The sequence below is a fragment of the Microtetraspora fusca genome (assembly GCF_001570365.1).
GTDB classification, from domain to species: Bacteria; Actinomycetota; Actinomycetes; order Streptosporangiales; family Streptosporangiaceae; genus Microtetraspora; species Microtetraspora fusca.
Genome location: NZ_BBYK01000057.1, coordinates 69882 through 154166, shown reverse-complemented (window position 1 = coordinate 154166; position 84285 = coordinate 69882). Strand labels below are relative to the sequence as shown.

The window sequence follows — 84285 nt, the reverse complement described above, 5'->3', positions numbered from 1 at the left end:
GATCTGCGATCGGACAGTCGCAGACCGTAACCGAGCCGGCGCAGGGTGACCGTGAGCCGAAAGGCGTTCAGGTTGGAGTTCCTTCTACCAGGGGAGATAACCTTCGTCCCCGACGAAGGCTCCCATAGCCCCGTCCGCGCCGAGCAGCGCCAAACGTACCGCTGTCGCGGTGCCCTGCTCCGGAGTACGCAGGCCGGAGTGGTTGTTCAGATCGGTGGCGCGGTACCCCGGATTACACGCGTTGACCTTGATCGGATGGCTATCGCCACCGAGCCGGTACCTTAACAAACACCGCAACAAACACCGCGCGACACCGTGCGGCGTTTCCTCTCGCGCCTGGAGACGGAAGTCTCCAGGCTTAAGGTGATTTGATAACGAACATGAACCTCATCGGGCGCCTTCCGGCCGACAGCGAACCCGACTCGCTCTACGAGGCGTTCACCGCCTGGAACACCGAGCGGGGGCTGACGCTGTACCCGGCGCAAGAGGAGGCGCTGATCGAGGTCGTCTCCGGCAACAACGTGATCCTGGCCACCCCCACGGGGTCCGGCAAGAGCCTGGTCGCCGCGGGCGCCCACTTCGCGGCCCTCGGCCGGGACGAGGTCAGCTTCTACACGGCGCCCATCAAGGCGCTGGTGTCGGAGAAGTTCTTCGACCTGTGCGCGATCTTCGGCACCGAGAACGTCGGCATGATGACCGGCGACGCCTCGGTCAACTCCGACGCCCCGATCATCTGCTGCACCGCGGAGATCCTCGCCCAGATCGCCCTCAGGGACGGCGCGCGCGCCGATGTGGGCACAGTGATCATGGACGAGTTCCACTTCTACGCCGAGCCCGACCGCGGCTGGGCCTGGCAGGTGCCGCTGCTGGAGCTGCCGCAGGCGCAGTTCGTGCTGATGTCGGCCACGCTGGGAGACGTCGAGCGGTTCGAGAAGGACCTCACCCGCCGCACGGGACGCCCCACCGCCGTGGTGAAGAGCGCCGAACGGCCGGTGCCGCTGATCTACTCCTACCGGGTGACGCCGCTGCACGAGACCCTGGAGGAGCTGCTGTCCACGCAGCAGGCCCCGGTCTACGTCGTCCACTTCACGCAGGCGGCCGCCATGGAGCGGGCGCAGTCGCTGATGAGCATCAACATGTGCTCGAAGGCCGAAAAAGAGGCCATCGCCTCCCTCATCGGCGGTTTCCGGTTTACCACGCGCTTCGGCCGGGCCCTGTCCCGACTCGTACGGCACGGCATCGGCGTCCACCACGCCGGGATGCTCCCGAAGTACCGCCGCCTGGTGGAGCGCCTGGCCCAGGCGGGCCTGCTCAAGGTCATCTGCGGCACCGACACGCTGGGCGTGGGGGTCAACGTCCCGATCCGCACGGTGCTGTTCACCGCGCTGTCGAAGTTCGACGGCAACCGGGTGCGGCGGCTGCGGGCCCGCGAGTTCCACCAGATCGCCGGGCGGGCCGGCCGCGCCGGTTTCGACACCGTCGGATACGTGGTGTGCCAGGCGCCCGACCACGTCATCGAGAACGAGCGGGCGCTCGCCAAGATCGGCGACGATCCGAAGCGGCGGCGCGGCTACGCCCGCAAGAAGCCGCCGGAGGGCTTCGTCGGCTGGAGCGAGGAGACCTTCGAGAAGCTGCAGACGGCCGAGCCCGAGCCGCTGACCTCGCGGTTCAAGGTCAGCAACGCGATGCTGCTCTCGGTGATCAACCGGCCGGGCGACTGCTTCCAGGCGATGAAGCAGCTGCTCACCGACAACCACGAGGACCGCAAGGCGCAGCGACGGCACATCAGCCACGCGATCGCGATCTACCGGTCGCTGCTCGCCGGCGGCATCGTGGAGTCGCTCAAGGAGCCCGACGAGCACGGCCGCAGGGCCCGCCTCACCGTGGACCTGCAGGAGGACTTCGCGCTCAACCAGGCGCTGTCCACGTTCGCGCTCGCGTCGTTCGAGCTGCTCTCCCACGAGTCGCCGACGTACGCGCTGGACATCGTCTCGATCGTCGAGTCGACGCTGGACGATCCGCGCCAGATCCTGCACGCGCAGCTCAACAAGGCGCGCGGCGAGGCGGTCGCCGAGATGAAGGCCGACGGCGTCGAGTACGAGGAGCGCATGGAGCGCCTCGCCGAGATCACCTACCCGATGCCGCTCGCCGACCTGCTCTTCGGCGCGTACGAGACGTACCGGCGCGGCCACCCCTGGGTCGGCGACCACACGGTGAGCCCCAAGTCGATCATCCGCGACATGTACGAGCGGGCGATGACCTTCACCGAGTACATCCAGTTCTACGAGCTGGCCCGCTCGGAGGGCACGGTCCTGAGGTACCTCGCCGACGCGTACCGCACGCTGTCGAAGACCGTGCCCGAGCACCTCAAGACCGACGACCTCATCGACCTGATCGAGTGGCTCGGCGAGCTGGTCCGGCAGGTGGACTCCAGCCTGATCGATGAGTGGGAGAAGCTGGCCAACCCCTCTGAGGCGCTGGAGTCCGAGGCCGAGCTGGAGAGCAGGATCAGGCCGGTCACGGCCAACGCCCGCGCGTTCCGGGTGCTGGTCCGCAACGCGATGTTCCGCATGGTCGAGCTGGCTGCCCTGGACCGCGAGGAGGAGCTGGTCGAGCTGGCGCCCGAGGTGGAATGGGCCGCGGCGCTCGACGCGTACTACGAGGAGCACGACGAGATCGGCACCGGCCCGTCCGCGCGCGGCCCCGCGCTGCTCCAGATCGAGGAGGAGAAGGAGCTGTGGCGGGTCCGCCAGGTCATCGAGGACCCGGCCGGGCACCTCGACTGGGGAATCACCGCGCAGGTCGATCTCGCCGCCTCCGACGAGGAGGGCCACGCCGTGCTCCACGTCACCGGCATGACCCGCATGTGACCTTTCCCCCGGCAGGCCGAGCGCGCGGGCCGGTCGGGCCCGTGCGCTGACACGGGGATCGACGTCCGAGGTGCCGCCTTCCGACGGATCAGCCGCCGGAGGTGGCGTCCTCGGCGTCCGCGCCCGGGACGGTCGTGTCGTCGGGGTCGTCCAGCCAGCCGTGCGGCAGCAGCACCTTGGTCCGCTCGCCGCTCTTGCCGCGGGGGCCGTCGGCATCGGCCGGCCAGGGCTGCTGGCCGTCCAGCTCCTCGGCGCGCTCGCGCAGCTCGGCCAGGCTCGACACGGTGGTCAGCCCGCGGCGCGTCTCGGCGCCGATCACGAAGCCCTTGAGGTACCACCCCACGTGCTTGCGGAAGTCGGCCAGCCCGTGCGGCTCGCTGCCGATGACCTCGCACAGCAGCTCGGCGTGGCGCACCATCGTGGCCGCGACCTCGCCGAGCGACGGGCGGGTGCGCTCCGCCGACCCCTGGAAGGCGAGGTCGAGGTCGCGGAACAGCCAGGGCCTGCCCAGGCAGCCGCGGCCGACCACGACGCCGTCGCAGCCGGTCTCGGCCACCATGCGCAGCGCGTCGTCGGCCGTCCAGATGTCGCCGTTGCCCAGCACGGGGATCTCCGGCACGGCGTCCTTGAGTCGCTTGATGGCGTCCCAGTCGGCGGTGCCGCCGTAGTGCTGCTTGGCGGTGCGCGCGTGGAGGGCCACCGCCGCCACGCCCTCCTCGGCGGCGATCCGGCCCGCGTCCAGGTAGGTCAGATGGTCGTCGTCGATGCCCTTGCGCATCTTGATCGTCACCGGCAGCGGGCCGGCGTTCGCCACCGCCTCCCTGAGGATCGCCCGCAGCAGGTTCCGCTTGTACGGCAGCGCCGACCCGCCGCCCCGCCGGGTCACCTTGGGGACGGGACAGCCGAAGTTCAGGTCGATGTGGTCGGCCAGGTCCTCCTCGGCGATCATCCGGGCGGCCTTGCCGACGATGGCCGGGTCGACGCCGTAGAGCTGGATGCTGCGCGGGTGCTCCTCCGGGCCGAAGCGGATCATCTGGAACGTCAGCGGCACCCGTTCGACCAGCGCCCGCGAGGTGATCATCTCGGAGACGAACAGGCCACCGCCCTGCTCCCGGCAGAGCGAGCGGAAGCCGATGTTGGTGATCCCCGCCATCGGCGCGAGCACAACTGGGGGCCACACCTCGAACGTCCCGATTTTCATGTGTTCATTCTCGCCGCCGGCCGGGTGTGAGACGTACAAGATCATGGACGCCGGAAATCGGCCCTGGATACCCTGGTCGGGTCGAGGCGAGGAGGTCGTCATGCTCATGCGGCTGAGAATCTCGCTCCCCGACCGTCCGGGCGCTCTCGGGGAGGTCACCCGCGCTCTCGGCGCGGCGGGAGCCGACATCACCCAGGTCACCGTTCTCGACCGGGGCGAGGGCCGGGCGGTGGACGACTTCACGGTCTACTGGCCGGACGCGACGCCCCGCGAGCGCGTCACGGAGAGCCTGGAGGCCCTGCCCGGGGTGCGGGTGGAGGGCGTCTGGGCGACCAGGGAGGCCCCGGGGACGTTCCCCGAGCTGGAGATGCTCCGGTTCCTCACCACGGCGGGAGAGCGCGCGCTCGCCACGCTGATCGACTCCATGCCGGTGCTGTTCAGCGCGGACTGGGCCGCCGCGGGGACCGAGACCGTGCCCCGCGAGGTCGTCCACTCCAGTTGGCGCGCCCCTCGGGACGTCCCGTTCCCCGAGGTGACGCCGGACCGCCCGATGGCGGAGACGCTTCCGTCCGGATTGCACCTGATCACCGCTCCCCTGCCGCCTCTGGCGCTCTCGCTCGTCCTGGCCCGGGAGGAAGGACCGGACTTCCACCGCATCGAGGTGCACCGGCTGACTCGGATCCTGGAGATCTTCCTGATGCTGCCCTCGGTCGAGCGGAGCGCCGCGCGCGCGTTCCGCGACCACTCGGCGCGGCAGGTCTGACCGCGCGGCTTCGTGACGGAGGGTGAACGCGGGCCGGCGCGCCCGTGAACGCCGCGAGTCGCATAAGTACGCATCGGAGCCGGAAACCCGGTACAGTTACGGCAACGCCGTCAGGCGATCGCGGAAGTGGCTCAGTGGTAGAGCATCACCTTGCCAAGGTGAGGGTCGCGGGTTCGAATCCCGTCTTCCGCTCTGTGAGGTCTCCGACATGGGCCTCCCTCGGTGGAGTGGCCGAGAGGCGAGGCAGCGGCCTGCAAAGCCGTCCACACGGGTTCAAATCCCGTCTCCACCTCTGCATTCGGATCTGTTCGGGATTTCACCGTTCTTCGGACGTGCCGCGCCCGATCCCGTCGTGACTCTTCGATCAACCGTCCCACGAGACCCGTTCCGCACGCCCCCGATCCGCCGCCGCCGCGTACGGCGCTGGATCAAGAACGTGCGGGTGGCGGTAGGGTGAGCCTCAACCGCGCCGGTCCCGAAACCGTGCGCCTGCACGCCTCAGGAGGTCCGCATGGCCACCGCCGAACCGGAGCGCGACGACGCCCCCGAAGACGAGATGAAGCGGAAGTTCCGCGAGGCACTGGAGCGCAAGAAGCGCGCGCAGGCCGAGCGGAACGCCGCGGGCGCCGGCAAGGACCCGTCGAAGGTGCACGCCGCGCACGGCCCCGCGGGCGGCAAGCGTACGTTCCGCCGCAAGAGCGGCGGCTGATCGCGCCGAACCACGGCCGAAGCGCCATCGCCTCGCGGGTTTCCCCCGCGAGGCGACGGCGCGGTCGGCCCGGGAGCGCCGGGCCGTTCTCAGCGAGCGGCCGACCTAGCGGCCGTCACCGATCCGGCTAGCGGTGGCTGCGCTGCTCGTGGCTCCAGCCACGCTCGTGGCGCCACTGCTCGCTGCCGCGGTGCTCGTAGCGCCCCGGGTGCTCGTAGTAGCGCTCCGGGTAGCGCCCGTGCTCGTAGCGCTCCCGGGGCTCGCGGACCCGGGGCTCGCGGGCCCGGGGCTCGCGGCCTCGGCGGTGCTCGCAGGTGACGCGGCGCGTCTCTCCGTGGCTCCTGCAGTACTTGCAGCCGTTGCTCCACCAGCAGTCGGCGGCCTTCGTCGTGGTCGCGCCGCTGCCCTCCCCCTGGGACGCGGCGGTCGCGTTCGCGGGAAGTGCAGAGAAGGTGACGGGGAGGACGAGGGCGGATGCCACCAGCGCGCCGGTGGCGAATGCGTTTTTGAGCATGAGAATCACTCCGTGGGTGTCCTTGTGCTGGTGATCGCGCCCCCTCGCGGCGAGGGCCGGATCTCCGTGCCCGCTGGGCTCGCCGGCGATGCGGCCTGCCAGGGGCGCGTGGTGACTGACGGAGCGTCGAATCGGTCTCCCGGGATGACGCCGAAACGGCGTGTCGACCTACACCAACCGTAGGGACGCCTGCGGCAGGTGGTAACCCGTAAGTGGCAAAGGGCTCGGACGGGGAAGATTACCGTTTGTTCGGATAGACCGCGGGTTTGTTCAGCGTGTGAGCAGAATAACCGCGTGCCGGGCCCAGGGGCATGGCCCTAGGCTTCCGCGCATGCGGGAAATCGCTCGGCTGCCCAAGGCCCATCTGCACGTCCACCTGGAGAGCACCGTACGGTGGCGGACCGCCCAGGAGATCGCCGACGCGAACGGCCTGACGATCCCGGACCCTCCGGGGTCGTTCGACGGCTTCCGCAGCTTCGCCGACTACAACTCGCGCGTACGGGAGAGCCTGTGCCGGCCCGAGGACTTCCGCCGGATCGCGCTGGAGTTCTGCGAGGACGAGGCCGCCCAGGGCACGCGGTACGCCGAGGTCACCTTCACCGCGGCCTCGCACGGGGACCGGCTCGGCAGTCCCGAGATGCCGCTTGAGGCCGTGCTCGACGGGCTGGCCGAGGGTCGCGCCGCGTACGGCGTGGAGTGCCGGGTGATCCTGGACCACTCCCGCCGCCGCTCGGTCGACCGGGCCTGGCGCACGCTCAAGCTCGCCACGCGGTACGCCTCGGAGGGCGTCGTCGCGATCGGCCTGGCGGGCGAGGAGTCCTATCCTCTCGCTCCGTTCGCCCAGGTGTTCGACGCGGCGCGGGACGCGGGCGTCCGCCTCGTGCATCACGCGGGCGAGGAGGGTGGCCCCGACAGCGTCCGCGAGGCCCTCGTGCTCGGCCACGCGGAGCGCATCGGGCACGGCATCCGCGTCCTCGACGACGACGAGCTGGTGGCAGAGCTGCGCGAGCGGGAGATCCCGCTGGAGGTGTGCCCGACGTCGAACGTCGCCCTCGGGCTCGCGCCGTCGCTCGACGACCACCCGCTGCACCGGCTGCGCGCGGCCGGGCTGACGGTCACGCTGAACACCGACATCCCGTCCATCGTCGGGACGTCGCTGGTCGAGGAGTACGCCCGGGTGCGCGACGCCTTCGGGTACGACGACGCGGCTCTGGCCGAGCTGGCCCGCGCGGGGATCGACGCGTCGTTCGCGCCCGACGCCACGAAGGAGCGGCTGCGTCGCGACGTCGATGCGTGGCTGGCGTCGTGACCTCCGCATCACTCCGGTGAACCGGATCGGCTGAGTGCTCAGACCGTCGCGTTTCGAGCGGCGCATGCCCCCGTGACGGGCTCTGTGAGCAGGAAATAGACCGGAAATAAGAGACGTCGCCCCGTGAGCGCTCACGGGGCGACGCCGGGTCAGCGGGCGGAGCCCGCTATGTGCGGCAGCGCTTTACCGCTGCCGTTGTTGCTGCTGTTGCTGTTGCTGCTGTTGTTGCTGCTGTTGTTGCTGCTGCTGTTGCTGCTGCTGTTGCTGCTGCTGTTGCTGCTGCTGCTGTTGCCGCTGCCTGTGATGTCTGTGATGCCGGTGCCTACAGTGGCCGTGCGGGCAGGGCTTGAGCTGCCCGGTTTCGCCGATCGAGGTGACGACCGTGGCCGACGTTGCGGCGGCCGCGGGCTGCGCGGGCATCGCTGCGGGGACGACGAACGCCGAGGCGATCATCGCGCCTGCCGCGATTGCTTGCTTGAGCATCTGAATCACTCCGTGTGGTGAAGCTCCACGTCCGGCTCGCCGGCGGGACGCGGTCGCAGACGTTGCCAGGCCTGCCAAGCGGGTCGGCCTGGCCTGGTGGCACTTGCGGATCGACGGAGCGTCGAATCGGTCTCCCGGGAAGACGCCGAAACGGCGTCTCAGGTCGTCCCCGACAAATCACGCCTGTCGCGACATGGCCGGGCGGTGCTCGCCGCCCCCTCCGACGAAGCTCCTCGCACGCGACGGGCTCTCCGAGGGCCGGGGTCGTCGGCCGGAGGCTCGCTCCGGCCACCTCCCCCCTCTCGGCGGCGGGTCCACCCGGATCCGCGCTCAACAACCGGCGGCATTTATCGGGCAACTCCCTCGTATCACGCTAGAGGTGGAACATCCCGCTGGTTACCCATTGGCGGCAAAAGGCATCATTGGCGCGGATTACCCGTGTCCTGGCCGTGCCACCTGACGGAACGCCCGGCCGCACGGGGTCCGGGCGCGGGTGGCCGCGCACGGGCTGGAGGAGAAGGCTCTGGACGTGCTCCTCACCGCCCTGGCCGGCAAGGGCATGGTCAAGACCGGCGGCAAGCAGCGGACCGATTCCACACATGTGATCGCCGCTGTTCGGGACTTGAATCGGCTGGAGATGGCCGGGGAATGCGTTCGTGCCTGTCTTGAGGCGTTGTCGGCTGCCGCGCCCGGGTGGGTGGAGCAGGTCTTGGAGGTGGGGGGCTGGGCCGGCCGGTATCGGGCCCGGGTCGACTCCTGGCGGCTGCCGACCTCGGAAACGAAACGGGCTGAGCTGGCCCGCGCCTACGGAGCCGACGGCTACGCCCTGGTCAGCGCCGTCTACGCGCCGTTCTCCCCGGCCTGGCTGCGCCAGTTGCCCGCCGTTCAAGCGTTGCGGGTGATGCTGATCCAGAACTATGTGCGCGTGGTCGACAGCCGTGAGCGGGAGGTGGTCAAGCGGCGGGAGTCCCTCGAATCTGGTGGCGAGGGACTCCCGCCGGGCAGATACCGGCTGACCTCCCCCTACGACACCGACGCCCGATGGGCCGCCAAGGGTGATGATCTTTTCTGGAATGGCTACAAGATGCACGTCAGCGAGACCTGCGACAACACTCCCGACGCCGTCGCCGCTGCGGCCGGCACCGGCGAACCGCAACCACCGAATCTGATCACCACCGACGCCACCGTGCCCGACAGCCAGGCCACCGACCCGATCCACCAGGCACTCGCCCGGCGCGGCCTGCTTCCCGCCGAGCACTACCTCGATTCGGGCTACCCCTCAGCCGAACTGCTCGTCGGCGCGCGGGAGAAATTCGGGATCGCGCTGGTTACGGCCATGTTGCTCGATCAGTCCTCGCAAGCACGCGCCCGGACCGGGTTCGACCGCACCGCGATCACCATCGACTGGAACAACCGGCAGGTCACCTGCCCGCAGGGCAGGCGCAACACCTCGTGGACACCGTGCACCCAGCGCGGCACCGACGCGATCGTCATCCGCTTCTCCGGCCAGGACTGTCAGCCTTGCCGGGCCGGCAGGCGCGCACCACCGCCATCGTCCGGGGACGTCAGCTCACCATCCGCACGGAGAAGATCCAAAAGGCCCTGGACGCTGCCCGCGCCGAACAATCCACCACCGAGTGGCAAGACAAGTACAAGCTCCGCGCGGGCGTCGAGGGCACCATCCGGCAAGCCGTCGCGGTCACCGACATCCGCCGGACTCGCTATCGCGGCCTGGCCAAGGTCCATCTCGACCACGTTTTCTCCGTGGTCGCACTCAACCTGATCCGGCTGGATGCCTGGTGGAACGGGCATCCACTCGACCGCACCCGAACCGGCCACCTCGCCCGGCTGGAACTCGCCCTCGCTGCCTGATCACGAATAAGCCACCAGGGTCACCGTTCCCGGCAAGCCCTCACCGACGATCACCGGTTGGGGTTCGCTGCCGCCTGCCCAGCTGAGGTCGATTCACGTATCAGACGGTTCGAAGCCATCGCGATGGTGGCCGCCGAAGGGCTTCCCATCCAGGTGTGCTGCCGCGTCCTGGACGTGTCGGAGTCGGGCTACTACGCCTGCCGCAGCCGACCACCATCGGCGAGGTCGCTGCGGCACGCGTGGCTGACTGAGAAGATCCAGCAGCTCCACGCCGCCTCGCGCGGCGTCTACGGCGCTCGGCGGGTGCACGCCGAGCTGACGCTCGGCAACGGACTGATCGTCGCGCACGGCACGGTGGAAATGCTGATGCGGCGCGAGGGCATCCAGGGGCTGCCCGGCAGCCGCCGCGAACGGCCCGTGGCGCAGGTCCCCACTGCTGCCGACCCACGATCATCTACTCTCACTCCAACAAGCGTGTTGCGACGACTCCTTGAACCCGGGCAGTTCACCTCCTGGGCCTGCACCCGCAGGCCCAGGGGTCCGGGCTGGTCCTTTCGATGGGCTCCATGAGAGCTTCTGGGGCCGCATGCAGACCGAATTACTCCACCGCAAACGTGGAAGACACGCATCGAACTCGCCAATGCGATCTTCGAATACTGAGGTGCCCCGGCTTTTGTGGAGACCTGGCTATCCTGCGACGCAGGGTTCTCGTGTGATTAAAGAAGCGTAGTATGCGGCTTCGTACTCCGCAGGGGATTTGTCCTCGATCGCGCTGTGAACCCGCTCGTTGTTGTACCAGCCGACCCAGCCGGCGATCTCGACCTCCAACTCGGCCCGGCTCTCCCACCTGCGAGGATGGATGAGCTCGGCCTTGAACGTGCCGTTCAGCGCCTCGGCCATCGCGTTGTCGAACGAGTCCCCAACGGTGCCGATGGACCGGACCACACCGAGGTCCTCCAGGCGAGTGGAGTAACGGATCGAGGTGTACTGGCAGCCGGCATCGGAATGATGCACCAAGCTGCCGCGCGTGACCTCACGCTGCCACAACGCCATCTCCACAGCGTCCAGCGGCAGGTCGGTGCGCAGGTGATCGGCCATCTTCCAGCCGACGATCACCCGGGAGTACACGTCCAGGACGAACGCGACGCATGCCCAGCCCTCCTCGGTGGGCACGTAGGTCATGTCGGCCACCCACAGCCGGTTCGGCGCGGGCGCGCTGAAATCACGTTTGACCAGGTCAGCGGGACGGCGAGCCTGGCCATCGGGGATCGTGGTGCGCCGACCGCGCCCCCGCATCACCCCGCGCAGGCTGTGCTCGCGCATGACACGCTCGACGGTGCACCGGGCGACCGTGGCACCTTCGCGCTTGAGCTGCACGTGGACGCGGCGAGCCCCATAGACCTGCGCGTACTTGCGTGCGCGCACGCCCTCGATCAGGCCGAGGACCTCGCGGTCACGCAGCGCACGGGCCGAGGGCGGGCGCGTCTTGGCCGCGTAGTAGGTAGACGGGGCGAGATCCAACACCCGGCATACGGGCTCGACCCCGAAGCGGTCGTGGAGATCGTCGATCACTGCGGCTGCCTCGTGCGGGGACGGTCGAGCTCCGCGGCGAAAAACGCCGAGGCGGCCTTCAGGATGTCGTTGGCCCTGCGCAGCTCGGCGTTCTCCCTTCGCAGCGCCTTGATCTCCTCTCGTTCGGCCGTGGACGGCAGCTCGGGACGGCTGCCGTCATCGGCCTGGGCCTGGCGGACCCAGCCGCGCAACGCCTCGCGGTGCACGCCCAGATCACGGGCGATCTGCGCGATCGGGCGGCCGCTTTCCCGGACAAGCCGGACAGCGCGTTCACGGAGTTCATCGGGGTACTCGCGGTGTGCAGCCATCGTGGTGGCTTCTCCCTTCCCCAGCCGATCGTGCTACAAGATCGTGCTGCTTTCAGGGCCTCCACGAAACTCGGGTTGGCTCATACCTGGAGATCTTCCACAATCGGCAACGCCGCCGCAGCGCTCTCGGGATCCGCACCCTGTCGAATACGAGATGCTCTATCCAACCCGCCAACCGGCATGAAGCCAACTAAGACGGCTCCATGTAACTCAGGGCGATTCACTTCGCCGCGCCCAGCTCGACCTGGACGAAGGAGTGGGCCTGCAGACCACCGTCCCTACGGCTATGGCAAGGGAATATCTACGCCGGCCATGTTGCACGGCGCCGGACTTTTCCCGCAAAGTCGAAACTATGAATAGCCGACTGGCGGCGGAGTACCCAAGAAGTATTTCGCGCCGGTGCACGACAGGAAGGAGTGGGCCGAAGGCGGGTCTACTTGGCCAAGGGGAGGCGTAATGTTCCAGAATATCGCGCGACGGGCCCTGGTGGTCGCTACCCTCAGCGCGCTCACCGCGGGAGGTGTCACGATGTCGAGCGGCTCCGCTCTGGCGGACAGCACCGCGAGAGGTGCCGCAACATCAAACGGCTCTCCCTCCACGAACGCCTACATCAACGTCGCCATCTCACCGCATACGAACAACCTGGCCGCTGCCCCGCCGCAAGGACGGCCGAACCCGATGCCGGCGGTCGACTGTCACGCTCTCTGTCATAAGAAGGCAGAGAAGGCCTGTCGAAAAATATGTATGGGCGAGGGGGAAGGCTGCGTGTCCAGCTGTATCTCGGAACACGAACCCAAATGTGTGGCCTCGTGTAAGGAACAGCAGAAGCACCGGCGACACAAACACCGACACCCCAAACACCACCCACACCACCACGCGCCCGAGGGCGGCGGGTAAAAACTAAAGGCTTTCAGGTCGCCCGGCGTCACCTTCAGAAGCGTGATTGGCTGAGCGCCCACAGGGGAGCCGAGTCGGGAGCCGCACGTGGTGAACCGGGCTGATCGACCCGGGGCGGGTCTGGTTCGAGTCTTATCACGGGAGCCACCGGCTCCGAGGCCGGGCGACTGAGAGGTCGCCCGGCCTCGCGGCGTTTCCGGCCCTTTCTTCCGCTTCGGGGGTCGATCAAGCCACCCGCCCTGGCGTAGAACATAGTTCTGTACAGGGAGGCCGAATGCTGGTGCTGTCCGAGAAGCACGACGCCGTGCGGGTCCTGAAGTTCAACCGGCCGGATCGCCTGAACGCTGGACCCCCGAGATGGGGCGGCGCTACTTCGATCTGCTCGAAGAGGCCGAGCGCGATCCCACGGTCCGGGTCATCGTGGTCGCCGGGGTGAGGCGGGGTGGGAGAGTCTCGCCGCCCCCACCCCCGCCCGCGCCTGATCAGCCCAGCCAGAACGCGGCGAGCGACCACTCCTCCGCATCGCTGGTGGAGCCGTCGTGCGGCAGGATCTCGGTGGGCGCGATGTACCCCTGGCCGGGCTCTAGGCGGATGTGCAGGCACCGCAGCGGGTGCCCATGTGGTGTGCAGGCGACGGTCGCCGTGGGCGCGACGAGGAGCCGGCGCGCCCACGGCGGTCACGTGCTACTTTGCCGGGTCGATAGTGCCGGCCGGCTCGGGCGACAGAAGTACCACGTCCCCTTCCCACGACACGGTGGGGATCGGGTCGAGGCGCCGCTTGTCCCATTCGTCGTGTCGGCCGCTGCGGGCCAGGTGGAGGTACTCGGCCACCCGCGCCATCTCGCGCACGACGGGGACGCCGCCCCGATGACTCGACCAGTCGAAGACCCGTGCCCAGAACCGTTCGGCCTGCCGTGCTGGTCTTGCGGTGGTTCCTGGACTGCCACCGATAACGCCATCAGCCGCAGCACCGCCTACGACTACCTGCACGAAGACATCGACACCCTCGCCGCTGACGCCCCCGACCTGGCCACGGCCCTGGCGGAGGCCAAGGCGCGGGGAGCCGGTCACCTCAACCTGGACGGCACGGTCATCCGCACCGACCGGATCAGCGCACCCGGCCCCAACAGCGCCGACCTGTGGTGGAGTGGCAAGCACAAACACCACGGCGGCAATGTCCAGGTTCTGTCCGATCCCGACGGTTTCCCGCTGTGGACCTCGCAGGTCCGGCCCGGCCGCGAGCACGACACCACCTGCGCGAAATCCGCCGAGGGGCTCTTGGTAGCTCTGGAGCAGGCCGCCACCGAGACCGGCCTGCTCACGCTGACCGACCTGGGCTATGAGAACCTCAGCCCGGCCATCCGCACCCCGGTCAAGAAGCCCAAGAACGCCGAACTCACCGGAGAGCAGCAGGCCTACAACCAGGTCATCCGCGGCGTGCACGCCGTCGCCGAACGCGCGAACTCGCTGCTGAAAACGACCTTCAAGACGCTGCGGCGGGTCAGCCTCGACCCGTGGCGGATCGGCATGATTGCCAAGGCCGCGCACGTCATCCTCCGCCTCGAACACGGTAGACACCTGACCGAAGATCACAATCCGTCATGATCCGTTACCCGGAATGGCTCAGTGAGTTCCGGGCGCGGGCACTGCCGCGCACGGACGCGCCGAAACGCGGTTTTGCCCAATATGAAAGCGGCGCCTCCGGAAATTCCGGGTAATCGCATGGTTCCCGGCTGTCCGCCGCCGTCCACGGCGTTGCCGAGCCGCGTCCCGCCACATCCCGCTTTCCGCGTCCGCGCGGGGGCTGCGGGGGCGGTTCTTCTCATTGCCGCCACCTGAGCGCACACTGGAAAGCGACATGTTGGGCGATTCGGGTGGGAGTTTCTCGTGCACGATCAGATGCCCACGGCAATGCCGCTGCTGTCGCGCGGCAAGCATCGCAACCCGAGCAAGGGCGCGTGCTTCATGGAGCTGGCGTCCTTCCTGGCCGGGGAGCGCTGGAGCGATCATCCGGCCTGCACACATCCGCTGCTCGCCGGTCTCGCGCGCCTGGTCAATGACCACACGTCGGACGCGGCCCGGCCGCTGCTGGCCCCGTTGATCCCGTCCGTGATCGGGCTCGCCGGCGCCGACCCGCGCATCGACGCCCGCATCGCGCTCCGGTGCGCGACCTCGGCGCTGCCGGTGGTCTCGCACGAGCGCCAGCTCGCGCTGGCGGTGTCCGTGCTCTCCGCCGAGCACGTGCTGGCCACCCTCGACGGGCGGCCGCAGGGCAGCGTCAGCGAGGAGAGCGCGCGCACGCTGGCGAAGGTGCCGGACGCGGCCCGCTGGGCGTACCGGTTCCGGCGCGGCGTCCGGGTCTCCGCCAAGGGGTTCCGCAGGTACGCGGCGCCGAACACGGTGCAGCTCGCGGTCCGGGGGCTCTCGGAGGCGTGCGTCGCCGATCCGGACGCGCTGCTCAGGACACTGCTGACGGACGCGATCGCCGACTGCGCCGAGCTGATCCGCCACCAGCCGCCGGTCGATCCGGAGCTGTGGGAGGACGCCTGCCGGATCACCCGGCGCTGAGCGACGGCGGCGCGGGCCGCCGTAATGAGCACGCTCCGGGGCAGTTCGGCCGGCTCCCTATTCGCTGAGCCAGGCGTATCCGGCGAACCGGCCGGTGCGCCGGTCGCGGCGATAGGAGTAGAGGTCGGGCGTCTCGATCGTGCAGCGGTCGTCGTGCCTGACGTCGGTCACTCCCGCGCGGGCGAGCTGAGCCGCGATGCCGGCCCGGATGTCGAGGGCGGGGGTGCCCCACCGCGTGGTGGACCAGGTCTCCGGCACGCGTCCGGCGACCCTTTCCCGTAGGTCGGCGGGCACCTCGTAGCAGAGGCCGCAGGCGGCGGGGCCGATCGCCGCGACCATCCTCTCCGGCGCGGCGCCGCGCGCCGCCATGGCCTCGACGAGCGCGCCGACCACACCCGCCTCGGTCCCGGGACGGCCCGAGTGCGCGCCCCCGACGACGCCCGCCGCCGGGTCGGCGACCAGGACGGGTGCGCAGTCGGCGACCAGGACCGCGATCCCGAGGCCCGGCCGGTCGGTGAACACCGCGTCCAGGGCGGGCGGGTCCTCGCCGAAGGGCGTGGTGACGTAGGCGACGTCCGCGCTGTGGACCTGCCGCATGAAGACGACCTCGGCCAGGCCGAGGCGCGCCGCGGTCACGGCCCGGTTCTCGGCGACGGCGGCGGGATCGTCACCCACCGCGCCGCCGAGGTTGCACGTGCCGTACGGCTCGGCGCTGACGCCGCCGTGCCGGTCGGTGAAGGTCATCCGGACCCGGTCGATCGCGATCATGGTGCTTCCTTGGGAGTGGAGGGCGGCTGTCACTGGGGGCGGGCGGGGCAGGGGCCGCTTACGTGCGGGCCTGCACGAGCGCCGTGTAGAGGCGGTGGGTCCGCGCGGCGATGCTGCGCCAGGAGAAACGCTCCACCGCCCTGCTCCGGCCCGCCGCGCCCATGGCGGCGGCGCGGTCCGGGTCGGCGAGCAGGAGGCCGACCCGCTCGGCGATCGCGGCCGCGAACGCGTCGGGATCGTACGGCTCGCCGTCCGGGCCCTGCTCGACGGGGACGAGCAGTCCGGTGACGCCGTCGTCCACGACCTCGGGGATCCCGCCGGTCGCGGTGGCGACGACGGCCGTCTCGCAGGCCATCGCCTCAAGATTGACGATGCCCATGGGCTCGTAGACCGAGGGACAGACGAAGACGGCGGCGTGCGTGAGGATCTGGATCACCTCGGGGCGCGGCAGCATCTCCGAGATCCATACGACACCCTTCCTGGTCCTGCCCAGCTCCGCGACCAGGGACGCGACCTCGTCGGCGATCTCGGCGGTGTCCGGCGCCCCGGCGCAGAGCACGATCTGCGCGCCGGGGTCGAACGAGCGGGCCGCGCGCAGGAGGTGGACCAGCCCCTTCTGCCGGGTGATCCGCCCGACGAAGACCACGTACGGCCGGGCGGGGTCGATGCCGTGCCGGGCCAGCGCCTCGGCGCTCCGGGACGGCGCGTACTCGGCGGTGTCGATGCCGTTGTGGATGACCTGCACCCGGTCGGGCGATATTTCGGGATACGCGGTGAGGACGTCGCGGCGCATGCCCTCGGACACCGCGATGACGGCGTCCGCCGAGGCCAGGGCGCTCCGCTCGGCCCAGGACGACAGCGCGTACCCGCCGCCGAGCTGCTCGGCCTTCCACGGCCGGAGCGGCTCCAGGCTGTGCGTGGTCACGACGTGCGGCATGCCGTAGAGCGTCTTGGCGACCTGCCCGGCAAAGTTGGCGTACCAGGTGTGGCTGTGCACCACATCCGCGCCCGCGCACGCGGCGGCCATCTCCAGATCGACGCCGAGCACCTGAAGCGCCGGATTGGCGGTCTCCAGCCCGCCCGGCACCCGGTACGCCGCCACGCCCTCCTCGTCGCGGTGGGCGCCGAAGCACCGGACCCGGACGTCGGCGAGCCGGCGCAGCTCGCGCGCCAGGTATTCGACGTGGACTCCCGCGCCGCCGTACACCTCGGGCGGGTACTCGCGGCTGAGCAGATCGACGCGCATGGCAGGAGCTTAGGTCGTGTCCGCCACATCAAGCCCTGCCGCCCGCGGCCCAGATGGTTCCTCCGGCGCGCCGCGCGAGCCACCCCGAGCCCCGCGACACGGCCGGCTGCATCGGATTCCGCGGTGGTTTGAAGTTTCTCGTCGGGAATCGCGGTGTTTTGTACGAGCCTTGACGGGTTAGGGTCCTGGCTATGAAGGTCCTCGCGATCGTGCTCGCCGGCGGTGAGGGCAAGCGGCTGATGCCGCTGACGGCGGACCGTGCCAAGCCCGCCGTACCGTTCGGCGGGATATACCGGCTGGTCGACTTCGTCCTGTCGAACCTCGCCAACGCCCATTACCTGCAGATCGTGGTGCTGACGCAGTACAAGAACCACAGCCTCGACCGGCACATCTCGCGGACCTGGCGGCTGTCGGCGATGCTCGGCAACTACGTCACACCAGTGCCGGCCCAGCAGCGGCTCGGGCCCCGCTGGTTCGCCGGGTCCGCCGACGCGCTGTTCCAGAACCTCAACCTGATCTACGACGAGCTGCCGGACCACTGCATCGTCTTCGGCGCCGACCACATCTACCGGATGGACCCCCGGCAGATGGTGGAGCAGCACATCGACTCGGGAGCGGACGTGACGGTCGCCGCGATCCGCCAGCCGCTGGCGCTCGCCGACCAGTTCGGCGTCATCGAGACCGACCCGGCGGGGCGACGCATGACGGCCTTCCGCGAGAAGCCGAAGAACGCCGTGGGCCTGCCCGACGCGCCGGACCAGATCTACGCGTCCATGGGCAACTACGTGTTCAAGACGCAGGCGCTCATCGAGGCGCTGCGCGAGGACGCGCTCGACCCCGCCAGTCACCACGACCTGGGCGGCGACATCATCCCGATGTTCGTGAAGTCGGGCGGCGCGGAGGTGTACGACTTCGCCGACAACGTCGTCCCCGGCTCGACCGAGCGGGACCGGGGCTACTGGCGGGACGTGGGGACCCTGGACGCCTACTACGAGGCGCACATGGACCTCATCTCGGCGCATCCGGTGTTCAACCTGTACAACAGCCGGTGGCCCATCTACACGGGGCACGACCCGCTGCCGCCCGCGAAGTTCCTGCACAACCAGGGCGACCGGATCGGCCACGCCCTCGACTCGCTGGTGTCCCCCGGCGTCATCGTGTCCGGCGGCACGGCGGTCCGTTCGATCCTCTCCCCCGGCGTCGTGCTCCACTCGCACTCGCTGGTCGAGGACTCGGTGCTGATGGGCTCGGTCAAGATCGGCCGGGGCGCCGTCGTGCGGCGGGCGATCATCGACAAGAACGTGGTCGTCCCGGACGGCGCCCGGATCGGCTTCGACCTCGACTACGACCGGCAGCGGTTCGCGGTGACCCGCGGTGGGATCGTGGTGATCGGCAAGAACGAGATCATCGACCGTTGATCCGCCACATCGGCTCGACGACGCTCCACTGCGCCTCCCAGGCGCGGGTGGCCCGCCGCTGGTTCACCGTACGGGTGCCCAGGACGAGCAGGGTCAGCAGGGCGGCGGCGCCGGTGGGCAGGCCGAGCCCCACCGTCATGGCGGCGACCACGGTGGTCTCCCGGTCCTGGGGCCGCCGGGTGGGCATGCCACCGTCGTCGGTCCAGATCTGCACGACCTCACCGGCACGCTTGCCCGGCGGCGCCTCGATGACGCCCGTGCGGTGAGTGCCGGCCGCGTCGGTCCACTCCGCCCGGGCGCGGCCGACCGCGATCCCGGAGGGAGAGAGCCCGCGCGCCGGGACGTCCTGGAGCAGCGTCGCCCGGATCAGGTGGCGCGCCTGCGCTTGGGCGGCCTCGGTGCGCAGTCCGTCGCCGTACGTCCGGACGCCGAAGAGAACGCCGAGCACGACGGCGACCGCCACGCCCATGATGGCGATCAGTCTCACGATCGCCTCGATCCGGTCACACCGGCGGCGCAGCGGATTCCGGTCGAATCCCAGCCATCGAGCGAGCCGGGCGAATGGATTCTGCGACATCTCACACCTCACAGGGTCATTACCGCTGCGAGTCCCGCTTATGCCTATTTTGCTCGCCAAAATAATCAGAGGGAATGCCTTTTCCGGAAAGGCTTGACACCATTGGTCAATTCGCGGCATCCCATGTCCTCCCCGGACGGGTGTGGCCGAACCCGACGGATGTGCCAAGCGATGCGATAATCACCGCCAAGCGGCCGTGGCCTTCCCGGTGCCCCGATGACGACAGGGCGAGGAGGCGGACCCGCCGCCCGGCTGTCGGGCCGGCTGGCCTGGCTGCGGCGCGACCCCGTCGGGTACCGGCCGCAGCCGTACGAGCAGCTCGCCGCGTACTACCGGCGGATCGGGCACGAGTCGGACGCGCGCCGGGTGCTCCTGGCCAAGCAGCGCGGCCGGCGGCGGACGCTCCGGCTGCCCGGCGTCCTGTGGGGCTGGCAGCTCGACGTCATAGTGAGGTACGGCTACCGCCCGTGGCTGGCCGGGGTGTGGGCGGGCCTGCTGCTGGCGCTGGGCACGGCGGTGTTCTCGACCCACCACCCCTCGCAGATCGGCCTGGACGAGAAGCGCAGCTTCAACCCCCTGCTCTACACGCTCGACCTGCTGGTGCCCGTCAGCCTGTTCGACCAGCGTGGCGCGTGGGAGCCGGTGGGCTGGACGCAGTGGCTGGCCGGGGGGCTCATCACGGCGGGCTGGGTCCTCGCCACGGCGTTGATCGCCGGGGCCACCCGCGTGCTGCGGCCGTCCGGGCCGTCGTGAGACGGCCCGGACGCGTCGGCGGGACGGCTCAGAACGCCTCGTCCAGGCTGACGTCGCCCTCGACCGCCACCTGGTAGGCCGAGACCCTCCGCTCGAAGAAGTTGGCCAGCTCCTGGACGTCCTGGAGCTCCATGAAGGCGAACGGGTTGGCGGTGCCGTACCGGAGGGGCAGGCCGAGCCGGGCGAGCCGCCGGTCGGCGACGTACTCCAGGTACTGGCGCATGCTGTCGGCGCTCATGCCGCGCAGGCCGTCCCCGCACAGGTCGCGGGCGAAGGCCAGCTCGGCGGCGACCGCCTCCTCCATCATCCGGGTGACCTGGGCGCCGAGCTCGTCGTCGAACAGGTCGGGCTCCTCGGCCCGGACCGTGTCCACGACGCTGAAGGCGAACTCCATGTGCATGGACTCGTCGCGGAACACCCAGTTCGTCCCGGAAGCCAGGCCGCCGAGCAGGCCACGGGAGCGCAGCCAGTAGACGTACGCGAAGGCGCCGTAGAAGAACAGGCCCTCGATGCAGGCGGCGAAGCAGATCAGGTTCAGCAGGAAGCCGCGCCGGTCGTCCCGGGTCTCCAGGCGGGTCAGGTGGTTGATGGAGTCGATCCAGCGGAAGCAGAACTCGGCCTTGTCGCGGATCGACGGGATGTGCTCGACCGCGGCGAACGCCTTGGCCCGCTCGTCCGGGTCGGGCAGGTAGGTGTCGAGCAGCGTCAGGTAGAACTGCACGTGCACGGCCTCCTCGAACAGCTGCCTGCTGAGGTAGAGCCGCGCCTCCGGCGCGTTGATGTGCTGGTAGAGGTTGAGCACCAGGTTGTTGGCCACGATCGAGTCGCCGGTCGCGAAGAACGCGACGAGCCGGTTGATCAGGTGCCGCTCCTGCGCGTCGAGCCGGGCCAGGTCGGCCAGGTCCGAGTGGAGGTCCACCTCCTCGACCGTCCACGTGTTCCTGATCGCCGCGCGGTAGCGCTCGTAGAAGTCGGGATACCGCATCGGCCGGAGGGTCAGGTCCATCCCGGGGTCGAGCAACATCGTCATCACGCTTTCTTCAGTGGGGGCGGTCACTGGCAGGCTTCGCAGATCTCGGGGTTCTCCAGCGAGCAGGCCACCGCCGCCTCGACCGGGATGGGCTCGGCGCTCGCGGGCACCACGACGGACGCGGCGGGCACGGACGCGGGCACGGTGGTCTGGCTGATCCGGGTCGCCGGGCGGGAGCGCAGGTAGTAGGTGGTCTTCAGGCCGGCCCGCCAGGCGTAGGCGTACATCGACGAGAGCTTGCCGATGGTGGGCGTCGCCATGAAGAGGTTGAGCGACTGCGCCTGGTCGATGTACGGCTGGCGGGCCGCGGCGAGGTCGATGAGCGCCTTCTGCGGCAGCTCCCAGGCCGTCCGGTAGAGGACGCGCAGCTCGTCGGGGATGCCGGGGATGGTCTGGACCGACCCGTCGGCCTGCTTGATGGCGTCGCGCATCTCCTGGGTCCACAGCCCGAGCGCCTGGAGATCGGCCACGAGGTAGCGGTTGACCTGGAGGAACTCCCCCGACAGGGTCTCCCGCTTGAACACGTTGGACACCTGGGGCTCGATGCACTCGTAGCACCCGGCGATCGACGCGATCGTGGCCGTCGGAGCGATGGCGATCATCAGCGAGTTGCGCAGCCCGGTCTCGGCGATCTTCGCGCGCAGGGCGGCCCATTCGGCGCCGTTCTCCGCGCGGGCCGGATAGTGGTCCGGGTGCAGCACGCCCCGGGCGGCGCGGGTCTCGTCGTAGGAGGGGTGCCGCCCGCGCTCCACCGCGAGGTCGGCGGACGTCCCGTACGCGGCGAGCGCGATCTCCTCGGCGATCCGGCTGGAGAGGGCGAGGGCCTCCGGCGAGTCGAACGGCAGCCGCAGCGCGAAGAACACGTCCGCGAGGCCCATCACCCCGAGCCCGACCGGCCGCCACCTGCGGTTGGCCGCCTCGGCCTCCGGCGTCGGGTAGAAGCCCAGGTCGATGGTCAGGTCCAGGAACCGTACGGCGGTGCGGACCGTGGCGCGCAGCCGGGGCCAGTCCACGCCGCGGGTGCCCGCCGGGCCGGTGAGGTGCGCGGCGAGGTTGACCGACCCGAGGTTGCACACGGCGGTCTCGGCGTCGTTGGTCACCTCCAGGATCTCCGTGCAGAGGTTGGACAGATGGATGACGTTGTGCGGCAGCGCCGTCTGGTTGGAGGTCCGGTTGGCCGCGTCCTTGAAGGTCATCCAGCCATTGCCGGTCTGGGCGAGAGTGCGCATCATGCGGCCGTACAGCGTGCGCGCCGGGATCTGCCGGGCGTACCGCCCCGCGCTCTCGGCGGCCCGGTAGGCGGCGTCGAACTCCTCGCCCCACAGGTCGGTCAGCTCGGGGACCTCCTTGGGGTCGAACAGCGACCACACGCCGTCCGCCTCGACCCGGCGCATGAACTCGTCCGGCACCCAGTTGGCCAGGTTGAGGTTGTGGGTGCGGCGGGCGTCCTCGCCGGTGTTGTCCCGCAGCTCCAGGAACTCCTCGATGTCGGCGTGCCAGGTCTCCAGGTAGACGCAGGCCGCGCCCTTGCGCCGCCCGCCCTGGTTGACCGCGGCCACGGAGGCGTCGAGCGTGCGGAGCCACGGCACGATGCCGTTGGAATGACCGTTGGTGCCCCTGATCAGCGAGCCCCGGGCCCGGATCCGGGTCCACGCGACGCCGATGCCGCCGGCGTACTTGGACAGCCGGGCCACCTGGCCGTACCGCTCGTAGATGCTCTCCAGCTCGTCGCGGGGCGAGTCGAGCAGGAAGCACGACGAGAGCTGCGGGCGGCGGGCGCCCGAGTTGAACAGCGTGGGCGAGCTGGGGAGGTAGGCCAGCGTGGACATCAGCCGGTACAGCTCGGCCGCCTCCGCCACGCCGGACCCGTAGGCCAGACCGCAGGCGACGCGCAGGAGGAAGTGCTGCGGGCGCTCCAGGACCCGCCGGGTGACCGGGTGCCGCAGCAGGTAGCGGTCGTACACCGTGCGCAGGCCGAAGTACTCGAACCGCTCGTCCGCCGCGTGGTCCACGAGCGCGTCCAGCTCCTCGGCGTGCCGGGCGACGAACGCGGCCAGCTCGTCGTGGACCAGGCCCGCCTCGTGGGTCGCGGCCACGGAGCGGGAGAAGCCGGAGTCACCGGTCACGCCGTGCTCGGCCGCCTCGTCGGCGATCAGCGCCGCCAGCAGGCGGGCCGCGGCCTTCGAGTTCGCCGGGTCGGTGACGACGCGCGCCGCGGCCTCCTCGATGGCCGCCCATCGCTCCTCGATCCCCGCGTCCGCGATCGTGGCCAATGTCACGTGATCTCCCCTCCCGAGTCGGAACCCCGTCAGGGGCCTCGGCGGGCGGGCGTACGCGTCGGAGCGGCGGGCTCGCGCCAGGGCCGCGCCGGACGTGATCAGGTCTGGCGCGTCGCTCGTCGGCGGACCCTCCCTCGAGGCCCGGCACAACACGCGCGGACGTCGGGTCCGCGCGCACGTCGCCGGCAGGTCTTCGGACTCGCGGGCGGGGCGCGGCCGGGCCGATGGGTACGGCTCTCGCGCGCCGGTCCTACTGGCCGTCGCTTCCCGGGCCGGCGGGCGGCCCAGTGCTTCTGTGACGGCGGTCGTTCCCGCTCACCGCTGCGGGGCAGTCCCGGACTCGCACCGGGTTCCCTCTTGCCTCACCCCGGGGCACGGGGTGAACCAGCGACGTGGAGGATCCTACATCTAGTGCCGGTTCTCGCAACCACCACAAGAAATTGTGCCGATACGGGGGTCCGGTCCCGGATGGCTCGCGTTCCGCCCGGTCACGCGGACCGAGGCGCTCAGAGGAACCCGAGCTCGCGGAGGATCGACTTGGCGCGGCGCGTCTCGGTGCCCAGCCACTGGCGGAAGTCGTCGCCGTCGAGGTACATCGGCGTCCAGCCGTTCGCGCGGCAGGCCTCCTCCCAGCCGGGCATGTCCGCGACGGCGCGGCACAGGTCGAGCAGCCGCTCCCGCTCCCGCTCGGGGAGGCGGCCGGCCCCGAGCAGCCCGCTCCAGTTGGCGTAGTGCGTCCGCACACCCGACTCCTTCAGGGTCGGCGCGTCCAGGCCGTCCAGGCGGTCCGTCGACGAGACGGCGAGCGGCCGTACCTGCCCGGTCCTGATGGGGGCGGCCAGCTCCGTGCTGCCGCCGACCCCGGCGACGGCGCTGCCCTCGGCCAGCGCGGCGAGCATGTGGGAGAGATCCGGGAACGCCGCGTAGTTGAGCCTGCGGGCGTCGACGCCCAGCCCCTGGGCGGTCAGCCCGTAGAGCACGTGGTCGAGGCCGCCGGTGTCCCGGCCGGCCAGCCGCAGCCGTCCGGGGTCGCGGATCAGGGCCGCGGCCAGGTCGTCGAAGGTGCGGAAGCGGGAGTGCGGCGCGGTGACCAGCACCATCCACTCCCCGGCGAACCTGGCCAGCGGCGACGTGCGCTCGGCCAGGGCGCCGGTCCCGTTCACGGCGGCGAAGTCGACGAGGGCGGAGCCGGCGACCATGAGCTCGCCAGAGGCGGGCCTGGCCACGTATCCGGCCAGCGCCCGCGCCCCGGTCTCGCCGGCGCGGGTGCGGATCTCGACCGGCCCGGCGAGCCGCTGCCGCTCGATGAGGCCCTTCAGTTCCCGGGCGAACGGTCCTCCCTGCCTCCCGACCTGGGCGGGGACGAACAACGAGATGGGGCCGCCGGTCCGCGGCCGGTCGCTCCCGCACCCGGCCGCCAGAGGGAACAGGCCCACCCCCAAAGCAAGAAACGCGCGGCGCCTCACGTCGGTACCCCTCCCCCGAGAGTCCCTGGCACGGCCAGCGTACGACTTGTCACGGTTAGTGATGCAATGCCGGAATCCCGAGGAGGATCGACGCGAAAAGGCCGGAGTGGTCGATGGCCGGAGAACCACAACAAGGAAATCGGAAAAACTCCCACAGGAAACCCCGGAACGCGGCAACGCGCGACATTCTCCGAGCAATCCAAACTTCCGCACAGTCCAACGATTATTGACCAAATAGTCGGCGACCCGGCACCGCATTACACGATCAACATACTTATCTTGACAGATAACTCTTTGTCTGGCTTGTCTGGGTATGTATGGCCATACTGGGGGCCGTTCGTCCGGTTTAGAGGGTGCGCATGGCAATTTATGAATATCTGTGCCCGGAATGCGGGCCGTTCGACGTGTTCCTGCCGATGGGGACAGCGCCGCAGGCCCGGAACTGCGCCGCCTGCGGAGGAAAGGCCCGCCGCCGCTACTCGGGACCGAACCTGCGCCGGGTGCATCCGGCGCTGGCCGCCGGGCTGGCCATGGAGGAGCGCAGCAGGGAGGCGCCCGAGGTCGTCCACCGGCCGGACGCGGAGTCCGGCGACTCTGGAGACGCGCGCGAGGGCACTCTCCGCGCGGCCTCCGGGCGACCGGCCCGGCCGCCGCACCCGGCTCTGTCCCGGCTGCCCCGGCCCTGACCGGCCGCGGTCCCGTGCGGTTCCCCGGACGGCACGGCCGGCCCCCGGGACCCGATCCCGCCCCGAGCGAGTCGAACGGAGGCGGCGCCCGCCGCGCCACCGCCGTCCCTCACCGGTGCCAGGAGGTGCCTCCCGATGGGAGATGTCGGACTTCTCTACGTCGGCGCGGTGCTGTTCATGAACGGCCTGATGCTGCTGGGCCTGGTCGAGGCCCGGGCGGCCGCCATTTTCAACCTCTTCGTCGGAGGGCTCCAGGTGGTCACTCCCACCTATCTGATCATCGCCGCGGGCGGAGGGGCGAAGGAGATTTTGTCCGCATCGGGATTGTACCTTTTCGCCTTCACCTACCTCTATGTGGGGATCGGGCTTCTCGGGGGATTCGACACCACCGGCGTCGGGTATTTCTCGCTTTTCGTGGCCATCATGGCGCTGGGCTATTCGTACGCGAACTTCCAGATCCTTGGCGACCCGCCGTTCGGCGTGATCTGGCTCTACTGGTCGTTCCTGTGGTTCCTCTTCTTCCTGCTGCTCGGCCTGAAGCGCGACCGCCTCACCATCTACGTGGGCGGGGTGACCGCGATCGAGGGCTGGGTCACCGGCGCGATCCCCGCCTATCTCACGCTCACCGGCTTCTGGAAGAGCTGGAACCAGGACCTCGTCGCGATCGTCCTCGCCGTGTTCGGCGTGGTCGTGTTCGCCGCGTTGTGGCCGCTCACCCGGCGGCGCGCCGCACCGGCCCAGTGACGCGTACCCGCGGCGGCCTCCCCGGAGGCCGCCGCACTCCATCCGCGTGACCGGGACCGTCCCGGCGCGATCCACAGAGAGGACCCGGCAATGCCGAAAGTCGTGTTCAGCATCGACCAGTCGAAGCCCATGAGCGAGCAGGACGTGCCGGGGCACAACCGCTGGCACCCGGACGTCCCGCCGGTCGCCACGGTGCGCCCCGGGGACGAGTTCCGCGTCGAGTGCCGGGACTGGACCGACTGCCAGGTGGGCAACAACGACTCGGCCAACGACGTGCGCGACATCGACCTGACCAAGGTCCACATGCTGAGCGGGCCCTTCGCGGTCGAGGGGGCCGAGCCCGGCGACCTCCTGATCGTCGACATCCTGGACATCGGCGCGATCCCGTATCCGGAGCAGCTCGGCGCCGTCCCCGGTCAAGGCTGGGGATACACCGGCGTCTTCGCCCGGGCGAACGGCGGCGGCTTCCTGACCGACTACTTCCCCGACGCGTACAAGGCGATCTGGGACTTCCACGGCATCCACGCGACGTCCCGCCACATCCCCGGCGTACGGCACACCGGGATCACCCACCCCGGACTGTTCGCCACGGCGCCCTCCGCCGAGCTGCTCACGAGCTGGAACCGCAGGGAGCAGGCGCTCATCGACACGGACCCCCAGCGGGTGCCGCCGCTGGCCAACCCGCCGGAGCCGAACAACGCGGTCACCGGCACAGCGACCGGCGAGGTCGCCCAGCGGATCGCCCGCGAGGGGGCCCGGACGGTCCCGCCGCGCGAGCACGGGGGCAACCAGGACATCAAGAACCTCACCCGGGGATCGCGGATCTTCTTCCCCGTCTTCGTCAAGGGGGCCAACTTCTCCCTCGGCGACCTGCACTACAGCCAGGGGGACGGCGAGATCACCTTCTGCGGCGCGATCGAGATGGGCGGCTTCATCGACCTCCACGTCGATCTGATCAAGGGCGGCATGGCCAAGTACGGGGTCAGCACCAACCCGATCTTCATGCCGGGCAACGTCGAGCCGCGCTACTGCCAGTTCCTGTCGTTCGTCGGCATCTCCGTGGACCACGACACCGACACGAACCACTACCTCGACGCGACGGTCGCCTACCGGAGGGCGTGCCTGAACGCGGTCGAATACCTGAAGACCTGGGGATACACGGGCGAGCAGGCGTACCTGCTGCTCGGGTCGGCCCCGATCGAGGGGCGGATCAGCGGGATCGTGGACATCCCCAACGCGTGCTGCACGCTCTACCTGCCGACCGAGATCTTCGACTTCGACGTGCGGCCGACCGCCGAGGGCCCGGTCAAGAAGGACCGGGGGCAGTGCGCCGTGACCTCCTGACCCCGCCCGGCCACACCGGCCGCACTGTACGGCTCCCGCCCCGGATCGGGGCGGGAGCCGTGTTCACGCGAGCGCCTACTCGACGGTGACGCTCTTGGCCAGGTTGCGCGGCCGGTCCACGTCGCGGCCGAGCGCCACGGCGGCGTGGTAGGCGAAGAGCTGGAGCGGGATCGTCAGCAGGATGGGGTCCAGCTCCGTCTCGTTCTTGGGCACCACGACGCAGTCGTCGGCCGCGTCCGCCACCCGGTGGCCGATCATCAGGATGCGCCCGCTGCGCGCCCGGATCTCGCCCAGGGTGGTCAGGTTCTTGTCCAGCAGCTCGTCATCGGGGACGATCGCCACCGTCGGCATGTCCGGGTTGATCAGCGCGAGCGGCCCGTGCTTCAGCTCGCTCGCCGGGTACGCCTCCGCGTGGACGTAGGAGATCTCCTTGAGCTTCTGCGCGCCCTCGCGGGCCACCGGGTATCCCCGGACCCGGCCGACGAACATCATGCTCGGCGACTGGGCGTACTTCTCGGCGAGGGTCTTGATCTGCTCGTCCAGCTTGAGGATCTGCTCGATCTGCTCGGGCAGGCGGCGCAGTCCCTCGCAGATCCGCCGGCCGTCCGCCGGGGACAGGTCGCGCACCCGGGCCAGGTGCAGCGCGAGCAGCGCGAAGGACACCGCGGTCGAGGTGAACGCCTTCGTCGAGGCCACCGACACCTCGGGCCCCGCGTGCAGGTAGAGCCCGCCGTCACACTCGCGGGCGATCGCGCTGCCGACCGTGTTGACGATGCCCAGTACCCGGCCGCCCTTGCGCTTGAGCTCCTGGACGGCGGCGAGCGTGTCGTACGTCTCGCCCGACTGGCTGATCGCGACGTAGAGCGTGTCCGGCTCGACCACCGGGTTGCGGTACCGGAACTCCGAGGCGGGCTCGGCGTCGGCGGGGATGCGGGCGAGCTCCTCGATGAGCTGGGCGCCGATCTGCCCCGAGTAGTACGCCGACCCGCAGCCGATGATCTTCACCCGCCGGAACGACCGGGTCTCCCTGGCGTCCATGTTGAGCCCGCCGAGGTGGGCGATGTGGAAGCGGTCGTCGATCCGGCCGCGCAGCGTGCGGGCGACCGTGTCGGGCTGCTCGGAGATCTCCTTCAGGAGGTAGTGCTCGTAGCCGCCGTTGTCGTAGTGGCCGGTGTCCCAGTCGACGGTGAAGGGCTCCTTGGCGGTCTCCCTGGCGTCGCTGGTGAAGGTGTGGAAGCCGTCGGCCCGCAGCACGGCCAGCTCGCCGTCCTCCAGGTGGACGACCTGCCGGGTGTAGCGCACCAGCGCGGCGACGTCGGAGGCGGCGAACATCTCCTTCTCGCCGAGGCCGAGGACGATCGGGCTGCCGTTGCGGGCCACCACGATCTCGCCGGGCCGCTGCGCGTCGATCACGGCGATGCCGTACGTGCCGACGATGCTCTTCAGCGCGCGGCGCACGGCGTCGTCGAGGGAATCGGTCTCCTTGACGGTCCGCGCGATGAGGTGGCACAGGACCTCGGTGTCGGTCTCGCTCTCGAAGGTGACACCCTCGGCCTCGAGTCGCTGGCGGAGCGCGTCGGCGTTCTCGATGATGCCGTTGTGCACGACCGCGATGCGCTGCTCACGGTCGAGGTGCGGGTGCGCGTTGACGTCGCTCGGCACGCCGTGCGTGGCCCACCGTGTGTGCCCGATGCCGCACGCGCCCTTGAAGCGGGCCGGCACGGCCTCCGCCAGGTCGGACACTCGGCCCTTGACCTTGCGCATCTTCAGCGACTTGCCGTTGACCACGGCGAGGCCCGCGGAGTCGTACCCGCGGTACTCCAGCCGCTGGAGACCTTCGAGCAGGATGGGGGCCGCGTCCTTCGGCCCTACATAAGCGACGATTCCGCACATATCCGCTCCTATCCGTAGACGATCCGGCGTAGCTGGCGTAGAGACAGCTCCGGTGCCGCGACGCGCCTTCCCGAAAGCTCGGCCGAGATCCTCGGGAAGATCTTGTCGTTGGAGAACCCCTTCGACTTGAGCTCACCGTGGCGGCGTCGCACGTACTCGTCGACAGGCTCACCGAAGTAGGTGAGCACGTCGGCCACGACGCGCGCCGCCTCCCCGGGCCCGAGCGCGGTCGTCCGGGTCAGGTGAGTGATGAGGTCCTCATGGGGATGCCGCTGCGTCGACACAGAGCAGGACCTTACGGACGGGAGATGGACAACACCAAGTTTCGTGCCCGAAATCGGGCAGAAATCAGTATCTCAGAGCGCTCCTCGATCGCCACGGCCGGGTTCTCGCTCGCTTCTCCCTCCTTTCCCCGACACGCGGAGCCGTACCCGACCCGGCCCGGCCGGCCGCCGACCTTGCACGGGCAGTGGCCGGAAGGCGATAGAGTCTTCCGCGTGGCCGGGACTTCTCCCGGAAGCACGCGGAAGTGGCTCAGTGGTAGAGCATCACCTTGCCAAGGTGAGGGTCGCGGGTTCGAATCCCGTCTTCCGCTCGGTTTCGCCGGCGGCACCTCGGTGCGGCCTGTGATCCTGGTGGAGTGGCCGAGAGGCGAGGCAGCGGCCTGCAAAGCCGCGTACACGGGTTCAAATCCCGTCTCCACCTCTAGCGGACGGCACGGGCACTCCGTCTGATCCGCTAAAGTAAAGAAGGCGTCGGCGAGGGAAACCTCGACCGATAGCGCGGAAGTGGCTCAGTGGTAGAGCATCACCTTGCCAAGGTGAGGGTCGCGGGTTCGAATCCCGTCTTCCGCTCGCAGTTCCTGCACGGACGATTAGCTCAGCGGGAGAGCGCTTCCCTGACACGGAAGAGGTCACTGGTTCAATCCCAGTATCGTCCACCATCGTCGAAGACCCCGTGCCGAAAGGCACGGGGTCTTCGCGTTTTCCTCCCCTCCCGTTCGTCCCGAACGGACGCGACCGGGGCGTCCCGGCCGAGCCCTCGGCATGCGCACGCCGAGGGCGGGACGTCAGTAGGACTGGAGCTCGACGAGGTTGCCGTCGGGGTCGCGCAGGTGGGCGGTGCGGCAGCCGGGGCCCCATTCGGGCCGGGAGGTCGGGGGCACGATCACGGCGCCGCCGTGTTGGGTGGCGACCAGCGCGGCCTCCTCGACGTCCTCGACGGTGAGGACCAGCGCCATCGCGTCGGGACGCGCGGCGTCGGCGGGGAGGTGCGGCGCGCCGGTCACGGCGTCCATGAGCGAGCGCTCGAACAGCGAAAGCACGCCCTGGTCTCCGAGATCCCAGTGGGCGTAGGGCCCGTCCGGCGTCCCCTTGGTCAGGTGCGCGCCGAGGACGCCGGTGAGCAGGCCGTCGTAGAAGCGGAGGCATTCGGCGAACCGGGTGACCAGCAGGCGGGGATAGAGAGCGTCCACGAGAATTCCTTGGTGAGTACCAATAGTTGGCAGTGCCCTATAGTGGGCCCGTGAGCGACGTTCCGCAACTCCCCCCGTCCCTGCTGGACATCACCGCCTTCCTGTTGTCGAAGGTCGGCGTCGCGGGCCGCCGCCGCATGGGCGACCGCCTCAAGGCGTACGGCATCGGACTGTGGGACCTGGCGGTGCTCGCCGCGCTGCGCGACTTCGGGCCCGCCTCGCAGGGCGATCTCGGGGTCCGGCTGGGGATCGACCCGAGCGACCTGGTGGCGGTGATGGACACGCTGGCTCCGCGCGGCCTGGTCGAGCGCAGCCGCGACCCCCGGGACCGGCGGCGCTACTTGGTCACCATCACCCCGGAGGGCGTCGCCCTGCTCGACGAGGCGTTGGACGTGGCGGCCGGGGTGCGCGACGACGTGCTGGCGGCGCTGGACGAGCGGGAGCGGGCGCTGCTGCACGACCTGCTCCGCAAGGCGTTCGCCGGCATCGAGCCGCGCGCCCGCGCGACCCGACCAGGGCTATGATGCGCGAGATCATTAGTTGCGAGGTGACATGGTGGCCGGACGTTCGCAGGCGAAGGGACAGCCGCGGCTGTACGTGTGGATGATCGTGCTGGCCGCCGTGGTTCTTCTCGCGGACCAGATCTCGAAGCTCTGGGCGGTTTCCACCCTCTCCGGGGGAGAACGCATCACGGTGCTCCCGCGGCTGCTCGAGTTCCGCCTGCTGTACAACCCCGGTGCGGCGTTCTCCTTCGCGACGGACGCGACGCCGGTGTTCGCCGTGGCCGCCGCCGTCGCGGTAGCCGCCATCCTGTACGCGGCGCGACGGCTGCGCTCGGCCGCCTGGGCCTGCGTGCTGGGCGCGCTACTGGGCGGCGCCACGACCCACCTGCTCGATCGCCTCCTGCGCTCTCCCGGATTCGGCCGAGGGCATGTCGTCGACTTCATCGACTACGGCGGCCTCTTCGTCGGCAACGTCGCCGATATCGCGCTCACCGCGGGCTGTGTTCTGCTCGCACTGCTCACCCTGCGTGGGATCCCCCTCGGGGCAGAACCGGTCGACGAGCGTCCCTGAGCCGCGCGCCCGGTCCTCTGCCGATCAAAGCCACGCTGTCTCACTTTCGGCGGGGGAAATGAACTCCTTGACGTACGTCGAATCATCCGAGCCCCATCCCGAGATCCCGCTCCTCGGCGGTGACGTCACCGAAGGTGTCGTGCGCGTGGGCGACACGGTGCGCCGTCAGGTCGGCCCCAATGCCCCGCTCGTCCACGCGCTGCTGCGCTATTTGGAGGAGATCGGGTTCGCGGGCGCTCCGCAGCTCCTCGGCATCGACGCGGCCGGGCGTGAGGTGCTGACCTTCGTTCCCGGCGAGGTCGCCGGACGGCCGAGGCCCGCGTGGATCGCCGATGAAGAGCGGCTGGCCTCCGTCGGGCGCCTCGTGCGCGACTACGACGACGCCGTCGCGGGCTTCGTCATACCGGAAGGCGTTCGGCCCGACGAGGTCACGGAGCAGCCCGGCATGCCGCCCGCGCCGCCCTATCCGGCCGAAGTGGTCGGGCACATGGACTACACGCCGGACAACATCGTCTTCCGGGACGGCAGGGCGGCCGCGCTGATCGATTTCGACGTCGCCAAGCCGGTGGCCCGGGTGGACGAGGTGTACAACGCGATGCTGTACTGGGCGCCGCTGTGCGACCCGGCCGACGCCGACCCGCTGCTGCGGGAGGTGGACGTGCCTCGTCGCTGCCGGATCCTCGCCGACGCTTACGGGATGTCGGATGTCGACCGTTCGCGCCTCGTCGAGGTGGCCGTGCTGCGAACGCGACGGTCGTGGTTCTCGATGAAGCAGATCGCCGAGGAGCGGGGCGGCGGCTGGGCCAGGATGTGGGACAAGGGCGTCGGCGACCGGATCAAGCGGCGTGAGGCATGGCTGGAACGCAATGCCGCGGCCATCGACGGGGCGCTGAACGCGCCGTAGCCCGGACGGGACCTTTCGGTGCTGGACGCGACAACCTCGCCGACGCCGTCGGCGCTTCTCAGCGCACCACCAGGGCAGCGCAGACCGAGGAAAAGAGAGCACAGTCATGACCAACCTGACCGGACGCAGGGTGACCGCGAACATCTGCCTCACCCTCGACGGGCGCTACAACGGCCCCGGCGGGCCCGGCGATCTGGGCGCGATCGTGCCGTACGCGACCACCGAAGTCGCGCGAGATCACCTCACCCGCATCTGGGAGAGCGCGACGACGGCGCTGCTCGGCCGGATCAACGCCGAGGGGTTCCTGCAGTTCTGGCCGGCGGTCGCCGAAGACGAGAACGCCGATCCGCGTGATCGCGGATACGCGAAGTGGCTGGTCGACACGGAAAAGGTGGTCCTCTCGACCACCTTGACCGAGGCGCCGTGGGAACGCACCCGCCTGGTGAACGGCCCCGCCGCGGAGGTCGTCACCCACCTCAAGAGCACCGGCGAGGGCGACATCCTCGTCAACAGCAGCGCCGGCGTCATCAAGGCGCTCCTTTCGGCGGACCTGCTCGACCGGCTGTATCTCATGATCTGCCCCGAGATCGCCGGGGGTGGGCAGCGACTGTTCGACGACGGCCTACCGGCGTCGAAGTGGACGCTCGCCCGCCAGGAGACCGGCGAACTGGGCGAGATCGCCATGGTCTACGACCGCGCACGCTAATGGTGTCCCATGTGTGCGCCGCGATCACGGGTCGCGGCTGCCGATGGGACACGCGGCTACCATGCCGATCATGAACAAGCTGGATCCCCACCGCACCGCGCTGCTCCTTGTCGATCTGATGACGCGCATCGTCGAGCAGCCCACGGCGCCACATTCCGGACCTGCCGTGGTCGCCCGCTCCCTCGCCTTGGCCGACGCGGTGCGAAAGGCGGGCGGTCTCGTCGTTTCCGTGCGGGCCGAGCGGCCGGGCGTCGCGGAGCAGCCACCGGGCAGCGAGCTGGTGGAAGGGGTGTCCGGCGACCTGGAGATCGTGAAGCACACCTGGGGCGCGTTCCACAACACCGGGCTGGAGGAGGCGCTGCGTAAGCGCGGCATCGACACCCTGATCATCACCGGGATCGCCACCAACTTCGGCGTCGAGCAGACCGCGCGTTTCGCCGACGGGTTCGGCTTCACGGTGATCGTGCCCGAGGACGCGGCCACCGCACTCGACGCGCACGCCCATGAGTTCGCCTTCGACTACATCTTCCCGCGTATCGCCACTGTCTGTACGACCGCCGAGGTCATGGCAGCGCTGGACTGAGATCCGTACAGACTCGCGGTTGATCTGAGGCACGGCCTTGATGGCCCATTGATGGCCCGGCGATCGATCGGGCCGGCTCAGTTCGTGATCGTCCACCTCGGCCGCCGACTCCGCCGACCCGCCCTGGTAGGGCTCACCGGTGCAGGTCGGGCTGAGGGCCTGGCGGGGCGGCGAGAGCGTGCACGCCTGCGCGAAGGCGTTCGGTGTCCATGTGTTGATGCACGCGAAGGTAGTCCATGACGTCGGCGCGGAGTGCGGTGAAGACGACGTAAGCCAGGTAAGGGGCGTCGACGGCGGGCCGTGCGGCATGGATCCGGTGGGTGAGTTCGTCGATCCAGAACTGGCTGGCGGGATTGGCGTAGTAGGCGTACGGCCCGTAATGCTCCAATGCGCGGATGAGTGTGCGGTTCTCCACGACGAAGTCGAACAGGGCATCGAGGTAGGCGTGGAGCCGTGCGCCGGCATCACCCCCGGGTCCGAGTGGGGGTTCTCCGGATCGCACGCGGTTTTGCAGGGCGGCGACGCGCGGCGCGATGAGCGCGTCGACCAGTCCCAGCAGGTCGCCGAAGCGGCGCATGACCGTGGCCTTGCCGACGCCGGCGGCCTCGGCGATGCGGGCCAGGCTGACATGGTCGAGGTCCTCGCGCTGGAAGAGCGCTTCCGCTGCGGCCAGTACGGCGACGCGGTTGCGGGCGGCATCGGCGCGTTCGGTCACAGCAACGCCTCCTTACATAAGTGGACCAGTGGACCGTATTTTACCGGACCACAGGACCGGTTCGCGTCCTTCCTGGCTTCGCTCGCCCATGTCCGCGTTGGGTGACGCGGCCTGGTCGGGATGGACGCCACCTGGGGAAGAGGAGCTATGAAACGGATCTGTCGGGCTGTGATGTTCTCCGAGTACGGCGAGGCCGAGGTCTTGCGTGTGGCCGAGTGCGAGGTGCCCGAGCCGGGCCCGGGGCAGGTTCGGGTCGCAGTCCGCGCCGCCGGTGTCAACCCGATCGACTGGAAGATCCGCAGCGGCGTCATGGCCGCGGTGATGCCGGTACGGTTTCCGGCCGTTCCCGGTGTCGACGTGGCCGGCGTCGTCGAGTCCGTCGGGCCCGACGTGACCGATGTCGCCGTCGGAGACGAGGTCTTCGGCAAGGCGGTCTCCGGAAGTTACGCCGAACTGGCGCTGGCGAACTGCGACTCCATCGCCGCGAAACCCGCGGCGGTGTCCTGGGAGGTCGCAGCCGCCCTGCCGGTGGCCGGCACCACGGCCTATCACGCTTTCGCCCAGCTCCGCTTGGCGCAGGGCGAGACGATCGTGATCGACGGCGCGGCCGGCGGCGTGGGAACTGTCGCGACCCAGGTCGCCCGGCATCGCGGACTCACGGTGATCGGCACGGCCGGCCCACCCAACCACGACTACCTGCGCTCTCTCGGCGCCATCCCGGTGAGCTACGGCGACGGCCTGGCCGACCGGGTCCGGGCTGTGGTCGCGGGCGGTGTGGACGCCGCCGTCGACGCCTCGGGGCGCGGTTCCCTCTCCGCCTTGGTGGAGTTGACCGGAAACCCCGATCGCGTCATCACTCTCGCCGACGCGTCGGCACAGTCACTGGGCGTGCGCTTCGCCTACGGCGAGCCCGACGACATGCGCGGCATCCTGGCCGAAGCGATGGCGCTGGTGGCGGCAGGCACGATCAGGATCCCCATCGCCCACGCCTATCCCTTGACCGACGCCGCCGCCGCCCACCGCGACAGCCAGGCAGGGCATGTCCGCGGCAAACTCGTCCTGGCGCCGATCTGACGGCTGCGGCCGGGTCAAATCCGGGAGGGGCGTCCCGCCGCTGACGCCGATCGTCGGTGTCAGCGGCGCCGCCCAACTGGAGGAGGCCCTGGCCGGCGCCGCACTGGTGCTCCCCAGGGAACTGCGCGCGCGGCTGGACGCGGCCGCCTGAGCGCATCCGCCGGGGCGAGGGCGACCTGACGGGGGCGCGTTCGGGTTTCCGGCGCGTTCGGGTTTCCGGCGCGTTCGGGTTTCCGGCGCGTTCGGGTTTCCGGCCGCAGGCGCGAGAGGCGCGCGGCGCGGCGGATCCCCATTTGTCACGGAATTCGGATCGTCCGATATGTGGGATCCGGGACGCATTCCGGGCGGCCGAGTAATTCGGATTTCCACTGAATCGGGGTCACCCAGGATCGCAGGACCGCCCTCCCCCCGGACGGCGGGAGGTGACGGTGTCCCCGCTCGGCAGCGCGGCCCGGATCGAGCGGATCGGCGGGATGACGTGCGGGGAACTCCCCCGCCAGGAGCCCTCAGGAGGCGGGAACGAAGGGGACGCGCGAAGTTTCCGCCAGGTAGCGCACCCTACATACGACGACATTTATAGGGAAGATCTCATCTGGCACGAGGACTGACCGGACGTTACGATCACCCGTGAAATCACCGGACCGGTGAACGAAAGGTGGTCACGTGACCGAGCGGAACGCCTCCCTGCCGGAATTCACCGCGAAGACCGCCAATCTCGCTCGCATGTACGACTATTTCCTGGGCGGAAAGGACAACTTCGCGGTGGACCGCGAGGCGGCCGAGGCGATCATCAAGCTCATCCCCGAGGCGCCGGCGCTCGCGCGGGCCAACCGCGCCTTCCTGCGCCGGGCGGTCCACTTCCTGGCGGCCGACGGGATCGACCAGTTCATCGATCTCGGCAGCGGCCTGCCCACCGGCGGCAACGTCCACGAGGTGGCCGGGGAGATCAGGCCGGACGCCCGGGTCGCCTACGTCGACAACGATCCCGTGGTCGCCGCGCACGCGCGCGCCCTGCTGGAGGGCCGGGGCTCCACCGTGTTCGTCCACGCCGACGTGCGGCGGCCGGAGGCGATCCTCTCCTCCCCCGAGCTGACCCGGGTGATCGACCTGGACCGGCCGGTCGCGGTGCTGCTGGTGTCGATCCTGCACTTCCTCCAGGACGCCGACGACCCGTTCGCTGTGGTGCGCGCGTTCCGCGAGCGGATGGCGCCGGGCAGCTACCTGGTCCTCACCCACGGCAGCGGCGGGCGGGAACCCGAGGCGGAGGAGCACGTGCGCGAGATCTACCGGGGATCGTCGGTGGCCGGGGCCGTCGACCGCAGCCCGGCCGAGATCATGGCGTTCTTCGACGACTTCGAGCTGGTGGAGCCGGGTCTGGTCGAGTGCTCCCGCTGGAGGCCCGAACCGCACGATCGGGCGGACGGCGCCGGGCTGCCCGGATATATCCTCGCCGGCATGGGCCGCAAACCGAGGGTCGTGGCCGGCTGATCCCGGGACCGGAATGGAATTTTGTGCGTTTCCGGGAAATATGTACCGCTCCCGGCACGCAAGATCTGTAAAGTGCCTACCAAACTGATGTCCGCGTGAACCGGGTAGTGACGCGGAATGCGTCGCTGCTGAGGTGGGCATGGAGGGTCGTACGGCGGGGCGGGCCGTACCGGGCGCGCCGGCGCCCCTGATCGGGCGGCAGGACGCGCTCGCCGCGATGCGGGACGCCCTCGGCGCGAGCGAGCGGCACGGCTTCCGCTTCCTCACCCTGGCGGGCGACCCGGGCGCGGGCAAGACCCGCCTGCTCGGCGAACTCGCGGCGATGGCCGCGGGCCTCGGCCGCGTCACCATGTGGGGCAGGGCCGCCGAGTTCGAGCAGATGATGCCGTTCAGCCCGCTGGTCGACGCGCTCGACGACCATCTGGAGACCCGGCGCCAGGAAGTCGCGGACGCGCTCGGCCCGGCGACGGCCCGGCTGCTGTCGAGCGTGTTCCCCGCGCTCACCCTCCGCCACCCGGCGGACCCGGTGACCGACCAGGCCGCGGACCACGGAAACGACCTCGTCCCCGGAGAGCACGGCGGGCCGTCCCCCGAGCGCGGCCTGGCCCGCTACCGGCTCTACCGGGCGGTGCGAAGCATGCTGGACACGCTGTCCGGGCCGAGCGGGCTCGTCCTGATCCTCGACGACGTCCACTGGGCGGACGAGAGTTCGCTGGAGTTCCTCGACCACCTCACCCGGCACCCGCCCGCCGGGCCGGTGCTGCTCGCGGTCGCCTTCCGCCCCGCCCAGGCCCCGCCCCGGCTGGCCGCGCTGCCGCTCGCCGCGGCGGCGCGGGCGCACGAGGTCGCCGTCGGCCCGCTCACCTCTGAGGAGGCCGAGGAGCTCCTCGGCCCCCGCGTCGGCAAGGGGCGCGGCCGGGCGCTGTACGAGGCGAGCGGCGGCAACCCCTTCTACCTGGAGGCGCTGGCCCGGATGGAGGAGGGCGGTCTCGGCACGCCGGGCGGGTTGCCGCCCACCGTGCTCGCCGCGCTCCAGGTCGAGCTGGCCGAGTTGTCGCCCGGCGCCCTGCTGGTGGCGCAGGGCGCGGCCGTGGCGGCCGACGAGTTCGACCCCGGCATCGCCGCCGTCGCGGCCGAGGTCGCGACGGCGGACGCGCTCGACGCCCTGGACGAGCTGGCGCGACGCGACATCGTGCGCGCGTACGGGGGCCGGTTCCGCTTCCGGCACCCCCTCGTCCGCCAGGTCGTCTACGAGTCGGCGGCGGCCGGGTGGCGGGTGGCCGCGCACACGCGGATCGCCGCCCGCCTCGCCGCGCTCGGCGCGCCCGCCGTCGCCCAGGCCGGCCATCTGGAACGCTCCGGCTCCTTCGGAGACCCGCGCGCCGTCCAGGTGCTGGTGGACGCGGCCCGCTCGGTCGCCGCGCACGCGCCCGCCACCTCCGCACACTGGCTGCAGGCCGCGGTACGGCTGATGCCCGACGACCCGGGCGGCCGCGACTCGCGGATGGAGCTGCTGCTGGAGCTCAGCCGGGCCCAGGGCGTCAGCGGGAGGCTGGCCGAGGGCCGGGACACCGGGCGCGAGCTGCTGCGGATGCTGCCGCTGGACGACTACGAGCGGCGGGGCAGGGCGGCGCGGCTGTGCGCGCTGATGGAGCGCCAGCTCGACCGCCCGCATGAGGCCCGCGCGCTCCTGCTGGACGAGCTGGGCCGGATGCCGAACCCGCGGGCCGCCGCCGCGGTGCCGCTGCGGATGCGACTGGTGGCCGAGAGCCTCATGCGGGTGGACTTCGACGCGGCCCAGGCCGTGCTGGACCTGATGCCGGACGCCGCGGAGGGCTGGGAGCCGGGGCTCGCGGTCGCGGTGGCGGCGCTGCGGCCCATGCCCGCGTACGCGGCGGGGCGGACGGCCGACGCGGTGCGGTACGCCGACGCGGCGGGCCGGCTGATGGCGGCGGCGCCGGACGACCACCTGGCCGAGTGGCTGGACGCCCTCTCGTGGCTGTGCTGGGCCGAGATGAACATGGGCCGGCACGCCGAGGCGCTGCGGCACTTCGACCGAGCGGCGGCGGTGGCCGCGGCGACCGGGCAGAGCTACATCCTGACGAACCTGCTGGCCGGGAAGGCGCGGACCCTGGTCATGACGGGGCGGCTGGCCGAGGCGCTGGCGACGGCGGAGGAGTCGGAGGAGGAGGCCCGGCTGCTCGACTCCGGGCAGCAACTCGTCTTCGCGCTGACGCAGCGCTGCCTGGCCGCGTCGTGGAGCGGCGACGACGAGGCGGCGATCCTGGCCGGCGAGGAGGCGGTACGACGCGGCGTGGGCGGCGGCGAGGTCTGGGGGGCGATGGCCCGGCACGCGCGCGGCCAGGCCCTGATCAACTCGGGCCGCCTGGAGGAGGGCGCGCAGGCTGTGCTGGAGGCGTGCGACGGGTTCGCCGCGCCCCGCCTGGACCGCGGCACGCTGATGATGAGCTGCGAGACGCTGGCCCAGGCCGCCGCCGACCTGGGCCGCCCGGACCGCGCGGCCGCCTGGGCCGAGCGTGCCGCGGCGATGGACGATCCCCGCCTGCCCGCCTTCGCGGGGCTCGTCCTCCTCGCCCGCGCGCACGCGCTGCGATCGCGCAAACCCGCCCGCGCCGCCGAGACGGCCGGAGAGGCGGCCGCCCTGCTGGCGGGGGCGGGACGGCGGCTGGACACGGGGCGGGCGCGGCTCGCGGCCGGGCTGGCGCATCTGGACGCCGGGGATCGCGGCCGGGCGCGGGCGGAGCTGAAGGACGCGGCGGCCGACTTCGACGCGTGCGGCGCGCGCACGCTCAAGGCGCGGACCGACCGTGAGCTGCGCCGCCTGGGCGTGCGGACGGCGTCCGCGCCCGTGGCGCGGGCGGACACGCCGTTCGGGCTGTCCCCGAGGGAGCTGGAGGTGGCCCTGCTGGTCGCCGAGGGGCTCACCAACCAGCAGGTCGCGCAGCGGCTGTTCCTCAGCGTGCGGACCGTCGAGACGCACCTTTCCCGGATCTTCGCCAAGCTCGACGTCTCGTCCCGGGTCGGCGTGGCGACCGCCCTCAGCCGCGCGATCTGAGGCCGCGCCGGCTGATACGGGAGATACGGGCGCGACAAGTACGGGTTTTCCACGATGTGGCGGTACGGGTGGGCTTGGGAGCATAAATGCCGTCAAGGAGGGGGAACGAGATGGGCCGCAACATCCCGCGATTCACGCTGGACGGTGTGTCCGGCGCGAAGGTGTCGGTCCACCCGTTCACGACCGAGGACGATCTCGGGCTCACGCTGACCCGGTTCCTCGACCCGTCGCCGGGCTCCTCCGAGGGCGACGTCGTGCTGCTGGTTCACGGGCTCACGTCGTCCTCCGACATGTTCATCATGCCGGAGCACCGGAACCTGGTCCGGTTCCTGCACGGCAACGGGTTCGGGGACGTCTGGGCGCTCGACTTCCGTATGAGCAACCGGTTCCCGTACAACGTCGAGACGCGCAGGCACACGCTGGACGACATCGCGCACTTCGACCACCCGGGCGCGCTGCGTGAGCTCCGCCGCCACGTTGGGGCGCGGCGGATCCACGTGATCGCGCACTGCCTGGGGTCGGTGTCGTTCCACATGAGCCTTTTCGGGGGCGCGCTTGACACCGATGACACGGGCGGCGTGGCCAGCCTGGTGGCGAACAGCGTGGGGCCGATCCCCCGGGTCCACCCGTGGGCGCGGCTCAAGCTCCGGTTCGGCCCGCCCATCCTGGAGCACCTGATCGGCCTGACCTGCCTGGATCCGCGGTTCGCGGACGCGCCGCGGCTGTCGCGGCGCCGCCTCCTGGCCGGGGCCGTGTCGCTGGCGCATCCGGAGTGCCGGCAGCCGGCCTGCCACATGCAGAGCTTCATGTGGGGCAACGGCCGGCCCGCGATGTACCGGCACGGCAACCTGCGGCCGGAGACGCACGTCCACGAGCGGCTGGCCGACCTGAACGGCGCGGCCGGGCTGCACTACTACCGGCACGTGGCCGCGATGGTGGCGGCGGGGCGCGCCGTGCGGCTCGACCCGTCCGACCCCCGCCACGCCGGGCTGCCCGAGGACTACCTCGCGCACCACCTGGCGAACCCGGACCGGGCCGCCACGCCGATCCTCTACGTCACGGGCGACCACAACGACGTGTTCACCGATTCCGCCATCGTGGCCCACCGCGTCCTGGAGCGGGCGCTGCCCGGGCGGCACGAGCTGGAGATCATCCCCGGTTACGGGCACATCGACACCATGATCGGGAAGAACGCGCACTTCGACGTGTTCCCCAAGATCGTCGACTTCCTGAAGCGGCACTGACGTGGAATCCGGCACGGCGCACGGCGCCGAGCACGTGGACGCCGTCGTCGTCGGCTCCGGATTCGGCGGGGCGGTGGCGGCCTACCGGCTCGCCGAGGCCGGGCTGTCGGTGGTCGTGCTCGAACGCGGGCGCGCGTACGCGCCGGGGTCGTTCCCGCGCAGCCCGGCCCAGATGGGCCGCGCGTTCTGGGACCCCGCCGAGAACCTGTACGGCATGTTCGACGTGTGGAGCTTCCGCGACTGCGACTCGGTGGTGGCCAGCGGCCTCGGCGGCGGCTCGCTGATCTACGCGAACGTGCTGCTGCGCAAGGACGAGAACACCTTCGTCCACGAGGAGGCGCTGCCGGGCGGCGGGTACGAGTGCTGGCCGGTGACCCGGGCCGACCTCGACCCGCACTACGACGCGGTGGAGCGGATGATCGGCGTCACGCCGTACCCGTTCGACCGGCCGGCGTACTCGGGCACGCTGAAGACGGGCGCGATGCGGGACGCGGCGGCCGAGCTCGGCCTCGACTGGCGGCTGCCGCCGCTGGCGATCAGCTTCGCCCCCTCCCCCGGCGCCGAGCCGGGCCTCGGCCTGCCCGTCGTCGACCCCGAGTACGGCAGCATGCACGGCGTGCTGCGCCGTACCTGCCGGCTGTGCGGCGAGTGCGACATCGGCTGCAACGACGGGGCGAAGAACAGCCTCGACCACACCTATCTCGCCGCCGCCCGGCACCACGGCGCCGACCTGCGCACGCTGCACGAGGTCAAGGCGTTCCGGCCGCGGCTCGACTGCGGGCACGGCCACGGGTACGCCGTGGACTACGTGCGGCACGACCCGGCCGACCCGGAGCGCAGGACGCGCGGCACGATCACGTGCGACCGTCTCGTGCTGGCCGCCGGCACGCTCGGCACGTCGTACCTGCTGCTGAAGAACCGGGCGCACTTCCCGGGGATCAGCGGGACGCTCGGCACCCGGTTCTCCGGCAACGGCGACATCCTGTCCTTCCTGCTGCGGGCGCGGGACCGCAGCCGCACGCTGCCGGTCAGCGCCAGCCACGGCCCGGTCATCACCAGCGCCGTCCGGCTGCCGGACGGCGAGGGCGGCCGGGGCGCCTACATCGAGGAGGGCGGCTACCCGGGGTTCGTCGACTGGCTGGTCGAGGGCGCCGACGTGCGCGGAGAGCTCGGCCGGGTCGCCCGGTTCGTCCTGGACCGGCTGCGGGCGCTGGTCGGGCACGACACGAACATGTCGGCTGAGATCGCCGCGCTGCTCGGGCCGGGCGACCTGTCCGGCAGCTCGCTTCCGCTGCTCGGCATGGGCCGGGACGTCCCCGACGGTCTGCTCCGCCTCCGGAACGGGCGGCTCGACGTCGTGTGGACGGCCGAGACGAGCGAGGAGTACGCCGACCGGGTGCGGGCGACGATGCGGCGGATCGGCCACGTGCTCGGGGCGGAGTACGCCGACAGCCCGGCCCGGCACCGGGACCGGACCATCACGGTCCACCCGCTCGGCGGGGCGCCCATGGGCCGCCACCCGGGCGAGGGGGTGTGCGACGCGTACGGGGAGGTGTTCGGCTTCCCCGGCCTGTACGTCGCGGACGGCGCGGCGATGCCGGGCCCGGTGGGGGCGAACCCGTCGCTGACCATCGCGGCCCTGGCGGACCGCATGTGCGCGCGCCTGCTGGAGGCCGGGCCACCGGTCTTCGCCGCAGGCGTGGTGGGGGGAGACACGGCGTGCGACCGCACGGAGGGCCCGGCCGTTCTGGGCGGCCCGGGTGCTTCGGGCGGTCGCACGTCGCTGTCGTTCGTGGAGGAGATGCGCGGGTTCCTCGCCCCGGGGCTGACCGACCCGCGGAAGCTGGACGGCATGCCCGAGGGGGGCCGGTTCGCCTTCCGGCTGACGATCACGGCCGACGACGTGGCCCGCTTCCTGGCCGAGGCGGAACATCCCGCGCGGGCCGAGGGCTGGATCGACGCCGCGATGTGCGGGGGCCGGCGTCCGATCGAGCGGGGCTGGTTCAACCTCTTCGCGCCGGGCGACCGCACGGACGCCAGGGAGATGCGCTACCGGTTGCAGTTCACCGACGACGCGGGCCGCCCCCGCACCCTCGTGGGCTGGAAGGACGTGCGGCCGGGGCCGCCGACCCGGGTGTGGCCGGACACCACGACGCTGCTCGTCCGGCTTCTCGACGGCCGGGTGGCCGAGGGCGCGGACGACGCCGCGCCGGTGCTCGCGGCGGGCACGCTGCACGTGCTGCCGTCCGACCTGGCCCGGATGCTGACGACGTTCCGTACGGAGGGGCCGGACGGCGCGGGGGCGCTGGCGCGGTTCGGCCGGTTCTTCCTCGGCGAACTGTGGGAGGTCTACCGGCCGCGCCACGGGTCGTAGTCCACCTCGAGCGGCTCCTGGGGCGGCCGCTCCGCCTCGGGGACGTGCTGGAGGTTGACCCGGATCCGGGTCCAGGTCGAACTGCGGCCCCGCATGGAGTCGACCAGCACGTCGGCCGGGCGCAGCAGCCGGGCGACGTCCGGGTGGCGCGCCTTCCACCGCTCGAACCCGGCCCTGGCCTCGTCCTCGGTCTCGGCCCGGGCGATCTCGATCAGCGGCTTGACGGAACGGCGCCGACCTCCACTTTCACCGGTTTTCTCCGCTTTTTCGGATTTATCGGCTTTTGCGGCTTTCGGTGCTTTCGGACGGGGGCCCTGCTTCTCGGCGAGGTCGAGCAGCGCGTCCAGCGTTCCGGCGGTCCCGTCCATCGGCGCCCACGGGTCGCCGTTCTCGGCCAGCCGTCCCGGCACGGTGCCGATCGTGAACGCGTCCGGGCGGCACCGCTCCACCTCGCCCCAGGCGAGCGGCGTGGAGACGCGGCCGGTCGGCCGCACCGAGTACGCCGAGGCGACGGTCCGGTCCCTGGCGTTCTGGTTGTAGTCCACGAAGACGCCCTCGCGCTCCTCCTTCCACCAGTGGCTGGTGGCGATCTCGGGGGCGCGCCGCTCGACCTCGCGGGCGACCGCCTCGGCCGCCCGGCGCACCTCGCGGAACGTCCACCGGGCCTCGATCCGCGCGTAGATGTGGAAGCCGCGCGACCCGGACGTCTTGGGCCACGCGGTCAGGCCGTGCTCCTCCAGCACGTCCCGGGCGTGCAGGGCGACCCGGACGATCTGCTCCCATCCGACGCCGGGCACCGGGTCGAGGTCGATCCGCAGCTCGTCGGGGTGCTCCAGGTCCGCGGCGCGTACGGGATGGGGGTTGAGGTCGACGCAGCCGAGGTTCACCGTCCACAGCAGGTGCGCGAGGTCGCGGACGACGACCTCGTCCGCCGTGCGCCCGGAGGGGTAGGCGAACCGGGCCACCTCGACCCACCCGGGCCGCTTCGCCGGGGCGCGCTTCTGAAAGAAGGGCGCGTCCTCGACGCTGTCGACGTAGCGCTTGAGAATGACCGGGCGGTCCGCGACACCGCGCAGGGCGCCCTCGGCCACCGCCTGGTAGTAGGCGATCAGGTCGCCCTTCGTGTGTCCCGTACGCGGGAAGACCACGCGGTCCGGGTTGGTGATCTCAACTTCCCTGCCGTCGAGTTCGAGCACCATGCGGCCACCATACGCCGGAGCCGCGGCCCGGCCCGGGACCCGTCAGAGGGGGACGCCGACGATGACCCGGCCGCCGGGCTTCTCGGCGATCGTCCAGATCGTGCTCTTCCCCCGCCACACCGTGAGGTCCTCGGGGCCCTTGGGGTACATCCGCTCCCGCACCGCCTCACCCGGAGCGGTGGTGAGCAGCCGGTCGTTCGCGCCCGCGACACCGGACTGGCTGAAGTACCAGCGCCCCTTGTAGGAGGCCGCGCCCTGGATCTTCGGACCCGGCCCGGTGTAGGCGTCCACGGGCACGGCCTTCCCCTTCTCGTCGGCGGCGAGGGAGCCGTCGGCGGCGAGCGCCCAGCGCACGACCCGCCCCGTGCCCGAGGTCAGGTACTCGCCCGACACGAGCAGGGCGGGGTCGGCGCTGCGGTCGAGGGACGCGAACGAGAACCGCGCGCCCAGCGCCCGGTCGCAGGACCACACGTCCGACTGGGGCAGCGTGTAGGGATAGTCGAACAGCCCGCCCTCGCACAGGTTGCGCAGGTCGAACACCCGCAGCCCTCCGGTGGTGTCGGGCACGTAGAGCAGGTTCTTGTACCAGACGAGCCCGCCCGCGTGGACGTTGATCGGGACGGGCTCCCCGGCGCCGTCCGGCTCCACCAGCAGCACGTGGACGTACCGCAGGGTGGCGACGTTGAGGAAGCTGACCCGGATGCCCCGCTGCGGCTCCGCCGAGGGCTCGGGCTTCCAGTACCAGCTGATCGCGAAGGCGGACGGGCTGCTCAGCCCGGCGTCGGAGCCGCCGGACAGGCCCTGCGGGTACCACTTCTCGGTGACGTCGTCCTTGGCGTCGAGGCGGAACCAGTCGGTCGCCGCCACGCCCTTGAGCGCGGCGGCCGGCCGCCCGTGCGTCGCCACCCGGGCGGCCTTCTCCAGGACCCGTCCCACCGTGGTGCGGGTGCGCGAGGCGAGGAAGGCCGCGAGGGCCGCCTCCCGCGCCGCCGCGCCGTCCGTGTCCCGTCGCAGCGCGTACGGCAGGGCCGCCGACGCGGGCAGCCGCGTCATCCGAGCCAGAGCCACCGATCCCCTCCTCGTCCATGCGGTGGCTCCACCCTGCCGCGCCGGAGCGCGACATGTCGGGCTTCGAGGGAAGCGGTCACCGATTCGTGATCGTCCGGGCGGTGCCCCGCTTCGGGGGGCACCGTGCCTCGGTGAGAGCGGCTCCCGTCAGCGGATCGTGTAGCCGCCGTCCACGAGGATGTCGGCGCCGTTGATCATGTCGGACGCGTCGGAGGCGAGGAACACGGCGGTGGCCGCGATCTCCTCCGGGTAGGCGAAGCGCCCGGTGGGGATCAGCGCCTTGAGCGCGTCGCCCTTCTCCCCCGCCCACGCCTTGCGCCCGAGGTCGGTGAGCACGACGGTCGGCGAGATGGTGTTGACCGTCACGCCGCGCCCGGCCCACTCCGAGGCGAGGACCTTGGACAGCCCGACGACGCCGAACTTCGAGGCGCAGTACGCGGCGTGGGCGTCGAGCGCGACGGTGGCGGCCTGCGAGGCGAGGTTGATGATCTTTCCGCGGCCCCGCTCCAGCATGTGCCGGCCCACCGCCTGGGACACCAGGAACGTCCCCTTGAGGTTGACGTTCATCGTCGTGTCCCACATGGACTCGGTCAGCTCCTCGGCGGGGGCGAGGATGGCCACGCCGGCGCTGTTGACCAGGACGTCCACCCGGCCGTGGCGGTCGATCACGGCGCGGACCGCGCTCTCGACGGCGGCGGCGTCGGACACATCGCAGGCCGTCGCCGAACTGTCCGGGCCGAGGGCGGCGGCCTTGGCCTCGGCCGCGTCCGCGTCGCGGTCCAGCACCGCGACGTGCGCGCCCTTGGCGGCGAATGCGTCGGCGACGGCCGAGCCGATCCCGGAGGCTCCGCCGGTGACCAGGGCCACCTTGCCGTCCAGGCCGAAGGAAAGGTCGAGCGTGCTCATGCGTTCTCCTTGATCGTCGGGTGCGGCCGGGGCTACTCGGCCCGGGGGTCGGAGCAGGAGACCGCGAGCGCCTCGTCCTCGGCCGCGGCCCCACCCGCCTCGTACGAGCTGAGCGCCTCGACCTTGGAGGCCGAGGGCGACCTGTCGTCGAACCGGTAGCCCAGCCACTCCCTGGCCAGCCGCCGGGCGAGCTCCAGGCCGATGACCCGCTGGCCGAAGCACAGGACCTGCGCGTTGTTGCTGAGCACGGCGCGCTCGACGGAGAAGCTGTCGTGCGCGGTGACGGCCCGGATGCCGGGCACCTTGTTGGCGCTGATCGCCACGCCGAGCCCGGTGCCGCAGACCAGCAGGGCGCGGTCGGCCTCGCCCGCGGCGACGAGCCGCGCGGCGGCGACCGCCACGTGCGGGTACGCCGTGTGCTGCCCGGCGCCGACCCCGACGTCGATGACCTCGCTGACGCGGTCGTCCGCCCGCAGGTCGGCCTTGAGGACCTCCTTGTAGTCGAGCCCGGCATCGTCGCAGCCCACGACGATGCGCAGTTTGTCGGTCATTCCCCCACCTCTTCGTACATTTCGCACTTCTTCGCGCCTTGGAGTAGGAATCACTCGGCGGCGAGTTCGCGGGCCACGACGTCGAGGCACATCGCCATCGACAGGGCCCCGGCGTCGGGCGTCCCGACGCTCTTCTCGGCGAGCGGCCGCGCCCGGCCGACCCTGGGTCGCAGCGCCGCCGTCGCCTCGGCCGCGCGCCCGGCGGCCCCGGCGGCCTCGGCCCAGGCGTCCGCCAGCGTCCGGCCGGACGCGACGCCCGCCTCAAGTTCCTCGGCGAAGGGCGCGAGCGCGTCGAGCATCGTCTTGTCGCCGACCTCGACCTTGCCGAGGCGGCGCAGCTCGGCCACCCCGGCGCGGACCGCCGCCACCCCCCGGGCGGCCGGGACCTCGTCGCCCTGGTCGCCCAGCTCGTCGCCGATCGCGCGCAGGATCGCCCCCCACAGGACGCCGGACGTGCCCCCGGCCTTCGCGGCCCAGGCGTCGCCCGCGGCGGCGAGGACCGACCCGGCTCCCGCGCCCCGGCCCGCGGCCATGGTGGCGCCCTCCAGCGCCGCGCTCACGCCGTTGACCATCCCCCGGCCGTGGTCGCCGTCGCCCGCGACGGCGTCGATCCGGCCCAGCTCGGCCTCGGCCTCCCGCAGCCGCTCGCTCATCGCGCCGAGCGCGCGGACCGCCGTCGCCGCGCAGGCACGCGACGCGGCCGACCCGGTCCTCTCGGCCTCCTGCCGCGCGCCGGACGCCTGCTCGGCACGGCGGCGGACACCGGTCGGCGCGGCGGCCACCGCGCCCTTCCGGTACGCGGGCGTGTCGGCCGGAGCCCGCCACAGCCGTTCGAGCTCGTCGTCGAGCGGGACGACGGTGAGCGAGCAGCCCGCCATGTCGAGACTGGTCACCAGCTCGCCGACCTCGGGCTCGACCACGGTGAACCCGCGCTCGGCCAGCAGCTCCGCCACCGAACGCCAGACGATGAACAGTTCCTCGTGCTTGGTCGTGCCGAGGCCGTTGAGGATCACGCCGAGGCGTCGCTCGCCGTCGGCCGGGACCTCGGCGAGCACGCCGTCCACCAGCCGCCGGGCGAGGTCGCGCGCGCTCGGCAGCTCATCCTCCGAGATGCCCGGCTCGCCGTGGATGCCCAGGCCGACGCCCATCCGCCCGGCGGGGACCGAGAACAGCGGCGCCGGATCGCCGGGCAGGGTGCAGCCGCCGAAGGCGACGCCGAGCGTGCGGGTGCGGTCGTTGGCGTGCCGCGCGACGCGCTCGACCTCGTCGAGGGAGTAGCCCTCCTCGGCCGCGGCGCCCGCGACCTTGAAGACGACGAAGTCGCCGGCGATGCCGCGCCGCTTCCCGGCCTCGTCGGCGGGCGCGCTGGCGATGTCGTCGGTGACGAACAGCACCCGCGCGTCCACCCCCTCGGCCGCCAGCCGGTCGCGGGCGAGGGTGAAGTTCATGACGTCGCCGGCGTAGTTGCCGGTGATGAACAGGAGCCCGGCGTCGGAGGCGGCCGCCCGGCCGACCGAGACCGCGTCCTGGGTGGAGGGCGAGGTGAAGACGTGCCCCACCACCGCGCCGTCGGCGAAGCCGGCGCCCACCACCCCGCAGAACGCGGGGTAGTGCCCGGAGCCGCCGCCGACGACCACCGCGACCTTGCCCGCCGGCGTCTCCGCGGCCCGCACCACGCCTCCGGGGACCCGCGTCACATAGCGGGAGTGGGCGTCGGCGAAGCCCGCGAGCATCTCGTCGGCGAACGCGCGGGGGTCGTTGTACAGGCGCGTCATCACATCCTCCAGTCGGTAGGCCGGCCGCTGGGCCGGCGGGTCTGCGGTCGGCGCCGTCTAGGGAACGGGCGGCGCGACGACCACGTTGATCCCCTTGCCGCGGAGCCGCTCCACCTCGGCGGCCGGGGTCTGCTCGTCCACGATGACGACGTCGAAGCTGGCCAGCGGCATGAGCGCGTGCAGGGCGCGCCGGGAGAACTTCGTATGGTCGGCCAGCAGGATCTTGCGCTCGGCGCACTCCAGGAGCGCCTGCTTCACCGTGACGATCTCCTCCATCTGGTGGTAGCAGACGTCTCCGACGATCGCGGCGGTGGACATGACGCACACGTCGGCGCGCAGCTCCCTGGCCGCCGCCACGGTGACGCGGCCCAGGAACGCGTCGGCCCACTCGTAGTACTGGCCGCCCAGCGCCAGCAGCGTGATTCCGGGCTGCCGGGTCATCATCTTGATCAGGTGCAACGACGGCGTGATCACCGTCAGGGGAGCGCGCTCGACGAGCCGCTCCGCGAGCGGCACGATCGTGGTCGAGTCGTCGAGCACGACCGCCTCACCGGGCTCGATCATCTCGAGCGCGGCGGCCGACAGGGCGCGCTTGCTGTCGCGGTTGCGCGACCCCCGGTACACCGTGCTCGCCTCGACCAGGCTGGTCGCGACCGCGGTGGCCTGGCCGCGCGTCTTGCGCAGCAGCCCCTTGCTCTCCAGCTCGCTCAGGTCGCGATGGATCGTCATGACGCTGACGCCGAGCTGCTCGCTGAGCTCCTCGATGCGGACGGAGCCGTGCTGCATCACGTACTCCGCGATCCGGTCCCACCTCGCCTGCTGCCGGCTGGGCCGTCCGTAACCCGTGCCGTCCAGGGACTCCGTGTTGTTCCCCACTGAACCGAACCTCGCATCCGCTCCATGGCCGGGACCGCGCCGGTCCCGTGCGTACGACGGTGCGCGGGGCGGCGGTGACCGCCCCGCTCACCCGGTCATTCCTCGTTCGCGATGTTGCCGCTTTGCAGGTTCTTGTCAACAAGATCGGGAAGCTTGGCCAGGAAGGCGTCCTTGCCCGTGACCACGTGGTCGAGGAGCTTGTCGACGTTCTCCGGCGTGATGGCCGGCATCACGTACGTGTTGGTCTTCTCGAAGCTCTCCTTCTTGACCACCCGGAGGGCCACCGCGAGACCGGCGCCCATCTCGACCCGGCCGTGCTGGAGGGAGGAGCCGATCAGCTCGCCGCTCTTGACGGCCTGCAGGCCGTCCTGGATGCCGTCGATGCCGACGACGGGCAGGGACTTGCCGGCCTCCTTGAGCGCGCGCAGGGCGCCCAGCGCCATGTCGTCGTTCTCGGCCACGATCCCGTTGAGCTGGTCGCCGAAGCTGGACAGCCAGTTCTTGGTCTTGTTGACGGCCTCGTCGCGGTTCCAGTTGGCGGTGTCCTTGGCGAGCACCTTGATGTCGGGGTACTTCGCCAGGGTCTGCATGATGCCCTTGGTCCGGTCGAGCTCCGGCGAGGAGGCGAGCGGGCCCTGCAGGATGACGATGTTGCCCTTGCCGCCGAGCTTGTCGGCCATCTGCTGCATCTCCTGCGCGCCCGCCGCGACGTCGTCGGGGAGCACGGTGGCGGCCAGCGCGCCGGTGTCCTTCAGCGACGTGTTGACCGCGATGACGGGGATGTTCTTCGCCGTGGCCTGGGCGATCTGCGGGCTGAGGGAGTCGGCCTGCACCGGGGCGATCACGATCGCGTCCACGCCGGCGTTGATGAGCTGCTCCATCTGGCTGGCCTGGGTGTTGACGTCCCCTCCGGCGTTCAGCCAGGTGAGGTTCACGTCGCGGGCCTTGGCGTAGGCCTCCATGCCCTCCTTGCCCTGGGTGATGAAGGAGGTCATGTCGTAGACGGTGACGCCGATCCTGACCTTGCCGCTCCCGCCCCCGGAGCCGGAGTCGCCGGCGCCGCAGCCGGCGGCGCCGAGGGCCAGCACCGCGCTGATCGCCGCGGCGGCCCGGATCTTCTTGAACATGTGCGTACTTCCCTTGCTGAGGAGTGCGGGCGGCGGACCGCCCGAGGAGGGGTTGGGTGATGACCTGTCGCCGGGGTCCCGCGGCGCGGTCCGGGGTCAGCGCGATCGGCGCCGGACGACCCAGACGTCGAGGGCGACGGCGGCGATGATGAGCACGCCCTTGATCACCTTCTGCCAGTAGGACGGGACGATGAGCAGGTCCAGGCCGTTGTTCAGGGTCTGGATCAGGAACAGGCCGAGGATGGTGCCCCAGACGGTGCCGCGGCCGCCCATGAGGCTGGCCCCGCCGATGACGACGGCGGCGATGGCGTCGAGCTCGTAGCCCGCGCCGAGGCTGGGGAACGCGGAGATGACCCGGGACGAGAGGATCACTCCCGAGAGCCCGGCGAGTCCGCCGCTGATCACGTAGACGCTGAACAGGGTCCGGTTCACGTTGAGGCCGGCGATCCGGGACGCGAGCGGGTTGCCGCCCACCGCGTAGACGCGCAGGCCGTAGGTCGTGCGCGACATCAGCACGATCATGATCGCGAAGCCGAGGATCATGACGATGACCGGCAGGTCGATGCCGAAGACCTTGGTGTTGGCGATCGCCGAGTAGCCCGGCGGCAGGCCGTTGATGGGGGCGCCGTTGCCGAGCACGTACGCGAGCCCCGAGGCGACCGTCATCATGCCCAGGGTGGCCACGAACGGCGGCACCCCGAGCCGGGAGACGGCGAAACCGCTGACCGCGCCGACGGCCACGCCGACCAGGACGGCGGCGAGGACGGCCAGCCACATCCGCTCGGGGTGGTCCTTCACGACCAGGGCCGCCGTCATGGCGCTGGCGGCGATGACGCTGCCCACGCTCAGGTCGATGCCGCCGGTGAGGATCACCAGCGTCTGGCCCAGGGCGATGAGCGCGAACGGCGCCGCGGCGATCGCGATGGTCTGGAGGTTGCCCACCGTGCCGAAGCGGTCGCTCATGTACAGGAAGTAGAGGATCACCAGGACCATGACGAGGACCATGGGATTGCGGATCGCCCACTCCCGTACGGCCTCGCCGGCGCGGCCGAGGGCGGGACCGCGCCGTTCCGGCGGCTGTGCGGGCGAATTCTTCCCAGCGGTGCTGGGCGCGGCTACGTTCACGGTGGGTTCCTTGGATCAGTGGTTCTTAAGCGACGTTGAGGCCCGCGGCGTGCCGGAAGATCCGTTCCTGCACGTCCGGCGCGTCCATGGCGCGGCGGTCCAGCTCGGCGACGACCCCGCCGCCGCGCATGACCAGGAGCCGGTGGGACAGCCCGATGACCTCGGCCATGTCGGATGACGCCATCAGCACGGCGAGGCCGGACTCGGCGAGCCGGGTGATCGCGCGGTAGATCTCGCTCCGCGCGCCGATGTCGACGCCGCGGGTGGGCTCGTCCAGCAGGAGGACCTTGACGTCGCCGGAAAGCCAGCGGCCGAGGACCACCTTCTGCTGGTTGCCGCCCGAGAGGGTCTGCACCTCCTGGGAGAGCCCCCGGCTGCGCAGCCCCAGTGTCCGTCCCCACTCGCCGACGGCCGCGGTCCGCGCCTTGGGGCGGAGCCATCCGGCGACGGAGAACGCCTTGAGGTGGGGCAGCGAGCCGTTGTCGAGCACGTCCATGGACAGGACCAGCCCCGCGCCCTTGCGGTCCTCGGGTACGAGCGCCATGCCGGCGGCGATCGCGTCGGTCACCCGGCCCGGCCGCAGCCGCCGTCCGGCGACCTCGATCTCGCCGTCGGTGCGGCCGCGTACGCCGAAGAGGGTCTCGAGCAGCTCGGTGCGGCCGGCGCCGATCAGGCCGGCGAGCCCGACGATCTCCCCCGCGCGCACCTCCAGGTCCACCGGCGGTGCTCCCTCGCGCCGGACGCCGGCCACGCGGAGGGCGACCTCCGCCCCGGGCTCCGGCCGGGCCGGGAAGAGCTCCGACAGCTCCCTGCCGATCATGTGCTGGACGATGTCGTGCTCCGAGAGGGCCGACAGCGGCTCGTCGGCGACGAGCTTGCCGTCGCGCAGGACCACGACACGGTCGGCGACCGCCTGGATCTCCGCCATCTTGTGCGTGGTGTAGACGATGGCCACGCCACGCCCGCGGAGCTGGTCGATCAGGGTGAAGAGCCGGTCGACCTCGCGGTCGGAGATCGCGGAGGTGGGCTCGTCGAGGAGCACGACCCGCGCGCCCCACGACGTGTTCTTGACGATCTCGACGAGCTGGGTCATGCCGACCGACAGCCGGCGCATCGGGGTGCGCGGGTCGAGGTCGATGCCGAAGACGGTGAGCATCTCGCGGGCGGCCTTGATCATGCCGCGCCGGTCGAGCAGGCCGGTCCTGGTGCGCTTCTCCCTGCCCACGAAAAGGTTCTCGTAGATGGACAGGTCGGGGATCGGCGCGAGCTCCTGCGGGACGATGCCGATGCCGGCCCCGCGCGCGGCGTGTACGTCGCCCGGGGCGAGCGGCTCGCCGCCGGAGAGGACCTCTCCGGTGTCCGGGCGGAGCTGACCGGAAATGATCTTCAAGAGCGTGGACTTGCCCGCGCCGTTCTCACCGGCCAGCACGGTGACCGTGCCGGGCTCCAGCCGCAGGCTCACGCCGCGCAGAATGGGGAGACCTCCGAAGCTTTTCGTGAGATCCCGGCACTCGAGCGAACCGTTCACGCTGACTCCGATGTGGCGAGGTTGACGTAGATCTAACAGCATCGCTGCTTGATGGGACACGTTAGATGGTTAATTTCACCGTAACAAGACGTTGACAGGTATATTTTTCACATCTGATACTGCTGGATGTCACACGAAAGATGTGATGTAACGTCCTGAAGGCGGGGCGCGGACATCTGGGCGCCCCTCGCCGCGCGGCCCCGCCGGACGTACGACCGCAGCCCCGCTCCGCGGGGGCCCCGGCCATGTCGAAGGCCATGTCGAACCGACCGACCAAGGTGACACGAGATATGAACCAGCCGGACCCGACCACGTCCGCAGCGCCCTCGTCCGCGTACCCGTCCGCACCGGACGGGCTGACCCGGGACACCGCAGGCACGCCGGAGGCGCTGCGGCGGCGCCGCGCCGAGGCGCTCGGCCGGCTCGCCCGCGGCGTCGACCTCGTCGTCATCGGCGCGGGTGTCAACGGCGTCGGCATCGCCTGGGACGCGGCGGCGCGCGGCCTGCGGGTGGCCCTGCTGGACAAGGGGGACGTCGGCTCCGGCACCTCGTCCTGGTCGAGCCGGATGGTACACGGCGGGCTCAAGTACCTGGAGCAGAAGGACGTCCGGCTGGTCCGGGAGTCCCTGCGCGAGCGCGAGTGGCTGCTGCAGGCCGCCCCGCACCTGGTCAAGCCGCTGCGGTTCGTCCTCCCGTTCTACCGGGGCAACGCGCATGGCAAGGCCATCCTGCGGCTCGGCATGGTCGCCTACGACGTGCTCAGCTTCGACAAGACGGTGGACCACCACCGGGTCTACTCCAAGGAGCAACTGCTGCGGCTGTGCCCCGGCCTCAGCCCGGAAGGCCTGCAGGGTGGCGCCGCCTACTACGACGCACAGGTCGAGTTCGCCGAGCGCATGGTCCTGGAGACCGCCATCGCCGCGACCGCCGAGGGCGCCACCGTACTGACCTACGCCCAGGTGGACGAGATCCTGCTCTCCGGCGACCGGGTGCGCGGGGTCGGCTTCACCGACCGGCTGACCGGCGAGCGCCACGAGATCGCCGCCCCCGTCGTCGTGAACGCCTCCGGCCCCTGGGTGGACCAGACGCTGGCCGCCGCGCTCGGCGAGCGCGCGGGCGTCCGCCGCATGGGCGGCACCAAGGGCAGCCACTACGTCGTCGACCCGTTCCCCGGCGCGCCCGACCAGGCGTTCTACTATGAGGCGCACCGCGACGGCCGGCCGCTGATGGTCATCCCGTGGCTCGGCCGCTATCTCATCGGCAGCACCGACCTGCGCTTCGACGGCGACCTCGACAGCGCGCGCAGCGACGAGGAGGAGCTCGCCTACATCCTGGAGGAGACCAACCGGATCATTCCCTCCGCCCGGCTCACCCCCGCCGACGTCCGCTACAGCTACTGCGGGGTGCGGCCCCTGCCGTACGACGCGGACAAGCCGGAGGGCGACATCTCGCGGCGGCACCTGCTCGTGGACCACGCCCCCGACGTCATCGGCCTGATCTCCGTGATCGGCGGCAAGCTCACCACGTTCCGCGGGCTCGCCGAGGAGGCCGTGGACGAGATCATGGCCCGCCGGAGCCCCCGCCCGCCGCGCCTGTCGCGCCGCTGGACGCGGCGGCGCAGCGCCACCGCCCGGATGCGGCTGCCCGGGGCCCGCGCTCTCGACCTCGACGCGTTCGCGCGCGAGTTCACCGCGTCGTCCGGCCTGCCCGCCGCGAGCGCCGCGCGCCTGGTCCGCGTGTACGGCACGCGGGCGGCCGACGTCGCCGCGCTCGCCGCCGCCGACCCGCGCCTGGCCGAGGTCGTGGACGAGGCGACCGGCACCATCGCGGCGCAGGTCGTCTTCGCGGTGCGCGAGGAGTTCGCCACCACGATCGCCGACGTCGTCGCCCGCCGTACCATGATCGGCCTCGAACCCGACCTGGGCGTCCCGGCGCTGGAGCGGATCGGCGCCGTACTGGCCGAGCACTGCGGCTGGGACGCGGAGCGGGTCGAGCGGGACATCGCCGGATACCGCACCTACATCCACCGCCTCAGCGAGATCGGCTGACACGTGTCCGGCCACCGCCCGGGATCCCCTCTCCTGCTGGGGATCGACGCCGGCACCACCGTCCTGAAGGCCGTCGTGTTCGACCGGTCCGGCGCCGAGGTCGCGCGCGCCTCGGCCCGGCTGCGCGCCGAGACCCCCGCCCCGCGCCACGTCGAGCGGGACCTCACCGCCCTGCGCTCCGCGTTCGACACCGTGCTCGGCGAGATCGCCACGCGGGTCCCGCCCGAGGAGATCGTCGCCGTCGGGCTGACCGGGCACGGCGACGGCCTCTACCTCGTCGACGCGGACGGCGTCCCGACCCGGCCCGGCGTGCTTTCGCTGGACAGCAGGGCCCAGCCGCTGCTCGACCGCTGGGAGCGGGACGGCACCGCCGAACGCGCCTTCGCCGCCAGCGGGCAGCGGCCGTGGGCGCCCAGCCCGGCCACCGTCCTCGCCTGGCTCGCCGAGCACGAGCCCGACGTCGTCGCGCGCACCGCCGCCGTCGTCGGCTGCAAGGACCTGCTGAAGGCGTGGCTCACCGGCGCGGTGAGCACCGACCCCACCGAGGCCAGCCAGTCGTTCACCGACCCGCACACCCAGACCTGGTCCGACGCCGTCGTGGACGCGTACGGCCTGGGCCGGTGGCGGCACCTGCTGCCGCCGATCGTGAACAGCCACGAGGTGGCCGGCGCGGTGACCACCGAGGCCGCCCGCCGCACCGGCCTGCGGGCGGGGACGCCGGTGGTGTCGGGCCTGCACGACGTGGACGCGTGCGCGCTCGCCACCGGGGTCCACCGGCCGGGCACGCTGTCGGTGGTCGCCGGGTCCTACAGCATCAACCAGGTGGTCAGCGACGCGCCCGCGCCCAGCCGGTCGTGGTACTGCCGCAGCTTCGTCGAGCCGGGCCGCTGGCTGAACATGGCGCTCTCCCCCGCCTCGGCGACGAACCTCGAATGGTTCGTCCAGTCGCTGTGCGGGGCCGAGCTGCGCGAGGCCGGGCAGGCGGACGAGGTCTTCACCCGGCTGTCGCACGAGGTGGACGCCGTCCTCGACGGCCCGTCCGAGGTCACCTACCTGCCCTTCCTGTACGGTTCGCCCGAGGGAGCGGCGGCCAGCGCCGGATTCGTCGGCCTGCGCGGCTGGCACACCCGCGGCCACCTGGTGCGCGCGCTGTACGAGGGCGTGGTGCACAACCACCGCTGGCACGCCGACGCGCTGCGGTCGCACTTCACCGTGGACACGGCCCGGATCAGCGGCGGGGCGACCCGCAGCGCGACCTGGCTGCAGATGTTCGCCGACGGGCTCGGACTGCCGGTGACCACGACGTCGGCCCGGGAGGTCGGCGCGCTGGGCGCGGCCATGGTCGCGGGCGTCGGCGCCGGCGTGTACGCCGACCTGCCCGAGGCGGTCGCGGCCACCGTGCGTGACCTTTCGACATACGAGCCCGAGGAAGCGGGCCGGCGGCGGATGGACGACGCGTACGAACGGTTCCGGTTGATCGTGGACGGCGCGAGGACAACGTGGGGATGAGGAAGAGAACAGGCATGTCCGGCAGAGAGTTCTGGATCGGCACGAGCTGGAAGATGACCAAGTCCGTGGCGGAGGCCGAGCGGTTCGCCGCCGCCCTCGCCGCGGGATGGCCGGGCCACCACGGGCCGCTGCGGCTCTTCGTGATCCCGCCGTACCCGCACCTGAACCGGGTCGCCGGGGCGCTGCGCGGCTCGCCGGTCCTGGTCGGCGCGCAGGACACCTCGCCCTGGCCCGACGGCGCGCACACCGGCGACGTGAGCGCCGCGATGATCGCGGAGACGGGCGCCGCGCTGGTCGAGATCGGCCACGCCGAGCGCCGCCGCGACCACCACGAGACCGACGACCTGGTCGCGGCCAAGGTGGCCGCGGCCCTGGAGCACGGCATGCGGGTCGTGCTGTGCGTCGGCGAAAGCCAGGTGATCCGCGACGAGGGCCGGGCGCTCGAGCACGTGACCGGGCAGGTCCGCGCCGCCTTCGCCCGGGTCCGCCCGGAGGAGCGTGACCGGGTCCTGGTGGCGTACGAGCCGGTCTGGGCGATCGGCGAGGGCTCGCGGGCGGCGACGCTGCCCGAGGTCGAGCCGGTCCACGCGGCGGTGCGCGCGGTGCTGAAGGATCTCGGCCAGGCCGACCCGGTGATCCTCTACGGCGGCAGCGTCAACCCCGGCAACGTGGACGAGCTGGCCCGCAGCGCCGAGGTGGACGGCCTCTTCGTCGGCCGGGCGGCCTGGGACCCGGACGGGTTCCTCGGCCTGTGCGCGGCGGCCGCCCGCGCGCTCTCCGCCCGCCCCGAGCGCCGCTGGAGCGCGGACCAGCCGTACGGCACGCCGTCGGTCGGCCCGCGCCGCGCCCCCGTCGCGCCGCGCGTCCCCGGGCTGCCGGACGCCGGGCGGCGCCGCCTCGCCGTACAGCGGGTCCTCGACCCGTCCGGCCGGATGCTGTCACTCGCCGTCGACCACGGCCCCGACGCCTGGCCGGTCGCGCCGGTCCCGGACGCGGCGGGTCTGGCCCGCCCCAAGGCGGACATCGTCGCCGCGCTGCGCGGCCTTCCGTCGTCGGTGCTCGTCGACGTCGAGTACGGCGCGCCCGCCTGCCTGTCCCGCGACGTCGTCACGCCGTCCGGCCTGATCGTCGGGCTGGAGCGGCAGACCGCGCCCACCGCGCCCGTGCCCGCGGAGCGCCTGCTCGCGGACGGGAGGGACGCCGCGACCGTGGCGGCGGCCGGAGCGGACGCGATCAAGCTCATGTGGGTGGAGGACCTGGACGACGCCGGGTCGGCCGACCGGTTCGCGCTGCTCGAACGGGTGATCGCGGCCTTCCACGCGGTGGGCCTCGCCGTCATGGCCGAGGTCCTGGTGATGCCGCGCGACCGGGAGGAGCCGGCCGAGTCGCTGCGCCGCCGTCAGCTCGACGTCGTGGCGGAGGTGGCGCGCCGCGCGCCCGACTTCCTCAAGCTCGCCTTCCCCGCCGGGGTGGACGCCGTCGCCGGGCACGCCGCCGCGCGCGCGGCCTGCGACGACCTGAACACCGCGGCGGGATCGCTCCCGTGGACGATCCTGTCCGGCGGGCAGGACTTCGGGGCGGTCGTCCGCCAGGTGGCCGTCGCGTGCGCCTCCGGCGCGAGCGGCTTCGTCGTCGGCCGGTCGCTGTGGGCGGACCTGCTCGACTCCGGCTCCGCCCTGGTCCCCGGCGCGGCGGACGTCCTGTCCGCCCGCTGGCACGAACTCGCCTCCGTCACCCATGCCCTCGCGGCACCGGTGAAGCGGTAGGCGCGTGGCCGCCGACCAGTCCCGCCCGGGCCAACCACTCCCGGTTGGCCACCTGGTCGGCGGCCACGATCTCCGGATCCCGCCCGGTGGCCGGGACGTCCTGCTCGACGACCACCCACCCCTCGTAACCGGCCCGCTCCAGCGCGCGTAGCACGGCCCCGACGTCGAGGTCGCCCGCGCCGAGCGGCGGGAAGACGCCCCGGCGGACGGCCTCCCCCAGGTCGCCGCCCGCGGCGCGGACACGGGCGAGCGTGTCGCGGGAGGCGTCCTTGACGTGGACCTGCCGGATCCGATCGGCCCAGCGTCCGACCGCGGCGACCGGGTCGCCGCCCGCGAGCCACAGGTGCCCGGTGTCGAGGCAGAGGGACACGCCGGTGAGGTCGAGCAGCCGCTCGACCTCCTCCTCGGTCTCCACGTCGGTGCCGAGGTGGGGGTGGAAGACGGGTTCGAGGCCCCGGTCGCGGCACCGCGCGGCGGCCTCGCGCACCCGCGCGGCGAATCCCGGCCACTCGTCCGGGGCGAGCCGGAGTTCCCGATCGACCGGCGCGCCGGGCCGGGCGAACCGCGCCGGGTTCGGCGGGCAGGCGAGCGTCGGCCGTGGTGCGAACCCGGGGTCGTCCACCGAGACGCCGGCGAACACGGCCAGGGCCGCCTCCAGCGCGGCCAGGTCCTCGGCGAAGCCGCGGGCGTCGCCGTACCGGAGGTCCACCCAGCCGCCGGCCAGGCCGAGGCCGTGCCGGGCGAGCCGATCGGCCAGCTCGGCCCCGGTGCCGAGATAGCCGATGGGGCCGGAGTCCGTCCCGTCGTATCCGGCGGCACGCGTGATCGCCAGCATGTCGTCGGCGGCGATCGGCGCGCCCTCCGCCGTGTACACGCCGAAGTTGACCGGCGCGCTCGCGACCCTGACCCGGGTCAGCGGCCCCTGCCCGTGGGGTTCGTCGGCGCTCCCCTCGGTACGCGCCTCAGGAATCCGGCTTACGGCGGCAGGGTCGGCGGCGTCCACGGCGGGGTCCTCTCACGCGGGGTCTCCCCGTGCCCCTACCCTCGGGCGCGTCCCGGCACGCGGCCCCTACAGCCCCTCGGTCTTCACGCCGTCCGCCGGCGAGTCCTTGGGCCGGCCGTCCGGGAAGTGGACCAGCCGCCCCTGCTCGCGGGCGGAGTGGGTGGTGCCGGTCGCGCCGCTCACATGGACGAGGATGCGGGTCCGGTCGCCTCGGAAGATGTCCTGGGAGAACTCGAACGGCACGCCCCGCTCGTCGGAGGTGGTGCGGCTGATGGCCAGCACCGGAACGCCCGGCTCCACACCGAGGACGGCCGCCTCCTCCTCGCCCGCCGACACCGCCTCGATGCGTTCGAGTGCGGCGGCCGGACGCACGCCGTACTGCGCGGCGAGCAGCTCGTAGACCGAGCCGCCGAGCGGCTGCTCCAGCAGCCCGGGGAAGCGCAGCGCGGGGAAGCGCGCCTGCTCCAGCGAGAGGGGGACGCCGTCGGCGAACCGGATGCGGACGATCTCGGTGACGAGATCGCCGGGCTGGATCCCGAGCGCCGCCGCCGTCGGCTCGTCCGCGCCCGCAATGGTGGCGCGCACCACCCGGGAGCCCGCGGTGAAGCCCTGCTCGCGCAGCAGGTCGGGCACGCCGACGACGCTCGACAGGTCGCGCTCGACCTTGCTGCCGCTGACGAAGGTGCCGCCGCCCCTGCCGGGCACCCTGCGCACCGCGCCCGCCTGTTCGAGCAGGCCGAGCGCCTGGCGCAGGGTGGTACGGCTGACGCCCATCCGGGCCGCGATCTCCCGCTCGGCCCCGAGTCGCTGACCGGGCTGCAGCTCGCCGGTCGAGATCAGCCGCAGGACCTCCCGCCGAGTCGCGTCGACCGCGGACTCGCCGTCACCCTCGCGGGACACCTCATGCACCTCCCACACCATGGCCAAGAACCATGACGGAGCATGGGTCCATCCGATTAGATCACAATACGTCCAGTGCGTCCTTCGATTCCGGAAGCACCTGACCGCCGTCCACGACCAGGGAGTGGCCGGTGATGAAGGCCGCCTCGTCGGTGGCGAGGAAGAGGCAGGCGTTGCCGATGTCCTCGACCGAGCCGAGCCTGCGCAGCGGGATGGAGGACTCCATGGCGCGCAGGTACTCATCGCCGAGGTCGGCCAGCCCCTCGGTCATGATGTTGCCGGGCAGCACCGCGTTGACCGTGACCCGCTTGGGCGCGAGCTCCAGCGCCGCCGTACGCATGAAGCCGAGCTGGGCCGCCTTGCTCGCGCCGTAGTGCGACCAGCCCGGCAGCCCGGTGAACGGACCGGTGATCGAGGAGGTGAGGATCACCCGGCCGCGCCCGGACGCCTCGAGCGCGGGCAGGCACGCCCGTACGGACAGCATGGTGCCCTTGAGGTTGACGCCGAGGACCTCGTCGATGTCGGCCTCGGTCATGTCGGCCAGCTTCCGGTCCGGGAAGATCCCGGCGTTGGCGCAGAGCACGTCCACGCCGCCGTGCCGTTCGACCGCGGCCTCCGCGATCCGCGCGCAGTCGGCGGCGCGGGAGACGTCCGCGACGACATAGGTCGCGCCCAGCTCCTCGGCCGCCGCCTTCAGCCCGTCCTCGTCCCTGCCCACGATGAGAACCCTGGCGCCCGCCCTGGCGAAGACGCGCGCGATGCCCTTGCCGATGCCCTTGCTTCCGCCGGTGACGACGACCGACCGACCCGCCACTGAAGTGAACACACGCACTCCTCGAGAGTGATCCGTATCAGAGTGATCCGCTGAGGTACCGCTCGGCCAGCTCGCAGCTGCCGTGGGTGTATCCGGCGCCCAGTTCCACCGCGACGTCGGCGGCCGAGTGGGAGCCGATCCAGGCCACGAGGAGCAGGCGGCGGAGCATGATGAACGTCCAGATCTCGTCCTCGTCCGCCGTCGGCAGGTCGAGGACGCTCCGGTAGCCCCGGACCCAGGAGTCGATCATCTCGGGGACCTGGGGGTAGTGCTCGATGAAGCTGACCGCCGCGCCGAGGTCGTACAGGTACCAACCGAGGCCGCAGTCGTCGAAGTCGATGACGCTCGTCCCGTCCGCGGCGTCGACCAGCAGGTTCGCCAGCCGCAGGTCCGCGTGGATCAGGCCGTAGCGCTCCGGTCCCCTGCCGAATCGCGCCAGCCGGTCGCACAACTCCTTCTCCAGCCGGGAGAGCACCTCGTGGACCTCGCGATCGACGCCCACGCCGTCCTGCCACCGGCCCCAGCGCGGCTCCGGGCCGAACGCCGCGTCGGTGTCCCAGTGGAAGCGGGTGAAAACTGCGGGCCGCGCCCAGCCCCGGGCGTGCCGGTGCATCCGGGCCGTGATCGCCCCGAGGGGTTCGAAGGACTCGACCAGCCGGTCCTCGGCCGGCTCCGTCCCGGGCAGGTACTCGAACATCACGCAGCGACGCGGTTGGGCTCCGGGATCGTCCACCGTGACGACCCGCGAGCCGTCGCGGGCGGGCACCACCGTGGGCGTCCGTATCCCCGCGTCGGCGCGCAGCGCGGCCAGCCAGTCGAGCTCGGAGGCGATCGCCTCCGGCGAGTGGTAGCCGAGCCGGTGGACGCGCAGAACCGTGCGGGAGCCGGAGTCGTCCACCAGGAAGGTGGCGTTCTCCGAGACGTTGAGGAGCGTCACGCCGGCGTCAGGGGAGACGTCGTACCGCCGGAGGGCGGCGTGGGCGACCCTCTCTATTCGGGCGAGGACGTCGTCTCCCCCGGACAGGTCATGGACCTGCATTGGATCTCCTATGGCTCGTGTGGCTCCTACGGGTGGGGGTCGCGGGCACGGCCCGCTGCCAGGCCGCGCCCCTGCGCTTTTCGGGGGACGCTCCTGGATCGTGTCCGGAAAATCAATGGCTGCCGGGAAATGAGACAGGGCTGTTGCGGACCGGCGTTTTCCTGCGGGCACGCTTACGGCCGCGCGGACTCCGCCCCCTTCGGCCGCGCCGTCGCCGGGACGACGCGGCACATCGGCGGAGATCCGGGGAACATCTCCTGGTGCGGTGACCGGATAAACCGGTTCGGGGCTCGGAGCGTGCGGGGGCCACACCGAAGCGGGCCCCGGCGACCTCCGGTCACCGCGCCAGCGGTCCCGTCCAGCGGTCCCGTCCAGCGGTCCCGTCTAGTGGTCCCGGCCCTCGACCGACTCCAGGACCCGGACGATGGCGTCGCGGGCCGCCCGCACCGACGCGGGTCGGCCGCTGATGTACAGCCGGCCGGCCGAGCCGATCATCTGGACGTCGACGAGCGTGATGTCGGGCGCGGCGGCCTCGGCCTCGTTGGCCGCGACCGTCGCGAACAGCGCCGGGGTCATCTCGCAGACCAGCAGCGTCTCCCCCGGCAGGACCATCGAGGCCTGCCGGTTGCGGTTGATGAGCACCGCGTGCTGGTCGGTGACCCCCTCGATGACGTCGGTGTAGAGGATGCGCGGCCGGAGCTGGTCGCCCGCCGACGCACCGATGCCGTCGAGGATGGCCTGCCCGGCCCGCCGTACGTCGTCGAGCGACGAGCCGTGCACCTCCAGCACGCCGAACTGGCGCTCGACGAAGAGGATGCCGGGCTCGACGGACGGCACCGCGCGCAGCGCGAGGTCGATGACCCGCTCGATGGCCAGGCCCGGAGCGACCTCGACGATGAGCGCGTGCTGTCCCTCGTACGGCGGATAGCCGCGGGCTCTCGTGGGCGCCGCCATCGCCGCCGTGAACTGCCGCCGCAGGTTCTCCACCAGCAGGTACACCCGCAGCTCCGCCGTGCGCCGGCCCTCGGAGGACGACGGCGGAGCGGACGCGGGGGCCGGGGTGGGGTCCGCGGCGGGCGCCGCCTTGGCGGCGCGCGCACGGGGGCGGGAGGCGGGAGCGCTACTCACCGGACGAGACGTTGAAGGCGCGCGTCAGGTCGGCGTGCGGGCGCGGGATGACGTGGACCGAGACGAGCTCGCCGACGTTGGAGGCGGTCTCGGCGCCCGCCTCCGTCGCCGCCTTGACCGCGCCGACGTCGCCGATCACGGTGACGGCCACGAGCCCGGAGCCGACCTGCTCTCGGCCCACGATGGTCACGTTGGCCGCCTTGACCATGGCGTCCGCCGCGGCGAGCGCCGCCACGTAGCCCTTGGTCTCGATCAGGCCGATCGCGTTGTTCGCCATTTCGTCTTCTCCTTCTGGCCGGGCTGGCTGAGGTTGCCTGCGGGGGTGCTCATTGGGGGTCGTCGATGGAGCCGATGATCAGGGCGTCGATCGGCGGGGGAACCTGTCTCGCGGTGAACCAGGAGGCGGCCACGGAGCCCTGGACGACCAGGACCCGCTCGCCCATCCCGGTGCCGAGCACGTCGAAGGCGACCATCCGGCCCCCTCCGTCGAGCTCGACCTCCAGGAAGGCGCCGCCCGGGATGCCGTCGATCCGCTTGGTGGCCCACACGCTGGCCGTGACGGTGCCGCGCAGCATCAGCCCTCCCGTTCGACGACGAGGCCGGTGGCGCGTACCCGCTCCCGCGCGAGCGGGGTGAGCACGGCCCTGGGCCCGAGGACCAGGCGCGCTCCGGCCGCCGCCGCTGCCGCGACGTGCCGCTCGGTGACCGCGCCCTTCTCCCGCCGGTGGACCGCCTCGGGTGCGGCCCCGGCGCTCGTGGACCCGGCCGGGACGCCCGTCGCGGGCGGAGCGGCCTCCGGCGCTGCGTGGGCATCGGCCGACGTGTTCTCGGGGGCGCTCCCGGGCGGGGCGCTCTCGGGCGGGGTGAGGCGGAACCTGAGCCGCCCGGCCCGGATGTCCGCGGCGCGCGCCGGGTCGGCGGCGAGGTCGAGGACGCGCAGGACGAAGGCGGTGAGGTCGCCATCCGGCCCGGCCGCGACCGGCTCGACCACCGGCCCCGGGGACGGCGCGGCCGACCGGCCGCCGCCCGCCGGCTGGGCCGCGAGCGCGGGGAGCACCGCGGGCAGGAGCTCGCGCAGGACCTCCCGCACCAGCAGGCGCAGCTCGTCCGGCTGGTTCATGTCACCTCCCCGCTCGTTCGCTCGGGGACGCGGCCGGAAACCCGCGCGCGGTCGCGCCCGGCCGCCCGGGTACGTCGAAGGCGCGCGGTCATGCCCGGCCTCCCGGTACGGCCATGCGGTCGCCGAGGGCCTGCCGCGCCGCGTCCGCGGCCTGCCGTACGTCGGACTCACGACCCGACAGGTACACGCGGCCGGTCGCGCCCATCATGCGGTAGTCGACGACCTTCACCTCGGCGGCCTTCTCCGCCTCGTTGACGGCGAGGATGGCGTACGAGGCGGGCTGGCACTCCAGGACGAACAGCGACTCGCCGGGCAGGGCCAGCGAGCCGACCCGGTTCCGGTTGATCAGGAAGGCGTGCTGCCCGTCCAGGCTCGACACGATCTCGGAGGCGAGGATGCGCGGGGCGACCGCGTCGGCGACGGTCGCGCCGAGCGCGTCGAGCACCGCTCCGGCCGCCGCCCGGACCTCGCCGATCTGGCCGTGGAACTCCAGGTAACCGAACTGCCGCTCGACGACCAGCACGCCCGCCTTCACGTCCGCGTGCTTGAGCGCCACATCGGTGAGCGGCTCGATGTCCAGGCCCGGAGCGATCTCGATGATCTGCGCCGCCTGGTTGAGCCGGGGCAGCGCGCCGCGCATCCAGGTGCCGAGGTAGCACATGGTCTGCGGCTGGAGCTGGTCGATGAAGATGAAGGAGCGCAACTCGGCCATGTCAGGACCTCACCAGCGACGCGAGCTCTTCGAGGATCAGCCGCCGGATCTCGTCGCGCAGCGCGTCCTGCGGCGCGCCCGCCCCCGACCCGGCCGTGGACCCGCCCGATCCGAACCCGCCCGGCCCGGACGCCTCCACCGGTACGGCGAGGCCGGGACGGCGGGCGTTGGACGGCTCGGGATAGCCCGGGACCGGCCCGTCGGGCGGCGACCACGGGTCGAGCCCGGCGAAGTCCCCGAACGGCGCGTCCACGTGGTAGGCGACCCGGGTCCAGTTGACGAGGTCGCCCGGCTGGAGGTTGCCCCCGGCCGAGGACCCGCCGACGTACCCGGTGCCGATCGTCATCGAGATCGGCAGGTTGGTGTGGATGCCGGAGGAGCCCAGGCTGTTGCCGGAGTTGACGGAGATCCGCAGCACAGGCACGGCCGCGCCGTACTCCATGATCGTGCGCGGGTCGGTGCTGTGGATCGCGGCCGAGTGGCCCGCTCCGGTGATGCGCAGCACGGCCTTGGCGGCGGCGATCCCGCTCGTGGCCGAGGGCACGCGGAGCAGGGCGAGCACCGGGCAGAGCTTCTCGTGGGCCAGGGGCTCCTCGGGCACCGCGGCGTCGATCGGGGCGAGCAGCACCGTGGTGCCCGGCGGCACCCGCACGCCGGCCCGCTCGGCGATCCAGGTCGCGTCCTTGCCCACGAAGCGGGTGTCGAAGGTCCCGCCGGGGAAGAGCGCGTCGCGCACCCGGTCGCGCTCCGCCTCCGACAGCAGGTGAGCGCCGCGCATGAGGGAGACCAGCCGGTCGGCGATCGCGTCCTCGGCGATCAGCACGGACTCGTTGGTGCAGAGGATCGAGTTGTCGAAGCTCTTGCTCTCCACGATCAGCCGCGCCGCCGACTCCAGGTCGGCCGTGCGGTCCACCAGCACCGGGACGTTGCCCGGGCCGACGCCGAGCGCCGGGTTGCCCGACCGGTACGCGGCGCGGACGACCGGCGTGCCGCCCGTGGCGACGACGACGTCCACGAGCGGGCTGGCCATCATCGCCTCGACGAGCGGCAGCTTCGGCTCCTCGACGACCTGGATCACCCCGTCGGGGGCGCCGGCGGCGACCGCCGCCTCGGCCAGCGTCCGGGCGGCGTCGGCGCAGCACTCCTTGGCCATCGGATGCGGGCTGATGACGATCGCGTTCCGCGTCATCAGCGCCAGGAGGATCTTGAAGTAGACCGTGGCGACCGGGTTCGTGGACGGCGTGAGCGCGAAGACCACGCCGGCCGGCCGCGGGATCGACAGGATCTTGCCGGAGGGGTCGGCGCGCGGCGAGACGTAGTCGTCCCCCGCGTACGCCTCGGCCAGCCCGGTCGAGCAGGCGACGTTCTTGCGCGCCTTGTGCTCGGCGACGCCGAAGCCGATCTCGCGCACCGCCCACTCGGCGTACCGGGTGGCCGACTCGGCCCCAGCGCGGGCGACGGCGGCGACGACGCGGTCGACGCTCGCCTTGTCGTAGCGGGCGTAGGCCCGGGCGGCCCACCGCGCCCGCTCCAGCATCCCTCCGGCGGCCGCCGGGGAGTCCGTCGTCACAGGGGCGCTCATCTCCGCGCCCATCTCCGGGCCCATCTCCGGGCTCATCTCTGGGCCTCCTTCGCGGCCCGCGCGACGGCGAGGGCCGTACGGTCGAGAATCTCCTCCGCCAGTTCCGGGTCGATCAGGATGCCCGGCTTGTACTGCAGCACGCGCGGGTCGAGCGTGGAGAAGATCGCCCAGACGCCGAGCTGGTACAGCTGCCGCATGACGTGCTTGGCGCCCTCGGGGTGGTTGAACTCCAGCCCGATGACCAGTCCGTTCTGCCGGATGCCGGTGAACCAGTCGGGATGGTCGGCCTGGATCCGCTCCAGGCCCCGGCGGAACAGGTCCGACGCGTGGTGGACGATCGAGCGGGTCTGCGGCCGGTTGCAGATCTCCAGCGCCTTGAGCGCGGCGATGCAGCCCAGCTCGGCGCCGCCGAACGTCGCCATGTGGGCGAAGCCGTCCTCGGTGAGCCAGCCGGCGCACCGCTCGCTGACCAGCACGGCCGCGATCGGGTAGAGACCGCCCGAGATGCCCTTGCCGGTGACCAGGATGTCGGGGGCGATGCCGTGCTTGGTGATCGCCCACAGCTCGCCGGTCCGCATGAGCCCGGTCTGCACCTCGTCGGCGATGTAGAGCGCGTCGTACGTCTCGCAGAGCCGCTTGACGCCCTCCAGGTAGCCGGGCCTGGGGAGCGGGAAGCCGTAGGTCGCGGGGATGGTCTCCATGATGACCGCCGCGACGTCCCGGCCTCGCAGCGCCGACTCCATCGCCGCCAGGTCGTTGAACGGCACGTGTGTGAACTCCTCGGGCCGGTCGGCCAGGAAGAGCTTGGCGAACCGGTCGTCGCCGGTGCCGACGGCGAGGCCGGTGTGCCCGTGGTACGCCTTGACGATCGAGACGATCTTGCGCTTGCCGGTGGCGTGCCGGGCGGTCTTGAGCGCGATGTCGATGGCCTCGCCGCCGCCGCTGCCGTAGATCACCTTGCTCATGCCCGGGGGACCCGTGGCGACCAGCGCCTCGGCGAGCGCGGTGCGGGCGAGCGAGGGGAAGTGATGGTTGCCGATGTCGAAGTGGTCCATGGCCTGCTTGAGCGCGGCCACGACCTCCGGATTGCGGTGGCCCAGGTTGTAGGTGCCGCCGTTGAGGTGGACGTCGATCAGGCGCCGGCCCGAGACGTCGTAGAGGAAGTAGCCCTCTCTGCGGTCGATGACCAGGGGGACCCCGGAGTCGATCCAGAATTGCGTCTTCCCTGGATTCCAGTACGTCGAGGACTTCTCCAGCACCTCGTCCTTCGACGCGAACGTGAACAGCCCGTAGTCCAGCATCCCGGTCCCATCGGTCTGTGAATCGGTTGGACCAAATAGTTAGCTGGATGTCCATCAAACGTCAATGGTTGCTTTTATGCGAAGGAAGAAACACCACAGGTCTTGCCCGGCCCAACCATAGGGTGGCACGATTTGCCGCACCTTGTGTGACTTGGCACACATCTCCCCCCACAACGGTCTTCGGGAGGGCACTCTGTGAGCACCTTTGAGACACGGGCGAAAGCGCCCGCCGAGACCCAGGGCGTCAGCCGCCTCAGAAAGGACGCCGTCGGCCTGACCGGCGTCATCTTCATGGCCGTCGCCACCGCCGCCCCCATCACCGCCATGACGGGCAACGTCCCGATCGCGCTCGGCTTCGGCAACGGCCTCGGCGCGCCGGCGGGCTACCTCTTCGCCACGATCGTGCTGACGATCTTCTCCGTCGGCTACGTCGCCATGGCGAAGCACATCACCTCCGCGGGCGCCTTCTACGGCTACATCTCCCACGGCCTCGGCCAGGTCGCCGGCATGGTGGCCGGCCTGCTCGCGACCATGGCGTACGTCGTGTTCGAGGCGTCCCTCATCGGCTTCTTCGCCTACTCCGCCCACGACACCTTCCTGACCATGGCCGGCGTGGACGTGCACTGGCTGTGGTTCGCCTTCCTCGGCCTCGGCCTCAACTCCGTGCTGACCTACTTCGACGTCAACCTCACCGCGAAGGTCCTCGGCTTCTTCCTGATCACCGAGATCGTGATGCTGGGCATCACCGCGACCGTGACGCTGTTCCACGGCGGCGGCCCCGACGGGCTCATGGCGTCGTCGATCAACCCGCTCAACGCCTTCCAGACGAACGGCCTGGCCGCGGGCGCGGTCGGGCTCGGGCTCTTCATGTGCTTCTGGTCGTGGGTGGGCTTCGAGTCCACCGCCATGTACGGCGAGGAGTCGCGCGACCCCAAGCGCATCGTCCCCAAGGCCACGCTCGTCTCCGTCATCGGCATCGGGCTCTTCTACACGTTCATCTCGTGGATGACGGTCGCCGCCAACGGCGTGAAGGCGCCGGAGCTGGCCGCCACCGAGTTCGCCGGGATCTTCTTCAACCCGACCCGCGAGCTGGTCGGCGCCTGGGCGGTGGACCTGTTCAAGGTGCTCATCCTGACCGGCTCGTTCGCCTGCTCGATGGCGTTCCACAACTGCGCCTCGCGCTACCTCTACGCCCTCGGCCGGGAGAACCTGATCCCGGGCACCCGCGCCACCATCGGCACCACCCACCCCAAGCACGGCTCGCCGTACATCGCCGGGTTCGTCCAGACCGGGATCTCCGTGGTGCTGGTCCTCGCGTTCTTCTTCGCGGGCATGGACCCCTACATCCACCTCTACACGCTGCTCGCCGTGCTCGGCACGCTGGCGATCCTGATCGTGCAGTCGCTCTGCTCGTTCTCGGTCATCGGCTACTTCCACGTGCGGAAGAAGCATCCGGAGACCGCGCACGTGCTGCGCACGCTGATCGCGCCGCTCGCCGGCGGGCTGGCGATGGTCTTCGTCGTCCTGCTGCTCTTCCAGAACCAGGAGGCCGCGGCCGGCGACGCGTCGAAGACGCTGCTGTTCCGCCTCATCCCGTGGATCGTGCTGGCGTTCGCCGCGCTCGGCGCGGGCCTGGCCCTCTATCTCCGGGCGAGGAACCCGGCCAAGTTCGCGATCATCGGCCGCATCGTCCTGGAGGACACGGTCGAACGCGACTGACCCGCCGCCGGACGGACGAACCCCAGGTAGAGGAGAGCGCGTGATCCCCCCGCACGACGACCCACCGACGACCCGGGCCGCCGCCCCCGGTCCGGTCGGCCGGATCCGGTTCATGGACGCCCAGCGGGTCAACCTCGACGGCTTCGCCGTGGAGAACCCCGAGCTGGGGCTGATCGCCCTCTCCTCTCCGTACGACCCGGAGCCGGGGCTGGTCCTCGAGGACGGCGTGGTCACCGAGATGGACGGGGTGAAGGCCGCCGACTTCGACGCGATCGACGCGTTCATCGCGGCGCACGGCCTGGACCTCACGGTCGCCGTGGAGGCCATGGCGCTGTCGGACGTGGCGGCGGCCCGCATGATGGTCGATCCGTCGATCCCCCGGTCGGAGGTCGTCTGGCTCTGCGCCGGGATGACCCCCGCCAAGCTCGCCCGGGTGCTGGCCCTGCTGCGCCCGGCCGAGCTGGTGATGGCGATGACCAAGCTGCGCGCCCGGCGCACCCCGTCCAACCAGGCGCACGTCACCAACCGGCTGGACGACCCGCTGCTGCTCGCGGCCGACGCGGCGACCGCCGCCGCGTTCGGGTTCCGGGAGCTGGAGACCACCGTGCCGGTGCTCGCGGACGCCCCCTCCAACGCGGTGGCGGTCTCGATCGGCGCGGCGGTCGGGTCGCCGGGCGTCCTCGTGCAGTGCTCGGTCGAGGAGGCGCTCGAACTGGAGCTGGGCCTGCGCGGGTTCGTGTCGTACGCCGAGACGGTCTCGCTGTACGGCACCGAGCAGGTCTTCACCGACGGCGACGACACGCCCTGGTCGAAGGCGTTCCTCACCTCCGCGTACGCGTCCCGGGGGATCAAGATGCGGGTCTCCTCCGGCGCGGGCGCCGAGGTGCTGATGGGCGGGGCCGAACGCCGGTCGATGCTCTACCTGGAGTCCCGCTGCGTCGCGCTGGCGCGGGCGATGGGCGCGCAGGGCGTGCAGAACGGCGGCATCGACGGCGCCAGCGTGGCCGGGTCGGTGCCGCGCGGCGTGCGTGGACTGATGGCCGAGAACGTGATGGTCATGGCGCGCAACCTGGAGTCGTGCTCCGGCAACGACGCGCTGATGTCGGAGTCCGACGTGCGCAGGACGGCGCGGACGCTGCCCATCCTGCTCGCCGGGTCGGACTTCATCTGCAGCGGCTTCGGCTCGATCCAGCGCTACGACAACATGTTCGGGCCGTCCAACTGGAACGCCGAGGACATCGACGACTATCTGGCGATCCAGCGGGACTGGGGGGTGGACGGCGGCCTGCGCACCGCCGACACCGGCGCGATCGCGGCGCTGCGCGAGCGGGCGGCCCAGGCCGCACGGGCCGTCTACTCCTGGTTCGGCCTGGCGGACTTCACCGACGAGCAGGTGGCGGCCGCGGTGGACGCCGCGGGGTCCAAGGACCTCCCCGGCTCCGACCCGGTGGCCGTCACGAACGCGGCCCGTCTCATCCAGGAGACCGGGCTGACCATGGCCGACGTCGTGACCGCGCTTCAGGAGACCGGGTTCGAACCCGAGGCGGAGCGCCTGCTCGACATGCTCAAGGTGAGGGTCGGCGGCGACTGCCTGCAGACGGCGGCCATCCTCACGCCCGAGATGCGCGTGCTGTCCCTCGTCACCGATCCGAACGACTACACCGGGCCGGGCACCGGCTACGAGCCCACGCCCGAGCGCCAGGCGGAGATCGACGCCATCCGCCAGCGGCGCTCGGTCGAGGACCTGCGCCGCGAGCAGGCCGCGTACGCCTCGGACGCGCTGCGGCCCGCGGGCCCGGCCGTCCAGAGAGGCGACCCGCGCGAGGTCGTCATCGGCGTCTCCCCCGCGACCGGCCGCGACATCTGGGTGACGCTGTCCGGGCTGCCCGTGGTGGAGGCGCTGCGCCAACTCCTGGCCGGGCTGGAGGAGGAGGGGTGCGTCGCCCGGATCGTCCGGTTCCACGACACGATCGACCTCGGCATGATCGGGCTGTCGGCGGCCCGCCTGTCCGGCTCGGGCATCGGCATCGGGCTACAGGCGAAGGGGACCGCGCTGATCCACCGCCGCGACCTCGCCCCGCTCGCCAACTTGGAGCTGTACAGCATCGCGCCGGTGCTGTCGGCCGAGGACTACCGGCTGATGGGCGTGAACGCGGGCCGCCACGCCAAGGGAGGCACGCCGGAGCCGGCCCGCAACCCGTACACGGACGAGGCGATCGAGGCCCGCTACCACACCCGGGTGGTCTCGCTCGTCGCCATCGAGCGCGCCTGCTGCCGGGCCGGCGCCGGACCCGAGGAGCTGACACTGTGACCAGGGCGTACTCCGGGCGGCCGGTGGAGTCGGTGACCGTGGACGCGGTGCGCCGGGGCGAGGTGACGCGGGACGACCTGCGCATCCACCCCGAGACCCTGGAGGCCCAGGCGGTGGTCGCGGAGCGGCACGGCAACCCGCAGCTCGCGGCCAACTTCCGGCGGGCCGCCGAGCTGGCCCTGCTGCCCGACGAGGACGTGATGCGCGTCTACGAGGCGCTGCGCCCGCGCCGCTCCACCGCCGCGGAGCTGTCCGACCTCGCCGAGTGGCTCGACGGGCGGAGCTGCCACCGGAACGCCGCCCTGGTCCGCGAGGCGCGCGACGTCTACGCGCGGCGGGACCTGACGCGGTGACCCGGCTCGTCGCGGGCGTGGACGTCGGCAACGCCACCACCGAGATCGTGGTCGCGCGCGGCGGCGTTCCGGTCGCCTGGGACCGGGTCGTGACGCGCGGCGGCAAGGGCTCGCCCGCGTCGCTCGCCGGGGCCGTCTCCCTGCTGCGGCGGATCGAGCGGGGCCTGGAGGCCCGGGCGGCCGAGGTCGTCATGGCGCCCCTGCGTCCCGTCACGACGTCGGTCGTGGAGGTGCCGTACGGGCCGGAGCGCGCCGGGCGGCTGCGCGTGGTCGCCGCGGGCCACCCCACCCCGGGCGGCGAGGGCGTGGCCGTGGGCCGGCCGTACCCGCTGGGCGGCGCGGAACCGCCGGAGGGGCCGCTGATCGCCCTGGTGCCGCGCCGGACGGGATTCGAGAGGGCCGCGCGGGAGATCCGGGCGGCGCTCGCCGCCGGGGTGCCGATCGCGGGGGTGCTCGCGGAAGGGGACGAGGCCCGGCTGATCGCCAACCGGATCGAAGGCGCGCTGCCGGTCGCCGACCAGATCGACCTCGCGGCGGTAACCGCCGCCGAGGTGGTCGCCGTGGAGGTGCGCCCGCCCGGCCGGCCGCTGCGGCACCTGTCCGACGCGCTCTTCCTCGGGTCGCGGCTGGGCGATCCCGAGGGGGCCGCGGCGGTCTGCGCCCGGCTCTACGACGTGTCCAGCGCGGTCGTCGCCCTGCTGCCCGTGTCCTCCCCGGAGCTCGGGGCCGGGGAGGACGCGGCGGAGGGCCGGGCGCGGGAGGTCCCGGCGGCGTCGGTCGAGCGCGCCGTGGTGGACCTGGCCGCGGTGGCCGGGATGGTCAGCGCGCGGGCCGGCACCGTCGGCTCGCGCTCGCTGCTCGTGGCCGAGCTGGGCCCCCCGGCGCCCGCCGTCCCGCCGGCGGGCCTCGACGTGCCCGTACGGCTCGCGCCGAGCGAGGCCGCGGCGGCCCGCGCCGGGGCCCTCACCACGCCCGGAGCGGACGAGGACACCCTGGTGATCGACCTCGGCGGCGGCACCGTGGACCTGATCGCCCCGTCCGGGGAGGTCGTGGCGGCGGGCGCGGGCGACCTGCTGACCGCCGCGGTCGCCGCCGCGCTCGGCGTCCCGCGTGGCGCGGCCGAATGGGTGAAACGCGGGCCGTGCGCCCGGGTGGAGACGCCGCACGTGACGCTCGGCGAGGACGGCGTGCGCGCGTTCCTCGACTCCCCCGCGCCGCCTGGGCTGGTGGGACGGCTGACCGCGCCCGGCCCGGCCGGGCCGCTGCCCTTCTCGTCGGCGATGAGCCCGGCGGAGTGGCGCTCCCTGCGGCTGTCCATCAAGCGCGAGGTGCTCGGCGGGACCGTCCGGCGGGCGCTCGCGGCGCTCGACGCGCTCGGCGGCGGGCCGGTCCGCCGTGCCGTCGTGGTCGGCGGCCCGGCGGGCGACGAGGAGGTCCTCGGCGTGCTGGCCCGTGAGCTGCCCGGCGCCCCCGCGCTCGGCCGGGGCGACGTGGCGGGCGTGCTCGGCCACCGGTACGCGGTCGCCTACGGCCTGCTCGCCTCGGCCCCGCGCTGAGAGTCGCCCGCCGGACATCGGCACGCCGCGGTATCCGGCCGGCCGGCGAGCGCGCGGGCCACTTCACCGGTCAGGAGATCGCCGTGGGCAGCGCATTCACCCGGCCGGGGTTCACGGCGTGGCCGTGACCGGCGGGCCCCAGTACGGACCGGGCGACTCCCTGTGGGAGAGCTCAAGGACGCCGCGAGCCTGCCGCACGATGGCCTCGTCCACGAACCGGCCGTCCGGCAGGGCGACCGCGCCCTGCCCGGCCGCCGCGACCACCTCGTGCGCCGCGGCGATCTCCGCCTCGGTGGGCCGGTACGCGTCGACGATGACCGGGAGCTGGGCCGGGTGGACCGCCGTCCGGCCGCGGAATCCGGCCGCGCGCCCCTCCAGGCAGGACGCGGCCAGCCCGGCGAGGTCACGGACGTCCGGGTAGACCGACTGGGTGGGCGCGGGCAGCCCGGCGGCGCGGGCGGCGACCACGATCCGGGACCGTGCCCAGGCCAGCCCGCCGTCCGAGCTGACGCCGAGATCGGCGCGCAGGTCGGCCTCGCCCAGCCCGATGCTCGCCACCGCGTCGCAGGCGGTGGCGATCTCGAAGGCGCGTTCCAGCCCGAGGGCGGACTCGAGCAGCGGGTGCAGGGGCACGCCGGGCAGCGCCGCCGCGATCTCCCGCACCTCCGCCGCCGACTCCACCTTCGGCAGCCGGACGCCGCACGTCCCGGTGACGAGGGCGGCCAGCGCGTGCAGGTCCGCCTGCCCGTACGGCGTGCGCACGTCGTTCACGCGGATCTGGACCCGGGGCTGCGGCGTGGCGAGCAGGGCGACGGCCTCGGCCCTGGCCCGGCCCTTGTTCTCGGCCGCGACCGCGTCCTCCAGGTCGACGATGACGACGTCGGCGTCCGTGGCGAGCGCCTTGGCGACCCGGTCCGGCCGGTCGGCGGGGACGTACAACAAGGTGAGCGGCTGGAACCGCGGCGCGGAACCGGGTCCGGACGGGGTGATCGGGGGCATGGTCGGGGGCACGGGGTCACTCCTCACGGCTTCTTCTGCCGCCTGATGATCCCCTTGACAGGCCGGGTCAACCCCGGCGGGGATGTGATCCGTCACACGACGCCCTTCTCACGCAGCTCGGCGATCCGGGCGGGAGGCAGGCCGAGCGCGGCCAGCACCTCGTCGGTGTCCGCGCCGTGCGGGCGGCCGGTCCAGCGGATCGCCCCCGGCGTCTCCGACAGCCGGAACATGACGTTCTGCATCCGCAGCGGCCCCAGCTCGGGATCCTCGACGGTGGTGATCGCGTCGAGCGCGGCGATCTGGGGGTCGGCCATGACGTCCCGCACGTCGTAGACGGGGGCGACGGCGGCCTGCGCCTCCTCGAAGGCCGCGAGCACCTCGTCGCGGGTGTGCCGCGCCACCCAGGCCGCCACCGCGGCGTCCAGCTCGTCGGCGTGCCGCACCCGGCCCGCGCCGGTCGTGAACCACGGCTCGTCGATGAATTCGGGACGGCCGACCAGCCGCATCACCCGCTCGGCGATGTTCTGGGCGGAGGTGGAGACGGCCACCCACGAGCCGTCCGCGCACCGGTACGTGTTGCGCGGCGCGTTGTTGACGGACCGGTTGCCGGTGCGCGGCGGCACGACGCCGAGCCGGTCGTAGACGGTGGGCTGCGCGCCGAGGACGCTCAGGATCGGCTCGATGATCGACATGTCGACCACCTGGCCCCGGCCCGATTTGAGCGCGGTCATGACCGCGAAGGCGGTGGCGAGCGCGCAGATGCCGTCCGCCAGGCCGAAGGGCGGCAGCGTCGGCGGGCCGTCCGGCTCCCCCGTCATCGCCGCGAAGCCGCTCATCGCCTCGGCCAGCGTGCCGAACCCCGGCCTCCTGGCGTACGGGCCGAACTGCCCGAAGCCGGTCACCCGGGCGAGCACCAGCCGGGGGTTGGCCGCGCTCAGCCGGTCGTAGCCGAGGTTCCACCGTTCGAGCGTGCCCGGCCGGAAGTTCTCGATCACCACGTCCGCGTCCCGCGCCAGCTCGGTCAGCAGGTCCTGGCCGTCCGGGGTGGACAGGTCGAGGGTGATCACGCGCTTGTTCCGGCCGAGCATCTTCCACCACAGCCCCTCCGGCCCGTGGCCGCGTGAGGGGTCCGGCTTGGCCGGATGCTCGACCTTGATCACGTCCGCGCCGTAGTCGCCGAGCAGCATCGCGGCCGTCGGCCCGGCGAACAGCGTCGCCAGGTCGAGCACGCGTACGCCCGACAGAGGCGGCGTGGCGGGGGCGGTCATTCGTTTCCTCCAGTGGGTTTCGCGCACCGGGGCCGCCCCGGCGATCGCGTCGGGGGCCGCGCGGACGGGCGGGGAACCCGCGTCCGCGCGGCCCCTCGGTCACGTGAGCGCCGCGTCGATCTCGGCGCGGCTCGGCATGGACGTGCTCGCGCCCTCCCGCTGGACGGACAGCGCCGCCGCCGTGGAGGCGAAGCGCAGCGCGTCCGCGGGGGCGCGGCCCTCGGACCGCGCGGTGGCGAGCGCGCCGACGAACGTGTCGCCGGCCGCCGTGGTGTCCACCGCCTCGACCGGCACGGCCGGCACCAGCAGCCGGGCTCCGGCGCGCGAGCCGTACAGCGCGCCCCGGGAGCCGAGGGTGATCACGACCTCGGGGACGCGGTCGAGCAGGGCCTTGAGCGCGTCGTCGGGGTCGGTGGCGCCGGTGATGTCGGCGGCCTCGTGCTCGTTGGGCACGATCAGGTCCACGGCGTCGAGCAGCTCGTCGGGCAGCTCCACGACGGGGGCGGGAGTGAGGATCACGGGGACGCCGGCCGTGCGGGCGGCGCGGGCGGCCTCGACGACCCCCTCCAGCGGCAGTTCGAGCTGCAGCAGGAGGGCGCGCGAGCGGGCGATCATCTCGATGTCCTCGGCGGAGCAGCCGGTGACGGAGCCGTTGGCGCCGGGCACGACGACGATCGAGTTGCCGCCGCTGTCCTCCACGACGATGTGCGCGATCCCGGACGGCCCGGGCTCGACCCGCAGCCTGCTCGTGTCGATGCCCGCCTCGAACAGCGCCCCGCGCAGCTCCGGGCCGAACGCGTCGTCGCCGACGGCGCCGATGAACGCCACCTGGGAACCCGCCCGCGCGGCGGCGACCGCCTGGTTGGCGCCCTTGCCGCCGGGGATCGTACGGAACGCACGCCCCGTTACGGTCTCGCCCAGCTTGGGAGCGGACGGTACGTAGGCCACCAGGTCCATATTGGCGCTGCCGAACACCGAGATCACGATGCTTCCTCCAGGATCGTCACCTTTATCCCGCTTACCCTGCCATCAACCGGGTGCGCCGGGCGAGCTCCCCCAGGGCGATGCCGTCGAATCCGGTGACGCTGCTGGTCAGGCGGTCTTTCATGGACCACTGCCCGGGCACGCCGCCGTTCAGGCCGCCGACGATCGAGCCGACGGTCGCGCCCGCCGAGTCGGTGTCCCAGCCTGCCGCGACCGCGCCCGCGATCGAGGCGGTGAAATCGCCCTTCCCGTGGACCAGCGCCGCCGCGATCAGCGCGGCGTTGTTGATCGTGTGGACCCAGTGCAGGCGGCCGTGCCGGGCGTGCAGGTGGTCCACGACCCGTTCGAAGTCCGGCTCCGCGCCCGCCACGTCCACGGCGTCCCGTACGGCGGCGGCCAGCCGGGATCCCGCGGGGATCACCGACAGGCCCGCCTCGACCACCTCCGTCACCGAGAAGGCGTCCAGGGACCGCGCGCACATGGCGGCGGTGAACATCGCGCCGTACAGGCCGTTCGCCGTGTGGCTCAGCCGGGCGTCACGCCAGGCGAACTCGGCCGCCGTCGCCGGGTCTCCCGGGTTGGCCCAGCCGTACACGTCGGCCCGGATGAGGGCCCCGATCCACTCCCGGAACGGGTTGCGGTAGGTGGCGGTCGTCCGCCCCGGCTCCACGACCCGCGCGTCTGACGGCTCCGCGGGCTCGATGCCCGTCAGCAGGTTGCGGTACGCCACCCGCTCGGCGGTGAACACCCGGCCGCCGGGCAGCTCGTCCAGCCAGATCTGCGCGACGTCCGCCGTGGTGAAGCCCCTGCCGTACCGCTCCAGCACGGCGAGCGCGAGCAGCGCGAAGTTGAGGTCGTCGTCCTCGGGGATCCCGTCGATGTTCTCCGCGAGACTGTTGACCGCGCTGCGCCGGTTCCACGGCCATCTGAGCGCGACCTCCGGCGGCAGGCCCCTGGCCGTGAACCAGCCGCGGATCGGCCAGTTGCCCGTCGACTCGGCGATCTCCCTGATGCCCTCGCGGGGGATCTTCTCCACCGGCTTGCCGAGAACGCACCCGGCGGCCCGGCCCTGCCAGGCGCCGAGCACCCGGGCCGGGTCGGCGGCCCGCCGCCCGGGTCCCTGCTCACCGTTCCCCTGCCCGCCCGGCACGCTCCCCTGCGCCGCCGGCCAGTCCGGGCAGGCGGCGACGATCTCGTCCCAGCCGGACGGCTCGGGCAGCGGCGAGGGGATCGCCGCCAGCTCGTCGAGCAGGCCCTCCGCCAGGCGGCGCAGCCGTACGGGCGGAGCCTGCGGCGAGGCACCCGCCCGGGGCGGCGCGTCGTGCCCTCCGGCCGCGTGCCAGCGTGCCGCGATCTCCCGTACCTCCGGCAGGTCTCCCCTGCCGTCCTCCGCGGCCTGGCGCAGCTCGTGGCCCACCAGGTCCTCCGGCTGCACCCAGGTGAGCCGCATCATGATCCGTCTCCGGCCAGCAGCCCGGCGAACGCGGCGTCGGCCGCGCGGCGGCGTTCGGCGTCGGCCGCGCGCACCCGGCGCGCCACCGACGCGAGGGCGAGGCCGGGCGCGACGAGGTCGGTCCGGCTCGCCGCCGACACCTCCTCGATCCACGCGGCCGGCACGGCCGACCGCCCGCCCAGCGCCCCGGCGATCGCGCCGCCCATGGAGGCGATCGAGTCGGCGTCCCGGCCGTAGTTCACCCCGCCCAGCACGGTCTCGCGATAGTCGCCCTTGGCGATCAGCAGGAAGGCCAGGGCGAGCGGCAGTTCCTCGATGCTGTGCACCCGGCTCGGACGACGCGCGCCCAGCCCCTGGTCGCGGTAGGTGTCGGCCACCGTGTCGTACGGCCGCATGGCGGCGCGCAGCGTCTCGAACGACCCCTCCCAGTGGCCGAGGCCGCGCGCCGCCGAGCACACCGCCTCGATGGCCGCCCGCGTGCCGTCGCGGGCGAGCCGCAGGGAGGTCGCGACGACCGAGTCGGGCGTGGCCCCCGGGCGCATCGCCTCGGCGACCGCGGCGGCGAGCACACCCGCCGCCTCCCGGCCGTAGCTGGACTGGTGCGCGCCCGCGAGGTCGATCGCCTCGGCGTACGCGCCGTCGGGGTCGCCCGCGTTGACGACGCCCACCGGCGCCATGTACATGGCCGCGCCGCAGTTCACGATGTTGCCGACGCCCGCCTCGCGCGGGTCCACGTGGCCGTAGTGCAGCCGCAGGGCCAGCCACTTCTCGGCCAGGAACACCCGGTGCAGCGGCAGCGCCTCGGCCTCCAACTCGGGGATCCAGCGCTTCTCGCCCATCATCTCGGGCACGAGGTGCTCGGCGGCGGCATAGGCGTCCAGGTGGCCGCCCGCCCGCTCGTACACACGGATCAGCGCGTGGGTCATCAACGTGTCGTCGGTCACGTGGCCGTCGCCCTTGTGGTACGGCGCGATCGGCCGCGCGTTGCGCCAGTCCGGGTAGTACGGCGGGACCACGCCCTCGACGAGGCCTCCGTAACGCGCCCGGATCTGCTCCGGCGTCCAGCCCTCGGTCGCGCCGCCGAGCGCGTCGCCGACCGCCGCCCCGGCCACGCAGCCGACGGCCTTGTCCTCAAGCGGCGTCATGCCGTCCCCCTCTGTGTCGAACCGTTCTGTCGCAAACCGCTCTGTGCTCCGTCGCCCTGCCGGGTCGCGTCCTGTGCCGTGGCGTCCTGCGCGGGACCGCTCCTCTTCGGGCCACCGGACGCGAGGGTCCGGGCGACGTCGAGCAGGTCCGTTCCGGCCAGTTCCGGCAGGCAGCAACCGGCCAGCGGGCGCGCGGCCTCCCGCCACGCCCGCGGCAGCGCCTCGTATCCGGTGTACGCACCGGCGAGCGCGCCGGTGAGCGCGGGCGCCGAGTCCGCGACCGACGCCAGGCAGGCCGCCGCCGACACGGCCGCGCCGAACGCGGCCCCTGACGCGGCCGAGCCGGTGGATCCCGGCGCGCTCGCCGATCCCGGCGAGCCTGCGGCCGACATCGCGGCGTCGGCGAGAGCCAACGCGATCGGGACGGTCTCGGCGGCGGTGACGCCGTAGCTGTAGACGTGGTCGAGCAGCGCCGCGTCGAGCGCGGGCACGGCGGAGAACGGGTCGCCGTGCTCCCGCGCCACCGCCACCGCCGTACGAGCGGCGTGCCCGATCGCCGTGTCCTCCGGGAGCGCGGCGACGGCGGCGTCCACCGCCTGCCGCATCGGCGCGCCCCTCACCAGCGCGCCGACCGCCGTCGCGACCGCCACCGCCCCGAGCACACCGTCACCTGAGTTGGTGACCTCGGCGTCGGCGACCGGGTCCATCCCCGCGGCGCCGAACGCCACCGCCCGCACCGCCGCCGCGTCGTCGAAGAAGTGCGGGTTGTCGTGGCCGCTCGCGGGCGGCCCGAGGCCGGCGGCGAGGTTGTCGAGCGCGGACCAGACGGAGATCCGGGCGCGCAGGTCCTCGCGCTGCGCCAGCCGTCCGAACGCCTCGGCGCGGTTCTCGTGGATCGTCGACGCCGTCCAGGCGAGCCACTCGGCGTCGTCGGACGGCCCGAGCGCCAGCGGCTCGACCGGCTGGTTCAGCGCGAACGGCACCGGCAGCGTGGTCACCTGGCGCTCCTCGGCGAACGCGTCCAGTTCGCGGTGCAGCCGCCTGCTCCACGGCGCCAGCCGCAGCGACCGGTGGCGCGCCGCGGGCCAGCCCGCGGCGTCGCCGATGGCGAGGCCGGCGAAGGCGCCGAGAATCCGGTCCTCCTCCGGCGGCGGCGTTGCGCCTCCGCCCCCCGATGACATGCTCTTTCTCCATCCTTCCAGGGTCATCCGGCGTCGGTCGGGCCCTCGGACCCGCCGGGCCGCCCGTCGGCCGGACCGCCCACCAGGGCGGCCACCGGGCCGCCCTCCGGACGGCCCGTCAGAGTGTCGGCCAGCCGGTCGGCGGCGTCCCGGACGTGCCGGCCCGCGACGACGGGCAGGCAACGGCCGGCGACCGGCCCGACACGGCGGGCCCAGCGCTCGGGCACGCCCGCCTCGCCGGCTCCCGCGCCCGCCAGCGCGCCCGCGATCGCGGCCGTCGTGTCGGCGTCCCGGCCCAGGTTGGCCGCGGTGACCACGGCCGCCTCGACCTCTCCGCCGCCCCTGACGTAGGCGGAGAAGGCGAGCGCGACCGCCTCCGGGGCCAGATCGGTCCACGGATAGTGCTTCACCACGACCGAGTCGTGGAGGGCGCGGGCGAACTCCTCGCGTGAGGTCCTCTCGCTTCCGTCACGGACGATCGCGAGGGCCTTCCTGGCGGCCCGGGCGGTCCAGGAGTCCCCGGGGACCGCCCGGAGCCCCGCCTCGACCACCTCGTCCGGCCCGGCGCCGGTCATCGCGACCGCCACCGCCGCCGCGACCGCCCGGCCGCCGAGGACGCCCTCGCCGCTGTGGCTGACCCGCCCGTCGATCTCGGCCAGCCGCGCCGCCTCATCGGGGTCGCCCGCCGCGAAGATCCCGTACGGCGCGGCCCGCATGGCCAGGCCGTCGGACCAGCCGTGCGGGTGCCACCGCCCGCTCAGCGGCGGGCCGAGCCCGCGGCGGAGCGCCCGCACGGTGCCGAGCTCGGAGAACCCGGCGCCGCGCATTGGCCCGTCGAGCCGTGCCACGATCTCGGCGCGCCACGCCTCGGCGACGTCCTCCGACGTGAGCGCGTGGCCGTGGCGGAGGAGGAGGGACGCGGCGAACAGGCTGTACTCGGTGTCGTCCGTGCCGCCGCCCTCGATCTCCGCAAGCACGCCCCAGCGCGCGGCGATGGCCTCGGGCGTCATGTTCTCCGCGGGCGCGCCGAGGGCGTCGCCGGCCGCGAGGCCGAGCAGACAGCCCCGGGCGCGGTCGCGCGGCGAGCCGGCGGGCGCGAGAGGAACCGTCACCGTCCGTACCGCTCCAGCACCTTGTCGCCCTCCTCGACGAGCCTCTTCGCCACCTCGTCAAGGCTGATCTTGTTCGCGAAGTACTCCTGGAGCACCGGCGTGGCCACCTTGCTCTTCCACTCGTCGTAGCCGTCCACCTTGAGGTACGGCGCGACCACGAGGTTCTTGGCCGAGGCGGTGGCGACGTCCCAGAAGTTCTCCTTCGAGGTCATGGCGGGGTCGGCCGCCGCCGAGGTACTCGTCGGGAGCAGCCAGTCGCCCTTGGCGAGCTTGGCCTGGTTGGGCCCGTTCAGGAAGAACGAGATGAACTTCACGGCCTCCTGCGAGTGCTTGCTGTCGGCCGCCACGGACAGGGTCTGGGACGTGGCGCCCTGCTCGGCGGTGACGTCCTTCAGCGGCGGCAGGGTGACCCACTCGAACCCGCTGGGCGCCTGCTCGGCGACCTGCTGGCGCAGGTAGACGCCCGCCGGCACGATCGCGTACTTGCCGGCGAAGAAGCCGGGCAGCGGGTCGGCGGTGCCCATGCCGAGTGCCGACGGGTCGGCCGACTTGTCCTTGTAGAGCTGGTCGTGGATGCGGCCCAGCACCTCGCGCTCCTCGGCGCCGACCTTGACCCGGGTCTTGCCGCCCTCGGTCGTGAAGAAGGTGCCGCCGAAGTTGAGCCCGAGGGTGAGCACCTTGTTGACCGGCGACTTCATCGGCCAGGCCACGCCGTACGCGCCGCCCTTGGTCATCTTCTTGGTCGCCTCGGCGAACTCGTCCCAGGTCCACGGCGCGTCGGGGGTCGGGATCCGGACGCCGGACGCGTCGAGGAGCTTCTTGTTGGCGTAGAGGACCTGCGACTCCTGCAGGAACGGCACGCCGTACACGCCCTGGCCGCCCTTGCCGTCGCCGAAGGTGACGGTGTCCCAGGCGGCCTGCGGGATGTCGCTCTTCAGCTCGGACGGCAGGGAGCTCGACAGGTCGAGCAGGAAGCCGCGCGACGCGAACCCGGACAGGGCGGGCGAGTCGTCGTGGATCACGTCCGGCGGGTCGCCCGCCTCGAACGAGGTGACGAGCTGGTCGTTGACGTTGTCCCAGCTTCCCTGGACGTACTCGACCTGGATCTTGGGGTTGGCCTTGTTCCACTCGTCGACGAGCTGCTT

At 72.1% G+C, this 84285-nt stretch carries 70 protein-coding genes, 6 tRNA genes, 4 pseudogenes, 1 riboswitch and 1 other annotated feature (1 of these 82 cut by a window edge); of the genes and pseudogenes, 39 read left to right on the top strand and 41 right to left on the bottom strand.

Annotated features, from left to right (window positions below):
* Positions 1-380 precede the first annotated feature (380 nt).
* Positions 381-2870, top strand: coding sequence for a DEAD/DEAH box helicase (locus AWQ68_RS26445; RefSeq protein WP_174554146.1), 2490 nt, complete (start codon positions 381-383; stop codon positions 2868-2870).
* 88 nt (positions 2871-2958) lie between these two features.
* On the opposite strand, the gene dusB is transcribed toward AWQ68_RS26445, so the two are convergent.
* Positions 2959-4071 (bottom strand): tRNA dihydrouridine synthase DusB, encoded by a 1113-nt coding sequence (gene dusB, locus AWQ68_RS26440; RefSeq protein ID WP_066944767.1) that lies wholly within the window; start codon positions 4069-4071, stop codon positions 2959-2961.
* A gap of 100 nt (positions 4072-4171) precedes the next feature.
* On the opposite strand from dusB, the gene AWQ68_RS26435 reads away from it, so the two are divergent.
* From AWQ68_RS26435 to AWQ68_RS26420, 4 genes are all read left to right on the top strand, one after another.
* Positions 4172-4834 (top strand): ACT domain-containing protein, encoded by a 663-nt coding sequence (locus AWQ68_RS26435; protein ID WP_066944765.1) that lies wholly within the window; start codon positions 4172-4174, stop codon positions 4832-4834.
* A 120-nt stretch (positions 4835-4954) separates the two neighbouring features.
* Positions 4955-5026: transfer RNA gene (locus tag AWQ68_RS26430), tRNA-Gly, on the top strand.
* A gap of 29 nt (positions 5027-5055) precedes the next feature.
* A tRNA-Cys gene (locus AWQ68_RS26425) sits at positions 5056-5126 on the top strand.
* 219 nt (positions 5127-5345) lie between these two features.
* On the top strand, positions 5346-5543 hold the full coding sequence (locus AWQ68_RS26420; RefSeq protein WP_066944763.1) for a DUF5302 domain-containing protein: 198 nt from the start codon (positions 5346-5348) through the stop codon (positions 5541-5543).
* 127 nt (positions 5544-5670) lie between these two features.
* Here the strand turns inward: AWQ68_RS26420 and AWQ68_RS26415 are convergent, their stop codons facing one another.
* On the bottom strand, positions 5671-6057 hold the full coding sequence (locus tag AWQ68_RS26415; protein WP_157545733.1) for a hypothetical protein: 387 nt from the start codon (positions 6055-6057) through the stop codon (positions 5671-5673).
* 331 nt (positions 6058-6388) lie between these two features.
* On the opposite strand from AWQ68_RS26415, the gene add reads away from it, so the two are divergent.
* The 5 genes and pseudogenes from add to AWQ68_RS46375 all read left to right on the top strand — a co-directional run.
* Positions 6389-7366: an adenosine deaminase gene (gene add / locus AWQ68_RS26410; protein WP_066944759.1), complete on the top strand. Its 978-nt coding sequence runs from the start codon at positions 6389-6391 to the stop codon at positions 7364-7366.
* 168 nt (positions 7367-7534) lie between these two features.
* On the top strand, positions 7535-7870 hold the full coding sequence (locus AWQ68_RS43705) for a hypothetical protein (RefSeq protein WP_169808987.1): 336 nt from the start codon (positions 7535-7537) through the stop codon (positions 7868-7870).
* 1431 nt (positions 7871-9301) lie between these two features.
* Positions 9302-9580 (top strand): annotated as a pseudogene (locus AWQ68_RS46235) (transposase); the annotation flags it as partial.
* Between the two features lie 264 nt (positions 9581-9844).
* Positions 9845-10102: pseudogene (locus tag AWQ68_RS46380) on the top strand (IS3 family transposase); the annotation flags it as partial.
* Positions 10103-10222: 120 nt separating this feature from the next.
* A pseudogene (locus AWQ68_RS46375) lies at positions 10223-10378 on the top strand (IS3 family transposase); the annotation flags it as partial.
* A 30-nt stretch (positions 10379-10408) separates the two neighbouring features.
* On the opposite strand, the gene AWQ68_RS26395 reads toward AWQ68_RS46375, so the two are convergent.
* Positions 10409-11601, bottom strand: a protein-coding gene (locus AWQ68_RS26395; RefSeq protein ID WP_245656097.1) for an IS3 family transposase whose coding sequence is annotated in 2 segments (ribosomal slippage) — positions 10409-11334 and positions 11334-11601 — 1194 coding nt in all. Because the reading frame shifts where the segments join, the coding sequence is not laid out codon by codon here.
* Positions 11228-11341: a sequence feature (AL1L pseudoknot), on the bottom strand. It overlaps the preceding gene by 114 nt.
* Before the next feature lie 1682 nt (positions 11602-13283).
* On the opposite strand from AWQ68_RS26395, the pseudogene AWQ68_RS26385 reads away from it, so the two are divergent.
* Positions 13284-14103: pseudogene (locus AWQ68_RS26385) on the top strand (HARBI1 family protein).
* A 282-nt stretch (positions 14104-14385) separates the two neighbouring features.
* Complete coding sequence (locus AWQ68_RS26380; protein ID WP_245656096.1) at positions 14386-15066, top strand: hypothetical protein; 681 nt, start codon at positions 14386-14388, stop codon at positions 15064-15066.
* Positions 15067-15123: 57 nt separating this feature from the next.
* Here AWQ68_RS26380 and pgeF read toward each other — a convergent pair whose 3' ends face one another.
* Both pgeF and glgA read right to left on the bottom strand, forming a co-directional pair.
* Positions 15124-15834: a peptidoglycan editing factor PgeF gene (gene pgeF, locus AWQ68_RS26375; protein WP_066944751.1), complete on the bottom strand. Its 711-nt coding sequence runs from the start codon at positions 15832-15834 to the stop codon at positions 15124-15126.
* A gap of 58 nt (positions 15835-15892) precedes the next feature.
* On the bottom strand, positions 15893-17080 hold the full coding sequence (gene glgA, locus AWQ68_RS26370) for a glycogen synthase (RefSeq protein WP_066944749.1): 1188 nt from the start codon (positions 17078-17080) through the stop codon (positions 15893-15895).
* Positions 17081-17271: 191 nt separating this feature from the next.
* Here glgA and glgC point away from each other — a divergent pair, with 191 nt between their 5' ends.
* On the top strand, positions 17272-18498 hold the full coding sequence (glgC, locus tag AWQ68_RS26365; protein WP_174554145.1) for a glucose-1-phosphate adenylyltransferase: 1227 nt from the start codon (positions 17272-17274) through the stop codon (positions 18496-18498).
* On the opposite strand, the gene AWQ68_RS26360 is transcribed toward glgC, so the two are convergent.
* Positions 18485-19075, bottom strand: a complete 591-nt coding sequence (locus AWQ68_RS26360) for an Rv1733c family protein (protein ID WP_066944745.1) — start codon at positions 19073-19075, stop codon at positions 18485-18487. The two genes, glgC and AWQ68_RS26360, sit on opposite strands and share 14 nt — an antisense overlap.
* 216 nt (positions 19076-19291) lie before the next feature.
* Between AWQ68_RS26360 and AWQ68_RS26355 the strand changes: the two genes are divergently transcribed.
* Positions 19292-19828: a hypothetical protein gene (locus AWQ68_RS26355; RefSeq protein WP_066944743.1), complete on the top strand. Its 537-nt coding sequence runs from the start codon at positions 19292-19294 to the stop codon at positions 19826-19828.
* 28 nt (positions 19829-19856) lie between these two features.
* Here AWQ68_RS26355 and AWQ68_RS26350 read toward each other — a convergent pair whose 3' ends face one another.
* The 3 genes from AWQ68_RS26350 to AWQ68_RS26340 all read right to left on the bottom strand — a co-directional run bounded on the left by AWQ68_RS26350 (position 19857) and on the right by AWQ68_RS26340 (position 24573).
* Complete coding sequence (locus tag AWQ68_RS26350; protein WP_245656095.1) at positions 19857-20858, bottom strand: ribonucleotide-diphosphate reductase subunit beta; 1002 nt, start codon at positions 20856-20858, stop codon at positions 19857-19859.
* Positions 20859-20881: 23 nt separating this feature from the next.
* Positions 20882-23137, bottom strand: a complete 2256-nt coding sequence (locus tag AWQ68_RS26345; RefSeq protein WP_066944741.1) for a ribonucleoside-diphosphate reductase subunit alpha — start codon at positions 23135-23137, stop codon at positions 20882-20884.
* A gap of 167 nt (positions 23138-23304) precedes the next feature.
* Positions 23305-23541, bottom strand: a riboswitch (cobalamin riboswitch).
* A gap of 102 nt (positions 23542-23643) precedes the next feature.
* Complete coding sequence (locus AWQ68_RS26340; RefSeq protein WP_066944739.1) at positions 23644-24573, bottom strand: Bug family tripartite tricarboxylate transporter substrate binding protein; 930 nt, start codon at positions 24571-24573, stop codon at positions 23644-23646.
* 389 nt (positions 24574-24962) lie between these two features.
* Here AWQ68_RS26340 and AWQ68_RS26335 point away from each other — a divergent pair, with 389 nt between their 5' ends.
* From AWQ68_RS26335 to fmdA, 3 genes are all read left to right on the top strand, one after another.
* Positions 24963-25289, top strand: a complete 327-nt coding sequence (locus AWQ68_RS26335) for an FmdB family zinc ribbon protein (RefSeq protein ID WP_084464415.1) — start codon at positions 24963-24965, stop codon at positions 25287-25289.
* 135 nt (positions 25290-25424) lie between these two features.
* Positions 25425-26033: an AmiS/UreI family transporter gene (locus AWQ68_RS26330; protein WP_066944736.1), complete on the top strand. Its 609-nt coding sequence runs from the start codon at positions 25425-25427 to the stop codon at positions 26031-26033.
* A 90-nt stretch (positions 26034-26123) separates the two neighbouring features.
* Entirely contained in the window at positions 26124-27377 is a 1254-nt protein-coding gene (gene fmdA / locus AWQ68_RS26325) for a formamidase (RefSeq protein WP_066944733.1), read from the top strand.
* 75 nt (positions 27378-27452) lie between these two features.
* On the opposite strand, the gene glmS is transcribed toward fmdA, so the two are convergent.
* Together glmS and AWQ68_RS26315 are read right to left on the bottom strand one after the other, a co-directional pair.
* Positions 27453-29270, bottom strand: a complete 1818-nt coding sequence (glmS, locus tag AWQ68_RS26320) for a glutamine--fructose-6-phosphate transaminase (isomerizing) (RefSeq protein ID WP_066944731.1) — start codon at positions 29268-29270, stop codon at positions 27453-27455.
* 8 nt (positions 29271-29278) lie between these two features.
* On the bottom strand, positions 29279-29554 hold the full coding sequence (locus tag AWQ68_RS26315; RefSeq protein WP_066944729.1) for a hypothetical protein: 276 nt from the start codon (positions 29552-29554) through the stop codon (positions 29279-29281).
* 239 nt (positions 29555-29793) lie between these two features.
* Between AWQ68_RS26315 and AWQ68_RS26310 the strand changes: the two genes are divergently transcribed.
* From AWQ68_RS26310 to AWQ68_RS26295, 4 genes are all read left to right on the top strand, one after another.
* Positions 29794-29865 (top strand) — tRNA-Gly (locus AWQ68_RS26310).
* A gap of 39 nt (positions 29866-29904) precedes the next feature.
* A tRNA-Cys gene (locus AWQ68_RS26305) sits at positions 29905-29975 on the top strand.
* A 77-nt stretch (positions 29976-30052) separates the two neighbouring features.
* Positions 30053-30124: transfer RNA gene (locus tag AWQ68_RS26300), tRNA-Gly, on the top strand.
* A 14-nt stretch (positions 30125-30138) separates the two neighbouring features.
* A tRNA-Val gene (locus AWQ68_RS26295) sits at positions 30139-30213 on the top strand.
* 126 nt (positions 30214-30339) lie between these two features.
* Here the strand turns inward: AWQ68_RS26295 and AWQ68_RS26290 are convergent.
* Complete coding sequence (locus AWQ68_RS26290) at positions 30340-30744, bottom strand: VOC family protein (RefSeq protein ID WP_066944727.1); 405 nt, start codon at positions 30742-30744, stop codon at positions 30340-30342.
* Positions 30745-30794: 50 nt separating this feature from the next.
* On the opposite strand from AWQ68_RS26290, the gene AWQ68_RS26285 reads away from it, so the two are divergent.
* The 5 genes from AWQ68_RS26285 (at position 30795) to AWQ68_RS26265 (ending at position 34011) form a co-directional block, all read left to right on the top strand.
* Complete coding sequence (locus AWQ68_RS26285; RefSeq protein ID WP_218007038.1) at positions 30795-31268, top strand: MarR family winged helix-turn-helix transcriptional regulator; 474 nt, start codon at positions 30795-30797, stop codon at positions 31266-31268.
* Between the two features lie 28 nt (positions 31269-31296).
* Complete coding sequence (locus AWQ68_RS26280; protein WP_066944725.1) at positions 31297-31818, top strand: signal peptidase II; 522 nt, start codon at positions 31297-31299, stop codon at positions 31816-31818.
* Between the two features lie 58 nt (positions 31819-31876).
* Positions 31877-32722 carry a phosphotransferase gene (locus AWQ68_RS26275; protein ID WP_066944724.1) on the top strand — a complete coding sequence of 282 codons (846 nt, stop codon included), beginning with the start codon at positions 31877-31879 and terminating at the stop codon, positions 32720-32722.
* A 106-nt stretch (positions 32723-32828) separates the two neighbouring features.
* On the top strand, positions 32829-33428 hold the full coding sequence (locus AWQ68_RS26270; RefSeq protein WP_066944722.1) for a dihydrofolate reductase family protein: 600 nt from the start codon (positions 32829-32831) through the stop codon (positions 33426-33428).
* A 70-nt stretch (positions 33429-33498) separates the two neighbouring features.
* Complete coding sequence (locus tag AWQ68_RS26265) at positions 33499-34011, top strand: isochorismatase family protein (RefSeq protein ID WP_066944802.1); 513 nt, start codon at positions 33499-33501, stop codon at positions 34009-34011.
* Positions 34012-34144: 133 nt separating this feature from the next.
* On the opposite strand, the gene AWQ68_RS26260 is transcribed toward AWQ68_RS26265, so the two are convergent.
* Positions 34145-34726, bottom strand: a complete 582-nt coding sequence (locus AWQ68_RS26260; RefSeq protein WP_066944720.1) for a TetR/AcrR family transcriptional regulator — start codon at positions 34724-34726, stop codon at positions 34145-34147.
* 147 nt (positions 34727-34873) lie between these two features.
* On the opposite strand from AWQ68_RS26260, the gene AWQ68_RS26255 reads away from it, so the two are divergent.
* The 6 genes from AWQ68_RS26255 (at position 34874) to AWQ68_RS26230 (ending at position 43982) form a co-directional block, all read left to right on the top strand.
* On the top strand, positions 34874-35800 hold the full coding sequence (locus AWQ68_RS26255; protein ID WP_084464414.1) for an NADP-dependent oxidoreductase: 927 nt from the start codon (positions 34874-34876) through the stop codon (positions 35798-35800).
* Positions 35766-35951: a hypothetical protein gene (locus AWQ68_RS42745; protein ID WP_157545727.1), complete on the top strand. Its 186-nt coding sequence runs from the start codon at positions 35766-35768 to the stop codon at positions 35949-35951. Before AWQ68_RS26255 ends, AWQ68_RS42745 begins: the two co-directional genes overlap by 35 nt.
* A gap of 512 nt (positions 35952-36463) precedes the next feature.
* Positions 36464-37288 carry an SAM-dependent methyltransferase gene (locus tag AWQ68_RS26245; RefSeq protein WP_245656094.1) on the top strand — a complete coding sequence of 275 codons (825 nt, stop codon included), beginning with the start codon at positions 36464-36466 and terminating at the stop codon, positions 37286-37288.
* 139 nt (positions 37289-37427) lie between these two features.
* A complete protein-coding gene (locus AWQ68_RS26240; RefSeq protein ID WP_066944716.1) occupies positions 37428-40364 on the top strand; it encodes a helix-turn-helix transcriptional regulator in 2937 nt (978 codons plus the stop codon).
* Positions 40365-40474: 110 nt separating this feature from the next.
* Complete coding sequence (locus AWQ68_RS26235) at positions 40475-41608, top strand: alpha/beta hydrolase (protein WP_066944714.1); 1134 nt, start codon at positions 40475-40477, stop codon at positions 41606-41608.
* Position 41609: 1 nt separating this feature from the next.
* Positions 41610-43982 (top strand): FAD-dependent oxidoreductase, encoded by a 2373-nt coding sequence (locus AWQ68_RS26230; protein WP_066944712.1) that lies wholly within the window; start codon positions 41610-41612, stop codon positions 43980-43982.
* Here AWQ68_RS26230 and AWQ68_RS26225 read toward each other — a convergent pair.
* The 9 genes from AWQ68_RS26225 to AWQ68_RS26185 all read right to left on the bottom strand — a co-directional run bounded on the left by AWQ68_RS26225 (position 43958) and on the right by AWQ68_RS26185 (position 54071).
* Complete coding sequence (locus AWQ68_RS26225; protein WP_066944710.1) at positions 43958-45181, bottom strand: DNA polymerase domain-containing protein; 1224 nt, start codon at positions 45179-45181, stop codon at positions 43958-43960. The two genes, AWQ68_RS26230 and AWQ68_RS26225, sit on opposite strands and share 25 nt — an antisense overlap.
* 42 nt (positions 45182-45223) lie before the next feature.
* Positions 45224-46249 carry a hypothetical protein gene (locus tag AWQ68_RS26220; protein ID WP_157545725.1) on the bottom strand — a complete coding sequence of 342 codons (1026 nt, stop codon included), beginning with the start codon at positions 46247-46249 and terminating at the stop codon, positions 45224-45226.
* A 147-nt stretch (positions 46250-46396) separates the two neighbouring features.
* Positions 46397-47155, bottom strand: coding sequence for an SDR family oxidoreductase (locus AWQ68_RS26215; RefSeq protein ID WP_066944706.1), 759 nt, complete (start codon positions 47153-47155; stop codon positions 46397-46399).
* 32 nt (positions 47156-47187) lie between these two features.
* On the bottom strand, positions 47188-47706 hold the full coding sequence (locus AWQ68_RS26210; RefSeq protein WP_066944704.1) for a ribose-5-phosphate isomerase: 519 nt from the start codon (positions 47704-47706) through the stop codon (positions 47188-47190).
* A 50-nt stretch (positions 47707-47756) separates the two neighbouring features.
* The gene (locus AWQ68_RS26205) at positions 47757-49481 is read right to left on the bottom strand and encodes a dihydroxyacetone kinase family protein (RefSeq protein ID WP_066944702.1); all 1725 of its coding nucleotides are present in this window, start codon (positions 49479-49481) and stop codon (positions 47757-47759) included.
* Between the two features lie 57 nt (positions 49482-49538).
* Positions 49539-50357 (bottom strand): DeoR/GlpR family DNA-binding transcription regulator, encoded by an 819-nt coding sequence (locus tag AWQ68_RS26200; RefSeq protein WP_066944700.1) that lies wholly within the window; start codon positions 50355-50357, stop codon positions 49539-49541.
* 95 nt (positions 50358-50452) lie between these two features.
* Positions 50453-51484, bottom strand: a complete 1032-nt coding sequence (locus AWQ68_RS26195) for a substrate-binding domain-containing protein (protein ID WP_066944699.1) — start codon at positions 51482-51484, stop codon at positions 50453-50455.
* Positions 51485-51580: 96 nt separating this feature from the next.
* Positions 51581-52609: an ABC transporter permease gene (locus AWQ68_RS26190; RefSeq protein ID WP_066944697.1), complete on the bottom strand. Its 1029-nt coding sequence runs from the start codon at positions 52607-52609 to the stop codon at positions 51581-51583.
* Positions 52610-52634: 25 nt separating this feature from the next.
* On the bottom strand, positions 52635-54071 hold the full coding sequence (locus AWQ68_RS26185; RefSeq protein ID WP_218007037.1) for a sugar ABC transporter ATP-binding protein: 1437 nt from the start codon (positions 54069-54071) through the stop codon (positions 52635-52637).
* A 356-nt stretch (positions 54072-54427) separates the two neighbouring features.
* Between AWQ68_RS26185 and AWQ68_RS26180 the strand changes: the two genes are divergently transcribed.
* Genes AWQ68_RS26180 through tpiA form a run of 3 tightly spaced genes read left to right on the top strand, consistent with a single transcriptional unit; the run spans position 54428 to position 59460 of the window.
* Positions 54428-56185, top strand: coding sequence for a glycerol-3-phosphate dehydrogenase/oxidase (locus tag AWQ68_RS26180; protein WP_084464413.1), 1758 nt, complete (start codon positions 54428-54430; stop codon positions 56183-56185).
* 3 nt (positions 56186-56188) lie between these two features.
* A complete protein-coding gene (locus AWQ68_RS26175; protein WP_066944693.1) occupies positions 56189-57694 on the top strand; it encodes an FGGY-family carbohydrate kinase in 1506 nt (501 codons plus the stop codon).
* Complete coding sequence (tpiA, locus tag AWQ68_RS26170; protein ID WP_157545723.1) at positions 57691-59460, top strand: triose-phosphate isomerase; 1770 nt, start codon at positions 57691-57693, stop codon at positions 59458-59460. The genes AWQ68_RS26175 and tpiA overlap by 4 nt, the downstream gene beginning before the upstream one ends.
* Here the strand turns inward: tpiA and AWQ68_RS26165 are convergent.
* The 11 genes from AWQ68_RS26165 to AWQ68_RS26115 form a co-directional block, all read right to left on the bottom strand.
* A complete protein-coding gene (locus AWQ68_RS26165; protein ID WP_245656093.1) occupies positions 59426-60463 on the bottom strand; it encodes a sugar phosphate isomerase/epimerase family protein in 1038 nt (345 codons plus the stop codon). The genes tpiA and AWQ68_RS26165 overlap by 35 nt on opposite strands.
* A 66-nt stretch (positions 60464-60529) precedes the next feature.
* Positions 60530-61363 (bottom strand): GntR family transcriptional regulator, encoded by an 834-nt coding sequence (locus tag AWQ68_RS26160; protein ID WP_218007036.1) that lies wholly within the window; start codon positions 61361-61363, stop codon positions 60530-60532.
* Between the two features lie 61 nt (positions 61364-61424).
* Complete coding sequence (gene fabG, locus AWQ68_RS26155) at positions 61425-62189, bottom strand: 3-oxoacyl-ACP reductase FabG (protein WP_066944687.1); 765 nt, start codon at positions 62187-62189, stop codon at positions 61425-61427.
* Positions 62190-62214: 25 nt separating this feature from the next.
* A complete protein-coding gene (locus AWQ68_RS26150) occupies positions 62215-63216 on the bottom strand; it encodes a phosphotransferase enzyme family protein (protein ID WP_066944685.1) in 1002 nt (333 codons plus the stop codon).
* Positions 63217-63600: 384 nt separating this feature from the next.
* Positions 63601-64344, bottom strand: a complete 744-nt coding sequence (locus AWQ68_RS26145) for a hypothetical protein (protein WP_245656092.1) — start codon at positions 64342-64344, stop codon at positions 63601-63603.
* A complete protein-coding gene (locus tag AWQ68_RS26140) occupies positions 64337-64621 on the bottom strand; it encodes a BMC domain-containing protein (protein ID WP_066944683.1) in 285 nt (94 codons plus the stop codon). Before AWQ68_RS26140 ends, AWQ68_RS26145 begins: the two co-directional genes overlap by 8 nt.
* Before the next feature lie 49 nt (positions 64622-64670).
* Complete coding sequence (locus AWQ68_RS26135) at positions 64671-64919, bottom strand: EutN/CcmL family microcompartment protein (protein WP_066944681.1); 249 nt, start codon at positions 64917-64919, stop codon at positions 64671-64673.
* Positions 64919-65464: a hypothetical protein gene (locus AWQ68_RS26130; protein ID WP_066944679.1), complete on the bottom strand. Its 546-nt coding sequence runs from the start codon at positions 65462-65464 to the stop codon at positions 64919-64921. The genes AWQ68_RS26135 and AWQ68_RS26130 overlap by 1 nt, the downstream gene beginning before the upstream one ends.
* Before the next feature lie 88 nt (positions 65465-65552).
* Positions 65553-66176, bottom strand: a complete 624-nt coding sequence (locus tag AWQ68_RS26125) for a BMC domain-containing protein (protein ID WP_066944677.1) — start codon at positions 66174-66176, stop codon at positions 65553-65555.
* Between the two features lies 1 nt (position 66177).
* Positions 66178-67794 (bottom strand): aldehyde dehydrogenase family protein, encoded by a 1617-nt coding sequence (locus tag AWQ68_RS26120; RefSeq protein ID WP_218007035.1) that lies wholly within the window; start codon positions 67792-67794, stop codon positions 66178-66180.
* Entirely contained in the window at positions 67791-69059 is a 1269-nt protein-coding gene (locus tag AWQ68_RS26115) for a class-III pyridoxal-phosphate-dependent aminotransferase (protein ID WP_066944675.1), read from the bottom strand. The genes AWQ68_RS26120 and AWQ68_RS26115 overlap by 4 nt, the downstream gene beginning before the upstream one ends.
* Positions 69060-69254: 195 nt before the next feature.
* On the opposite strand from AWQ68_RS26115, the gene AWQ68_RS26110 reads away from it, so the two are divergent.
* The 4 genes from AWQ68_RS26110 to AWQ68_RS26095 are packed head-to-tail and all read left to right on the top strand — an operon-like array spanning position 69255 to position 74998.
* Entirely contained in the window at positions 69255-70778 is a 1524-nt protein-coding gene (locus AWQ68_RS26110; RefSeq protein WP_066944673.1) for an APC family permease, read from the top strand.
* 40 nt (positions 70779-70818) lie between these two features.
* Positions 70819-73089: a propanediol/glycerol family dehydratase large subunit gene (locus tag AWQ68_RS26105; protein ID WP_218007034.1), complete on the top strand. Its 2271-nt coding sequence runs from the start codon at positions 70819-70821 to the stop codon at positions 73087-73089.
* A complete protein-coding gene (locus AWQ68_RS26100) occupies positions 73086-73442 on the top strand; it encodes a diol dehydratase small subunit (protein ID WP_066944670.1) in 357 nt (118 codons plus the stop codon). The genes AWQ68_RS26105 and AWQ68_RS26100 overlap by 4 nt, the downstream gene beginning before the upstream one ends.
* Positions 73439-74998, top strand: a complete 1560-nt coding sequence (locus tag AWQ68_RS26095) for a diol dehydratase reactivase ATPase-like domain-containing protein (protein ID WP_066944668.1) — start codon at positions 73439-73441, stop codon at positions 74996-74998. The genes AWQ68_RS26100 and AWQ68_RS26095 overlap by 4 nt, the downstream gene beginning before the upstream one ends.
* A 111-nt stretch (positions 74999-75109) precedes the next feature.
* On the opposite strand, the gene AWQ68_RS26090 is transcribed toward AWQ68_RS26095, so the two are convergent.
* From AWQ68_RS26090 to AWQ68_RS26055, 8 genes are all read right to left on the bottom strand, one after another.
* The gene (locus AWQ68_RS26090; RefSeq protein WP_245656091.1) at positions 75110-76009 is read right to left on the bottom strand and encodes an HpcH/HpaI aldolase/citrate lyase family protein; all 900 of its coding nucleotides are present in this window, start codon (positions 76007-76009) and stop codon (positions 75110-75112) included.
* Positions 76010-76089: 80 nt separating this feature from the next.
* Entirely contained in the window at positions 76090-77265 is a 1176-nt protein-coding gene (locus AWQ68_RS26085) for a CaiB/BaiF CoA transferase family protein (protein WP_066944666.1), read from the bottom strand.
* Positions 77266-77364: 99 nt separating this feature from the next.
* Positions 77365-78249 (bottom strand): ribokinase, encoded by an 885-nt coding sequence (gene rbsK / locus AWQ68_RS26080; protein ID WP_084464412.1) that lies wholly within the window; start codon positions 78247-78249, stop codon positions 77365-77367.
* A gap of 34 nt (positions 78250-78283) precedes the next feature.
* Positions 78284-79702, bottom strand: coding sequence for an ADP-ribosylglycohydrolase family protein (locus tag AWQ68_RS26075; protein WP_066944664.1), 1419 nt, complete (start codon positions 79700-79702; stop codon positions 78284-78286).
* Positions 79699-80847, bottom strand: a complete 1149-nt coding sequence (locus AWQ68_RS26070) for an ADP-ribosylglycohydrolase family protein (protein WP_066944662.1) — start codon at positions 80845-80847, stop codon at positions 79699-79701. Before AWQ68_RS26070 ends, AWQ68_RS26075 begins: the two co-directional genes overlap by 4 nt.
* Positions 80844-82028 (bottom strand): ADP-ribosylglycohydrolase family protein, encoded by a 1185-nt coding sequence (locus tag AWQ68_RS26065; protein WP_218007033.1) that lies wholly within the window; start codon positions 82026-82028, stop codon positions 80844-80846. Before AWQ68_RS26065 ends, AWQ68_RS26070 begins: the two co-directional genes overlap by 4 nt.
* A gap of 23 nt (positions 82029-82051) precedes the next feature.
* The gene (locus AWQ68_RS26060) at positions 82052-83140 is read right to left on the bottom strand and encodes an ADP-ribosylglycohydrolase family protein (RefSeq protein WP_066944660.1); all 1089 of its coding nucleotides are present in this window, start codon (positions 83138-83140) and stop codon (positions 82052-82054) included.
* A protein-coding gene (locus AWQ68_RS26055; RefSeq protein ID WP_066944658.1) for an ABC transporter substrate-binding protein crosses the window boundary here: on the bottom strand, positions 83137-84285 show its 3' portion. It continues 156 nt past the right edge of the window; 1149 of the gene's 1305 nt are visible here — the last part of the coding sequence; the start codon falls outside the window, past its right edge — the gene reads right to left on this strand; it ends in the stop codon at positions 83137-83139. The genes AWQ68_RS26060 and AWQ68_RS26055 overlap by 4 nt, the downstream gene beginning before the upstream one ends.

What these genes read in the sequence shown, in the direction of transcription:
- AWQ68_RS26215 (WP_066944706.1), bottom strand. Translation starts at nt 47,155, where the DNA reads ATGAGCACGCTCGACCTTTCCTTCGGCCTGGACGGCAAGGTGGCCCTG.
- AWQ68_RS26355 (WP_066944743.1), top strand. Translation starts at nt 19,292, where the DNA reads ATGACGACAGGGCGAGGAGGCGGACCCGCCGCCCGGCTGTCGGGCCGG.
- AWQ68_RS26335 (WP_084464415.1), top strand. Translation starts at nt 24,963, where the DNA reads ATGGCAATTTATGAATATCTGTGCCCGGAATGCGGGCCGTTCGACGTG.
- AWQ68_RS26265 (WP_066944802.1), top strand. Translation starts at nt 33,499, where the DNA reads ATGAACAAGCTGGATCCCCACCGCACCGCGCTGCTCCTTGTCGATCTG.
- pgeF (WP_066944751.1), bottom strand. Translation starts at nt 15,834, where the DNA reads ATGATCGCGATCGACCGGGTCCGGATGACCTTCACCGACCGGCACGGC.
- AWQ68_RS26140 (WP_066944683.1), bottom strand. Translation starts at nt 64,621, where the DNA reads ATGGCGAACAACGCGATCGGCCTGATCGAGACCAAGGGCTACGTGGCG.
- AWQ68_RS26210 (WP_066944704.1), bottom strand. Translation starts at nt 47,706, where the DNA reads ATGACCGACAAACTGCGCATCGTCGTGGGCTGCGACGATGCCGGGCTC.
- AWQ68_RS26125 (WP_066944677.1), bottom strand. Translation starts at nt 66,176, where the DNA reads ATGGCCGAGTTGCGCTCCTTCATCTTCATCGACCAGCTCCAGCCGCAG.
- glgA (WP_066944749.1), bottom strand. Translation starts at nt 17,080, where the DNA reads ATGCGCGTCGATCTGCTCAGCCGCGAGTACCCGCCCGAGGTGTACGGC.
- AWQ68_RS42745 (WP_157545727.1), top strand. Translation starts at nt 35,766, where the DNA reads ATGTCCGCGGCAAACTCGTCCTGGCGCCGATCTGACGGCTGCGGCCGG.
- AWQ68_RS26180 (WP_084464413.1), top strand. Translation starts at nt 54,428, where the DNA reads ATGAACCAGCCGGACCCGACCACGTCCGCAGCGCCCTCGTCCGCGTAC.
- AWQ68_RS26360 (WP_066944745.1), bottom strand. Translation starts at nt 19,075, where the DNA reads ATGTCGCAGAATCCATTCGCCCGGCTCGCTCGATGGCTGGGATTCGAC.
- AWQ68_RS26195 (WP_066944699.1), bottom strand. Translation starts at nt 51,484, where the DNA reads ATGTTCAAGAAGATCCGGGCCGCCGCGGCGATCAGCGCGGTGCTGGCC.
- fmdA (WP_066944733.1), top strand. Translation starts at nt 26,124, where the DNA reads ATGCCGAAAGTCGTGTTCAGCATCGACCAGTCGAAGCCCATGAGCGAG.
- AWQ68_RS26135 (WP_066944681.1), bottom strand. Translation starts at nt 64,919, where the DNA reads ATGCTGCGCGGCACCGTCACGGCCAGCGTGTGGGCCACCAAGCGGATC.
- AWQ68_RS26115 (WP_066944675.1), bottom strand. Translation starts at nt 69,059, where the DNA reads ATGCTGGACTACGGGCTGTTCACGTTCGCGTCGAAGGACGAGGTGCTG.
- AWQ68_RS26075 (WP_066944664.1), bottom strand. Translation starts at nt 79,702, where the DNA reads ATGATGCGGCTCACCTGGGTGCAGCCGGAGGACCTGGTGGGCCACGAG.
- AWQ68_RS43705 (WP_169808987.1), top strand. Translation starts at nt 7,535, where the DNA reads ATGTGCGGCAGCGCTTTACCGCTGCCGTTGTTGCTGCTGTTGCTGTTG.
- AWQ68_RS26130 (WP_066944679.1), bottom strand. Translation starts at nt 65,464, where the DNA reads ATGAACCAGCCGGACGAGCTGCGCCTGCTGGTGCGGGAGGTCCTGCGC.
- dusB (WP_066944767.1), bottom strand. Translation starts at nt 4,071, where the DNA reads ATGAAAATCGGGACGTTCGAGGTGTGGCCCCCAGTTGTGCTCGCGCCG.
- AWQ68_RS26085 (WP_066944666.1), bottom strand. Translation starts at nt 77,265, where the DNA reads ATGACCGCCCCCGCCACGCCGCCTCTGTCGGGCGTACGCGTGCTCGAC.
- AWQ68_RS26350 (WP_245656095.1), bottom strand. Translation starts at nt 20,858, where the DNA reads ATGACGATGTTGCTCGACCCCGGGATGGACCTGACCCTCCGGCCGATG.
- AWQ68_RS26420 (WP_066944763.1), top strand. Translation starts at nt 5,346, where the DNA reads ATGGCCACCGCCGAACCGGAGCGCGACGACGCCCCCGAAGACGAGATG.
- AWQ68_RS26120 (WP_218007035.1), bottom strand. Translation starts at nt 67,794, where the DNA reads ATGAGCCCGGAGATGGGCCCGGAGATGGGCGCGGAGATGAGCGCCCCT.
- tpiA (WP_157545723.1), top strand. Translation starts at nt 57,691, where the DNA reads ATGAGGAAGAGAACAGGCATGTCCGGCAGAGAGTTCTGGATCGGCACG.
- glgC (WP_174554145.1), top strand. Translation starts at nt 17,272, where the DNA reads ATGAAGGTCCTCGCGATCGTGCTCGCCGGCGGTGAGGGCAAGCGGCTG.
- AWQ68_RS26150 (WP_066944685.1), bottom strand. Translation starts at nt 63,216, where the DNA reads ATGCAGGTCCATGACCTGTCCGGGGGAGACGACGTCCTCGCCCGAATA.
- AWQ68_RS26225 (WP_066944710.1), bottom strand. Translation starts at nt 45,181, where the DNA reads ATGGTGCTCGAACTCGACGGCAGGGAAGTTGAGATCACCAACCCGGAC.
- AWQ68_RS26065 (WP_218007033.1), bottom strand. Translation starts at nt 82,028, where the DNA reads ATGTCATCGGGGGGCGGAGGCGCAACGCCGCCGCCGGAGGAGGACCGG.
- AWQ68_RS26205 (WP_066944702.1), bottom strand. Translation starts at nt 49,481, where the DNA reads ATGACGCGCCTGTACAACGACCCCCGCGCGTTCGCCGACGAGATGCTC.
- AWQ68_RS26415 (WP_157545733.1), bottom strand. Translation starts at nt 6,057, where the DNA reads ATGCTCAAAAACGCATTCGCCACCGGCGCGCTGGTGGCATCCGCCCTC.
- AWQ68_RS26270 (WP_066944722.1), top strand. Translation starts at nt 32,829, where the DNA reads ATGACCAACCTGACCGGACGCAGGGTGACCGCGAACATCTGCCTCACC.
- glmS (WP_066944731.1), bottom strand. Translation starts at nt 29,270, where the DNA reads ATGTGCGGAATCGTCGCTTATGTAGGGCCGAAGGACGCGGCCCCCATC.
- AWQ68_RS26275 (WP_066944724.1), top strand. Translation starts at nt 31,877, where the DNA reads ATGAACTCCTTGACGTACGTCGAATCATCCGAGCCCCATCCCGAGATC.
- AWQ68_RS26435 (WP_066944765.1), top strand. Translation starts at nt 4,172, where the DNA reads ATGCTCATGCGGCTGAGAATCTCGCTCCCCGACCGTCCGGGCGCTCTC.
- AWQ68_RS26255 (WP_084464414.1), top strand. Translation starts at nt 34,874, where the DNA reads ATGAAACGGATCTGTCGGGCTGTGATGTTCTCCGAGTACGGCGAGGCC.
- AWQ68_RS26235 (WP_066944714.1), top strand. Translation starts at nt 40,475, where the DNA reads ATGGGCCGCAACATCCCGCGATTCACGCTGGACGGTGTGTCCGGCGCG.
- AWQ68_RS26240 (WP_066944716.1), top strand. Translation starts at nt 37,428, where the DNA reads ATGGAGGGTCGTACGGCGGGGCGGGCCGTACCGGGCGCGCCGGCGCCC.
- AWQ68_RS26280 (WP_066944725.1), top strand. Translation starts at nt 31,297, where the DNA reads ATGGTGGCCGGACGTTCGCAGGCGAAGGGACAGCCGCGGCTGTACGTG.
- add (WP_066944759.1), top strand. Translation starts at nt 6,389, where the DNA reads ATGCGGGAAATCGCTCGGCTGCCCAAGGCCCATCTGCACGTCCACCTG.
- AWQ68_RS26445 (WP_174554146.1), top strand. Translation starts at nt 381, where the DNA reads ATGAACCTCATCGGGCGCCTTCCGGCCGACAGCGAACCCGACTCGCTC.
- AWQ68_RS26070 (WP_066944662.1), bottom strand. Translation starts at nt 80,847, where the DNA reads ATGACGCCGCTTGAGGACAAGGCCGTCGGCTGCGTGGCCGGGGCGGCG.
- AWQ68_RS26330 (WP_066944736.1), top strand. Translation starts at nt 25,425, where the DNA reads ATGGGAGATGTCGGACTTCTCTACGTCGGCGCGGTGCTGTTCATGAAC.